Annotated in this window: 107 protein-coding genes and 1 tRNA gene (1 of these 108 running past the window's edge); 61 read left to right on the plus strand and 47 right to left on the minus strand. The window is 49.5% G+C overall.

The window, feature by feature from the left end:
* The first annotated feature begins 447 nt into the window (after window positions 1-447).
* The 3 genes from DQW12_RS10755 (at window position 448) to DQW12_RS10765 (ending at window position 2,056) form a co-directional block, all read left to right on the plus strand.
* Window positions 448-723, plus strand: a complete 276-nt coding sequence (locus DQW12_RS10755; RefSeq protein ID WP_113907878.1) for a hypothetical protein — start codon at window positions 448-450, stop codon at window positions 721-723.
* Window positions 724-766: 43 nt separating this feature from the next.
* On the plus strand, window positions 767-1,195 hold the full coding sequence (locus tag DQW12_RS10760) for a copper chaperone PCu(A)C (RefSeq protein WP_113907879.1): 429 nt from the start codon (window positions 767-769) through the stop codon (window positions 1,193-1,195).
* A 96-nt stretch (window positions 1,196-1,291) separates the two neighbouring features.
* A complete protein-coding gene (locus DQW12_RS10765) occupies window positions 1,292-2,056 on the plus strand; it encodes a TIGR04219 family outer membrane beta-barrel protein (RefSeq protein ID WP_157957909.1) in 765 nt (254 codons plus the stop codon).
* A gap of 7 nt (window positions 2,057-2,063) precedes the next feature.
* On the opposite strand, the gene DQW12_RS10770 is transcribed toward DQW12_RS10765, so the two are convergent.
* Window positions 2,064-2,891: a TIGR03899 family protein gene (locus DQW12_RS10770; RefSeq protein ID WP_113907881.1), complete on the minus strand. Its 828-nt coding sequence runs from the start codon at window positions 2,889-2,891 to the stop codon at window positions 2,064-2,066.
* 143 nt (window positions 2,892-3,034) lie between these two features.
* Between DQW12_RS10770 and DQW12_RS10775 the strand changes: the two genes are divergently transcribed.
* Entirely contained in the window at window positions 3,035-5,272 is a 2,238-nt protein-coding gene (locus DQW12_RS10775; RefSeq protein ID WP_113907882.1) for a GGDEF/EAL domain-containing response regulator, read from the plus strand.
* Between the two features lie 3 nt (window positions 5,273-5,275).
* On the opposite strand, the gene DQW12_RS10780 is transcribed toward DQW12_RS10775, so the two are convergent.
* The 3 genes from DQW12_RS10780 to DQW12_RS10790 all read right to left on the minus strand — a co-directional run bounded on the left by DQW12_RS10780 (window position 5,276) and on the right by DQW12_RS10790 (window position 7,413).
* Window positions 5,276-5,767, minus strand: coding sequence for a DUF3299 domain-containing protein (locus tag DQW12_RS10780; RefSeq protein WP_113907883.1), 492 nt, complete (start codon window positions 5,765-5,767; stop codon window positions 5,276-5,278).
* Window positions 5,768-5,830: 63 nt separating this feature from the next.
* Entirely contained in the window at window positions 5,831-6,364 is a 534-nt protein-coding gene (gene ppa, locus DQW12_RS10785) for an inorganic diphosphatase (protein ID WP_113907884.1), read from the minus strand.
* 53 nt (window positions 6,365-6,417) lie between these two features.
* Window positions 6,418-7,413: a class 1 fructose-bisphosphatase gene (locus DQW12_RS10790; RefSeq protein ID WP_113907885.1), complete on the minus strand. Its 996-nt coding sequence runs from the start codon at window positions 7,411-7,413 to the stop codon at window positions 6,418-6,420.
* A 133-nt stretch (window positions 7,414-7,546) separates the two neighbouring features.
* Between DQW12_RS10790 and mpl the strand changes: the two genes are divergently transcribed.
* From mpl to trmB, 5 genes are read left to right on the plus strand one after another with little or no spacing between them, the layout of a single operon-like run.
* Entirely contained in the window at window positions 7,547-8,917 is a 1,371-nt protein-coding gene (gene mpl / locus DQW12_RS10795) for a UDP-N-acetylmuramate:L-alanyl-gamma-D-glutamyl-meso-diaminopimelate ligase (protein WP_198683954.1), read from the plus strand.
* A gap of 26 nt (window positions 8,918-8,943) precedes the next feature.
* The gene (locus DQW12_RS10800; RefSeq protein ID WP_113907887.1) at window positions 8,944-9,603 is read left to right on the plus strand and encodes a flavin prenyltransferase UbiX; all 660 of its coding nucleotides are present in this window, start codon (window positions 8,944-8,946) and stop codon (window positions 9,601-9,603) included.
* A gap of 4 nt (window positions 9,604-9,607) precedes the next feature.
* The gene (locus DQW12_RS10805; protein ID WP_113907888.1) at window positions 9,608-10,540 is read left to right on the plus strand and encodes an ABC transporter ATP-binding protein; all 933 of its coding nucleotides are present in this window, start codon (window positions 9,608-9,610) and stop codon (window positions 10,538-10,540) included.
* Complete coding sequence (locus DQW12_RS10810) at window positions 10,540-11,313, plus strand: ABC transporter permease (protein ID WP_113907889.1); 774 nt, start codon at window positions 10,540-10,542, stop codon at window positions 11,311-11,313. The genes DQW12_RS10805 and DQW12_RS10810 overlap by 1 nt, the downstream gene beginning before the upstream one ends.
* Window positions 11,313-11,996: a tRNA (guanine(46)-N(7))-methyltransferase TrmB gene (gene trmB / locus DQW12_RS10815; RefSeq protein ID WP_113907890.1), complete on the plus strand. Its 684-nt coding sequence runs from the start codon at window positions 11,313-11,315 to the stop codon at window positions 11,994-11,996. Before DQW12_RS10810 ends, trmB begins: the two co-directional genes overlap by 1 nt.
* On the opposite strand, the gene panP is transcribed toward trmB, so the two are convergent.
* From panP to sfsA, 8 genes are all read right to left on the minus strand, one after another.
* Entirely contained in the window at window positions 11,976-13,631 is a 1,656-nt protein-coding gene (gene panP, locus DQW12_RS10820; protein WP_113907891.1) for a pyridoxal-dependent aspartate 1-decarboxylase PanP, read from the minus strand. The two genes, trmB and panP, sit on opposite strands and share 21 nt — an antisense overlap.
* A gap of 115 nt (window positions 13,632-13,746) precedes the next feature.
* The gene (gene panC, locus DQW12_RS10825; protein ID WP_113907892.1) at window positions 13,747-14,595 is read right to left on the minus strand and encodes a pantoate--beta-alanine ligase; all 849 of its coding nucleotides are present in this window, start codon (window positions 14,593-14,595) and stop codon (window positions 13,747-13,749) included.
* A 2-nt stretch (window positions 14,596-14,597) separates the two neighbouring features.
* Window positions 14,598-15,392: a 3-methyl-2-oxobutanoate hydroxymethyltransferase gene (gene panB / locus DQW12_RS10830; protein ID WP_113908010.1), complete on the minus strand. Its 795-nt coding sequence runs from the start codon at window positions 15,390-15,392 to the stop codon at window positions 14,598-14,600.
* A gap of 76 nt (window positions 15,393-15,468) precedes the next feature.
* On the minus strand, window positions 15,469-15,957 hold the full coding sequence (folK, locus tag DQW12_RS10835) for a 2-amino-4-hydroxy-6-hydroxymethyldihydropteridine diphosphokinase (protein WP_113908011.1): 489 nt from the start codon (window positions 15,955-15,957) through the stop codon (window positions 15,469-15,471).
* Window positions 15,958-15,965: 8 nt separating this feature from the next.
* Window positions 15,966-17,315, minus strand: a complete 1,350-nt coding sequence (gene pcnB, locus DQW12_RS10840; RefSeq protein WP_113907893.1) for a polynucleotide adenylyltransferase PcnB — start codon at window positions 17,313-17,315, stop codon at window positions 15,966-15,968.
* A gap of 107 nt (window positions 17,316-17,422) precedes the next feature.
* On the minus strand, window positions 17,423-18,301 hold the full coding sequence (gluQRS, locus tag DQW12_RS10845) for a tRNA glutamyl-Q(34) synthetase GluQRS (protein ID WP_113907894.1): 879 nt from the start codon (window positions 18,299-18,301) through the stop codon (window positions 17,423-17,425).
* 9 nt (window positions 18,302-18,310) lie between these two features.
* Window positions 18,311-18,763 (minus strand): RNA polymerase-binding protein DksA, encoded by a 453-nt coding sequence (gene dksA / locus DQW12_RS10850; RefSeq protein ID WP_113907895.1) that lies wholly within the window; start codon window positions 18,761-18,763, stop codon window positions 18,311-18,313.
* Between the two features lie 120 nt (window positions 18,764-18,883).
* Window positions 18,884-19,585: a DNA/RNA nuclease SfsA gene (gene sfsA, locus DQW12_RS10855; protein ID WP_113907896.1), complete on the minus strand. Its 702-nt coding sequence runs from the start codon at window positions 19,583-19,585 to the stop codon at window positions 18,884-18,886.
* Window positions 19,586-19,693: 108 nt separating this feature from the next.
* Between sfsA and pepB the strand changes: the two genes are divergently transcribed.
* The 3 genes from pepB (at window position 19,694) to mrcB (ending at window position 25,954) form a co-directional block, all read left to right on the plus strand.
* Window positions 19,694-20,989 (plus strand): aminopeptidase PepB, encoded by a 1,296-nt coding sequence (gene pepB / locus DQW12_RS10860; RefSeq protein WP_113907897.1) that lies wholly within the window; start codon window positions 19,694-19,696, stop codon window positions 20,987-20,989.
* A gap of 76 nt (window positions 20,990-21,065) precedes the next feature.
* Window positions 21,066-23,654 (plus strand): ATP-dependent helicase HrpB, encoded by a 2,589-nt coding sequence (hrpB, locus tag DQW12_RS10865; protein ID WP_113907898.1) that lies wholly within the window; start codon window positions 21,066-21,068, stop codon window positions 23,652-23,654.
* The gene (mrcB, locus tag DQW12_RS10870) at window positions 23,651-25,954 is read left to right on the plus strand and encodes a penicillin-binding protein 1B (protein ID WP_113907899.1); all 2,304 of its coding nucleotides are present in this window, start codon (window positions 23,651-23,653) and stop codon (window positions 25,952-25,954) included. The genes hrpB and mrcB overlap by 4 nt, the downstream gene beginning before the upstream one ends.
* On the opposite strand, the gene DQW12_RS10875 is transcribed toward mrcB, so the two are convergent.
* The 4 genes from DQW12_RS10875 to DQW12_RS10890 all read right to left on the minus strand — a co-directional run bounded on the left by DQW12_RS10875 (window position 25,951) and on the right by DQW12_RS10890 (window position 30,479).
* Window positions 25,951-27,645 (minus strand): NAD-dependent malic enzyme, encoded by a 1,695-nt coding sequence (locus DQW12_RS10875; RefSeq protein WP_113907900.1) that lies wholly within the window; start codon window positions 27,643-27,645, stop codon window positions 25,951-25,953. The two genes, mrcB and DQW12_RS10875, sit on opposite strands and share 4 nt — an antisense overlap.
* A gap of 15 nt (window positions 27,646-27,660) precedes the next feature.
* Complete coding sequence (hemL, locus tag DQW12_RS10880; RefSeq protein ID WP_113907901.1) at window positions 27,661-28,947, minus strand: glutamate-1-semialdehyde 2,1-aminomutase; 1,287 nt, start codon at window positions 28,945-28,947, stop codon at window positions 27,661-27,663.
* Window positions 28,948-28,958: 11 nt separating this feature from the next.
* Window positions 28,959-29,972 (minus strand): aspartate carbamoyltransferase, encoded by a 1,014-nt coding sequence (locus tag DQW12_RS10885; protein WP_113907902.1) that lies wholly within the window; start codon window positions 29,970-29,972, stop codon window positions 28,959-28,961.
* Between the two features lie 75 nt (window positions 29,973-30,047).
* Entirely contained in the window at window positions 30,048-30,479 is a 432-nt protein-coding gene (locus tag DQW12_RS10890; protein WP_113908012.1) for a CopD family protein, read from the minus strand.
* A 120-nt stretch (window positions 30,480-30,599) separates the two neighbouring features.
* Between DQW12_RS10890 and DQW12_RS10895 the strand changes: the two genes are divergently transcribed.
* The 4 genes from DQW12_RS10895 to pepQ all read left to right on the plus strand — a co-directional run bounded on the left by DQW12_RS10895 (window position 30,600) and on the right by pepQ (window position 33,753).
* On the plus strand, window positions 30,600-31,319 hold the full coding sequence (locus tag DQW12_RS10895; protein ID WP_157957910.1) for a DUF6776 family protein: 720 nt from the start codon (window positions 30,600-30,602) through the stop codon (window positions 31,317-31,319).
* 54 nt (window positions 31,320-31,373) lie between these two features.
* A complete protein-coding gene (erpA, locus tag DQW12_RS10900) occupies window positions 31,374-31,721 on the plus strand; it encodes an iron-sulfur cluster insertion protein ErpA (RefSeq protein ID WP_113907904.1) in 348 nt (115 codons plus the stop codon).
* Window positions 31,722-31,964: 243 nt separating this feature from the next.
* The gene (locus tag DQW12_RS10905) at window positions 31,965-32,348 is read left to right on the plus strand and encodes a DUF3718 domain-containing protein (protein ID WP_113907905.1); all 384 of its coding nucleotides are present in this window, start codon (window positions 31,965-31,967) and stop codon (window positions 32,346-32,348) included.
* 97 nt (window positions 32,349-32,445) lie between these two features.
* A complete protein-coding gene (gene pepQ / locus DQW12_RS10910; RefSeq protein ID WP_113907906.1) occupies window positions 32,446-33,753 on the plus strand; it encodes a Xaa-Pro dipeptidase in 1,308 nt (435 codons plus the stop codon).
* A 6-nt stretch (window positions 33,754-33,759) separates the two neighbouring features.
* Here pepQ and DQW12_RS10915 read toward each other — a convergent pair whose 3' ends face one another.
* Both DQW12_RS10915 and DQW12_RS10920 read right to left on the minus strand, forming a co-directional pair.
* Window positions 33,760-34,899: an anhydro-N-acetylmuramic acid kinase gene (locus DQW12_RS10915; RefSeq protein ID WP_113907907.1), complete on the minus strand. Its 1,140-nt coding sequence runs from the start codon at window positions 34,897-34,899 to the stop codon at window positions 33,760-33,762.
* Window positions 34,886-36,202 carry a peptidoglycan DD-metalloendopeptidase family protein gene (locus DQW12_RS10920; protein WP_113908013.1) on the minus strand — a complete coding sequence of 439 codons (1,317 nt, stop codon included), beginning with the start codon at window positions 36,200-36,202 and terminating at the stop codon, window positions 34,886-34,888. The genes DQW12_RS10915 and DQW12_RS10920 overlap by 14 nt, the downstream gene beginning before the upstream one ends.
* Before the next feature lie 152 nt (window positions 36,203-36,354).
* Here DQW12_RS10920 and tyrS point away from each other — a divergent pair, with 152 nt between their 5' ends.
* A complete protein-coding gene (gene tyrS / locus DQW12_RS10925) occupies window positions 36,355-37,557 on the plus strand; it encodes a tyrosine--tRNA ligase (protein ID WP_113907908.1) in 1,203 nt (400 codons plus the stop codon).
* Between the two features lie 81 nt (window positions 37,558-37,638).
* Here tyrS and DQW12_RS10930 read toward each other — a convergent pair whose 3' ends face one another.
* The 7 genes from DQW12_RS10930 to DQW12_RS10960 are packed head-to-tail and all read right to left on the minus strand — an operon-like array spanning window position 37,639 to window position 46,267.
* Window positions 37,639-39,639, minus strand: coding sequence for a methyl-accepting chemotaxis protein (locus tag DQW12_RS10930; RefSeq protein WP_113907909.1), 2,001 nt, complete (start codon window positions 39,637-39,639; stop codon window positions 37,639-37,641).
* 33 nt (window positions 39,640-39,672) lie between these two features.
* The gene (locus DQW12_RS10935; RefSeq protein ID WP_113907910.1) at window positions 39,673-40,482 is read right to left on the minus strand and encodes a symmetrical bis(5'-nucleosyl)-tetraphosphatase; all 810 of its coding nucleotides are present in this window, start codon (window positions 40,480-40,482) and stop codon (window positions 39,673-39,675) included.
* A 13-nt stretch (window positions 40,483-40,495) separates the two neighbouring features.
* Window positions 40,496-40,873, minus strand: a complete 378-nt coding sequence (gene apaG / locus DQW12_RS10940; protein ID WP_113907911.1) for a Co2+/Mg2+ efflux facilitator ApaG/CorD — start codon at window positions 40,871-40,873, stop codon at window positions 40,496-40,498.
* Entirely contained in the window at window positions 40,857-41,681 is an 825-nt protein-coding gene (gene rsmA, locus DQW12_RS10945; protein ID WP_113907912.1) for a 16S rRNA (adenine(1518)-N(6)/adenine(1519)-N(6))-dimethyltransferase RsmA, read from the minus strand. Before rsmA ends, apaG begins: the two co-directional genes overlap by 17 nt.
* A complete protein-coding gene (gene pdxA, locus DQW12_RS10950) occupies window positions 41,678-42,667 on the minus strand; it encodes a 4-hydroxythreonine-4-phosphate dehydrogenase PdxA (RefSeq protein WP_113907913.1) in 990 nt (329 codons plus the stop codon). The genes rsmA and pdxA overlap by 4 nt, the downstream gene beginning before the upstream one ends.
* The gene (gene surA, locus DQW12_RS10955) at window positions 42,664-43,950 is read right to left on the minus strand and encodes a peptidylprolyl isomerase SurA (RefSeq protein WP_113907914.1); all 1,287 of its coding nucleotides are present in this window, start codon (window positions 43,948-43,950) and stop codon (window positions 42,664-42,666) included. Before surA ends, pdxA begins: the two co-directional genes overlap by 4 nt.
* A gap of 10 nt (window positions 43,951-43,960) precedes the next feature.
* Window positions 43,961-46,267: an LPS-assembly protein LptD gene (locus DQW12_RS10960; RefSeq protein WP_113907915.1), complete on the minus strand. Its 2,307-nt coding sequence runs from the start codon at window positions 46,265-46,267 to the stop codon at window positions 43,961-43,963.
* A gap of 114 nt (window positions 46,268-46,381) precedes the next feature.
* Between DQW12_RS10960 and DQW12_RS10965 the strand changes: the two genes are divergently transcribed.
* From DQW12_RS10965 to djlA, 3 genes are read left to right on the plus strand one after another with little or no spacing between them, the layout of a single operon-like run.
* Window positions 46,382-47,407: an aminoglycoside phosphotransferase family protein gene (locus tag DQW12_RS10965; RefSeq protein WP_113907916.1), complete on the plus strand. Its 1,026-nt coding sequence runs from the start codon at window positions 46,382-46,384 to the stop codon at window positions 47,405-47,407.
* Window positions 47,404-48,084 (plus strand): N-acetylmuramate alpha-1-phosphate uridylyltransferase MurU, encoded by a 681-nt coding sequence (murU, locus tag DQW12_RS10970; protein ID WP_113907917.1) that lies wholly within the window; start codon window positions 47,404-47,406, stop codon window positions 48,082-48,084. Before DQW12_RS10965 ends, murU begins: the two co-directional genes overlap by 4 nt.
* Window positions 48,081-48,902 carry a co-chaperone DjlA gene (djlA, locus tag DQW12_RS10975; RefSeq protein WP_113907918.1) on the plus strand — a complete coding sequence of 274 codons (822 nt, stop codon included), beginning with the start codon at window positions 48,081-48,083 and terminating at the stop codon, window positions 48,900-48,902. Before murU ends, djlA begins: the two co-directional genes overlap by 4 nt.
* Here the strand turns inward: djlA and DQW12_RS10980 are convergent.
* Together DQW12_RS10980 and rluA are read right to left on the minus strand one after the other, a co-directional pair.
* Window positions 48,899-49,732 carry a DUF3530 family protein gene (locus DQW12_RS10980; protein ID WP_157957911.1) on the minus strand — a complete coding sequence of 278 codons (834 nt, stop codon included), beginning with the start codon at window positions 49,730-49,732 and terminating at the stop codon, window positions 48,899-48,901. The genes djlA and DQW12_RS10980 overlap by 4 nt on opposite strands.
* A 25-nt stretch (window positions 49,733-49,757) precedes the next feature.
* Window positions 49,758-50,423, minus strand: a complete 666-nt coding sequence (gene rluA / locus DQW12_RS10985) for a bifunctional tRNA pseudouridine(32) synthase/23S rRNA pseudouridine(746) synthase RluA (protein ID WP_113907920.1) — start codon at window positions 50,421-50,423, stop codon at window positions 49,758-49,760.
* Between the two features lie 145 nt (window positions 50,424-50,568).
* Here rluA and DQW12_RS10990 point away from each other — a divergent pair, with 145 nt between their 5' ends.
* On the plus strand, window positions 50,569-51,954 hold the full coding sequence (locus DQW12_RS10990) for a PhoH family protein (protein ID WP_113907921.1): 1,386 nt from the start codon (window positions 50,569-50,571) through the stop codon (window positions 51,952-51,954).
* 3 nt (window positions 51,955-51,957) lie between these two features.
* On the opposite strand, the gene DQW12_RS10995 is transcribed toward DQW12_RS10990, so the two are convergent.
* The 7 genes from DQW12_RS10995 to metK form a co-directional block, all read right to left on the minus strand.
* Complete coding sequence (locus tag DQW12_RS10995; RefSeq protein ID WP_113907922.1) at window positions 51,958-52,917, minus strand: hypothetical protein; 960 nt, start codon at window positions 52,915-52,917, stop codon at window positions 51,958-51,960.
* An 8-nt stretch (window positions 52,918-52,925) separates the two neighbouring features.
* On the minus strand, window positions 52,926-53,216 hold the full coding sequence (locus DQW12_RS11000; protein WP_113907923.1) for a hypothetical protein: 291 nt from the start codon (window positions 53,214-53,216) through the stop codon (window positions 52,926-52,928).
* A gap of 62 nt (window positions 53,217-53,278) precedes the next feature.
* On the minus strand, window positions 53,279-53,695 hold the full coding sequence (gene ruvX, locus DQW12_RS11005) for a Holliday junction resolvase RuvX (protein ID WP_113907924.1): 417 nt from the start codon (window positions 53,693-53,695) through the stop codon (window positions 53,279-53,281).
* A 13-nt stretch (window positions 53,696-53,708) separates the two neighbouring features.
* Entirely contained in the window at window positions 53,709-54,266 is a 558-nt protein-coding gene (locus tag DQW12_RS11010; protein ID WP_113907925.1) for a YqgE/AlgH family protein, read from the minus strand.
* Window positions 54,263-55,213 carry a glutathione synthase gene (gene gshB / locus DQW12_RS11015; RefSeq protein WP_113907926.1) on the minus strand — a complete coding sequence of 317 codons (951 nt, stop codon included), beginning with the start codon at window positions 55,211-55,213 and terminating at the stop codon, window positions 54,263-54,265. The genes DQW12_RS11010 and gshB overlap by 4 nt, the downstream gene beginning before the upstream one ends.
* A gap of 56 nt (window positions 55,214-55,269) precedes the next feature.
* Window positions 55,270-55,998, minus strand: coding sequence for a 16S rRNA (uracil(1498)-N(3))-methyltransferase (locus DQW12_RS11020; protein WP_113907927.1), 729 nt, complete (start codon window positions 55,996-55,998; stop codon window positions 55,270-55,272).
* A gap of 3 nt (window positions 55,999-56,001) precedes the next feature.
* On the minus strand, window positions 56,002-57,144 hold the full coding sequence (gene metK / locus DQW12_RS11025; protein WP_113907928.1) for a methionine adenosyltransferase: 1,143 nt from the start codon (window positions 57,142-57,144) through the stop codon (window positions 56,002-56,004).
* A gap of 225 nt (window positions 57,145-57,369) precedes the next feature.
* Here metK and tkt point away from each other — a divergent pair, with 225 nt between their 5' ends.
* The 13 genes from tkt (at window position 57,370) to DQW12_RS11090 (ending at window position 71,464) form a co-directional block, all read left to right on the plus strand.
* Window positions 57,370-59,361 (plus strand): transketolase, encoded by a 1,992-nt coding sequence (gene tkt / locus DQW12_RS11030; protein WP_113907929.1) that lies wholly within the window; start codon window positions 57,370-57,372, stop codon window positions 59,359-59,361.
* Between the two features lie 5 nt (window positions 59,362-59,366).
* Entirely contained in the window at window positions 59,367-60,473 is a 1,107-nt protein-coding gene (gene epd, locus DQW12_RS11035; RefSeq protein ID WP_232819957.1) for an erythrose-4-phosphate dehydrogenase, read from the plus strand.
* Window positions 60,473-61,654, plus strand: a complete 1,182-nt coding sequence (locus tag DQW12_RS11040; RefSeq protein WP_113907930.1) for a phosphoglycerate kinase — start codon at window positions 60,473-60,475, stop codon at window positions 61,652-61,654. The genes epd and DQW12_RS11040 overlap by 1 nt, the downstream gene beginning before the upstream one ends.
* 37 nt (window positions 61,655-61,691) lie before the next feature.
* Window positions 61,692-62,756 (plus strand): class II fructose-bisphosphate aldolase, encoded by a 1,065-nt coding sequence (gene fba, locus DQW12_RS11045; protein ID WP_113907931.1) that lies wholly within the window; start codon window positions 61,692-61,694, stop codon window positions 62,754-62,756.
* A 127-nt stretch (window positions 62,757-62,883) separates the two neighbouring features.
* Window positions 62,884-63,681 (plus strand): DUF481 domain-containing protein, encoded by a 798-nt coding sequence (locus DQW12_RS11050; RefSeq protein ID WP_232819959.1) that lies wholly within the window; start codon window positions 62,884-62,886, stop codon window positions 63,679-63,681.
* A 21-nt stretch (window positions 63,682-63,702) separates the two neighbouring features.
* Window positions 63,703-64,161 carry a Crp/Fnr family transcriptional regulator gene (locus DQW12_RS11055; RefSeq protein WP_113907932.1) on the plus strand — a complete coding sequence of 153 codons (459 nt, stop codon included), beginning with the start codon at window positions 63,703-63,705 and terminating at the stop codon, window positions 64,159-64,161.
* Between the two features lie 26 nt (window positions 64,162-64,187).
* Window positions 64,188-65,225: a tRNA preQ1(34) S-adenosylmethionine ribosyltransferase-isomerase QueA gene (gene queA, locus DQW12_RS11060; protein WP_113907933.1), complete on the plus strand. Its 1,038-nt coding sequence runs from the start codon at window positions 64,188-64,190 to the stop codon at window positions 65,223-65,225.
* A 23-nt stretch (window positions 65,226-65,248) separates the two neighbouring features.
* Window positions 65,249-66,385, plus strand: a complete 1,137-nt coding sequence (gene tgt / locus DQW12_RS11065) for a tRNA guanosine(34) transglycosylase Tgt (protein ID WP_113907934.1) — start codon at window positions 65,249-65,251, stop codon at window positions 66,383-66,385.
* 1 nt (window position 66,386) lies between these two features.
* Window positions 66,387-67,085: a PilZ domain-containing protein gene (locus DQW12_RS11070; RefSeq protein ID WP_157957912.1), complete on the plus strand. Its 699-nt coding sequence runs from the start codon at window positions 66,387-66,389 to the stop codon at window positions 67,083-67,085.
* Between the two features lie 141 nt (window positions 67,086-67,226).
* Window positions 67,227-67,442: a 30S ribosomal protein S21 gene (gene rpsU, locus DQW12_RS11075; RefSeq protein WP_072154847.1), complete on the plus strand. Its 216-nt coding sequence runs from the start codon at window positions 67,227-67,229 to the stop codon at window positions 67,440-67,442.
* A 142-nt stretch (window positions 67,443-67,584) separates the two neighbouring features.
* Window positions 67,585-69,339: a DNA primase gene (dnaG, locus tag DQW12_RS11080; protein ID WP_113907936.1), complete on the plus strand. Its 1,755-nt coding sequence runs from the start codon at window positions 67,585-67,587 to the stop codon at window positions 69,337-69,339.
* 106 nt (window positions 69,340-69,445) lie between these two features.
* Window positions 69,446-71,287: an RNA polymerase sigma factor RpoD gene (gene rpoD / locus DQW12_RS11085; protein WP_113907937.1), complete on the plus strand. Its 1,842-nt coding sequence runs from the start codon at window positions 69,446-69,448 to the stop codon at window positions 71,285-71,287.
* 100 nt (window positions 71,288-71,387) lie between these two features.
* Window positions 71,388-71,464, plus strand: a tRNA-Ile gene (locus DQW12_RS11090).
* 288 nt (window positions 71,465-71,752) lie between these two features.
* Here the strand turns inward: DQW12_RS11090 and DQW12_RS11100 are convergent.
* Window positions 71,753-72,751: a sensor domain-containing diguanylate cyclase gene (locus DQW12_RS11100; protein WP_113907939.1), complete on the minus strand. Its 999-nt coding sequence runs from the start codon at window positions 72,749-72,751 to the stop codon at window positions 71,753-71,755.
* Window positions 72,752-72,979: 228 nt separating this feature from the next.
* Between DQW12_RS11100 and DQW12_RS11105 the strand changes: the two genes are divergently transcribed.
* The gene (locus tag DQW12_RS11105) at window positions 72,980-74,662 is read left to right on the plus strand and encodes a DUF8614 domain-containing protein (RefSeq protein ID WP_113907940.1); all 1,683 of its coding nucleotides are present in this window, start codon (window positions 72,980-72,982) and stop codon (window positions 74,660-74,662) included.
* Window positions 74,663-74,870: 208 nt separating this feature from the next.
* The gene (locus DQW12_RS11110) at window positions 74,871-75,671 is read left to right on the plus strand and encodes a DUF2884 family protein (protein ID WP_157957913.1); all 801 of its coding nucleotides are present in this window, start codon (window positions 74,871-74,873) and stop codon (window positions 75,669-75,671) included.
* 48 nt (window positions 75,672-75,719) lie between these two features.
* Here the strand turns inward: DQW12_RS11110 and DQW12_RS11115 are convergent, their stop codons facing one another.
* Window positions 75,720-77,798, minus strand: a complete 2,079-nt coding sequence (locus DQW12_RS11115; protein WP_113907942.1) for a BCCT family transporter — start codon at window positions 77,796-77,798, stop codon at window positions 75,720-75,722.
* A gap of 187 nt (window positions 77,799-77,985) precedes the next feature.
* On the opposite strand from DQW12_RS11115, the gene DQW12_RS11120 reads away from it, so the two are divergent.
* Window positions 77,986-79,926, plus strand: a complete 1,941-nt coding sequence (locus tag DQW12_RS11120; protein WP_113907943.1) for an alpha/beta hydrolase family protein — start codon at window positions 77,986-77,988, stop codon at window positions 79,924-79,926.
* 119 nt (window positions 79,927-80,045) lie between these two features.
* On the opposite strand, the gene DQW12_RS11125 is transcribed toward DQW12_RS11120, so the two are convergent.
* Window positions 80,046-80,258 (minus strand): cold-shock protein, encoded by a 213-nt coding sequence (locus DQW12_RS11125; RefSeq protein WP_113907944.1) that lies wholly within the window; start codon window positions 80,256-80,258, stop codon window positions 80,046-80,048.
* A gap of 283 nt (window positions 80,259-80,541) precedes the next feature.
* On the opposite strand from DQW12_RS11125, the gene DQW12_RS11130 reads away from it, so the two are divergent.
* On the plus strand, window positions 80,542-81,588 hold the full coding sequence (locus DQW12_RS11130; RefSeq protein WP_113907945.1) for a cysteine synthase A: 1,047 nt from the start codon (window positions 80,542-80,544) through the stop codon (window positions 81,586-81,588).
* Window positions 81,589-81,643: 55 nt separating this feature from the next.
* On the opposite strand, the gene DQW12_RS11135 is transcribed toward DQW12_RS11130, so the two are convergent.
* From DQW12_RS11135 to DQW12_RS11145, 3 genes are all read right to left on the minus strand, one after another.
* The gene (locus DQW12_RS11135) at window positions 81,644-82,801 is read right to left on the minus strand and encodes an iron-containing alcohol dehydrogenase (protein WP_113907946.1); all 1,158 of its coding nucleotides are present in this window, start codon (window positions 82,799-82,801) and stop codon (window positions 81,644-81,646) included.
* A 94-nt stretch (window positions 82,802-82,895) separates the two neighbouring features.
* On the minus strand, window positions 82,896-83,342 hold the full coding sequence (locus tag DQW12_RS11140) for a GNAT family N-acetyltransferase (protein ID WP_113907947.1): 447 nt from the start codon (window positions 83,340-83,342) through the stop codon (window positions 82,896-82,898).
* Window positions 83,342-84,805, minus strand: a complete 1,464-nt coding sequence (locus DQW12_RS11145) for a RimK family ATP-grasp domain-containing protein (RefSeq protein WP_113907948.1) — start codon at window positions 84,803-84,805, stop codon at window positions 83,342-83,344. The genes DQW12_RS11140 and DQW12_RS11145 overlap by 1 nt, the downstream gene beginning before the upstream one ends.
* 121 nt (window positions 84,806-84,926) lie before the next feature.
* On the opposite strand from DQW12_RS11145, the gene hemH reads away from it, so the two are divergent.
* The 3 genes from hemH to DQW12_RS11160 are packed head-to-tail and all read left to right on the plus strand — an operon-like array spanning window position 84,927 to window position 88,320.
* Entirely contained in the window at window positions 84,927-86,009 is a 1,083-nt protein-coding gene (gene hemH / locus DQW12_RS11150) for a ferrochelatase (RefSeq protein WP_113907949.1), read from the plus strand.
* A gap of 8 nt (window positions 86,010-86,017) precedes the next feature.
* Complete coding sequence (locus tag DQW12_RS11155; RefSeq protein ID WP_113907950.1) at window positions 86,018-86,545, plus strand: TIGR03546 family protein; 528 nt, start codon at window positions 86,018-86,020, stop codon at window positions 86,543-86,545.
* On the plus strand, window positions 86,542-88,320 hold the full coding sequence (locus DQW12_RS11160) for a TIGR03545 family protein (RefSeq protein WP_113907951.1): 1,779 nt from the start codon (window positions 86,542-86,544) through the stop codon (window positions 88,318-88,320). Before DQW12_RS11155 ends, DQW12_RS11160 begins: the two co-directional genes overlap by 4 nt.
* A gap of 18 nt (window positions 88,321-88,338) precedes the next feature.
* Here DQW12_RS11160 and DQW12_RS11165 read toward each other — a convergent pair whose 3' ends face one another.
* Complete coding sequence (locus DQW12_RS11165) at window positions 88,339-88,947, minus strand: trimeric intracellular cation channel family protein (RefSeq protein ID WP_113907952.1); 609 nt, start codon at window positions 88,945-88,947, stop codon at window positions 88,339-88,341.
* Between the two features lie 250 nt (window positions 88,948-89,197).
* On the opposite strand from DQW12_RS11165, the gene yajC reads away from it, so the two are divergent.
* The 11 genes from yajC to DQW12_RS11230 all read left to right on the plus strand — a co-directional run bounded on the left by yajC (window position 89,198) and on the right by DQW12_RS11230 (window position 97,862).
* Complete coding sequence (gene yajC / locus DQW12_RS11175; protein ID WP_113907954.1) at window positions 89,198-89,530, plus strand: preprotein translocase subunit YajC; 333 nt, start codon at window positions 89,198-89,200, stop codon at window positions 89,528-89,530.
* 26 nt (window positions 89,531-89,556) lie between these two features.
* Window positions 89,557-91,407, plus strand: coding sequence for a protein translocase subunit SecD (secD, locus tag DQW12_RS11180; protein ID WP_113907955.1), 1,851 nt, complete (start codon window positions 89,557-89,559; stop codon window positions 91,405-91,407).
* An 11-nt stretch (window positions 91,408-91,418) separates the two neighbouring features.
* Window positions 91,419-92,375: a protein translocase subunit SecF gene (secF, locus tag DQW12_RS11185; protein WP_113907956.1), complete on the plus strand. Its 957-nt coding sequence runs from the start codon at window positions 91,419-91,421 to the stop codon at window positions 92,373-92,375.
* 128 nt (window positions 92,376-92,503) lie between these two features.
* On the plus strand, window positions 92,504-93,277 hold the full coding sequence (gene yaaA, locus DQW12_RS11190) for a peroxide stress protein YaaA (protein WP_113907957.1): 774 nt from the start codon (window positions 92,504-92,506) through the stop codon (window positions 93,275-93,277).
* Window positions 93,278-93,321: 44 nt separating this feature from the next.
* Entirely contained in the window at window positions 93,322-94,182 is an 861-nt protein-coding gene (locus DQW12_RS13485; protein ID WP_157957914.1) for a DUF3014 domain-containing protein, read from the plus strand.
* Window position 94,183: 1 nt separating this feature from the next.
* Entirely contained in the window at window positions 94,184-94,777 is a 594-nt protein-coding gene (locus DQW12_RS11205) for a lysophospholipid acyltransferase family protein (protein WP_113907959.1), read from the plus strand.
* The gene (locus DQW12_RS11210; RefSeq protein ID WP_113907960.1) at window positions 94,768-95,415 is read left to right on the plus strand and encodes a hypothetical protein; all 648 of its coding nucleotides are present in this window, start codon (window positions 94,768-94,770) and stop codon (window positions 95,413-95,415) included. The genes DQW12_RS11205 and DQW12_RS11210 overlap by 10 nt, the downstream gene beginning before the upstream one ends.
* A gap of 69 nt (window positions 95,416-95,484) precedes the next feature.
* Window positions 95,485-95,949, plus strand: a complete 465-nt coding sequence (ribH, locus tag DQW12_RS11215) for a 6,7-dimethyl-8-ribityllumazine synthase (protein WP_113907961.1) — start codon at window positions 95,485-95,487, stop codon at window positions 95,947-95,949.
* Between the two features lie 9 nt (window positions 95,950-95,958).
* Window positions 95,959-96,378, plus strand: a complete 420-nt coding sequence (gene nusB / locus DQW12_RS11220) for a transcription antitermination factor NusB (protein WP_113907962.1) — start codon at window positions 95,959-95,961, stop codon at window positions 96,376-96,378.
* Between the two features lies 1 nt (window position 96,379).
* The gene (gene thiL, locus DQW12_RS11225) at window positions 96,380-97,360 is read left to right on the plus strand and encodes a thiamine-phosphate kinase (protein ID WP_113907963.1); all 981 of its coding nucleotides are present in this window, start codon (window positions 96,380-96,382) and stop codon (window positions 97,358-97,360) included.
* Between the two features lie 10 nt (window positions 97,361-97,370).
* Entirely contained in the window at window positions 97,371-97,862 is a 492-nt protein-coding gene (locus DQW12_RS11230) for a phosphatidylglycerophosphatase A family protein (protein WP_113907964.1), read from the plus strand.
* 82 nt (window positions 97,863-97,944) lie between these two features.
* Here DQW12_RS11230 and dxs read toward each other — a convergent pair whose 3' ends face one another.
* The 3 genes from dxs to DQW12_RS11245 are packed head-to-tail and all read right to left on the minus strand — an operon-like array spanning window position 97,945 to window position 100,965.
* The gene (dxs, locus tag DQW12_RS11235; protein ID WP_113907965.1) at window positions 97,945-99,822 is read right to left on the minus strand and encodes a 1-deoxy-D-xylulose-5-phosphate synthase; all 1,878 of its coding nucleotides are present in this window, start codon (window positions 99,820-99,822) and stop codon (window positions 97,945-97,947) included.
* 4 nt (window positions 99,823-99,826) lie between these two features.
* Window positions 99,827-100,711 carry a (2E,6E)-farnesyl diphosphate synthase gene (gene ispA, locus DQW12_RS11240; protein WP_113907966.1) on the minus strand — a complete coding sequence of 295 codons (885 nt, stop codon included), beginning with the start codon at window positions 100,709-100,711 and terminating at the stop codon, window positions 99,827-99,829.
* Window positions 100,711-100,965 carry an exodeoxyribonuclease VII small subunit gene (locus tag DQW12_RS11245; RefSeq protein ID WP_113907967.1) on the minus strand — a complete coding sequence of 85 codons (255 nt, stop codon included), beginning with the start codon at window positions 100,963-100,965 and terminating at the stop codon, window positions 100,711-100,713. The genes ispA and DQW12_RS11245 overlap by 1 nt, the downstream gene beginning before the upstream one ends.
* A gap of 159 nt (window positions 100,966-101,124) precedes the next feature.
* On the opposite strand from DQW12_RS11245, the gene pomA reads away from it, so the two are divergent.
* Genes pomA through DQW12_RS11265 form a run of 4 tightly spaced genes read left to right on the plus strand, consistent with a single transcriptional unit; the run spans window position 101,125 to window position 104,754 of the window.
* Window positions 101,125-101,886 carry a flagellar motor protein PomA gene (gene pomA / locus DQW12_RS11250; protein ID WP_113907968.1) on the plus strand — a complete coding sequence of 254 codons (762 nt, stop codon included), beginning with the start codon at window positions 101,125-101,127 and terminating at the stop codon, window positions 101,884-101,886.
* Window positions 101,887-101,898: 12 nt separating this feature from the next.
* Window positions 101,899-102,831, plus strand: coding sequence for a flagellar motor protein MotB (locus tag DQW12_RS11255; RefSeq protein WP_113907969.1), 933 nt, complete (start codon window positions 101,899-101,901; stop codon window positions 102,829-102,831).
* A gap of 57 nt (window positions 102,832-102,888) precedes the next feature.
* Complete coding sequence (thiI, locus tag DQW12_RS11260) at window positions 102,889-104,370, plus strand: tRNA uracil 4-sulfurtransferase ThiI (RefSeq protein WP_232819960.1); 1,482 nt, start codon at window positions 102,889-102,891, stop codon at window positions 104,368-104,370.
* A complete protein-coding gene (locus DQW12_RS11265; RefSeq protein ID WP_113907970.1) occupies window positions 104,371-104,754 on the plus strand; it encodes a VanZ family protein in 384 nt (127 codons plus the stop codon). It begins immediately after the preceding gene.
* Here DQW12_RS11265 and srmB read toward each other — a convergent pair.
* Window positions 104,704-105,954: an ATP-dependent RNA helicase SrmB gene (gene srmB, locus DQW12_RS11270; RefSeq protein WP_113907971.1), complete on the minus strand. Its 1,251-nt coding sequence runs from the start codon at window positions 105,952-105,954 to the stop codon at window positions 104,704-104,706. The genes DQW12_RS11265 and srmB overlap by 51 nt on opposite strands.
* Window positions 105,955-106,060: 106 nt before the next feature.
* Here srmB and DQW12_RS11275 point away from each other — a divergent pair, with 106 nt between their 5' ends.
* Window positions 106,061-106,888 (plus strand): HDOD domain-containing protein, encoded by an 828-nt coding sequence (locus DQW12_RS11275; RefSeq protein ID WP_157957915.1) that lies wholly within the window; start codon window positions 106,061-106,063, stop codon window positions 106,886-106,888.
* On the opposite strand, the gene rdgC is transcribed toward DQW12_RS11275, so the two are convergent.
* The gene (gene rdgC, locus DQW12_RS11280; protein ID WP_113907973.1) at window positions 106,885-107,787 is read right to left on the minus strand and encodes a recombination-associated protein RdgC; all 903 of its coding nucleotides are present in this window, start codon (window positions 107,785-107,787) and stop codon (window positions 106,885-106,887) included. The two genes, DQW12_RS11275 and rdgC, sit on opposite strands and share 4 nt — an antisense overlap.
* A gap of 54 nt (window positions 107,788-107,841) precedes the next feature.
* The gene (locus tag DQW12_RS11285) at window positions 107,842-109,605 is read right to left on the minus strand and encodes a sensor histidine kinase (protein ID WP_113907974.1); all 1,764 of its coding nucleotides are present in this window, start codon (window positions 109,603-109,605) and stop codon (window positions 107,842-107,844) included.
* 209 nt (window positions 109,606-109,814) lie between these two features.
* On the opposite strand from DQW12_RS11285, the gene DQW12_RS11290 reads away from it, so the two are divergent.
* The 4 genes from DQW12_RS11290 to DQW12_RS11305 all read left to right on the plus strand — a co-directional run.
* Window positions 109,815-110,840, plus strand: a complete 1,026-nt coding sequence (locus DQW12_RS11290; RefSeq protein WP_113907975.1) for a porin — start codon at window positions 109,815-109,817, stop codon at window positions 110,838-110,840.
* 106 nt (window positions 110,841-110,946) lie between these two features.
* A complete protein-coding gene (gene phoB, locus DQW12_RS11295) occupies window positions 110,947-111,633 on the plus strand; it encodes a phosphate regulon transcriptional regulator PhoB (protein ID WP_113908017.1) in 687 nt (228 codons plus the stop codon).
* A 45-nt stretch (window positions 111,634-111,678) separates the two neighbouring features.
* Window positions 111,679-112,983, plus strand: coding sequence for a phosphate regulon sensor histidine kinase PhoR (gene phoR, locus DQW12_RS11300; protein ID WP_113907976.1), 1,305 nt, complete (start codon window positions 111,679-111,681; stop codon window positions 112,981-112,983).
* A 115-nt stretch (window positions 112,984-113,098) separates the two neighbouring features.
* Window positions 113,099-115,343: the 5' portion of a beta-helix domain-containing protein gene (locus tag DQW12_RS11305; RefSeq protein ID WP_113907977.1), read on the plus strand. The gene runs 464 nt beyond the window's last position; only the first 2,245 of its 2,709 coding nucleotides appear in the window; its start codon is at window positions 113,099-113,101; its stop codon lies beyond the right edge, outside the window.

The following is a 115,343-nucleotide window of genomic DNA, read 5'->3' on the forward strand; positions in this document are numbered from 1 at the left end:
TCGTATTACGAAGCGCTAAGATACCATTCAGTTTGAATGAGGATATGAAGTAAGGGGTTCTTTCTACGTCACAGTCTCGATGACTAAGGCGCGGCACTACCTCACTTACTTTATTGGTGAAATGCTAGCTAAACATTTCACCGTGAGAGATACAAGGCGCGGCACCGCCGCGCGTCAGGCACCGCCGCGCGAAAAAATTGTTGGCGTGCCCCTTGGGAGCGTTTGCATTAGAACCGGGGGCTTGTGTTGAATAGAAGTAGGGAAATTCCTTAATCTTTAGTGTTATTAACCACTTCGGGATTGGTTCGAACACCAGTTAACACGCCAAAATATTGATCTTTAACTGGAATTTTCTTTGGCACGATAGTTGTATCCTAATGATATTGCCAGCCTAGGTAGAAGTGGTTAACTCGGTATTGGTGCTGACTATTTTAAAGAGGAATTACAATGAAGCTATTAGGTATTATTCTACTTGTGGTCTTAGGACTCTATTTCGCGCCCGCCATTTTAGCTGCGGCGTTTGGAATTATAGTGTCGTTTGGTGCGCTGCTTGTTGTGGGCGGGCTCGCCGCATTCATTACCTTCGTTGTTGCGGGCAGTTTGTTTGCTGCTATCGTCGCCGGAGGCCTTGCTATACTTGTTCTCACTGTTGGTAGTTGGTTGCCAATCCTGTTGTTGGTTTTGTTTGCAGTGTGGTTGTTAAAGCGTACCCAAACGGCCTAAATTGCGGTAGAGTTGTTCCAGTATTTTACCGACGAGGTTTTTTATGGGAAAGCTCCTTACAGTAGTGTTTATTGTTCTACTCGCCGTATCAAATCCAGTTTCTGCAGAGATAGAGGTGGAAGATCTGTGGTTGAGGGAATCAATTCCCGGCCAGCCTAATGGCGCTGGCTTTGGTGTACTAAGAAACAGCAGCGATGTTGACATTTTTCTGGTTGGCGCCAGTATCGACATTGCTCATGACGTAGAAATCCACCAACATGTCATGGAATCTGGGCAAATGCGCATGGAGCAGATTGAAGCTCTCATGGTTCCGGCAAATGAAAGTGTTCGTATGCAGCCGGGCGGTTATCACCTTATGTTAATGAACCTAAAGTCGCCGTTGATAAAAGACGAGTGGCACGACGTTACGCTGATATTTAATGATGGCACTACTCTTGAGGTGAGCGTACCAGTAAGACCGCTAGTGCGTTAAGTTGTAGAAAATACACAGTGTTACATCCTTCCAGCAATGCAATTTAGCGAAGTTGTTGTACACTTAGAACACGGTTCAAGTTTAAGGAAGGATATTATGAAAGCGAAACATATTTTAACAACCGCAGCATTGGCGGCTATGCTCGTTGTTCCAGTTTCTGGGCACGCAGACCTGTTATTTGGTGTTCATGGAGAAGTTCAGTACTGGCAAGCCGAGAATAGCGGTTCATTCAGTCAGAATCCAAATCCCTTCAGTTGGGGCTGGGACGACGAAGGGGCAACTCGTGTTAGTTTGAGCCTTAATCACTTTGTTCCTTTTGTTCCAAACGTGATGATTCAAAAGCAGTGGCTAGAGTCGTCGGGTAGTACGCCACATGATTTTGATTTAGGGATAGGTAATACTGTATTTCAAGCAAATGCAAACGGATCGCTGCAGTATAACTGGGATTTAGCGCACGACACTTACACGCTTTATTACCGGTTTTTTGACAACAGTCTCGTGGGTTTTCATTTTGGAGTTGCCGCAAAGCGGTTTACCGGAGAGATGGAAGTAACCGATGGTAACACTGCGTTTCGTAGCCCAATTGATGAAACCGTACCTATGGCCTATCTCCGATTAAACGCCGGCTTGCCCTTCACTGGCTTATCGGTAAGAGCACAAGGATATCCCGTGTCTGTTGGTGATCATGAGGTGTATGACGTTGAAGCGTCGTTACGTTATGAATTTCTAGACAGCCTCGTATTAGATGGCGCAATTCAAATAGGCTATCGGGTTTTCAATGTTGCGTTTGAAGACGCCTCAGGGTTGTATACAGACTTCGAAATGAAAGGGCCATTCGCCAGCATTTCCCTTCATTTCTAGCTTTTCATCACTCATATTGGAGCAGGTATTTTGCTGAGAAAGCCTGCTCCAATTCCGCTAAATATTCTTGGTTTGGCTGCGTAATAATAAGCCGGCAGAGTTCTTCTCCAATTCCAGTGTATTTGAAATAGGTAACGATAAGCTCGTTCGCTAAAGGAATTAAGTGCGCTTTTGTGCCCGACCAAGAAAGCTGTAACGCTTGGTTTCGCTCCAGTAAGCCAGTCTCTATCAAATCTTGATGAATAATGCCGAGCTCCATGAGCGCTAAAAGGTCCGGGTAACTCAAACCACATCGACCGAGATTAATTTGGACTTGGCTTGGCTTGAGTAAGCGCAATAAGCCCGGACGCTGTTGATATCCGACCAATATTTTGTGTCGTCCAGATTTGCGGTCGAGCGCCGTGAAGCTCTTGGCCCGTTTCAAAATACTCGTTTCGTAGGCAGACAGTTCAGCCAATACGCGTAACGTTCGAATGGAAAACGAACTCGGTTGGCGGGTCTCAATCAGCAACACCCGCGCCCATAATTCCTGCATGCGAGGATTTGAGGTTTTCTCTGCGAGGGTTAGAAACAGCTCCAACCAATCAGGGTCGGGTTCGCTTATAGAGGTAACTCGTTCACTGCGGTCGAGCGCGAGGCTTACGATCGACTCGATATTTCTTTGATGCCGCGCCGCGATGCTGTCCGACCGATATTTTGCCCGCAGTTCAACGTGATCAAATCCCGTGGAGCCCGAACGTATATAACTGACACCTAGCTCTTCTAGGCTTTGTTGCAGTCGGCTTCGCGTTCTACATGGTGTAATAATAACTTTTTCTTGTGGTGCTGTTTTCATATTTGCCTACCTTTAATACCCCTTAACTATTTCATCGGCATCGAGCGAGATATATTGAGGTAATTGCGTGTAAAGAAAAAAGTTATACGAATTAATTCGGGTTGAAGTATGATGTAAAAACGTACAAAAGGTGAGGGTCTATTATGGCAACGCTTGATCCGCAAGATAGCTTAGTGTTTTCCGATGAGTCGGAAACCGCAAAGAGGCGTTTGAGTCGATCACCTTGGCGTGTTCTCATTGCGGATGATGATCCCGAAATACATGCTGTTACAAAATTAGCGCTGTCAGACTTCGTGTTGGAAAATCGGGAGATTGAGTTTTTATCGGCGTATAGCGGCGCCGAAACGATAAGGATTCTTCGTGATGAACCCAACGTTGCCATGGTGTTGCTCGACGTTGTTATGGAACAAGACGATTCAGGTTTACGTGCCGTTCAACAAATTCGCCAAGAGCTTGGTAACGAAGAAATCCGAATTATCTTACGAACAGGGCAACCCGGTTACGCTCCAGAAGAAGACGTAATAACCACCTACGATATTAACGATTACAAAACCAAAACCGAGCTTACCCGTAATAAATTGCTCACCACGGTGGTGTCGGCTTTACGCTCTTACCGGCAAATACGTACCATTAATCAGAGCCGCAAGGGCTTAGAGAAAATCATACGCGCCGCAGCGAACCTGATGGAACGACATTCGATTATTAACTTTTCTGAGGGAGTAGTTACGCAGCTCGCGTCTTTGCTGGGTATGAACCCTGAAGGTTTGTTATGCGTTCGGTCAGAGAGTGAAGAGCTCGAAGAGCGTATAATTGTACTTGGCGCTGCAGGGCATTATGCAGGTGCAATTCAGCAACCGTTAGAAGCAATTAACAATGATGCAGTACTGAGCGCGGTAATGGAGTGTTTGCAAGCACGTGAACACGTGTATTTACCCCAAGCAACAGTTTTCTATATTCAAAGTAAAGGGTTACATGCGGCTGCCTACCTAGAAAACCAAAGAAAGTTAGAGCTAATTGATCATCAGTTGCTCGAAATTTTCCTTGCCAATATAACCATTGGTTTTGAGAACGTAAATTTGTTTGAAGAGCTCAAGGCAGCCGCTTATCGGGACCCTCTCACAGGGCTTCCTAATCGAGCGGAATTTTCCCGTTTACTGCAAGAAAGCTTAACAAGGGAAACGGAAAACGTTTTTGCAATATGCGATGTGCGCCATTTCTCGGACGTGAATGAAACCTTAGGGCAAGACGTCGGCAACAAGCTTTTACATGCCATCGGCGAGCGCTTCTCAGCAGCTTTTAAAGACGACGTGGTAGTGGCGCGTATCGGTGCTGATGTTTTTGGGCTGATTGGTTCGCGCCAGAATATTACGCCGGAGCGTATCCGACAGATATACAGTGAGCCCTATAGCGCTGGTGAGGATCGTATACCGGTAACAATGACAGTGGGCTTGACGCAACTACACGACGCACAATCTGGGCTTGATATTCTGAAGCAGTGCTATATCGCTCTGAAAAATGCCAAGCTTCACAAGTTGAACGGTTATGCCTATTTTCACCCACAAATGGAGGAAGATACCTCTCGGCGGCTCGACCTTGTTCGACGCCTACGATCGGACTTCCTCGCGAATAAACTCGAGGTTTGGTTTCAACCACAGGTGAGTGTCAATGAATTAAAGGTTACCGGTTTTGAAGCTTTATTGCGCTGGCCGCAAGCGGATGGAAGCTATATCCCACCCGCAGAATTTATACCACTGGCTGAATATTCGGGACTTATCGTCGATATTGGTGCGTGGGTTCTGGAAGAATCCTGTCGAGCTCTTCGTGAGTTAAGCACATTATGCGGCCGTACACTGAGGATGGCGGTGAATGTATCTATTCCTCAGTTTAGGAATTTAGAGTTTCCCAACCAAGTCGAGCGCGTGCTACAGCAGTATAATATTGCCGAGGGGCGGCTTGAGTTAGAAATTACTGAGTCGATTGTAATGGACGATCCAACCATGGTCATTGAAATCTTGAAACGGCTTAGAAGCAGAGGTGTGGGCATTGCTATTGATGATTTTGGCGTTGGTTTTTCGTCGCTAAACTATATTCAGCAACTCCCCGTGAGTAAGCTTAAGATCGATCGTACCTTCGTACAACAGGCCGATACAAGTAGTGGTGCTGTTCTCGTTGAAACCATTTCTCGCATGGGACAACAGTTAGGCTTAGAAACCATTGTAGAAGGTATTGAAACTGTTGAGCAGCTCAATTATTTTCGGCAGCTAAAAATTGCGGAGGCACAGGGATATATTTTTGCAAAACCCATGCCTTTAGCCGCATTGAAGGAGATGTTGGAACTTGGTCAATGTAGCCTTAGCTTGTTGAGTACAACGCCTAAATAACGTTTAGAAGTACGACTCAACGGAATCGGCAGTAAGCTGATAGCCCACTAAGGCAAGGTCAGAGTCTCGGTGCTCAACTTTAATTGTTCCCGTGATCCACACGGCGTCGTAGGTTACCGCGTACGGAACCCCTTCAGGAAACTCTACATGAATAATTTGGTTGGGTGGTGGCGGTGGAACATGAATGCAGGCGCCAAAGTAAGGCACAAGTAAGAACTCAGTAACTCGTCTGTCGTCGCCCTCAAGAGGTACAATATAACCTGGAATTTTTATCGATTGCCCGTCGAGTGCTTCCACCACTGGCGCGTCTAAATGGGGTTGAATTTGCGCCTCTGGATTCATTTCATAAAATGACGGATCTTGCACAGCCGGCACTTCATAGTCTTCCGGTTTTAACTCAGACCAGCGTATTTCGCGGGGCTCTGCAGCAATGACATTATTGAGCGCAAAAAGCGACACCAACAGAACACTAACGCTTTGAATAAATGTGCGCATGGTACCCTCGCTGATTAGAACAAAAGAAGGCAGGAGCGATGAACACTCCTGCGTTTATGGGCCTTATGATTTTTCTTGCGCGCGAGCGAAAGAAGTCTCAATTTCGGCTTTAGCAGCAGCAGCATCGCCCCAGCCTTTCACTTCGACCCATTTGCCTTTCTCAAGTTCTTTGTAGCGCTCAAAGAAATGCTTAATTTGTGCTTTGAGAAGTTCAGGAAGGTCGTTCACGTCTTGAATATGGTCATATTCTTTCGTGAGCTTGCTTACCGGCACAGCAACCACTTTTGCGTCTTCACCTGACTCGTCGGCCATATTCAATACGCCGACAGGGCGGCAACGAATTACCGAGCCTGGCATGAGTGGGTAAGGAGTAGGCACAAGTACGTCTACTGGGTCACCGTCGAGCGATAAGGTTTGATTTACAAAGCCATAATTGCACGGGTAGAACATCGGAGTAGACATAAAGCGATCAACCCACACTGTTGCAGTGTCTTTGTCGACTTCATATTTTATTGGATCTGCGTTAGCTGGAATTTCAATAATTACGTTAATCTCTTCAGGCAGGTTTTTACCCGCCGGTACGTCATTCAAGCTCATTGTGGTTTCCTTTTGAACATTAAAACAAAAAATAAAAAGCTAAAATCTTGATTTTAAGGCGAGTCGAACCGTGTGCAAGGAATTTTCTTGTAGTATCCCAAGCATTCATCAACTTCCTCTTTCGACCCCATAATCACCGAAACGCGTTGGTGAATGTCGGTCGGCTGCAGTGACATAATTCGTTCGTAGCCAGTGCTCGAGCGCCCGCCTGCCTGCTCTACCAAGAAGCTCATAGGGTTAGCTTCATAAAGTAAACGGAGCTTACAGGGCTTGTCGCTGTTTTTGCAGTCGGCCGGATACATAAATATGCCACTGCGAGTTAACACGCGGTGAACGTCCGACACCATTGCTGCATTCCAGCGCATGTTAAAATTCTTTGCCCGAGGCCCTTCACTGCCAGAAAGTAAGTCAGCGATGTAGTGCTTCATGGGTTCTGCCCAAAACCGCTGATTCGACATATTAATCGCGAATTCTTGGGTGGTTTTGGGTATTTCTAGTTTTTCGACTGTAAGCAGAAATTCGCCAACAGTGTGGTCAAGGGTGTAAGCGCGTACGCCTTTGCCCGTAGTCATAACCAACATAGTTGACGGGCCATAAAGAATATATCCCGCTGCAATTTGCTCATCGCCGGTTTGTAAAAACAGCTCTTTGCCTTCAGCGGCATGATCTGGTTTTTCTAAAATGGTGAAAATAGTACCAACTGAGCCATTAATGTCGATATTTGAACTGCCGTCGAGTGGGTCAAAAGCAACTAAATACTTGGCATCTGGGTTACCCATTACAACGTCGTCTTCTTCTTCTGAGGCAACCGCATGAACCAGGTTGGTCTCTAAGAGCATATTCTTAATCAATTGATTAGAAACAATGTCGAGCTTTTTTTGTGTTTCGCCCTGAATGTTTTCATCGAGTGTTGAGCCTAGTGTGCCGGCTAGGCTGCCCTGATGAAGACGATGCGAAATTTCTTTTGCGGCGGTAAGAAGGGTATTAATTACGGAAATTAGATGAAGCGGCACATGGTCGCTGTTCAGTACCGGAATTAAACGTTGCATGCAGGGCCTCGCGATTGCTAGCAAATGAGCATTAATTGGGTTCGAAAAACGCGACATAGTGTAACGGAATTGCACGAGAAATGCCCGAAATTATGCTTTACAATGGACGCTGAATATTAGCGGGAGCAGAAGTTTGGCAAAACATATCCATATATTAGGCATTTGCGGCACCTTTATGGTCGGAGTGGCAGCTTTAGCGCGCGAACTGGGTTACCGAGTTACGGGCTGGGATCAAAACGTTTATCCACCCATGAGCACCCAACTAGAGCGGTTAGGTATTGAGTTAACGTCGAGCTTGAGCCCAGAGCAGTTTAGCCCACAACCTGACGTAATTTTGGTTGGCAATGCCATGAGCCGAGGCCATCCACTGGTCGAACATATGCTCGAGCAGGGTATGTTTTTTCAATCCGGGCCTCAGTGGTTAGGTGAAACCTTGCTGCGTAACCGTCATGTATTTGCGGTAGCGGGAACGCACGGTAAAACTACCACCGCGAGTATGTTAACTGCCATTTTGGAACACGCAGGGTTAGCACCTAGTTTTCTAGTGGGCGGAGTGGTTAAGCCCTTTGAACAAACTGCGCGACTGACCAACAGCCGGTACTTTGTGATTGAAGCTGACGAATACGACACGGCGTTTTTCGATAAACGTTCCAAGTTCCTTCACTACTTCCCGAATACCTTTCTTATTAATAACCTTGAATTTGATCATGCCGATATTTTTGCCGACATAACGGCAATTCAGCGTCAATTTGCGCATGGCTTACGGTTAGTACCTGCTTCTGGTCAAGTGGTTACGCCGGCCGGTGTTGCTGCTATCGACGAAGTTTTAACCCAAGGCTGTTGGAGCGAACGTATTACGGCCGGTGTGCCGGAACACTGGTTCGTTTCTGATGTTGCGAACGACGGTTCGTCGTTTAACCTTCATTATCAGCAGCAGTTCGTGGGTAAGGTGAACTGGAACTTACTTGGCCAGCATAATGTGAACAACGCTTTAATGGCGGCAGCGGCAGCGGCGCAAGCGGGCGTTTCCGGAGCTACTATTGTCGCTGCGCTCGAAAACTTTAGCGCACCGGCGCGGCGCATGGAAATAAAAGCAGAGCTTGCGGGCATTACCCTTTACGACGATTTTGCGCATCACCCTACGGCAATAGAAACAACCCTTGCGGGCTTACGTGCCAAGGTGGGAGCGCAACGGGTGGTTGCCATTTTTGAAGCACGCTCAAACACAATGAAAGCAGGGGTGCATCGCGGTAAGTTGGCACCCGCATTTGCGCAAGCAAACTGCGTTTATGCACTGCAATCGCCAGCTACACAGTTCTCGCTCGTTGAAGAAGGAAAGGACGCCGCTACGCCTTGGGTGGTAGAATCGTCGGTTGAAGCGCTCTTAGCTCAACTATTGACGAATGAGCAAGGCCCCGCGCACTGGGTCATTATGAGTAATGGTGGGTTCGACGGAATTCATGCCAAATTAATTGCTGCTCTAAGCGAACGCGAGGCAAAGTAGCTTGAAATTATACGAGGATATGTCGAATGGTTGATTCGTTCAAAAGAGCGCCGCAACAAGTTACGCTCGCAATTACCGGCGCTTCTGGCGCACCTTACGCATTGCGACTGCTCGAAACCATGCTGGCCCAAGATGTTGACGTTTTCCTGATGATGTCGAGTGCTGCGCGCGTTGTGTTTGCCGCAGAAGAGAACATGAAGCTACCTTCGGCACCCGAAGCACTGCAACAAAAGCTTGGCGAATACTTCTCGGCGCGTGGCATAAGTCTTAGAGCGCAACAACTTCGTGTGTTTGGTAAAGAAGAGTGGTTTTCTCCGGTAGCGTCAGGTTCGGCAGCGCCCAAGAACATGGTGGTTTGCCCATGCTCTACCGGTACCCTTAGCGCTATAGCCACTGGGGCGAGCAATACCCTAATTGAACGAGCGGCAGACGTGGTATTGAAAGAAAGAGGACAACTTATTCTTGTACCGCGTGAAATGCCCTTGAATGCTATCCACCTCGAACATATGTTAAAGCTATCGCAATTGGGCGTCACAATAATGCCCGCATCGCCGGGTTTTTATCATCAACCACAAAGCATTCACGACCTCGTTGATTTTGTGGTGGCTCGCATTCTCGATCATCTGAATTTAGCCCAAGACTTTGTGCCTCGTTGGGGCTACACCAAGCACTCGAATAAGGAGTAGTAACGTGACTTATGCGCTTGAAATTAGCGGTTTAAAGAAAACCTACAAAGGTGGGTTTGAAGCGCTTAAAGGGTTAAACCTTACTGTAAATGCAGGCGACTTTTATGCCTTGCTCGGGCCAAACGGTGCTGGTAAATCAACCACGATTGGCATTATATCTTCGCTCGTTAATAAGTCGGCCGGCAGCGTAAAGGTGTTTGGTTATGACTTGGACTCACAAAAAACACAAGTAAAGCAGCAAATTGGTTTAGTGCCGCAAGAATTCAACTTTAACCAGTTTGAAACCGTGCTGCAGATTGTTGTGAATCAGGCTGGGTATTATGGTGTGCCGCGTGAACTTGCTAAACAGCGGGCGGAAAAATACCTGAGCCAGCTAGGGCTTTGGGAAAAGCGTAATTCACCCGCGCGAAGTTTGTCGGGCGGCATGAAGCGCCGGCTAATGATCGCACGCGCTTTGTTGCATGAACCGAAACTATTAATTCTCGACGAGCCCACCGCGGGGGTGGACATTGAATTACGCCGCAGCATGTGGGAGTTTCTCAAACGCATTAATAGCGAAGGTGTGAGTATTATTCTTACCACGCACTATTTAGAAGAAGCGGAAATGCTCTGTCGCAACATCGGTATTATCGACAAAGGCGAGATTATTGAGAATACATCGATGAAGTCGTTACTTGGGAAGCTCAATATGGAAACCTTTATTCTTGATTTAGCGCCGGTTGAAAACACGGTTACTTTAAGCACTGTGAATATGCGCCAACTTGACGACCACACCATTGAAGTGGACGTGCCGAAAGCCGAAGGCTTGAATAATGTGTTTTCCGAATTAAGCCAGCAGGGGGTGAAAGTGTTGTCGATGCGCAATAAGGCGAATCGCTTGGAGGAGTTATTTGTTCATCTTGTAGAGCAAGGCCGCCAAGATAAGGAGGCGGTGTAATGCAGCATTTAATTCATTTCAATGCGTTAAAAACGATTTGGATAAAAGAATGTACTCGATTCCTACGTATTTGGGTGCAAACGCTGGTGCCGCCTGCTATTACCATGACCCTTTATTTTATTATTTTTGGTAGCTTAATTGGTCAGCGCATAGGAGAAATGGGTGGCGTTTCCTACATGGAGTTTATTGTTCCTGGGCTGATTATGATGTCGGTAATTACCAGTGCCTATTCCAATGTAGCTTCTTCGTTCTTTAGTGCCAAGTTTCAGCGCAATATTGAAGAAATGTTGGTAGCGCCAGTTTCCAACCTCACCATTATTTTGGGTTATGTTGGCGGCGGTGTTGCACGAGCGCTGCTGGTTGCGCTCATTGTCACTGTGGTGTCGAGTTTCTTTGTGCCACTCAATATTCAGAGTTTTGGCATGATTATCGCTACTGTGCTGCTCACTGCTACTCTATTTGCTCTCGGTGGGTTGCTGAACGCTTTGTTCGCAAAAACCTTCGACGATATCTCTATTATTCCAACCTTTGTGCTCACCCCTTTAACCTACTTAGGTGGGGTGTTTTATTCAATTACCTTGCTGCCTGACTGGGCGCAGGTTGTGTCGCAAGCGAACCCTATTATCTATATGGTCAATGGCTTCCGTGCCGGCTTTATTGGTGTGTCTGACATTCAACCGGCAATTGCTATTGGCGTTCTTGTGGCGTTTAATGCGGTATTTCTAACGGTAGCGTGGAGCTTGTTGAAGCGTGGCGCGGGCATTCGTAGCTAATGGTGCAAAAGTTAGCTCGCTCGATCACCACGAATCAGCACGGCGTGCACGAAGACACAGCGTTTTATGTGCGGAGGTATCAGCACACTGACTTTAAAAAGCCCGTGGCGGATCATAGCCGAGAAGCCTTTGACAGCGTAGCGGAGCTGGTGAGTGCGTGGCGTGGTGAGGTTATTCTCGACTCCTGCTGTGGCGTGGGTGAGAGTACCGCGGTTATTGCAGGGCGCAATCCTAACGCACTTGTGATTGGCGTAGACAAATCTGCTCACCGCCTGCAGCGCAATTTGCAGCACAAAACAAAGGCTGAAGGGCAAACGTATTATTTGTTGCGGGCCGACTTGAACGACTTCTGGCGGCTCGCTGCAGAGGCAAACTGGGTGCTTGCGAAACACTTTTTGCTTTACCCAAACCCCTACCCTAAACAGAAGCATTTACAGCGGCGTTGGCATGCGAGCCCTGTTTTCCCGAGTGTGGTAGCGCTCGGTGGTCACCTCACCATGCGTAGTAATTGGTTTATTTATTTACAAGAAATGGCGGTGGCACTGCGTTGCTATCAAAGAGCCGCTAGCGTTGCTGAACTTGCGGAAAATGAAATGCCAATTACGCCCTTTGAACGCAAGTATAAAGAGGCCGGGCAGGCTCTATTTGAATTGCAGGCAGACTTAACTGTTGAGGCTAATTAACCCGGCTTCCAATGCCGCTTTGCGAAGCTCACCGCGCAACCGTGGAGCTTGGGCTGCAATGTCGCGTTGCTCGCGTAAAATTTCTTGCAGCATGGTTTCGGTAGTCAGCGGGTTTGCCAACACGGTGCGGAACACCACAGTCGGTTCGTGATGGTATTGTGCCGGCGTAAGCTTGGTTCGAGAGACAAACGACTTGCCCGACTCGCGCTGACTCTTTTGAATAAAGCGTGTTAAGGCATTTAAGGCAGGCGTAACGGCGGCCACTTGTTCAGCTGAGGCCTTTGTTAACGCGGCCTTTATGTCTGCCGGAATATAACGATAGGTGAGCAAACAAAGTTCGGGGTGAGTAATAACCTCAAAATCTTTTTGCTGTTCTATGAGGCTGGCAAAATATTGCGCCTTTTCCAAACTGGTGTCGATTAACAGTTCAAAGCCTTTGCGCCCCATCACATGCAGTGCTGAATACACGAGCATCGCCATGCCGGGTCGTGACCCTTCTAAAGTTCTGCTGCCGAGGTCTTTTGAACCACGGCGAATAATATATTCCGCATGGTGTTCTATGGCATTGGCTAAGTGGGCTTGTTTGAACAGCACCATTCCGGCGCCCATAGGCACGTACATTTGTTTGTGGGCGTCGATAGTGACGCTGTCGGCTCGCTCAACACCTTTCATGAGTGAGCGGTGTGTTGACGATAACAAGGTTGCGCCGCCCCAAGCTGCGTCGATATGAAAGTGAGCCTGATATTGCTCTGCTACATCGGCCATGGCGTCGAGCGGGTCAATGTGGCCGGTCTCGGTGGTACCTGCAATGCCCACAATCGCCATTACTTTACTGCCTTCGCGGGTAAGTTTGGCGCACGTTTTTTGCAATTCGCGTACCTGAATACGGTTGTTCTCGTCGGTAGCAATAGGAATGAGGTTCTTGCGACCAATGCCGAGCACGTCTGCGGCTTTCGACAATGAATAGTGGCCGCGTTCAGACACCAGCACAACCAAGCGCTTGTAGCCATAGTGCATAAGTCCAGCCGCGAGCCCTTCAGCACTAATACCGGTGAAGTCGCTATCTGCGGCAAGCACCCGATTGCGTGCAACCCATAGCGCCGTTATGTTAGCGACCGTACCGCCGGAACAAAATGCACCAAGTGAATGCTCAGCACTATGCATCCACTGCTGGTAAAACCGTTCAGTTTCGCCGTACACCAAGTGGTGCATCATGCCTAAAACCTGACGCTCAAGCGGGGTAAACGCCTTAGAGGTTTCAATTTTGACCAAGTTCTGGTTGAGGCCCACCATCAGTTTGGCGAGCGGCAGAAGGAAATAAGGCAATGCAGAGGTCATGTGGCCGATAAAACGCGGCGACGCGGTATGCACAGAATGCGCTACTAACTTGTTCAGCAGGGATTCTGTGTGATCGGAAACAAATTCGGGCTGCTCAGGGATTGTGCTGTCGGCAAAGTCGCGCTCAATTTCGTGCAACGGCTTTTCTTTTGCCACAATATGGTTCGTCAGAAAACCGTCGAGGTTTTCCGATAAATGCTGTTCGATACGCCCTAGTGTCGAGTCTGGTGCTTCGGGAATAGTAAAGATCCGATGCAGAGCGTCCAAGCTCACTTCAGCTGAATGTTTAGGTGCCAAACGTACTCGTCCCCGTATTTTTGCAAGCGGCAGACTTTAGCATAAAAAGCCGCCAATTCGCCAGTGCCGCTCGTTTGTTGCGCCTCAGGTTCGTTATGAGGGTGTCTTTTCTGCGTTAAGTACGTGTAACTTCAAGGTTATCGATCAGTCGGGTTGAGCCCGAATGGACTGCCGCGAGAATTACTAATTGCTTATCGTCACTGTTAGGAGCCGATAAGTCGTACTGGTTTTTGACTTCCAAGTAATCCAGTGCGAGCCCTAAATCTTGCCACTGCGCAATGACTGCAGCGCGAGCCTGCTCGATGTCTTGGTGCTCAGTAATTGCTTTGGCAAGGGTTTGTAAACCACTAAAGATATGGCTTGCATGTTCTTGTTGCGCTGTGGACAAATAGCCATTGCGAGAGCTCATGGCTAAACCAGAAGGCTCGCGTACCGTATCTACGCCAATAATATCAACAGGAATGCACAGGTCTTTAGCCATCAACCGAATCACTTTAAGCTGTTGGTAGTCCTTCTTTCCAAATACGGCAATGTCGGGCTGCACCATATTGAATAACTTACAAACTATAGTAGCAACGCCTTGAAAATGCCCCGGCCTGCTGGCGCCACACAGAATAGAGGAAATATCGGGGACATTCACCACGGTTTGCAGTTTAAGCCCGCGCGGATAAACCTCATCGACGGAAGGCACAAATAGGGCGTCGGCTCCGACTTTCACCAAAGCAGCTTTGTCGGCCTCAAGTGTTCTTGGATACCGGTCGAGGTCTTCGTGCGCACCAAATTGCAAGGGGTTCACAAAGATTGACACAATAACCTTGTCGGCGCGTGTTCTCGCCTGCTCCACTAGGCGTAAATGGCCGTTATGCAGGTTTCCCATAGTGGGTACCAGCGCCACAATTTGCTTTTGGCTGCGCCAATGGCTGAGGAGTGCGCGTAATTCGGCTACTGTATTGAGTTGCTGCATGGTTAATCGAAGCTCTGCTCTGGGCCTGGGAAGGTTCCCGATTTTACCGCGTTAACGTATGCTTGCACAGCTCCCGCTAAACTATTGGTTTCGGCTAGAAAATTACGGGTAAACTTGGGTAAATAATCGGCATTCATGCCCAACATGTCGTGCATAACCAATATTTGTCCGTCAGTTCCAGGGCCAGCTCCAATACCGATTACAGGAATGTCTAAAGCTTCGCTAAAGCGTTGCCCTAAAGCACTTGGTATACATTCAACAACCAGAAGTTGCGCACCTGCGGCTTGTAACTGCAAACCTTCTTGAATAAGTTGGTCGGCTTGTTCTGGATCGCGCCCTTGAATACGGTAGCCGCCGATAATATGAACTTGTTGCGGCAGCAGACCTAAATGGGCACAAACAGGAATGCCTTGTTGGGTGAGATGGGCGACTGTTTCGGTTAACCAGGCTCCGCCCTCTAATTTCACCATGTTTGCGCCAGCGCGCATTAACTCAGCGGCATTATAGGCTGCATCTATGGGTGTGGAGTAACTCATAAAGGGCATGTCGGCAATAACAAATGCATTGCCGGCACCGTTACGCACCGCCCGTGTATGATAGGCAATGTCCTCTACGGTAACACCCAAAGTTGTATCGTCGCCATGCAAAACCATCCCCAGAGAGTCGCCGATCAGCATTACATCAACGCCTTGGTCGGCGAAAAGTTTGCTGAAGCTAGCGTCGTATGCGGTAATGGCAGTGATTTTTTCACCCGCTTGCTTCTTTTTTACAAGATGCGCAATTCGAACTTTACTCATGGACATAAACCCACTTTCTTAACAGAATGATGAGGCATTGTAACCCTTGCACAACAGAGTGAAAAGCCAGTTAAAGTTAGCCGTTGGCTAACGGTCGTAGCCCTTTTAAATCAATTTCTTGCGCAAATTGTGCCGCAGTGATTTGATTGGGCAGTATGAAGTCGGGAGCAATTTCGGCAAGAGGAACAATCACAAACTCGCGTTCTAGCACGCCTGGGTGCGGAATTGTGAGGCGATCCGAGTTTATATTCAGTTGTTGCCCATAAAACAGAATGTCTAAGTCTAGCGTGCGTGGCCCCCATCGCAAGGTTCGCTCTCGGCCTTGGCTTGCTTCAATATGTTGCAGCGCGTCGAGCAATTCTAGAGGTGCCAAAACAGTACCAATAATAGCCACAGCATTGACATAATCGGGCTGGGCGTGAGGGCCCATTGGGGTGCTGGTGTAAAATCGAGAGCACACCCGAAGTTCAATATCGGCGTGCGCTGTTAATTGTGCCAGCGCCTGCGTTAATTGCTGCGCCGGCTCATTTAGGTTTGCGCCTAAGCCAATAATGCACTCAGTCATCAGCGCGTTCATTGGCTCGGCTTGCGACGTCGGGTACGACGGCGGGGGGCTCCTGTCCGTCGTTTCGCTTGCGTAGGCGCTACCGCCGTTGCGTCTGGGTGATCCGCTTGTAGCTGGGTCCAGAACTCGCCGAGCTCGCGCAATTGCGGGTCATTCTCAACACGACCGCGCAGTAGCAGGAAGTCATAACCGGCTCTAAATTTGGGGTGACTGAGCAGGCGTATTGATTTTCGTGGGCTGGTTTGTTGAAGCCGCAACTGCAACAGCCAAATGTCGCGCATAGGTAAACTGAAGCGCTTGGGTAGCGCAATGCTTCGCGCTTGCAAACCGACAATATCAGCCGAGGCAATTTGGTATGCGTCAAACTCACTCAAACTGGCTTCTTGCATAATCTCGTCGGCACGGGCCACCATGGGGTACCACAGGAGGGCTGCAAATAAATAGCCGGGATTCACCGACTTATTCTGTGCAAGCCGTAAGTCGGTGTCGATAAATGCTTGCAAGACCATGCGGTACTCAATGCTTTGCGGATCTTTTAACGGTGTTTTTAATACCGGGAACAGCGGTGCCATGAGCCCGAGTTCGTTCATAACCTCAAAGTTTGCTTGTGCTTTTTGGTTTAAGAACATCTTCAAAAACTCTTCAAACAAGCGTGCAGCGGGTATGTCGTCAAGCAAGTGTGCGAGTTTAGGGATCGGTTTGCGGCAGCTTTCTTCAATCCGCAAGCCAAGCTTCGTTGCAAAACGTACGGCACGGATCATCCGCACTGGGTCTTCGCGGTAACGGGCTTCGGGCTCACCAATAAGTTTTAGATTTCCTGCTTCTAAATCGGCCATACCGCCAACAAAGTCGTAAATAGCAAAGTCAGCAATGTTGTAATACAGGGCATTCAGAGTGAAGTCGCGGCGTTGTGCGTCTTCTTCAATGCTGCCGTAAACATTGTCGCGTAGCAGCATGCCCTCGTCGTTCTTTCGCGATAATTTGTTGTCGTCTTCGTGCTCGTCGCTGTGGTGGCCGCGGAAAGTCGCCACTTCTATAACATCGCGGCCATAAACGATGTGTGCTAAACGAAAGCGACGACCAATTAAGCGGCAGTTGCGAAAGAGTTGCTTAATTTGTTCTGGTGTAGCGTTCGTCACTACGTCGAAGTCTTTTGGTTGTACGCCAAGCAACAAGTCACGTACGCAGCCGCCCACAAGGTAAGCGTCAAAGCCAGCCTTGTGTAAACGATAAAGTACTTTCAGCGCATGTTCGGAAATATCGTTCCGTGAAATAGGGTGTTGGTCTCTTGGTATACAAACCACTTTTGCTGGCGCCGCTTGTTTTTTACTGGAGCTTGCTATGGCTTCTTTTGCCATAGTCACAAATCGCTTGATAATAGTGATCTTCCTTTGCAATGAAATTACCGAACTCAAGGCGGTGATTCTAGCCTAACCGAGAGCGGTTGAAAATGCAGCGATAGATATTATCTGTATTTCGTTGGCCATTGTTGAATGCCAAAATTCAATAACTCAGCTGGTTTTGCGCCGTTGAGTTCCTGTGGCGGCGACAAACCGAGTTTGGTGAGTGCAGAAAATAAATTCGCCGACGCATGCTTGGCTTCTATCGCAGGCGCATGATTTTGCTTGCTGAGCTTTTGCCCGCGGGCGTCGAGTTGCAAGGGTAAGTGGAGGTAGTGTGGCGCTTGCTGAAGCGGAAAGGACAGCTTTGAACGCTTTGATAACTGTTGCAGGCTTTGCCACAAACTCAATTGCCAAACCGTAGGGAAAAGTAAATCTGCACCGCGCACGACATGGGAAATCTTTTGTTGGTAATCGTCTACCACAACAGCCAGTTGATAAGCCCACAGCTTGTCTCTGCGTTTGAGTACGAAGTCTTCTTGGGCAAATTCGGGAGGGACTTGAATAGTTCCGGCGGCACGGTCGCTAAATTGGCTCACGTGCGCATTATTTGTGAAGCGCACACTCGCCTGTGCTGGCTGTCGATTTCGCTTCCGACAATACCCGTCGTAATGCCCGCCCCGCGCTTTAATTTCCGCGCGAGTGCAGGTGCAGTAATACGCATCTTGCTGCGCTATTAGCGCATTCAAAACGGCGTCAAAATGAGGCTCGGATTCATGCTGCCAGTGAATGGCACCGTCCCAAAACAGTTCGTGCGCCTCTAATTGCCGGCAAATAGTTGCGGCAGCACCTGCAACTTCCCGCGGTGGATCAATATTTTCAATCCGAAGTCGCCACTCGCCGCCATTCGCTCGCGCGTCGAGAAAACTACCCAGCGCAGCAACTAAAGAGCCCGCATGAAGCGGGCCCGATGGACTTGGCGCGAAACGCCCGCGATAGTGCATAAAACCGAGCTATGAACCTTTCATTTGTTTTTCACGAATTTCGGCTAGGCTTTTGCAGTCAATGCACAAGTCGGCCGTGGGGCGCGCTTCTAAGCGGCGAATACCAATTTCGACTCCGCACGATTCGCAAAAGCCAAAGTCGTCATGCTCAATGAGTTCGAGGGTTTTCTCAATTTTTTTAATTAACTTGCGCTCGCGATCGCGAGTACGCAATTCAATGGCGAACTCTTCTTCTTGCGCTGCGCGGTCAACTGGGTCTGCGTAGTTCTCTGCGTCTTCTTTTAAGTGGCCCACGGTGCGGTCAACTTCTTCACGCAACTGCGATCGCCATGCTTCAAGAATACGTTTAAAGTGGCCGCGTTGGGCCTCGTTCATGTATTCTTCACCGTCTTTTTCTACGTAAGGCTCAAGCCCTGCTAGCGCTAAAATACCGTGCGCCTTTCTTTCCTTAGCTTCCGCCATAATCACACTCCTCCGGGAGAATTCGCTCGTCCCAAAATAAAAGTTGGGTATGTATACCAGAATAAAAATAACCGTGCAATTTTACTGAGAAGCCACTTTATGGGGGCTACTTTTCCATATTCAAGTGCACCAATGGCTAAAAGTAATTTTTTCCTGCTCAATTTTAAAATGAGCTTCTATAACCATAAGTCCGTGTGCTTTGGCTTGGGCCAAGGCGTGGGCGTAGTCTGGATCGATATGTTTGGCTACCGCGACCCGCTGAATGCCGGTATGCAGCACGGCATAACATACGCATACGCGCTGACCCGCTTTCAATAATTCGGTCATCTCCTTTAACTGGCGGGTGCCACGTACAGACACCGCGTCGGGAAAGTAACCGATGCCGTTTTCGCCCAACAAGGTTACCGATTTCACTTCGATATAAAGCATGGGAACATTGCTATGTTCACTGACCAAACGCAAGTCTATACGGCTTTTCTGGCCAAAACGGATCTCTCGTTCAACGCGCTGGTAGTTTTGAAAAAGCGGCAAGGGTGCAGTGTCAATTGCGTCGGCGACCAACGCATTGGCGCGGTGTGTGTTAACGCAGATCCACTGCTGCTGATGATTTTCGGCGAGCTCCCATGTGTGTGGGTACTTTCGCTTTGGATTGTTGCTCGTGCTATACCAGACCCTGTAGCCCGGCTCTGCACAGCCGCTCATGGCACCCGTATTGGCGCAGTGCAGCGTCAGTGTGCTGCCGTCTGGGCGTTCGACATCTGCGAGAAATCGTTTATAGCGACGAATTAAAATTGCTGGTAAAAGTTTGGGTTCAAATTGCATAAGTAGTCTATTTCTCGGTACAGTATGCGCTTTCTAAAGCGTTGTGTTGCATCTGACAAGCACAGTTGAAACATTCGAAAGCGAATAAACTACGTGGTGAGGTTGAGTATGTCTAGTCCTGTACAAGTGAAGTTAACGCAAGCAGAAGTGCCGGCAAGTGTGCGCAGTAAAAGCGTAGTATTCGCCACGGAAAATGGGTTTAGTATAGCGGTAGGTAATCAGCCAGCAGACGCGTTGCGTATTATTCAGCAGGCTGGCCGAAAGCTCGAACAGTTGGGCGTGTCGGAAGTTACTTTTGCCGGTGAGGGCTGGGATTTAGAGCGTCAATGGGCATTTGCCCAAGGCTTTACCGACACGCTCAGCACTAATTCCGTGCATTTTTCGGTGGAGCACAAAGAGCAACTCGAAGCACTCACTGCAACCTTGCGCTGGGTGCGTAAGCTGATAAATGCACCGTCATCAGAAGTTTATCCCGAATCATTGGCACAAGCCGTTATTGAAGAGTTAGAGAAGATTGGCGGTAAAGCTGTGTCTGCTCGAACGCTTACCGGCCCTGAGTTGGTAAAGGAAGGGTTCCACGGTATTCATACGGTGGGCCGCGCCAGTCAGCACCCACCTGTATTCCTCGAACTCGATTACAACCCAACCCAAGACGCAAATGCAGACATTGATTACGCGCTCATAGGGAAAGGTATTACCTTCGACACCGGTGGCTACAGCATTAAGTCGAGTGAGGGCATGGTAGCAATGAAGTGCGATATGGGCGGCGCCGCAACAGTTGCAGGCGCATTGGCGCTAGCAATTCGCAATGGCTTGCAAAAACGCGTAAAGCTGCTGCTGTGTTGTGCTGAGAACATGATCGACGGTACCGCCTATAAGAATGGCGATATTATTACTTATAAAGACGGCCAGACCGTCGAAATTGTGAACACCGATGCGGAAGGACGATTGGTGCTCGCCGACGGTTTGATTCGTGCAGGAGAGCTTAAAGCGAAACGTATTATCGACGCGGCTACTCTAACCGGTGCAGCGCAAGTTGCGGTGGGTACTGAATACAATGCGTTGTTTAGTGTCGACCGTGATTTTGCAGCCAAAGCACTGGAAACGGCACAGAGTGTAAATGAAAATTTGTGGCGTTTACCATTAGCGCCGTGGCATCAGTTTCAGTGCCCATCTGCCTTTGCAGATACAGCCAACAGCCGCCCACAAAAAGGTGGCGGTACTGGCGGCGCGAGCAATGCGGCGGGTTTCTTACTGCGCTTTGCGCCTAAGGCAGGTGCAGGCTGGCTGCATTTTGATTTAGCCGCAGCCTATCATGGCCAAGCCAATGCGTTCTGGGCCACCGGTGCTACCGGCGTTGGCGTTCGAACCATTGCAGGGCTTTTATTGAAGGATGAAAGCTGAAGGATGAAAGCTGAAGGATGAAAGCTGAAGGATGAAAGCTGAACAATGAAAGTTAAGCCCTTGAGCGGGTTTGCGTATGGTACATATTAACGCGGAGACCGCGCTCTCCGCTGAATCTTTTCCGGTTGTTGCTATTCTTCCTGAATTGCAATTGGCACTGCGGCATTCACATGCTGTTATTGAGGCTGCGCCCGGAGCTGGTAAATCGACCATTATTCCGCCTTGGCTACTCCAGCAACTCGATGAAACCGGCGGTAAGATTGTTCTTTTACAACCGCGCCGTGTAGCTGCTGTAAGCGTGGCGCGTTATATCGCCGAGCAACTAGGCGAGCCGTTAGGTGGGCGTGTTGGCTTTCATATTCGCCAGCAGCGTGTGGCAAGTGAACAAACCCAACTTTTAGTGGTAACCGAGGGTATATTTACCCGTATGGTCCAGCACGATCCTGAATTGAAAGGCGTTCGGTTTGTCATTTTTGACGAGTTTCATGAGCGTAATCTGCATAGTGATCTTGGCCTTGCGTTGGCACTCGAAGTACTGGAATTGAATACCTCGTTGCGGCTACTGATTATGTCGGCTACCTTGCCCGGCGAGCATATTCAGCGTTGGCTTGAGAGGGAGGGCGTGCCCACACAACTTTTGGTGAGTGAAGGGCGCTCGTTCCCTATTCAGTATCACTATCGACCTCCTTCCCAGCTAAGTGAGTGGTTACTCGCTATCCCCAACATAATTCATGAGGCATTCTCAATTGCTGAGCAAGGCGTTTTAGTGTTTTTGCCTGGCGCTAAAGAAATTCGTTATGTGCAGCAAAACTTAAAACTTTTACCGGATATTCAGTGCTTTGAATTGCATGGCCAATTAAGTGTGAACGAACAGCGGCAGGTATTAATGCCGCTGAGCAAAGGCCGTAAGTTAGTACTTGCTACTAACCTAGCGGAGACCAGCTTAACCATTCCGGATATTGATGTGGTTGTGGACAGTGGTCGTGAACGGCAAGCAAGCTATGATCCAAACTATCAGCTAACGCGGCTAAGTACGCGCATGATTTCCAAAGCATCAGCAGCTCAACGCGCAGGGCGCGCCGGTCGAGTTGGGCCTGGGCATTGTTTTCGGTTATGGCAAGCACAGCACACCGAGCGGCTCGACGCGTTTTCGGCACCAGCGATTGAGCGCGAACGTTTAACGGAATTGTTATTAGAGTTACTGGTGTGGGGTGCGCAGCCTGTGCAGATGAAATGGATTACGCCGCCCTCGGCGCGGTTACTCACGAACGCAGAGCAGCAGCTGTTAGCTTTTAATGCCATTCAAAAAGAGCCCGACGGGAAACCCGTGGTGACCGCCGTGGGCCGCAAGCTTGCAAGCATGGGAACGGAGCTTCAATACGCCGCCATAGTGAATGCTACTCAGGCGTCGCCGCTGCCGGTTAAAATACGAATTGCGTGGGTGTTGGCGATACTTGAAACGCGTGAAGTCAAATTACAAGGCGACGCGTCTGCTGCGCTGCAGCGAAGCTTAGTAACATGGCAACAATTTCCTCGCACGGCAGAGCGGTTTCGCCACTGGCTGCGTGGTTTGGGTGTTGCTAATGAAGTAAGCGATATTGGTGAATCCGAAAGTGAATTCGAAAGCGGCTCGTGGCAGCAGTGTATTAAAATGTTACTGCATGGATTAGGAAGTGAGGTTGTGCAAGTGCAAAGCGGGCGCTTACGAATGGCCAACGGGCTCGCATTACAGTTACCCCACGACGCTGTAAATTTTCGGCAAAATCCGTGCTGGCTACTCGCCTTAGATGTTGCAGTAACCGATGATTTAACAGCTGCGAAACTCTGGAGTTATTTACCCTTGTCGGCGGAAGCCTTACTCCTTATTGAGCACCCGCTGAAGGCGGAACAGGAACGTGCTCAATGGCGCAGTGAAAAAGGAGGCTTAGTGCTACTGCGTGAGCTATGTTGGGGCAAGTTGATTCTGCGCCAAACAGAACAAAACGCGCCCATTACTGCGCCGCTACGTGTGCAGGCATTGTGCGACTGGATTCGAACCCAGGGTATACAGCAGGCCTGTAACTGGAGTGCCCAAACCGAAACCTTACTGGAGCGACTTTATTTGTATAAAGTGTGGCTTCACACGCGACAGCAGGAGCCGCCAACCTTTTTTAGCTCTATTGCAGAATTAGAAGCGAATTTAGAGCCGTGGAGCGGGCTTTACTTGCAAGATATTTTAACCCGTGAGGCTTTGCTAAAATGGAGTCCAAATGAAGCACTGCTGGCGCAACTTGATTATCAGCAGCAACAACAATTAAATACTTTGTTTCCTACGCATTGGTTGGCACCGAGCGGCCGCCGGCACCTTATTCGTTATCTCGCCGGAGAGTCGCCGCGTGTAGCGTTGAAGTTGCAAGAGGTTTTTGGCACGCCTCAGAGTCCACAAATTGCAGGAGGTGAGTGTGTACTTACGTTTGATTTGCTGTCGCCGGCTGGGCGACCTTTGCAACGAACAGCCGATCTAACCTCGTTTTGGCAGAATGCATGGCCAGCGGTAAGAAAAGAAATGCGGGGGCGTTACCCAAAACACCCATGGCCAGAGTCGCCAGAGCATGCAGCAGCAACGCATTTGTCGAAACGACAATTTGAGCGAGAACAACTCAACCGGAATGGAAGTAAAAAATGAGAATGGCGCGACCGCTCAGTATCCTCTTTAAACTCGCCATAGCAATGGGCGTGGTTCTGCTATTTTATATCGTGTATCTCGACAGCAGCGTAACCCAGCGCTTCACCCATGCCCGATATCAAGCGCCGGCGTTGATCTACAGTGAAGGCCTTGCCTTGTCGCCAGAGCAGCCTGTAAGCCTTACGCGCCTACTTGAAGAGCTCCGCGCGCTTGATTACCGAAATAGTCGTTATGCGCGCAGTGTGGGTGAGTATCAGCACCAAGGGCAACAAGTGCTACTGTATCGGCGGTCTTTTGATTTACCGCAGCAAATATTGCCAGCAAAACGCGTTCGGCTACTGTTTAACGACGAGGATGTGCTCGCACGCATCGAAACTTGGCCAGAACAAAATGCGTTAATGGAGCTTCATTTAGAGCCGCAATTTTTGGGCCGTTTTTCCAGCGACAATGCAGAAGACCGCTTGTTAGTAGGCTTAGAACAAGTCCCCACCTTGCTGCAAGAGACCTTGTTGCTCATTGAAGATCAACAGTTCTATCACCACTGGGGATTACGGCCAACGTCGATATTACGTGCCGCACTGACTAATTTACGAGCAGGGCGAACAGTGGAGGGTGGCAGTACCATTACTCAGCAGTTGGTTAAAAATATGTTTTTAACCCATGAGCAAACTTATATTCGCAAGTTTAATGAAGCCCTGATGGCGTTGATTTTAGATTTTCGTTTCAGCAAAGACACCATTCTCGAAACCTATTTTAATGAAGTGTATTTTGGCCAAGACGGTGCGCATGCTATTCATGGTATTGCGCTTGCAAGCCAGTTTTATTTCGGCACGACTATCGACGCGCTGAACGTGGAAGAAATAGCCATGTTGGTGGGTATGATCAAAGGGCCGGGAATTTACGAACCACGCCGCAACCCTGAACGCGCCAAGGCTCGCCGAGATTTAGTACTGCGGCTTATGTTTGAGCGAGAGTTGATTTCCCAAACGCAATATTTGGCGGCACTCGACAGCCCACTCACAACCCGTGCTGGCAGTCGGTTAGCGCGTTTTAATCGTCCTGACTTTATTGATTTAGTGCAACAGGAGCTGCGCTTGCTCCTTCCAGACCGAAGCTGGCAAGAGACCGGGCTACGGGTTTTTACCACCTTTAGCCCTGGGTTGCAGGTCGCCTTAGAAGAAGCTGCTCGGCAAAGCACGCAAGCCGAAGCCTTGGGTGCTCTTGAGCGGGCAATGGTGGTGTCTGACTATCGTACGGGCGCGGTTAAAGCATTGGTGGGAGGGCGCAATCCAGTGTTCGCTGGGTTTAACCGAGCGCTAGCGGCTGCGCGCCCAGTCGGCTCGTTAATTAAGCCTTGGGTTTATGCGGTGGCGCTCGAACAACCAGAACGCTACCAATTAGCCTCGCTACTCGATGATTCTCCACTTCGTTTAACCGATGAAAAAGGAGAAGTTTGGGCTCCTCGCAACTTCGATGGTGAATTTCTTGGCCCCATCACGCTCTATCAAAGCTTGGTCGAGTCGCGCAATATTCCAGTGGTACGAGTGGGATTAGACGTTTCCGCGCAAGCGGTAAGCGAACGCATTCGTCAAGCCGGTGTAGTGCGTAAGGTTAACCCGTGGCCGTCGCTGTTCTTAGGGGCTGTGGAACTTACCCCGCTTGATGTCAATCGTTTGTACTCAGCACTGGCGAACGCTGGACGGGCACAACGGCAACACAGCATTACGGCGATTACTACCCATCGGGGTGAGGTGCTCTACAGAGCCCACGACAGCACAGCAAAGGGCAATAGCGCGCAAGTTTTTACCGAAGAAGCGGCCTATTTAACACGGTTTGCCTTGCAGGGAGCGGTGCGCCAGGGCACGGCACAAGCGTTACAGCGGTTCGCACCCGACTTGGCGGGAAAAACCGGCTCCACAAATGACTTACGCGACAGTTGGTTTGTGTCGTTCGATGGTGCTTATGTGCTTACCACATGGGTAGGTGCCGACGACAACAGCTCTATTGGGCTTACCGGTAGCCGGGCAGCACTGCCGTTAGCCGATGCCTTTTGGAGCCGAGTGGGTGTGCAACCACAAAGTACCGAATTACCGGCAACGCTGGCAATGAAGCATTTTCATTTGGCCACAGGCGGGCGGCTTGGAGAGCATTGTGAAGGAGCGGTAGCGCTTCCTGCTTTTCGCTCAGAGCAGGATAACAACCGTTTAGACTGCCGTGGTGCAGTGGTAAATGACCCGCAAGATACCCGTGAGCAGCCAGAACAAAAGCGGCGCTCGTGGTGGCGCCGCATATTTAACTAAAGGCTCACTCGGCGATATTCTCGATATTCGGGCTGCCAGAATAGGGTATTAATTCGCATTTTTAGTACGGCATCGTCGATTTCCAAGGCGTGGCCTTGTTGCTGAGCCACTTTCCCCACCGCAAAAGCGATTTCCTTCGACAGCTGAGCAATGGCATTGAGCGGCGGTAGTAGGTTGTCGCTTGTGCCGAGCACACGGGGTGACAACGCGGCTAACGTTTCGCTTGCTGCAATCATCATCTCTTCGGTAACGCGTTTCGACTTCACCGCTAACACGCCAAGTCCAATACCCGGAAATATATAACTGTTGTTGCACTGTGCGATCGGATAAACAATACCGTCTACCGTGACCTGATCGAACGGGCTGCCGGTTGCCATAATTGCTTTGCCTTGTGTCCAGCGCAGTACGTCACGCGGGTGCGCTTCCACATGCCGAGACGGATTACTCAGCGGAAAAATAATGGGTGTGTCACAATACTGTTGCATGGCATGAATGACTTGTTCGGTGAACAGTCCCGGTTGGCCAGACACACCAATCAGAACGGTGGGCTGGGCGCAATGCATAATGTCGAGCAGCGATGGATATTCGCCGCTGAAACTCCAACTTTCGATATGAGCCGAACGTTGCGCCAATGCCTGTTGGAAATCGCGCAGTCCGGTCATCTGCTCGGTAAGCAAGCCATAGCGATCCACCATGTAAATTTGCGATTGTGCTTGTTCACGGCTCAAGCCTTCTTTGCACATGTGCGCAATGATCTGTTCCGCAATGCCGCACCCAGCAGAGCCTGAGCCAACGAAAACCACGCGCTGTTCCGAAAGTGTTTGGTCCTTGGCTCGACATGCGGCCAATAAGGTTCCTGCGGTAACTGCAGCAGTTCCCTGAATATCATCGTTAAAGCAGCATGCCTGATCTTGATAACGCTTTAAAATAGGCATCGCATTTTGCTGAGCGAAGTCTTCAAATTGCACTAAAACACCGGGCCAGCGGCGTTGCACTGCCTGCATAAAGGTGTCGATAAAGGCGTCGTATTCTTCACCCGCAATGCGTTTGTGACGCGCCCCCATGTACATCGGGTCGTTCAGTAGCTTTTCGTTATTGGTGCCCACGTCGAGCATAATGGGCAGGGTATAAGCAGGGCTAATGCCCCCGCAAACCGTATAAAGCGCCAATTTCCCAATAGGAATACCCATGCCGCCAATACCTTGGTCGCCCAAGCCCAAAATGCGTTCGCCGTCGGTCACCACAATTACTTTTACATTTCGTTTGGTTGCATTGCGGAGTATATCGTCCATGTTGTTGCGATCGTCGTACGACAAAAACAATCCACGAGAACTGCGGTAAATATCGGAAAATTGCTCACAGGCGTCCCCCACAGTAGGGGTGTAAATTATGGGCATCATTTCGTCGATATGTTCGCGCACTAAGCGGTAATACATAGTTTCGTTCGTGTCTTGAATAGCGCGCAAGAAAATATGCTTATTTAATGCAGTATCAAAGGTTTGATACTGCATATAAGCGCGAGCAACTTGCTCGTCTATCGTTTCGTAGCGAGGTGGCAGTAGCCCGGTAAGGTTAAACTCTTTGCGCTCTTCAGGGCTAAATGCACTACTTTTGTTCAGTAGTGGGGTTTCCAACAGGGTTGGGCCGGAATAGTGCGTATAAAGGGTTTTTCTACTGCTGGTGTCGCTCATTGGAATTCCTATCGGTTATTTGTTGAGTTGTGAGAATGCGTAATCTGCACAATTTAACGTTTCTTCAATATCGCTCGCCGTGTGTGCCATCGACATAAAGCCTGCCTCGTAGGCACTCGGTGCTAAATAAACACCATGGCTTAACATTGCGTGGTAGAAGGTTCTGAAATGCTCCATATTGCACTGTGTGGCTTGTTCGAAGCTGGTGACTTTATCTGCGTCGGTAAAGAAGAAGCCGAACATACCTCCAGCGCGGTTGGTGGTAAAAGGAATTTGGTGTTTGTCTGCCAATTCTTGCATACCATTCATTAAATCTTTTACTCGCTCTTCTAATTGCATATAAAGAGTGCGATCAGTTAACAGATTTAACGTGGCTAAACCTGCAGCCATGGCAACGGGGTTACCCGAGAGGGTTCCTGCCTGATACACAGGCCCAGTCGGCGCAATGTAGTCCATAATTTCATGCTTGCCGCCGAATGCACCCACCGGCATGCCACCCCCAATAATTTTCCCCAAGCAGGTTAAGTCGGGTTTCACATTATAGAACTCTTGCCCTCCGCCGCGAGAAACCCGAAAGCCGGTCATAACTTCATCGAAAATAAGTACAGCGCCATACTGGTCACAGACCGCGCGTAACCCTTCTAAAAATCCGGGTTCGGGTAAGATTAGGTTCATGTTGCCGGCCACGGGCTCAACAATAATGCAGGCAATATCTTCACCCACTTCTTTAAACACTTGCTCAACTTGCCCGAGATTATTGTAAGCCACGGTGAGGGTGTGCTTGGCGACTTCTTCTGGAATGCCTGGAGAGCTGGGAACTCCGAGCGTTAGTGCGCCTGAACCGGCCTTCACGAGCAAGGAGTCCGCATGGCCGTGGTAACAGCCTTCGAATTTGAGTATTTTATTACGCCCTGTGTAGCCTCGCGCTAAGCGAATAGCGCTCATGGTTGCTTCTGTGCCCGAGTTCACCATGCGTACTTTTTCGATAGAAGGCACTAAGCTAATCACTTTCTCCGCCATGGTAATTTCAGCGGCGGTGGGTGTACCAAAGCTTAAGCCGCGTTCTGCGGCTTCAATGGCCGCATCACGCACTTCCGGGTGATTGTGGCCGAGTAACATCGGGCCCCAAGAGCCAATGTAGTCGATATAGCGAGTGCCGTCGGCGTCGAATAAATAGGCTCCGGTTGCACGCTCAATAAAAATAGGAGAGCCACCCACACCTTTAAAGGCACGTACAGGTGAATTTACGCCGCCAGGAATAACGCGTTGGGCTTTTTCGAATAATTCTGAAGAACGAGACATAGTAGTTTCCTTTAATAATTCGCTTTGTCACTAAACCACACCACTTCGGTGTCATATTTGCTCACGAGGTTTTCTACGCCAAGGGTGAGGGCAAAGAGGGCCATGCGAATGAGAACGCCATTGTCGGCTTGCCTAAATATGGCCAAATTGGGGTTGTGGTTCAAATCATTGTCTAATTCATTTGCTTCTTCCCGAGAGTCGCGAGGAAGCGGATGCATGATAACCGTGTTCGGCTTGTAATGACGCGTGTATATGTCGCTATTCAAACGGAACCGGCCTCGGTATTGCGCGGCCTCTTCGAGGCTGGCAAAACGTTCTTGCTGAATACGGGTTTGGTAAACAATATCGGCATCGAGCACGCCCGTAAGTTCGTCTGACACGTTGAACTGATGGCCGGCATTGCTTAACGCATTGAGCACTTCACTTGGCATAGCAAGCTCACGCGGCGAAATGAAGGTAAAGCGTATGTTTTTGTACAAACACAGCAGCTTCGATAATGAATGCACGGTACGCCCGTACTTCAAGTCACCAATCATGCAAATGTGCATGCCGTCTACGGTGCGGCCGTGGTGATGGAGCTCCTTTTGAATGGTGTAGAGGTCGAGCAACGCTTGGGTTGGGTGCTCGTTCGGGCCGTCGCCGCCGTTAATAACCGGTACGCGGCTGCCTTCAGCGAACTCGGCTACAGAGCCCGATTTAGGGTGGCGCATTGCAATAATGTCGCTGTAGCTCGACAACACGCGGGCGGTGTCGTAGAGCGACTCGCCTTTAGCAATGGCTGAACTTTCCATGCCTGTGGTTTCTCGAACTTCACCACCGAGCAGGTTGAACGCGGTACCGAAACTTACCCGGGTTCGGGTTGAGGGTTCAAAAAACAAGTTACCAAGAATAGCGCCGTCGAGCACTTTGGTGCGCTTTTTGCGTTGCGCATAAGGTGCCATTTGGTCGGCAATTTGAAATACTTGCTGCAAAGCGTCGGCGTTAAATTGCCCAACGGAGAGGATATTCGAACCTTTAAAGTGCATGCTGCCCTCGCAACCAACTATGAGCCTGTTGGAGGGGCATGATACCAGAAGCAGGATTCGTTGGTAAAAGAATCCTTACCCAAAGCTTGGTTTTAGTACCGCCAAAATAATGATCGCGAACAATGCCAGAACTGGAACTTCATTAAAAAAACGAAACCAACGGCCCGTGTGCGCCTGTGGGTTTGCTTTGAGCCGAGCCACAAGCTTAAAGCAAAATATGTGATAACCCGCTAGTGCGATAACCAACACTAATTTAATGTGCATCCAACCGGACTGTTTTAACCACTCGAGCCCGTAAAGCCAGAGCATGGCGAAGCCAAACACAAAGGTTAAAACAGCAAAAGGAGTGACAAAGTACAGAAGCCTGCGTTCCATTATCGCCAGTTGTGCGTGTACTTTCGGCTCCACACTTTCAGCGTGGTATACAAAAAGACGTGGCAAATAGAAAATGCCAGCAAACCAAGCCACCATAAAAATCAAATGTAAGGCTTTGAACCACTGCAGCATTAAAAACTCATTCACTGGAATTCCTCGTTGGTTGTGCGTGCCGGCCAATTTATCATGTACAATAGTGCCGAGCTAGCAGCATTGCTCGGTTTGGTTTTGTGTAAGTTTTAGGAGCGTAGTGTGTTCTCTGTTGGAAGCCCCATGTCGGTAAAAACCTGGTTAGTGATTGCACTGCTGTGCTTGGCAGCACTTATGCTTGGTTACTATGGCGGCAATGCTCGAATCGCACACTCGAACGCTCATGCCGAGCGGCTGGCTGAGCAAAACCAGAGCCTGTATCAGCAGCTCGACCAGCTCGAGTACCAACGCAATATTTTGCAGGTAGAACTCGACGTTGAACGCGCTGCAGGCCGGTCAATCCAAGCGGATTTAAGGCATGCACTCGAAGAGAATGCCAATATCACCCGCGAGTTGGCGTTTTATCAGCGCGTTGTATCGCCGGAACGCAGTGCCAACGGCATTGGTATCGACTCCTTCGTTATTGCGCCCACGCCGAATGAAAATCGCTATTATTTTAGATTGATTTTATTGCAACTTGAGAGAGCTCAGCAACGAGTAACCGGCGACTATAAAATTAGTATCCGTGGTCAACAAGGCACGGAAAGCGCTGAGCTCAACGTACTGAAACTTGCAGAAAACCATGAGCAGCTCGGTGCATTCAATATGAGCTACTTTTCGTTGCACGAAGCTACCTTTGAATTGCCTGCAGATTTTCAACCCCAAACTGTAGTGGTTACCGTAGCTGCAGGCCGCGGCGAAAATATCGAACAGAGCTTTGAATGGAGCCTGTTATTGAACAATGCGGTAGACGCAGCAGCCGAGCTAAGTGGCACATATTGAATGCTTAGGCTTAATCGGCGAAAATGAACACAAAGTAGTACAGAGGAATAGTAAATGAGTAGTGTAGAACAAGCGATGCCAATTGAGTTTTCACAAGCGGCAGCCGTGCGGGTTCATCAGTTGGTGTCGGAAGAAGAAAATCCAAACTTAAAGCTGCGGGTGTTTGTTACCGGCGGTGGGTGCTCCGGTTTTCAATATGGCTTTAGTTTCGACGAAAGTGTGAATCCAGACGACATGAAAATTGAACGTGAGGGCGTCACCTTGGTGGTCGATCCGATGAGCTTGCAATATCTGGTTGGCGGTGTTGTGGATTATGAAGAAGGCTTGCAAGGCGCTCGTTTTTTCGTTAACAACCCGAATGCGTCTACCACGTGTGGGTGTGGAGCGTCGTTTTCGGTCTAACGGTTGCTTGATAAGTTCCGCTGAGTGTGTAAAGGCAATGCAATAAACTAACATTTGTGTGCAGCGCAATATAAGGAGCCCAGCGTTGAACTGGGCTTTTTTGTACAAAAATAAAACAAAGCTGCTTAAGCTTATGGTGAAAATTCAACAAATTGAGTACACGAAAGTCATTGAACTGCAACAGTTTATAAGGAAAATACGCGCCAAGTATTAGTATCCCGAAAGGGTTAAGGAGTAGTTCCAATGCGCGTTTTAGTATCCACCTTAGCAGCAGCGTTCGTTGCCGTAGCCATGGCTCAACCCGCTCAAGCGAGCAATGAAATTGCAGAAGGCTTGTGTACTGCCATTAGTGCAGACGACCGTCAGCGTTTACGTACAATCTTGAGCAATCACAACGTTCGTATTCGCAATGTGTTCAGCTCGATCCGTTGTAACGGCCAAAGCATGCTGCAATTTGCCATTACTGCAGAAGCCGATGAAGTGGGCGAAATGCTCATTCGCCAGCTCCCTGTGCGCGCAATTGAAGAAGATTTGATCGACGGAAAATCGGTTTTAGAATGGGCCGAGCAGGCGGGCTACGCGTCTTCAGCGGTGGTTGGCGTAGTGCGCGAGCGCTTAGCGGGCTAAACCGAACATATTCAGCAAAACCTAAGCCTAGTCTTCTTTGTGGGGACTAGGCTTTTTTTGTTACACTGGCGCCAATCACATTAACGTTGAGGGCAGTATGAACTTATATTTTGAACACATTTATACGGTGCGCGAACGATTCGACGAGGCGCTGGCAGCGCAGGGGTTCGACAGCGTTTTGATTTTTGCGGGCCAACCCGCTGTGGCATTTCTCGACGATAATGCGTATCCGTTTCGAGTGAATCCCTTTTTTAAATATTGGGTTCCTGTTACCGACAGCCCGAAAAGCTTTATTTTTTATGAACCTGGCAAAGAGCCGCAGTTGTTCCTGTTCCAAGCGCGCGACTTTTGGCACGCCCAGCCTGTGGTGCCGCCTGGGGACTGGCAGGAGCATGTTGAGGTTATTCCCATCGACTCGAAGCACATCGTCGGTGAACGGGTAGCGAAAGAGTTTGGCAAAACCGCTTTTATCGGTGAGTCGTTCGACGCACTTGCAGACTGGCGTATAGCCGCTGTCAATCCGGAAGGTCTTCTGCACCATTTGCATTACCAGCGTGCCAAGAAAACCCCCTATGAAGTAGAGTGTATGCGTAAGGCAAATGTTCTCGCTGCACGCGGCCACTTGGCAGCCGAAGCGGCATTTCGCAATAATCAAAGTGAGCTTGATATTCATCATGCCTACATTCAAGCCATGCGTGTGCGGGAAACACAGCTGCCTTACAACAGTATTGTCGGCTTAAACGAGCACGGCGCTATTTTGCATTATGACCACTATGAAACCGAAGCACCGAGTACTCAGCGGTCGTTCTTGATCGACGCTGGCGCCTATTACAATGGCTATTGTGCAGACATTACCCGAACTTATAGTAAGGAACCGCAGGGTTTCTTTGCCGAGCTGATCGAAGCGATGGATCAAGCTGAGCGTGACATTATTGACGAAATAGAAGTAGGGCGTTCTTATTACGACCTGCATGTAGCCACACACCATAAGATCGCCAAAATACTGCATGAATTTGGGTTCTTCAAAGTCGACGCCAATACCATTTACGAGCGTGGCTACAGTAACGCCTTTTTCCCGCATGGTTTAGGTCACTTCATTGGCTTGCAAGTACACGATGTGGGCGGTTACCTGAAAAACCCGCAAGGCGAAAGTTATGCGCGTGACAGCCGCCACCCCTTCTTGCGCCTACGCCGTGAGATCGAGCCAGGCCATGTGTTTACCATTGAGCCTGGCCTTTATGTTGTGGATCAGTTGCTGGAAGCGTTTGACGGAAATGAAGACTTTAACTGGCAGCGTATTGCAGAGTTGCGCCCTTATGGTGGCATTCGTATTGAAGACAGCGTTCATGTTACCAAAAACGGCGTTGAGAACTTAACGCGGACGGCGTTTGACAGCCTGAAGTAACGGAAACTAAACCGGTGTGTAGCGGCCCAAAATAGCACGTCGTTGCGCACCGGTAACCGCGGTAAGATTACCGGCACTTTTTTGACAGAACTGGAAGGCGAGCCAAGCAAACAATACCCCCTCTACCCAATTTGCGTGCACACCGAGGCAGCTCGTGTTATTCCAGCTTACACTCGGCAAGCGCTTTTTGAGCGCCTTAACAAGCGCTTTATTCTCGGCGCCACCGCCACAAAGATAAACGTCCTCTGCGCTTGTGTATTGTTCTAAAGCACTGCATAAGCTTTCGCACGTTAATGCTAGTAATGTAGCTTGCACGTCCACAGCGTGGATAGGCTCGAGCCTATCGAGATGTTGCTGTAACCATGCCGGCGTAAAATATTCGCGGCCAGTGCTTTTCGGTGGTGGAGCGGAAAAAAACGGGTCTGCTTGTAGTCGCGCGAGGAGTTCGTGGTTTATCTGCCCTTGCTCTGCCCAAGCGCCATTCTCGTCGAAACCCTTAGTATTGCGATGATGTTTCGCAAACCAATAGTCCATAAGGGTATTGGCGGGCCCGCAATCAAAGCCTGTAACGAACGTTGTTGCCTGTGCATTGGTTCTGGGTAGGTAACTAATATTGGCAATACCACCCAAATTTACAATGGCTCGGTTTACGTGTTCACTGGCAAAAAGTGCGTGGTGAAGCGCTGGTGCGAGTGGGGCACCTTGTCCGCCTAGAGCGACATCCTTTTGGCGAAAGTGAGACACGACAGGAATGCCTGTAGTTACAGCTAAGGTTTCCGGGCACCCAAGCTGAAGTGTGAAGGGGGTAGCGTCATTGGGGTGATGCCGCACTGTTTGCCCATGGCTGCCTATGGCACGCACGGCGGAGGCGGCAATACCCGTTTGCGCTAATACCTTTTTAATAACCGAAGCGGCGAATAGCGAAAACTGGCGGTCGGCCACGCCGAACCGATAAAGTTCATTGTTGCCTGGTGTGCAGAGCTCAGCCAGCTCATTAGCGAGACTCGGTGGAAACGGCTCGCTAATGGCGTGAATAAGCTCTATTTGTGGGGCGCAAGGCTGCGCAGTAATGGCCACCAACACGGTATCGAGGGCGTCGATGCTGGTACCAGAGAGAACACCCAGATAATACTCAGTCGTTGCCATAGTTCATGGCGAGGTAAACACGCTGACGGCTTTCTATCATTGCCATTTGTTGTTGCGCGCGTGCCTGAAAGCTTGGTAGCTCGTTAGCAGGCAACGACTCGGCTTGCGGTAATTTTACCGTACGTGGGTTGCGGTGCGCGCCGTCGACTAAAAATTCGTAATGCAGGTGGGCACCGGTAACACGGCCAGTGGCACCAACGCGCCCAATCACTTCGCCCTGACGAACCCGCTCACCTTGACTCACATGGCGACGGCTGAGGTGAAGGTATTTGGTAACATAGCGTTCGCCATGCTGCACAAAAATATAATGCCCGTTGAGGTTGTTGTAGGCACTTGCAATTACGCGGCCGTCGCCTGCAGACATCACTGGGGTGCCAGTTGGCGCCGCATAGTCGATACCATTGTGGGGTGCTACGCGGCCTGTTACTGGGTGCATACGGCGCGGGTTAAAATCTGAGCTTACCCGGGTGAAGTGTACCGGAGAGCGCAAAAAGGTTTTGCGCATGTTTTTGCCTTCCGGCGTGTAGTAATTACCGTTTTCATGCTTTACGGCTTGAAACTTTTCGCGTTGGTTAATAAATTCCGCTGCAATAATGTCGCCGGTGCCGACATATTCACCGTCAATGAACTTCTGCTCGTAAAGTACGCTAAAGGAGTCGCCTTGGCGAATGTCGAGCGCGAAGTCGACGTCCCAGCCAAACAACTCCGCCAAATTCATAATCTGCGCTTGCGTTAAGCCCGCTTGCACACCTGCATTCCAGAAATTACTGGTAATAGTTGCATGAGCAAAAGCTAAGCGCGCCTCAACTTCTTTGGTTTCTCTTTTACTCAAATAGGTATTCGATTCTGCGTCTTTGTAGATTACAAAGGTTTCGATCTCGTTCAGGGCATAGCGTAGTTCAATAATGTCGTTATTTTCTTCTTTTGCCACATAAAGTGTATCGCCAGGGTGAATGCGGCGTAAAATGTTCGCATCTGGAGCTTGGGTAACGCGGTAAAGTTGCTGCGCACTGAGGCCTAGTTGTTGAAAAATCACCGCAAGGTTGTCGCCAGAACGAACAGTGTGTTGCACCCACTCAGGTTCTGCTTCGGTAACTTCAGGAAGGCTGTCGTTTTGCAATGCTAAAGGCAAAGGATAACGTTTACCGAGTTCGAATTGCTCCGCGGCTTCTGTGTTTCTGGAGGCACTCGCCTGCTCTGAGGGCCAAATTAATAGCACCAGTAAAAAAGCAGAAATCCCCGAAATTGTTATTTTATGCTTGCGCGGCAGTTTACCTACCGCTGTTGTTATTGGTTTTACCATAAATGACATGGACCTTTTCGTTGCGCAGCCTTAGCATAATACCATTTTTTTTAAATGGCTAGTATCGCTTAGATTCATTAACAATGCGGTTTACAGTAGAATGACAAACCAGAAAAAAGTTCACCTATTATTCAATAAGACTGGAGTAAAGAATGAATAACACAGTCGCCGATGCGATGGCGCTAATTACACGTGGGGTCGACGAGGTTCTTTTACGTGAGGAATTGGAAAAGAAACTCAGCCGTGGCAAACCGTTAACGGTAAAAGCCGGTTTTGATCCAACCGCTCCAGATCTGCATTTAGGCCACACGGTGCTACTGAATAAGCTTAAGGCATTTCAGGAGTTGGGCCATAAAGTTATTTTCTTAATCGGTGACTTTACTGGCATGATTGGCGATCCAACGGGTAAGAACGTAACCCGCAAGCCGCTGTCGCGGGAAGACGTGGTAGCCAATGCTGAAACCTATAAGGAACAGGTGTTTAAAGTGCTTGATCCGGAGCGAACTGAAGTTCGCTTTAACAGTGAATGGATGAATGAGCTTGGTGCTGCCGGTATGATTAAGCTCGCCTCGCGGCAAACCGTAGCCCGCATGCTTGAGCGAGACGATTTTAAAAAGCGCTACAAAGAAGGCCAAGCAATTGCGATTCATGAATTCTTGTATCCACTTGTACAAGGTTGGGATTCGGTAGCGTTGAAAGCAGACGTTGAATTGGGTGGCACCGACCAGCGTTTTAATCTTTTGATGGGCCGAGAACTACAACGGGAAGAGGGGCAGGAGCCACAAACGGTCATTACAGTACCGCTGTTGGAAGGCTTAGACGGCGTGCAAAAAATGTCGAAGTCACTGGGCAACTATGTGGGAATTACGGACGCGCCTAATGATATGTTTGGCAAAATCATGTCGGTGTCCGACGACCTTATGTGGCGCTACTTCGAGCTTTTGAGTTTTCGTTCTAGTAATGAAATTGAAGTATTGAAAGCTAGCGTTGAAGGCGGCGAAAACCCACGTAACGTAAAAGTGTTGCTGGCTAAAGAGTTGATCACGCGGTTTCATGACGAAAATGCAGCAGAGTCGGCTGAGCAAGACTTCATTCAGCGTTTTCAGAAAAATGCCATTCCAGACGACATGCCGGAAGTTGAGTTGAAGTTAGACGAAGCGCAAATGGGGATAGCCAGTGTACTTAAAGAAGCTGGCTTAGTGGCCTCTACTTCTGAAGCCATGCGCATGATCAAGCAAAATGCAGTGAAAATTGACGGCGAACGAGTGAGCGACAACAAAACTACTTGTGCACACGGTACGAGCGTTTATCAGGTAGGTAAGCGTAAGTTTGCGCGAATTACCTTGCTAAAATAACCTTAATGCTAGGTTAAGCGCACATAAAAAAAAGGAGCCGAGGCTCCTTTTTTCTTTCGTAATTTCTTTTGAACGAGCGGTTTACACTCGGAAGCTACGAATTGAGTCTTGCATTTCTGCAGACAGCCGAGCTACTTCGGCGCTTGCTTCATCGGTTTGCATAGCGCCACTTTCAGCACGCTCTGCAATCGCCACAATTTGCTCTAGCTTTTCGCTGATCTCTTGACTCGTTGCGTTTTGCTGCTCTGCCGCAGTGGCAATATGGGTACTGCTGTCAGACGCCTGATGTACCGAGTCGGTAATAGCTTGTAAGGCAACGGCCTGTTCCTCGGTTTGGGTTACGCAGGTTTCCGCTTGCTTGCGGCCACGGTGCATAACTTCAACGGCACGTACCGAGTCGGTCTGCAGGCTCTCAATCATTTTCTGAATTTCTTCAGTCGACTGCTGTGTGCGACTTGCTAAGGTGCGCACTTCATCAGCAACCACTGCGAAGCCTCGGCCTTGTTCACCCGCGCGCGCTGCTTCAATAGCGGCATTGAGCGCCAGTAGATTGGTTTGGTCGGCAATGCTACGAATGACATCGAGAATACCGCCAATGTTCGAACTGTTTTCTGAGAGCTGGTTAATAACCTCGGAGGCGTTTTGGATTTCGCGCGCTAAACTTTCAATGGTGCGACGGTTCTCTTCCGAAATAACTTTAACGCGCGCGGCTTCTTCGTCGGAGTGCTGGATTTCGCGTAATGCGTCGGTTGCAGCACGGGCGACTTCAGACGAAGTGCTGGTCATTTCCTGTGTTGCTGCCGCCACTTGTTCAACTTGTGAACGTTGTTCTTGAATGGCGTCGCGACTCTCTGCCGACACACTCGAAGATTCTTCCGCTGCCGTTGCTAACTGAGTTGCGCGATTGGCAATACCTTCAATGAGCGAGCGCAAGTTACGCGTGAGTTTATTAATGTTCTTCGCTAGCTCACCAAATTCATCTTCGCTCGAAGCGTCGAGTTGTTGTGTGAGGTCGCCCGCCGCCATGGTGTTCAAGTGTTCGTTTACGCGGTTGAGCGGCGCGGTAATGGCGCGCACGGTGATAAAGCTAATGCCCACGGCAAGCGCAATCGAGACTAAGGTAAGCGCAATGTTGAGTATGCTGCTTCGATTCATCGTATTCGTTGCATCTTGCTTGGTGGTGTCTGCTAAGCGCTGCACTTGTTGTTGCAGCTCAACCATATCCTCAAGTATACGGTCCATGCGTGCAGCGTTCTCGGTGATCATCCGTTGGCTGTTCGCACGCAAATTCAACGAGCTGAGTACCGTTTCAACGAGTGCATCGGAAGAGCCGATTAGTGCACTTGTTGCGCTATTTAAGTGCGCTTGTATGTCGCTAATAAGAGGGTGCCCATTGGCTAAGCCTGAAACTGTGTTAAAGCGTTCGGTTACTGTATTTACCGCGACTTCAATTTCACTTTGAATAATTTCGGCGCGGTTAATATCTTCTACGGCAATAAGGTCATAACTCAGAGTGACTAAGCTGTTCAATGAGGTTTCTAATAACCCAGCTTGGTTAAATAGTTCGCGTGAAATACTTTCATCATCGGTAAGGTCAAGTAGCAACATGGCTGCGTCGTCAGACGAAAATTCGACGTCACGGATACGCTCTTCACTTCTAGAGATCAATGATAAATAGCGTTGTTGCGCATCGATAACTTCGCCCGCGTCTGCTGCGAAGCGCTCGGCGCGTTCCCGAACGTCGGCAATATTGGTACGTTGCCCAGCTTGGTTCAGCACTTGAGTAAGGGTGCGTAGGTCGGCCTCTAATGTACTGTTATGGGCTTGATAAAAATTACGATTACGGCTAATCGCCTCTTCATTTTGCTCGTGATAAGTTTCCAGCTGAACGTTGCTGATTTGAAGAAGTTCAGTTTGTATCGAGCCCACACCCAGCAGCGACGGAATAGCGACAGAATTCACTTCTTCGGTTGAGTTACCGATACTGCGCAAGCCAAAATATGAACTTATGCTGATGATAAAGAGCAAGGCAGTGATGATGGCAAAACCACCGATAACGCGCATTGCAACAGTAATTCTCATAATTAGGCTCCACTCACTAACATCGAACGTATTTTAATCACATGCAGGCACACTGACCCGCTCTTTTCTTTTACAGTCGTAAAGGGTGAGGGCATTGCCCCAAACGCACCCTGTATCTAAACCAATAATATCGCTTCGTTCTGTTTTACCAGAAAGCGCCGCCCAATGGCCAAAAAATAATGTGCTTTTCTCTTTTAGCCGAAAAGTATACCACGGTTTTAAGCTATCGAGAGCCTCGCTTTCGGGAGCTTCTTTGTGGTTGAACTCGAGCGCGCCGTCGGCATTGCAATAGCGCATACGCGTTAATGCATTGATTATAAATCGGTATCGGTCAGGTTCCGGTAAACTTGAACACCAATAGACAGGTTCATTACCATACATAGACGCGAGCAGTTGCACATAAGACGCGCTGGAAAGCATCAGCTCTACGCTCTGGGCGTATTCGTGGGCCTGTTGGACAGACCATTGCGGCGGTACGCCCGCATGGGAAACAAAAAGTTGTTCATGGGCGTTGAATAAGGTGAGTGGTTGATTGCGTAGCCAATTGATTAACGTGCGAGAACCTTCATGCTCTATTATCTCGGCCGTTCGGTCTTGTGGTTTTTGCGGGCGAATGCCGTTTGCTACCGCCAGGAAATGCAGATCATGGTTGCCAAGCGTTGCCTGAAACGAGTCGCCGAGGCCATGCAAATAAAGAAGAGTTTTCAGCGACTGCGGGCCACGACCAATTAAGTCGCCAACGGCCCAGAGGTCGTCGGTACCCGGGTTGAACTCAACTTCGGCCAGCAATTTTGTAAGGCTTTTAAAGCAGCCGTGAATGTCACCAACGATATAGCGGCTCACAAGGTCCTCGGCGTTAATGCAGTATATGGGGTAAGGCTAAACGGAAGCGCGGAATGGCGACTTGCAATGCCTGCTCGGTTAGCGTTTTCATGCCGTAATAACCTTCCATGGTGCCAACTGGCGTTTTCAGTACGGCACCACTGGTGTAGCTGAAGCTGGCACCTGCTTCAATGATTGGCTGTTGTCCGACAACGCCGTCGCCACGAACTTCGGATATATCGCCATTGGCATCGGTAATGGTCCATGCCCGATTCAGTAGTTGTACCGCCTCCTCTCCGCGATTGGTGAGGGTAATGGTATAGGCAAACACAAATTGTTCGCGGTCAGGATCAGATTGTGCAGGGAGGTAATTGGTCTGCACATGAACAATGACATCAGTGTGCTTCATCATTACTTGAGTGTTCCGCTAGCCAGTTTGTAATTTTTACAAAGTCTTCAACCGAGCGCACTTCCGGGCGATCCGCAGGGTTAATTCCGAGCTGCTCTAAAGTGTCGGCGCTTATTAATTCTTTCAAGTTGTTGCGTAAGGTTTTTCGGCGCTGATGAAAAGCAGTGTGGCATACATGGTTGAGCAGCGCTCGGTCAGCAACAGGGTAGGGCGGGTGCTCATACGGCTCAAGTCGAACCACGGCCGAATCAACTTTAGGTGCAGGAGTAAAAGAATGCGGTGGAACCTCGAGTACCGGTGTTACCTTGCAGCATTGCTGAACCATAACCGACAGCCGACCAAAGGTTTTGCTGCCGGGACCTGCTGCCATGCGGTCAACAACTTCCTTTTGTAGCATAAAATGCATGTCGTCGATTACGTCGAGCGCACTCAACAGATGAAAGATAAGCGGCGTAGAAATATTATAGGGAAGGTTGCCAAATACCCGTAACTTGCCGTCGAGTTGCCGCGCCAATGCAGTGAAGTCGAATTTGAGCGCATCGTTTCGATGCACGGTGATCTTACCTGCCATGGTCGGGTCGTTTTCTAGCCGGGCGGCAAGATCTCGGTCGAGCTCTACCACATGAAGATGGTCGGCGCGCTCTAAAATTGGGCGAGTAAGTGCAGCAAGGCCGGGGCCAATTTCAATCAAATGCTGCTGTGGTTTTGGAAAAACAGCGGCAACAATGCCACTAATGACCTGCTCGTCGTGTAAAAAGTTTTGCCCAAAGCGCTTGCGCGCGCGGTGGCCGTCCATTGTTCTGTTTGTCATACTATTTTCTTGTTTGCCATAGTGAGTGCTTGTTCAAGTGCCAAGTAAAAACTACCCGGGTCGGCGAGCCCTGTGCCGGCTAAATCTAGTGCCGTGCCGTGGTCGACTGAAGTACGAATAAAGGGCAAGCCAAGGGTAATATTTACCGCTTTGCCAAAGCCTTTGTATTTAAGTACAGGTAATCCTTGGTCGTGATACATTGCCAGTACTACGTCTGCTCGTTCTAAATATTTCGGCTGAAAAATGGTGTCGGCTGGGAGCGGTCCTTCCAATACATAGCCCTTTTCTTCGCGCAACAGCTCTAGAGTAGGCGTTATGGTGTCTATTTCTTCGTAGCCTAAATGGCCACCTTCACCTGCATGCGGGTTGAGCCCACACACCAAGATGTGCGGATGTGCAATGCCGAACTTGATTTGCAAATCGTGATGTACAATGTCAATAACTCGGGTGAGGCGCTCAGCCGTAATAGCCTTAGACACGTAGGCAAGCGGAATATGTGTGGTCACTAACGCTACGTTTAATCCCTCCGTACTCAACATCATGACCACGTCGGAGCAATTGGCTTGCTGTGCAAAAAACTCGGTATGGCCGCTAAAGGCAATACCAGACTGATTAATAATGCCTTTGTGCACAGGCCCCGTTACTATTGCCGCCGTTTGCCCGCTTAAGTTGGCTTGACTGGCCGCAGCAAGAGTGGCAACAACATAGTGACCGTTGTCTTCATTTAAAATGCCGGGCTCTACCGGCACTTGAGTGGGAATGTGCTGAATAGTCAGTGTTCCTGGCGCCTGTGGTTCGGCTGCTTTGCTCGGGTCGAATTCGCGCAAGGCAAGCGGCAGTGCTAAGCGCGCCGCGCGTTGTAATAACAAGTTTTGGTCGGCAAACACCACTAGCTCTGCAGGCGCGCCTTTCTGTGCTAACTGCACAACAAGGTCAGGACCAATACCTGCGGGTTCGCCGGGCGTAATTGCGATCCGTAAGGTCATTGAGTTTTGAACTCTACATACGCTTCGTCACGCACTTCTTGCTGCCAAATGTTCAGCTCTTCTTGGTATTTCCGGCTATAAAGCAGTTGCCGCGCACGATCACGAGTACGCTGTTCGGTAACGTCTTGTACACGGCGCTCTAATACTTCAACGATATGCCAGCCATGCTCAGTACGGAAAGGTTCACTGATACGCCCGACATCTTGTCGAGCAACTCGATCTCGGAATTCCGGAACATACACGTCGGGTACAGCAAAGCCTAAGTCGCCACCATTGCGTGCAGAGCCGGGATCGGCAGAGTGCTCGCCGGCCAGCTCTGCAAAAGTAGCTTCGCCGGTTTCAATGCGCTGTTTAAAGTCGCGTAACATTTGCTGAGCTCTATTGTCCGACAAAATAACGGAGGGTTGCACAAGTATATGGCGTGCCCGTACTTCTTCGATTTCGGCTTGCTCAGCACCGCGAATGTCGTGAATACGCAAAATGTGGTAACCAATACCACTGCGTAACGGCCCGAGTGTTGCGCCTTTGCTGTTGTTTTCTTCCACTGCAGCTGCAAATAAAGTGGGCATACTGTTCGACGTAAGCCAGCCCATGTCACCGCCTTCAAGTGCGTTTGAAGCACTGGAAACCGATACCGCGAGGTCACGGAAACTATCGCCTTGGTTGAGCCGCTCCATGACCTGCTCTGCTTGCTCGAGACTAGCGTTCATGTCGAGGTCGCCATTTTCATTTTGTACCCGTACTAAAATTTGCCCAAGCTCGTATTCCGTTTGCGTGCCGCCTTGCTCTTGAATAATTTGCACCAGCATATCTATTTCTTGTGGGCTCATATAAATACGCCGTTGAATCGACATGCGTTGCACTTCGCTCACAACAATTTGGCGACGAATGTTTTCACGGTAGTCCGCCCAAGACTGGCCTCTTAACTCAATTTGGTTGCGAAAAGCATCTATTGGCAAGTTGTTGTCTGCAGCAATAGAAGAAATAGCTTGGTCGAGTTGCGAGTCACTAATAGCAAAGCCCATGCGGCGCGCCATTTGTAGCTGCAATGACTCATTAATTAAGCGTTCAGAAGCTTGCACTCGCAGCGCTTCGTCGCTGGGTATACTGCGCCCGTCACTTTCCAGATTCATTTTTACTTGGCGAATCAAGTCTTCAATTTCACTTTCCAGAACAATGTCTTCATCGACAACTATGGCAATGCGATCGAGGGGCTCGGCGTTCACTGAGAACGCAAGCACCGCAACACATAAACTGGTAATACAGAGGTTCAAAAGCTTCATATAAATTCCGTTAATTACTTAAATAAAAAGGTCGTCGATAACCAAAAATACCTTGTTGCAAGATATCCGTTAGTTTTGCTGCGGCGCCGCCTAAACCAGTCAGCATAAATTGTACACTTACGCCGTTATCAAATTCGGCTTCCGCTAAGGCTCCGTTTGGCACGGTAAGTTCAAAATTACGATTAATTCGACGATAGGCGCTTAGCCGAATAGACCAACAGCAGCTTTCGTATTGCAACCCTAAGAGCGCGTCCATCGTGCTTCCACGGCGGATATCTTGGTAAAGGTGAGAGGCTAAAGCCCAGTCCGCTGACAAGCGCCATGTTGCGAGCACACCCGCCTGCTCTACTTGTTGGTCCGTGCCGGTTAAGCCCCGCACTCTCCGATAGTTGAACTGTACCAAGTTATCGGCGTCTTTTCGATACTCAACTGCCACCCGCGCTTTCCGAGCCAGCTGCAAAGTGGTGTCGTACTGCACTGCGCTACTGACAAACCATTGTTCCGATACACGTAAATCAAGCTCTGCCGACAACTCGGAGTTACTTGCGGTAATTCGGCTTGATTCGTCGAAGAGCTGGGTTTGGCTCTCGTCGAGATAAAAAATTTGACCCAAACTAAAGCGCAGAAGTTCCTCTGCACCTTGATCAAACAGGCTGGTTGAAGCGCCGAGCGTAATTTGATGCGCATCGGCGATACGGTCTAAGCCGGTAAAACGGCGAGGTCGGAAAAGCCCATAGTAGTCGTCTTGAATTAAAATTGTGTCATAAATACCAATATTACTTTGATTCCGATAAGGCACGTAAAGATATTGAATTTGTGGTGTTAAGGTTTGCAGTCGGCCGGCCCCTTCTATACTGCGTTCTAGGTGTAATCGCGCGTTGGTGCGAACTTGGGGTAATATCCGGGAAACGCTGCCTTGCTGCTGTTCGTAATGCGTCACGAGCATACCGAGCTCTGTTTGCCAGTCCCAACCGGGGCGCTGCAGTTGTAAGCTCATAGTGGGCTCAAAATGAATACGAGTGGTGTAATCGCTGCTGTCATCGGCATTTCTAAAATGGGTAAATTCGCTAAATACCGAGTAGTCTAACAAACGATTTATCGGCCCATCTTGCCACAAACTCACGCGCGGTAGCGTTTGATAGGGGCGGGTGTAGGGCCCCAACATTTGAAAGTCTTCCATTTGGATCTGCACATGCCGATTTTCATGGCGATAGTCGACTTGCCCACGACGATATAAATGTGGGTCTGCTCGATTGGCAAAGGCGCTGGTAAAGTCGTTAATGTAACTATTGTCACTTACCTGCATAAATTCCACGTAACCAGACCAGCGCTCATTAAATTGCGTTGCGTTTTCAACCCGGAAAAAATGTCGGTTGGGTCGATCTGCAATTTCGCGATCACGCGATAAATATTCACCTTGAATTTCAAATTCATGTTCGGGGGTAAGCTGTCGGTACTCACCCATCAACATCAGACCACGGCGGGTCATAAATCGAGGCGTTAGCGTTGCGTCTCGGTCGGGCGCAATGTTGAAGTACCAAGGGGCTTCAAGCTCAATACCGTTGCGCGCGGAGCTGCGAATTGTTGGGTATAGCAATCCCGATTTGCGCTCTTCAGTGAGCGGAAACGTAAAACGAGGAATATACAACACCGGTACGTCGAAAATGCGAAATTGAGCGTGTTTGGCGGTGCCCCAACTTTCTTGCTCGTTCATGCTAATTGACGCGGCGCGAATTTCCCATGCGGGGCGTTCGCCTGGGCATGTAGTGAAGGTACTTGCGCCAAGGTTTACGCCTTGCTGCCCTTCTAACGCACTAATCTGAATAGAGCCTGCAGAGCCATAAGCCGAGCTGTTTAACAACACATATTCCGATTCACCGACCCGCAAACTGGCATTGGTGGTGTTCGCTTCAATTTCCTCGGCACGAAAAGCAATAAAACCGTCACTGTAGCGAATGCCATTGTAGGCTCTAAGGGTGCCAGTCCACTGATCTACATCGGCATTCTCGGTGAGGAGCCATTGGTTGCTCTGGCGTAACTCTACGTTGCCTGCGAAGCGTGCAAAACGGTCTCCGGTAAGCTCTGCGAAGTCAGCGCTTACTTCCATCCATTCGGTATCTTCTACGTCAGTAGTAGTATCGGTGGATGGGACCCAATTGGGTTGCACACGACATTGCTGAGCCAATACAAAAGCACTCGGGTTTGCTTGGGCGTGAACGGGTGTGGCCGCTGCGAACAGGCAGATAGCCAAACAGGCGCAGCTGAGAAAGCTACGTTTTTTGCCGAAAAGCTGTTGTGTTGCGAGCCGATGAAGCACGGGCCACCTTACATTACGTATTATAATTAAGCGCTTTGAATAGGGGCGCTATAATAAAGCAATTTTCTTCTCACGGCTATTTGATAAGATGAGAGCCCCGTAAAGGAGAAAACCGTGACCAATCAGCCCCGATTAACCACTTTAAAACATTTTATCAGCACTGAGGCGAAGTTGCCCGCGTGTGAGCTTTCCTTGTTAGCAGGCGACGCCAGTTTTCGAAAATACTACAGGCTTGTAAACTCTGAACAAGCGTTGCACAAAGCGATGGTGTTGGTCGATGCGCCGCCGCCAGAGTCAATCGAACCGTTCTGGTCTGTGGCGTTGGCGTATCAAGAGCAGGACGTGCCGGTTCCTGAAATATTTGCAGCCGATGAAAGCATAGGCGCGATGGTGTTGGAAGACTTAGGTGACCAGTTGTTGCTGCAAACACCGCAAAGTGCTTACGACCGCTATATTCAAGCCATAGAATTATTGCCTGGAGTAATGCGCACCACGCATACGCGGAAAGGGAAATTACCACCTTATGATCAAGCGTTGTTGCAGCGGGAAAATGCACTCTTTACCGACTGGCTTTTGGCCCAGCACTTAGAACTGGAATTAAGCGCCGCCGAACAGCAGCTCTGCGCCGATTTCAATCAAGCCTTGATCAATAACGCTCTGCAGCAACCCCAAGTGGGTGTGCATCGGGACTATCATTCACGAAATATTATGGTGCGCGCCGACAACAGCTTAGTGTTGATCGATTTTCAAGATGCGGTGGTGGGGCCTGTTACCTATGATCTCGTGTCACTTCTACGCGATTGCTATGTGCGCTGGCCAGAGGATTTTGTCGACGGCTTACTCGCTTATAGTTACGAACTGTTTAAAGACGAAGGGCTCATAAGCTCAGCAACGAACCTTACTGTATTTACCCAATGGTTCGATTTAATGGGACTGCAACGGCATACCAAGGCGGCTGGCATTTTTGCGCGGTTACATTATCGTGACGGAAAGAGCGCATACCTCAACGACATTCCGTTAACGCTGCAATACATAATTGATGTGAGTGCGCGCTATGAACCATTGCGTGCGTACAGTCGCTGGCTCGAGGAACGGGTGCAACCTGCGCTTACACGTAAAGGTGAGCTCGGTTCGTTATGAAAGCAATGATTTTAGCTGCCGGGCGTGGTGAGCGTTTGCGCCCCTACACCGATACGGTGCCGAAGCCGCTGCTTACCGTTGCCGATAAACCGCTTATTTTTTGGCACCTAGAGAAGCTTGCCAAAGTAGGCATTCAACAGGTGGTGATTAACACCGCTTGGTTGGGTGAGCAATTGGTCGCGCAGGTGGGGGATGGCAGTCGTTTTGGTATGGAGGTGTTGTGGTCTCATGAACCCGCAGGTGGGCTTGAAACCGCTGGTGGCATTGTAAATGCTTTGCCTTTGCTCGGTTCGGAACCTTTCCTCGTTGTGAATGGCGATGTGTTCACGCACTACTCTTTTGCCCAAATAGCAGCGCTAGAGCCTAATGTATTGGGGCATTTGGTATTAGTCGACAATCCTGCTCACCATCCGCAAGGCGACTTTACGCTTACAGAGAGTGGTCGTGTGGCGGCAAAGCAACAACAGGAAAGCGGGCTAACCTTTTCTGGTATTAGTTTATTGAGCCCCGCGCTTTTCTCTCATTTAGCGCCGGGCAAGCGACCGCTTCGAGAGATATTTGTAAGTGCAATAGAAAAAGAGCAACTTACGGGGGAATACTATGCTGGCTACTGGAACGACGTAGGAACGCCCGAACGTTTAGCTCAAGTGAACCGAGATTGGGTGTGCGAAAAATGATTATCGGTCGCGTAACTGGGCTGGTGTTAGGGGTTGTGGTGGGTCGGCTGCCCGGCGCTTTGGTGGGGTTCGGTATTGGCTATTGGTTCGACTGGCAATACGGTGAGCAACTTAAGGGGTCCGGCGGCTTTGGCCGGTTTTTTTCCGAGCAGGAACCGAATCCACAACAGGCAACCTTCTTTTATGTGTTGTTCTCTGTACTTGGGCATATAGCAAAAGCGAAAGGGCGGGTTACGCCAGCGGACATTGCCGAGGCTCAGCGCCTAATGAATACTCTGGGTCTGCAAAAAGAACAACTACAAGAGGCACAAAATGCCTTTCGACAAGGGAAAGATAGGGACTTTCCGCTCACCGAGGTGGTGCGCCAATTTCGTCGTGATCACCACAACCGGCAAGATTTAATGCGTGCTTTTTTGGAACAAATTATAGAGTCGGCGGTTGCCAGTAAAAGTATTGAGCAAGAGAGTTATAAGGTGCTTAGCCAAGTAGCGAAGGCGCTGGGTTTTACGCGTTACGAACTCGACAAATTACTCTTGATGCATGCGGCTAACCAACGCTTTGAGTCGTTTCGACAGCAGCGCGCTGGGGCGCGCGAGCCAACGCATAAGCAGCAGGAGCAAGTGCAGGCCGCGTATGATGTGTTGGGCGTTAAGCCGCCGATCAATGCAGATGAGCTTAAGCAGGTGTACCGTAAGCTTATGCGTGAGCATCATCCTGACAAACTTGCCGCGCAAGGTTTACCGGAAGAAATGCGGGCGCTTGCAACCCGCAGAGCACAAGATATTCAGGCAGCCTACGAGCTTTTAAAACGAAACTAGAATCCCTCTTGATTAAGCCAACCGCGTAATAAATTCACCGCTATTTCGTGTTCTGCGCCGTAGTATGTTGCCGATAGTAAGCGCTGCCGATAACCAAGGTGCTGGTGCTTGCGTGCTTCTTTTTGCCGTAGTTCTGCTGTTGCCGAAACCCAACTGTTACTGTTTTGCGCCACAAGGTCGAGAATAGGAAATGAAAAGCGCGCGAGTGTGGTGGCGAGGTTTTCGTTCAGTTGCCATTGCGGAAAATAAATACCAACCACAATGAGCGCGTCGGGCGCGGGCAATTTTTGCTCGTTTAAAAGCTCCACCACAAAACCTGCTGAAATTCCTTCGACCACCCATATGTTGGCGCCGCCGTATTGCGCGCTGTGCTGCTGCGCCTGTTCTATACGGTGTAGCAGATCGGTTTTAAACGGCTCTCGAAGCTCGGCCGCAGCTGGTGATGGGTAGCGAGAATCTGCACTTTCATTCCAAGAAATAGTCTCGCTAGAATTAAGCGGTGGCTGTAACGCGTGTGTATTCCAGCCAAAAGCAGGCATATTCTTATAGAGCAATGACAAAAAATGGCTCTGTAACGGGTGTGTATTCCACTCCGGAATAAACAAGAGATTGCCGCGTAGATAAGGCGTTTCGTACTCGCGTTCGAGCAATAAATATTGGTTGTCGTTGTGGTTTAGCCACACCACTTCGCCGGGCGGTAGATAAAATTCTAAATCGCGCTCAGTGGCGAGCGCCGGCAAGCTAAAAGCTCCGAGCAAAAGTACCCCTAAACGAACGAGGCGACCAAAGGCGAGTGGGTTTCTTGGTGTCATGTCTTTGTATCGGTTCAAGTAGCGGCTTCTTGAGCGATAGGCTTTAAAATGGAGTAGGGGCGTGAAATTCTATGCGTTCACCCGTACTGGGGTGGAAAACCGCTAGCATTTTTGCGTGCAGCTGCAGGCGCGGCGCAAGCGGGGTCGCATGAGGTTCGCCATAAAGCCGATCGCCGAGAATAGGGTGTCCGAGCGCCAGCATGTGCACCCGAAGCTGATGGGAACGACCAGTCATTGGCGTAAGTTCAACTCTCGTGGTGGGCGTTTGGTCTGCTAGAAACTCATGTGCAAGCACTTTATATTCGGTAAGAGATGCTTTGCCGCGTTGGTGGTCCACCATTTGCTTTGGGCGATTAGGCCAGTCGCAGATTAGCGGTAAATCTACTTGTCCAGTGGGCGGGTTAACATGGCCGAGAACACGGGCTTCATAATGCTTTTGCGTTTTCCGATGTTCGAACTGCTTGCCGAGCTCGCCTTGTGCTTTTTTATGTAAGGCAAGAATAAGCAGGCCCGACGTTGCCATGTCGAGTCGGTGTACAATGCGCGCAGTAGGCAGGCTGCGCTGAATGCGCACAATCAGGCTGTCGTTATGCTCTTCTGCTTTACCCGGAACCGTCAGTAGGCCACCGGGTTTGTTGACCACCACAATATCATTATCGCGATAGACAATCTCGAGCCAAGGATGATGCGGTGGTTGGTAAACGAACATGGCGGGGCACAACTTCGGGCTGAGTAAATGACAGGCGAATTGTAACTTTTTTTGTGTAAATGGTTAATCATTGTCACCCATTTTTCATAAGGCTGAACTATTCTAAACACAGAACAACAAAAAATAACCGACATTGAGGTGCTCTATGACTGAAACTGGGGTGAAGTTCTACGTACTCGACACCAACATTCTGCTACACGAACCTCTCGCTTTTCTTAATTTTCAAGAACACAACGTTGTAATACCCATGGTGGTGCTCGAAGAGCTTGACCGCATTAAAGATCGCCAAAAAGACGTAAGCCGCGACGCGCGAGTGGCGATTCGCGCGCTTGAAGACGCCTTACACGACGCCTCGCCCGAGGCAATTACCGAAGGTGTTCCGTTAACACGAATGATAGGCGAACATAAAGCACAAGGTACCTTGTCTATTTTTCCAGACTTTCAGCTACGCCAGAATGAGGCGGAGTTGTCGTTAAACGAAAACGATCATCGCATTATTCAAGCCGCACTGGAGTTGCAAAAGCAGCACAATGCAACACGCGTGGTATTGGTAACCAAAGACATTAATATGCGGTTGAAGGCCAAGGGGGCGGGGGTAAAATATGTGGAAGATTACCGCACCGACCAATTAATCGACGATATAGCGTTACTGAGTAAAGGCTTTTTTCATTTTGAGGGCGACTTCTGGGCTTCCGTAGGAGAGGTCACCAGTGAGCAAGACGGCCGCGACACTTATCACTTTTTATCACGAGAATACATTCCCACGGTTTACCCGAACCAATACCTAATTGACGACACGCCTCATTTTTCAGCGCGCGTAGTGAGCTACACCGACACCCATGTGAAAATTCTTGATTTAGGCCGTGAGCGATTAATGAGCCAGCGTGCGTGGGGTATTTCACCGAAGAATATATACCAAGCCATGGGCATGCAGGCATTGCTGGATCCAACGCTCGATTTAGTGATATTAACCGGCCCCGCAGGTTGCGGAAAAACGCTTCTGGCACTTGCAACGTCGTTAGAGCAAGTGATTGAAAAAGGCCTTTACGAAAAAATAATAGTAACCCGTAACACTCCAGAAATTGCAGAGTCGATTGGCTATTTACCCGGTACGGAAGAAGAGAAGATGGCACCTTGGTTGGCGGCCATAACCGACAGCTTAGAAGTGCTTCATAAGCAAGATGAAAACATGGAAGTGAGCTTGAATTACATTATGCAAAAAGCAAACATTCAGTTTAAGTCGTTGAACTTTATGCGCGGGCGTAGCATTCAGAACGCTATTGTAATTCTCGACGAGGCGCAAAACCTTACGGCCTCCCAACTCAAAACTATTGTGACCCGCTGTGGCGCGGGCACCAAAATTATTTGTTCAGGTAATTTGGCCCAAATAGACTCTTATTACTTAACCGCAGTAACTTCTGGGCTTACTTATATTGTGGAACGTTTTAAAGGTTACCATGGTAGCGCAACGATGAATTTGAACGGAGTGGTACGAAGTTCATTAGCGCAATATGCGGAGGAAAATCTGTAGCTTTTAAAATTGAACAGGAATTATGGTAACGGCGCGGTTCTCTAAGTACATTCTGCTCGATTGCGCCGGCACTCCCACGGGCAGCAGCGCCGGGCCCGTGGGCTCAAAAACAACAAGCTCAGTGCCACTGTAGGGCAACGTAAAGTCACTTTCGCGTGGCGGCAATACAAAGCCCAACAAAGCATGTTGCTCAATATAAATAAGTGCGACTTGAAGGTTGGGTAAAAGCGCTTTTAGGATCGCAATCATCAAGGTAGATTTGCTGTCGCAATCGCCTTGGTTGAATTGAATCACCTCGTGCGGCCAAGCAAAACCGCTGCCGTCGCTACTCATTCGGTCGTTCAGCTCTTGATATGGAATCGTTTGAACAAAGCCGCCCACACGTTCGATGAAATCCCGCACCGACGTTTGCGGATGTTGTTCGGCAAAGGCTTCGGCCACAATACTACCCAACGCTAAGCTGGCTTGTGCAATACGCGCGTGGTCGGGCGCCAGCCCCTGATGATTCGGCGGAATCGACAATTGCCGCAAATAATACTCGGCAATTTTATCGGCTCGTAATTGCTGATACTGCGCCCGTAACAATGCAAGGTCTGTATTGGCGTTGGTAATAAACTCGATCGCATGGTTTTGGGGGTTGAAGCGAACCTCAATATTAGCGTCTAGTTCTGTTCGAGCGAAGGTTTGCAACGGCCGCACAAGCTCGCGGTTTAAGCGCGCCCCAGTGAGGGTACGTACGGGTTTTTCGGAGTGCGAAAATAGCGTTTTCGGCACCACAAATGACAGCGAGTGAGTGGTACCCTTTTGGTCTTGCCATTCATATTGAAATGCGCGCTCGTTCTGCGACAAGTCGGTGCGACTTACCTTGATTTGCTGGGCATGCGCACTGGCAGTGGTAAACGCCAGTGCGCTAGTAAGGAGCAGGGGTGCTAGCGCGTAAAGGTAATTCTTCACAGCTAGCATTTGGAATCCTAGAATTTCACTTCAGAAATAGGGTTGTCTTCGAACTTTAGGTCGACGAGGTATTCAACGCCGCCGGCATTTACAAAAAAATACAGCTTCTCGCGTTTGAAAATTTCATTTAAGAATACATTTTTCACGCCGGGGCGGCGGTCCGGGCGCCACTCGCTAAGTTCGACACCATATCGACTCACAAGAATATTTTTGAAGCGGTCAGGAGTAACCAATAACAGCTGCTTGTTCTCATCGATAAGGGTAATGGTGTTGCCGGTAATTCGAAACGGCTCTTCTTGTCTGTACAAAACATGATCTCCCGAAAGCTATTCGCGTTAACTATAACGAAAGTTTAATAGCGCGCCAAGCCTTATCCTATACATTGATTGAGGTAGTCTTCTGCAATTAAGCAAGCAGAAGCACTATCGATTTTCTCTTTTCCTAGGCCACCATAGCCATGCGCTGCAAAAAGTTCTTGCTTGGCGCTCGCGGTGGTTAATCGCTCGTCTTGCAAGGCAACCTCTACCCCAAAGCGTCCATGTAATCGATTGGCGAATTTGCGTGCCAGTTGGGTCAACTCCTGTTCCGACCCGTCCATGTTCAAGGGTAACCCCACCACACATAAATGGGGTTGCCACTCCTTCAGTAATAGCTCTACTTTGCCCCAGTCGGGTTGGCCATGAGTCGCCTTTAACGCTGCCAAGGGCGAAGCGGTTTGCGTGAGCGACTGACCTATAGCCACCCCTATGCTACGGGTGCCGAAGTCGAAGGCTAAAATGGTAATCATGGGGCAGGCTGGCTCAGGCATGGCCAGCGTCACTACTGAGTTGCCAAACGTCAATGCCGAGCTTTGCGGTGGCTCTTTGCCAACGTTCCTGCGCCGGCGTAGAAAATACAATGTCGGCGTCGGCAGGAATAGTCAGCCAACTATTTTCGGCTAACTCTTCTTCTAACTGGCCAGCTTCCCAACCGGCATAACCGAGTGCTAACAAAAACTTTTCTGGTGCTCGTTCCGAGCCGAACGACTCGAGAATGTCTTTGGACGTGGTAACCATAATTTCGTCGCCCAACAACAAGCTGCTGCGCCAACCTTTTTGTGGCGAATGCAAAACAAAGCCGCGATCAGTTGCAACAGGACCTCCGGAGAAAACCGGCGTTCTTGCTAGCTTACTGTTGGGCGTGGGTTGCACGTTAATTTGCTGCAGTAAATCGGCCATGGAGAGTTCAATTGGCTGATTAATCACAAGCCCCATGGCACCGTCTTCATTATGCTCACACACGTAGGTGACGGAACGATGGAAAAAAGGGTCGTTCAGACCGGGCATGGCAACAAGGAAATGATGTTGAAGACTGTTCATTTCCGCTCCAGCTCAGCCTCAAGCGCCTCGAAAAACTTAGCTGCAATATTAATAGAATAAGCAGCTTCAATTTCGCGCATGCAAGTAGGGCTGGTTACATTAATTTCGGTAATGCGATCACCAATTACATCTAAACCAACGAGGAACAGTCCTTTTTCTTTCAGCTCAGGGCCGATTGCACGGGCAAGCGCCCAGTCGCTGTCGCTCAAGGGTTGTGGGCGGCCACTGCCGCCTGCGGCTAAGTTACCCCGGGTTTCACCTGCGGATGGTACACGCGCAAGGGAATAGGGCATAGGTTCGCCGTTAATAATCAAAATGCGTTTGTCGCCGTCGGTAATGGCAGGCAAATATTCCTGCGCCATGGCGTACCGGGTACCCATTGCAGTCAGGGTTTCAATAATCACCCCTAGGTTGCCACCGTCTTCACTCACTTTAAAAATAGAGGCGCCGCCCATACCGTCGAGTGGCTTTAAAATAATGTTCTTATGTTCGGCGTGGAATGCGCGTATTTGCTCGGCACTTCGGGTAACCAGTGTCGCTGGAATGAGTTCTGGGAACCAAGCGGTGTAGAGTTTTTCACTGCAATCGCGAAGGCTTTGCGGGCGGTTAGCCACGAGCGCACCGTCGCGTTGGGCCAAATCGAGAATGTGAGTGGCGTAAACAAATTCAATATCGAAGGGCGGATCTTTTCGCATAATCAGCATGTCGATGTCGCCAAGCTTCACAGTTTCGCGCTCGCCTAGGGTATAAAAATCTGTATTTCGGTCCGTTACGGCAAGGCTGCGCACAGAGCCATAAGCCACGCCCGCATTCACAAATAAGTCTTTGAGTTCCATATAAAGTAGGTCGTGACCGCGTGCTTGTGCTTCTAAAGCGAGGCGGAAACTTGTGTCTTTATAGGGTTTGATGTCGGCGATAGGGTCCATAATGATACCAACGCGTGCCATAACAACTCCTTGCTGATTGAACGAATACCAAAGGCGACTTGTGTGCTTAAACGAGGTTAAGCCAGATCACCAAAGTGACATTGTAGCGCGGTTAGGGCCGACAAAGCAGCAGTTTCGGTGCGTAAAACTCGCGGACCAAGGCGTACCGTGTGGCAACCTTGTTGCACACAATTTTCAACTTCTGCTGCACTAAAGCCACCTTCGGGGCCAATAAGGAGTTCAAAGCAAGCCGCTGTAGGGAGTTCGCGAATGGCATGTTGAGCGGTAGGCTCGAGCATAACGCGTATTCCTTCTGCGGGTTGCGATAACCACTCGGTTAATGCAATAGGCTCGTGTACAACAGGAACCACGTTGCGACCACTTTGTTCACATGCGCTAATCACCATACGCTGCCACTGCTCACGCTTTTTAGCAAGGCGCTCGCCTTGTAGTTTTACGCTACAACGTTCGGTAAAGAGAGGGGTAATGGAATGCACGCCCAGTTCAACAGACTTCTGCAAAACAAAATCCATTCGCTCGCCGCGAGAAATGCCTTGAGCTAAATGCAGCTCAAGCGGCGATTCGCGGTTTTGCTGTTGTTGTTCACCTAGTTTTACGGTTACGTTTTTTTTGCTGGCGGCAACTATGACTGCTGGGTAAACGCAATTGTCGCCACAAAATAGCTGTAAAGATGCACCTTCACGAAGCCTTAAAACACGGCCTACATGATTCGCAGCATCTTCACTGAGAGCCACTTCTGTATTCGACTGAAGTGGCTCTGGGTGGTAAATACGGGGCTCGCGCACAATTTACACCGAACTACGCAAAGCTTCGGCTTTGTCGGTTTGTTCCCATGGGAATTCATTTCGGCCAAAATGCCCGTATGCCGCTGTTGCTTGATAAATCGGGCGCTCTAAGTCGAGCATTTGAATAAGCCCGTAAGGGCGCAAGTCAAAATGCTCGCGTACTAAGCGGATTAGCGTTTCTTCCGAATGTACGCTGGTGCCGAAAGTGTCGATACTAATAGAGGTAGGTTCAGCAACGCCAATGGCATAAGACACTTGCAGTTCGCACCGCTTGGCAAGCCCAGCCGCAACGAGGTTTTTCGCCACATAACGTGCCGCGTACGCAGCGCTACGGTCTACTTTTGACGGATCTTTGCCCGAAAAAGCACCGCCGCCGTGGCGTGCCATACCGCCGTAGGTATCGACAATAATTTTGCGCCCGGTTAAACCGCAGTCACCCATTGGGCCGCCGATCACGAAACGGCCGGTTGGGTTAATGTGAAACTTTGTGTCTTTGTGTAGCCACTCGCTAGGTAAAACCGGCTTGATAATGGTTTCCATAACCGCTTCACGTAAATCTGCAAGGCCGATGTCTTCGTGATGCTGAGTGGAGAGCACAACTGCGTCTATCGCCACGGGAACACCGTTTTCGTACACGAAAGTAAGTTGGCTTTTTGCGTCTGGGCGCAACCAGCTAAGTTGGTTACGACGCACTTCCGCTTGGCGCTCAACTAACTTGTGAGCATACATGATGGGCGCGGGCATAAGCGCTTCGGTTTCGTCGCTGGCATAACCAAACATTAAACCTTGGTCGCCGGCACCTTGCTCAGCAGGGTCGCCGCGATCAACCCCTTGGTTGATGTCGGGCGACTGCTTGCCAATAGCGTTGAGCACCGCGCAGCTGTCGGCGTCGAATCCCATTTCTGAACTGGTGTAACCAATGCGACGAACTGTATTTCGGGTCAGCTCTTCAATATCGACCCATGCAGAGGTATTAATTTCACCCCCAACTAGCACCATTCCGGTTTTTACAAGGGTTTCGCAGGCCACTCGAGCGCGTGGATCTTGCTCTAAAATAGCGTCGAGAACTGCGTCAGAAATTTGGTCAGCAATTTTATCGGGGTGGCCTTCAGAGACCGACTCGGAAGTAAATACATGGCGTGTCATAGGAATCCGCTTTTATCTAGTGAACCGTTAGAGTTCGGGTACGTAGTTAATTGCCAATAAGACTACTCGAAAAAAGAAAAAAAATCCACATTTAGACGTCTATCTGTCTAAATGAATAAAGATCGGGTTGTTATTTGCGCCAATGCAACGAATGTAAGACAATATCGCGCGCTCGCCGGATGCGTTCGCATCCGCTCATCTGCTTTCGATAAAGAGGAACTGTGCATGACCGATCGTCGCTACCTAGCTAATGCTATTCGAGCCCTAAGTATGGACGCTGTTCAACAAGCCAAGTCGGGACACCCTGGCGCACCCATGGGAATGGCTGATATTGCCGAAGTGCTATGGCGCGACTACCTGGTGCATAATCCACGCAATCCCGATTGGGCTAACCGCGACCGCTTTGTGTTGTCTAACGGCCACGGGTCCATGCTCATTTATTCACTGCTACACTTGTCGGGTTACGACTTACCTATTGAAGAGCTCAAAGCCTTCCGCCAGCTCCACTCAAAAACTCCGGGGCATCCTGAATTTGGTTATACACCGGGCGTTGAAACCACCACAGGGCCGTTAGGCCAAGGTATTTCGAATGCAGTGGGTATGGCACTTGCCGAGAAAGTGTTGGCGGCACAGTTTAATCGTGACGAGCACGCTATTGTTGATCACTATACTTACACGTTTTTAGGTGACGGCTGTTTAATGGAGGGCATTTCCCACGAAGTCTGCTCGCTCGCCGGCACCTTAGGTTTAGGCAAGTTGATTGCCTTTTGGGACGACAACGGCATTTCTATTGACGGTGAAGTGGAAGGTTGGTTTACCGACAATACCCCGCAGCGCTTTGAAAGTTACGGCTGGCAGGTTATTGCAAATGTAGATGGCCACGATAGGGACGCGGTTGCCAAGGCCATTGAAGCGGCACGTGCCGAGCCGAACAAGCCCACACTTATTTGCTGTAAAACCGTTATTGGGTTTGGTGCGCCGAACAAGCAAGGGAGCGAAAGCTGCCATGGTGCGCCACTCGGTGATGACGAAATAGCCGCCGCTCGGGAAAACCTAAACTGGCCGCATGCGCCGTTCGACATACCTGCAGAGGTTATGGCGGCGTGGTCGGCTGTCGCTAAAGGTGCTGAACAAGAACAAGCGTGGAACGAAAAAATGCGCGCTTATGCAGCGGCATATCCAGAGCTTGCTGCAGAGTTCAAGCGCCGCATGGCGGGTGAGCTGCCGCAAAACTGGCATGCTGACATACAACAATGGTTGGCGAACTTACAAGCAAACCCTGAAAAAATTGCAACGCGAAAGGCGTCGCAAAATGCATTGAACGCGATTGGCCCTATGCTACCCGAATTGCTCGGTGGTTCGGCCGACCTCGCGGGTTCAAACCTGACCATTTGGAAAGACTCTAAGCCGCTTACCGCAACTGACGCAAGCGGTAATTATGTGTACTACGGGGTACGCGAATTTGGTATGTCGGCCATTATGAATGGCGTGATGCTGCATGGTGGTTTCCGCCCATACGGCGCAACCTTCCTGATGTTTATGGAATATGCGCGCAACGCCGTGCGCATGTCGGCGCTGATGAAACAGCCGGTTATTTATGTGTATACCCATGACTCTATTGGCTTAGGTGAAGACGGCCCAACCCACCAACCGGTGGAGCAAATGGCGAGCCTACGGCAAACACCGAACCTGCAGAGCTGGCGCCCATGTGACCAAGTTGAGTCTGCAGTAGCGTGGATAGCGGCGGTTGAGCGCCAAGACGGCCCGTCGGCATTGGTGTTCACTCGCCAAGGCTTACCGCAAATGGACCGTAGTGCAGAGCAGTTAGCGAATATTCGGAAAGGCGGTTATGTGCTCCGCGATTGCTCTGGCACGCCGAGCCTTATTTTGATTGCGACAGGCTCTGAAGTGGAGTTAGCGATGAATGCAGTGCCGGTACTTGAAGCGAAAGGCGAGCAAGTTCGCGTAGTTTCAATGCCGTCTACCTGTGTATTTGAGCAGCAAAGCGCCGATTATCGAGAGTCGGTGCTGCCTAACGCTGTGCGTCGCCGCATTGCTGTTGAAGCGGGCATAGCCGACTACTGGAATAAATATGTAGGGCTCGATGGTCGGGTGTTGGGAATGACTACTTTTGGTGAGTCCGCGCCTGCAGACGACCTGTTTGCGCACTTCGGCTTTACCGTAGAGCGCATTGTAGAACTCGCAGCTGAGGTGTAATACGCGTGACACCTATTCGTGTTGCTATTAATGGCTTTGGTCGCATTGGTCGCAGTGTCTTGCGGGCATTGTTTGAGTCTGAGCGCGACGGCCTTATAGAGATTGTCGCCGTAAATGAGCTGGCGCCTGCCGAGTCGATGCTACACCTGTTGCAGTACGACTCTACCCATGGGCGCTTTGCGTTTCCGGCTACCTTACTTAAAGACACAGAGCTTAACGACGTAGCACTTAACGACACAGAGCACAGTGAGCAATCAACGAACTATGTGTTAGCAGTGGGTAAGCAACGTATTCGAGTGCTGCACGAAAGTAATATTGCGGCGTTGCCTTGGCAAGCCTTACAAGTAGACGTGGTGTTGGAATGCACTGGTGTTTACAACAGCCGAGACGACGCCAAAGCGCATATTCAGGCAGGTGCTAAGCGTGTGTTATTCTCACACCCAGCTTCGCCAGACGTCGATTTCACGCTTATTCAAGGGGTAAATCATGCGCAGCTTACCGCGGCGCATGAGATTGTGTCGAACGGCTCGTGCACCACGAACTGTATTGTGCCGGTGATTCAAGCGTTGGATTTAGCATTTGGGGTGGAAAGCGGCACCATAACAACGATTCACTCGGTAATGAACGATCAACAGGTAATCGACAGTTATCACGACAATTTGCGTTTATCACGCGCCTCGTCGCAGTCGATCATTCCGGTGGATACACGGTTAGCGCGAGGCATAGAGCGTATTTTACCGAAGTTTGCTGGGCGTTTTGAAGCCATAGCGGTGCGGGTGCCTACCACCAACGTAACGGCTATGGACTTGAGTGTTACGCTGGCCTCTGAGGTGTCGATAGCACAGGTGAACCAAGCATTAGCGAAAGCAGCAGCGGGCTCACTGCGGGGTGTGTTGGGCTACACTGAAGCGCCATTAGTTTCAGCCGATTTTAATCATGATGCCCGCTCTTGCATTGTTGACGGTACGCAAACCCGAGTAAGCCACAAGCGCTTGGTAAAGGTGTTAACGTGGTGCGATAACGAGTGGGGATTTGCCAACCGAATGCTGGATACAGCAATCGACATGGGCGAACGGCTGCAGCAAGATTTGACTACATTGAGGAATGAATAATGACGATAAAATTAATGGATGATTTGGAGCTTCGTGGCAAACGAGTGCTAATTCGTGAAGACCTGAATGTTCCAGTAAAAGACGGCAAAGTGACCTCCGACGCTCGCCTGCGAGCGGCGTTACCTACACTGGTGAAGGCGCTCGAGCAAGGTGCAAAAGTAATGGTGATGTCGCACCTAGGGCGCCCCGAAGAAGGCCAGTACGACCCAGAATACTCCATGGCGCCGGTGGTGAAGTACCTCGCTGAGCATTTACAATTTCCAGTGCGCTTAGAAAGCGACTATTTAAATGGCGTTGAGCTTGCCGGTGGCGAACTGGTCGTGTTTGAAAATGTACGTTTTAATGTGGGTGAGAAAAAGAATGATCCGGAGCTGGCCAAGAAAATGGCGAAGCTTTGCGATATTTTTGTAATGGACGCTTTTGGCACCGCGCACCGCGCCCAAGCCTCGACCTACGGTGTTGCACAATACGCACCAATTGCCTGCGCTGGCCCGCTACTGGCGGCAGAACTCGATGCCTTAGGCAAGGCACTTGAAAACCCGAAAAGGCCCTTAGTTGCCATTGTTGGGGGCTCCAAAGTGTCTACCAAACTTATGGTTTTAAATTCCTTGGTGCGTAAAGTCGACCAACTCATTGTTGGTGGCGGTATTGCCAATACCTTTATTGCGGCGGCTGGCCACGGTGTTGGCAAGTCACTTTATGAGCAAGACCTAGTGGCGGAAGCGCAGCGACTCGCAGAGTCGGCGAAAACGCGTGGCGCACAAATTCCGGTACCGAGTGATGTAGTGGTGGGTGATCGCTTCGCTGAAGACGCTGCGGCAACTACCAAAGCGGTGAGCGATGTGGCGGATGCAGATATGATTTTCGATATTGGTCCGAACACTTCGGCACACTTAGCGGAAATTTTAAAAACCGCGGGTACTATTGTGTGGAATGGGCCAGTAGGGGTTTTTGAATTTGAGCAGTTTGGCGCAGGCACTAAAACCTTAGCGCATGCTATTGCAGAAAGTAATGCATTTAGTATTGCTGGCGGCGGTGATACATTGGCAGCAATAGACACCTATGGTATTGCAGATCAAATTTCCTATATTTCAACGGGCGGCGGTGCTTTCCTTGAGTTTTTAGAAGGAAAAACGCTGCCGGCGGTTGCAATCTTACAAGCCCGTGGGCAAGATTCTTAAGTTTATAAAATTAGAAAAAGAGTAAAGGAGTTTACGAATGGCACTTATTTCAATGCGGCAAATGCTCGACCACGCAGCTGAGCACGGTTATGGCGTACCGGCATTTAACGTGAATAACCTCGAGCAAATGCGGGCAATTATGGAAGCCGCACACGAAACCGACAGCCCCGTGATTGTGCAGGCTTCGGCAGGTGCGCGCAAATACGCGGGCGCTCCATTTCTTCGCCATCTCATTCAAGCGGCGATTGAAGAATTTCCGCATATTCCAGTGGTAATGCACCAAGACCATGGAACGTCACCGGCAGTTTGCCAACGCTCTATTCAATTAGGTTTTAGTTCAGTAATGATGGACGGCTCGTTGCGCGAAGACGGGAAAACTCCTGCGGATTATGACTACAACGTTGACGTAACGCGTCGCGTTGTTGAAATGGCGCATGCGTGTGGTGTGTCTGTGGAAGGTGAACTGGGTTGCTTGGGTTCGCTTGAAACCGGCCAAGCAGGTGAAGAAGACGGCGTTGGCGCGGAAGGTACTTTGAGCCATGATCAATTGCTTACGGATCCGGAAGAAGCTGCAGAATTCGTGAAAGCGACACAAGTAGATGCGTTAGCCATCGCCTGTGGAACCTCACACGGTGCCTATAAGTTTACGCGCCCACCTACCGGCGATATTTTGTCAATTGACCGCATTAAAGATATTCATGCACGCATTCCGAACACGCACCTTGTAATGCACGGCTCTTCGTCAGTGCCACAAGAATGGCTGGCCATTATTAATGAGTTTGGTGGTGAAATTCCGGAAACTTATGGTGTTCCTGTCGAGCAAATTCAAGAAGGCATTCGCCATGGTGTTCGTAAAGTGAATATCGACACCGATTTGCGTTTAGCCTCTACTGGTGCGATTCGCCGTTTCCTTGCACAAAATAAATCTGAGTTTGACCCACGCAAATACTTTGCTGTGGCCACGCAAGCCATGAAGGAAATTTGTATCGCACGTTACGAAGCATTCGGTACTGCGGGCAACGCAAGTAAAATAAAAGCCGACTCGCTTGAACTGATGTTCCAACGTTACGAGCGCGGTGAACTGAAAGCGGTTATAAAATAAGTTCCGTAGTGGAGAGAAAGCGCGGCATGGCCGTCGTGCTTTCTTTGCTAAAAGAGGTACGCAGTGCCGCGTAACTTTTGTTACACTATGAAAAATAGCATAGTTCGAGAATAAATCTGGGGGATTCGTGCGGTTAGCTCTTGTTGCTTTAGCTTTGGTGGGTGCGTCGGTGAGTACATTCGCGGTTGCGGCACCAGCACCATTCATGTTCGATGATATTCAAGATGTCGATCCAGCCATAGAAGAAGAAAAGTGGGGCGCGAGTGCCGAGTTTGGCTATTTGATGCGCTCAGGTAATACCGATTCCACCTCGTACAAAGTAAAACTCGATTTGTCGCGAGATTCACAAAAGTGGCGCCATCGTTCTACCATTGACTACTACCGTGCGGAGCGTGATCTTGAAGGTGGTGGAACCGCGGTAGATGCCGATCGATTCTTCGCTTCGTTACAGTCAAACCGACGTATTGGTGAGACTAAGAATTCATCGTTCTTTCTTTATGGCTCTTACGAAGACGACCGCCTAAATAGCTACGACTACCAAGCAACGTTAGCAGCCGGTTACGGTGCGCGTTATCGACATAATGATGATATTTATGCCGACTTTGAAATTGGTCCGGGTATGTCATATCGGGTACTCTCAGCTACCGGGGAAAGTGACAGTGACGCGATTTTGCGTTTAGCCACCAATATTGACTGGACCATTTCAGAAACGTCCAAATTCACGCAGTTGATTTCGACTGAAATAAGTGAAGACAATACCCGTTCTCGAGCCGTTTCTGCGTTAACTGCGAACCTCAATTCGCGCTTAGCTATGCGCTTGAGTTTAACGCTCACACACAATAGCACGGTAACTCCGCAGGCTTCGGGTCGGCTGCCAGAGAAGCTGGACACCGAAACGGCGGTAACTTTGGTGTACACGTTTTAAGTAACAGGAGCATTCGCCTTAATGAAGCAGGTTAATAAACTGTCGAGGCTGAAGTTGCTCGAAATCATAAATCGACTCGACTTCTTCAGGCAATTTTCGCTTGAAGAACGTCGTTTGTTGCTCGACGATCGGCTTGAAGTTTATTTTTGTAAACAGAACTTTCGTGTGTTTCGCGAAGGCGAAGTTGACGCTACCTTTTATTTAGTATTAAACGGGCGCATTCGCATTGTGCAGCAGGGCCGAAACCGAATTCTCGGTGTTGTGGGGGCCGGCGATTTCCTTGGTGAGGGCGCGTTTATTACCCAAGCGCCCCGTAGCGCTTCGGCTGTTGCCGAAGAAGACTCTTTACTGCTTCGGCTCGACATAAATGCACTTCGCTCCCTCTCTTCAGCTACCCGTGAAAAAGTAAAAGATGCTATTATAGCCGGCATGGCAAAACGTATTGTTCAATTGAATGAGCGCTTACAATCTTTGGTGTAGGCACTCCTAATTTCCTTGTGGCTGTTATGCAACTTTCTGACTTCTATTTTGAGCTCCCCGACCAGCTCATTGCCCGTTATCCACAAAAAGAGCGCTCAAGTAGCCGTTTGTTGGTGTTAAACGGTGAATCGGGGCAACTTCAGCATAAACAATTCAAAAACTTACTCGATTTTGTAAAGCCCGGCGACCTTATGGTGTTTAACGACACGCGGGTTATTCCAGCGCGTTTGTTGGGGCAGAAGATTTCCGGTGGCAATGTTGAAGTGTTGGTAGAGCGCGTGCTCGACGAGCATCGTGTGTTAGCACATGTGCGCAGTAATCGTTCACCGAAAGCGGGTGCGCAGTTGGTCTTAGAGCAGAGTGTTCAGGTAAGGGTACTCGGCCGCCAAGAGGCGCTGTTCGAGTTAGAGTTTGATCACCAAAAAACGGTGCTCGAATGGCTTGAAGAATATGGCCACATGCCACTTCCGCCTTATATTGATCGACCCGACGAAGCGTCTGATCGTGAACGTTATCAAACGGTTTACAATCAAAAGCCAGGCGCGGTAGCGGCACCCACCGCCGGTCTACACTTTGATCAACCGCTATTGAGCGAATTAACCGCCAAAGGTGTTGAGTTTGCGCACGTGACCCTACATGTGGGAGCGGGTACCTTCCAACCGGTGCGAGTTGACAACGTGCTCGAGCATAAAATGCACAGCGAGTATGCTGAGGTGCCGGATCATGTGGTGGCAGCGGTGGAAGCGACAAAGGAACGTGGTGGCCGTGTTATTGCTGTGGGTACAACCTCGGTGCGTTCGTTGGAGTCGGCGGCGCACTTCTCGCCTACCGGGAGTATTGCTCCGCTGCATGGTGACACGGATATTTTTATTTACCCTGGCTATGAATTTAAAGTGGTCGACGCCATGATTACAAATTTCCACTTGCCGGAGTCTACCCTAATTATGTTGGTTTCTGCGTTCGCGGGTTACGAAGCCATTATGCACGCCTATAGAAGCGCGATTGAGCATGAATATCGCTTTTTCAGCTATGGCGACGCCATGTTCATTACCCGCAAGCCTTAAATAGAGAAGAAATAATGAGTCGAATGAAATTTGAGTTACTCGCGAACGAAGGTAAAGCCCGCCGTGGGCGTTTAACGTTCCCGCGCGGTACCGTTGAAACGCCAGCCTTTATGCCCGTAGGAACCTTAGGAACGGTTAAAGGCATGACGCCGGAAGAGCTCGAAGACACTGGCGCAGAAATTTGCTTGGGCAATACGTTCCACCTCATGCTGCGTCCTGGCACCAGTATTGTGAAAGCGCATGGCGACTTGCACGACTTTATGCACTGGAACAAGCCTATTTTGACTGACTCGGGCGGCTTCCAAGTGTTTAGTTTAGGCGAACTCAGAAAAATCACTGAGGAAGGGGCAACGTTCCGCTCGCCGATTAACGGTGAGAAAATACTACTTACGCCAGAGAAGTCGATGGAAGTGCAGCGTGATCTAGGCTCAGACATCGTAATGATTTTTGACGAGTGTACGCCACACCCTGCCACGCACGAACAGGCGCGGGTGTCGATGGAACTGTCGCTGCGCTGGGCAGAGCGCTCGAAGATTGCTCATGAAGGGAACGACGCCGCATTGTTCGGTATTATTCAGGGCGGCATGTACGAAGAACTACGTAATATTTCGCTACAAGGGCTAGAAGCCATCGGCTTCGACGGCTATGCCATCGGTGGTCTGTCGGTGGGCGAACCGAAAGAAGACATGATGCGCATTCTTGATCACATTACCCCGCAAATGCCGGTTCATAAGCCACGTTATTTAATGGGCGTTGGTAAGCCAGAAGATTTAGTGGAAGCAGTACGCCGTGGCGTAGACATGTTCGACTGTGTGATGCCCACACGGAATGCACGCAACGGACACTTGTTTACTTCGGAAGGAGTGATAAAGATTCGTAACGCTCGGCACCGTACCGACACCAGTGCCTTGGATCCTGAATGTGATTGCTACACCTGTAAGCATTATTCGCGAGCTTATTTACACCATTTAGATCGCTGTAACGAGATTATGGGTGCACGTTTGAACACCATTCATAATTTGCACTACTACCAGCATGTCATGCGCTCGATGCGTAGCGCTATTGAGGCCGGTACGTTCGGCGATTTCGTGGAAAGTTTTTATGCCAAGCGTAATTTGCCGGTGCCGGAATTACCCAACGCAGACACTGGGGCAGAATAGCGTGCATAGTGACGGCTTTTCACCTGCAATTAAACCCGTTGTGGTTGAACTCGAGTTACGCTTTGGCACGCGTACAGAACGCCTACGCGGTGTGTTGGTAGGGCAGCGCCCGCCCGAGTATTTAATTGTGGAAGTGTCGAAGAAACACGACTGGAATAAAGTGAAACCTTGGTTCGACGAGTGTTCTAATGTTGTTGTGCGCGGCGTACTTGAGCAAGGTAAGATCGTCGCTGCGGTAAGTTCTTATCTGAGCAGCGCAGCGCGCCCCCAACGACTGGTATTTCTTACTTACCCGCGGCGTTTTGAAACGCGTGGCTTACGCGAGGCACCGCGGTTAGAAACCGAGCTCGACGCAATTATCCGCCCAAGCGCAAAACACGAATCGGTATTTTCCGGCGCTAATGGCATAGGTGAGCTCCGCGGCACCATTCGCGATATTTCACGCGGCGGCATGGGCTTTAAGGCACCGGCGAATGACCCACTACCTCTCGACAAAATGAACGGCGCGGTAGTGGACGTAGAGATTATCGACAACGGACGGCCTGTTTTTAAAACTCAATGCGAACTGCGCGGGGTTAAAACACAAGGCAATATGCTGAATACCGGTTTAGTGGTGGATAAGAACGATAAACGCTATTTAGCAGCACTTGACGATCTGATCTTGCGATCAAAATTGATCCAACAAGCCTTCGGCCGTTAGAATTTCAATTCTAGGCTTTACAGCTGTTCGTTATTTGTTTAGAATTCAGCACCAATTTTTTCCGAGTTTGGTTATTCTTAACCCGAAACTTTGGCGGGTTAACAACATAACTATTTGATATGATTTTGAGGTGAGGGGCTAATGCCAGCAGTTAAATTGAAAGAAAACGAGCCATTTGACGTAGCACTGCGTCGTTTTAAGCGTTCTTGCGAAAAAGCAGGCGTGTTGTCTGAAGTTCGTAGCCGTGAATTCTACGAAAAGCCAACGTCTGAGCGTAAGCGTAAAAAAGCAGCAGCTGTAAAACGTCATGCCAAGAAGTTGGCTCGTGAGAATGCTCGCCGCACTCGCTTATACTAAGCACCGCTTTATTGCTTAGTAACTTGCTGACAATACACTCGTTATCATTTGCTACCAATAATGAAACAAAAGTGTAAGCAGCAGCCAAAAAACCGTGGTTAACACGGTTTTTTTGTGCCCGTAATCAGAGTACATTAACGCCATGGCCGGACGCATTCCAAAAGACTTTATTCAAGACCTCGTTGCACGTGCAGACATTCAGTCTGTGGTGGAGTCACGCGTGCCCTTGAAAAAAGCAGGGCGGAATTATCAGGCCTGTTGCCCTTTTCATGGCGAAAAAACGCCGTCGTTTACAGTTGCGCCAGACAAGCAGTTTTATCATTGCTTTGGCTGCGGTGCTCACGGTAATGCGATTGATTTTATAATGGAATATGACGGTCTGGAATTTCCGGATGCGGTTGAAGTTCTTGCCCAAGAGCTTGGCTTAACCGTTCCCCGTGAAAAAGGCAGCGGTGGGCCACAGCGCGATCGAGCGGAGATAGAAGACGATTTTGCTGTAATGGAACAGGCCGCGCAGTTTTTTCAACAGCAATTACGCGAGCATGCAAAGTCGGCAAGCGTTATCGCCTATTTAAAACAGCGTGGCATAACCGGTGAAACGGCAAAGCGTTTTGGTATTGGCTACGCGCCGGAGCAATGGGACGCCGTGCTGCGTAAATTCGGCGGCCAGAAAAAGCGCGAAGAGCAATTGCTAGCGCTGAAATTAATTACCGAAAACGATCGTGGCAAACGCTTCGACTTTTTTCGTGATCGGCTAATGTTTCCAATTCGAGATCGCCGCGGCCGCGTTGTTGGTTTCGGTGGCCGCGTGCTCTCTAGCGAGCAAAGTCCAAAATATTTAAATTCACCTGAAACACGCTTATTTCATAAAGGCCGCGAACTTTATGGCTTTTACGAAATGAAGCAACAAGACCGCTCGCCCGACCATGTGATCATTGTGGAGGGGTACATGGATGTGGTTGCCCTTTCGCAATACGGTGTAAATAATGCCGTTGCGGCATTGGGCACGGCAGCAACACCTGAACATTTGCAGTTATTGTTTCGCCAGGCGCCGCGGGTAGTCTGTTGCTTTGACGGCGATAGGGCTGGGCGAGATGCCGCATGGCGCGCGCTAGAAAACGCCTTGCCCTTGCTTAAAGACGGGCAAGATATACAGTTTCTATTTTTACCCGACGGCGAAGACCCCGACACCATTGTGCAAAAGGAAGGTGCTGCAGGATTCCAAGCGCGCGTTGCTCAAGCCGTGGAACTAAAACGCTACTTTTTCGATCACTTGGCGGAGTCCATCGATTTAAGCCAAGACGCCGGAAAAGCGGCGTTGGTAGCGCAAGCCAAGCCGTTAATTGAGAAAATGCAAAGTTTGTTCTTTCGGGAACTGTTACTTGAAGAACTCGCGCGTCGGCTTGGTCGTGATGTGGCCCAGCTCGACCAATGGATTGCGAAACCAGCACCCCGACGCATGCCTGAGCAGTCGACTAAGCAAGTTACGCCAGTGGTTCGTGCGATCGGTTTACTCTTGCAATATCCCGAATTGGGCGCATTAGTGCCGGTGAATCCTATTTTGGAAGAATTGAAAATGGAAGGCGCAAAAATCTTCGTCGCCTTGCACAAGCAAACTCATAGCCGCAAATACACTTCAGCAGCATTGCTCGAGGAGTGGCGCGGAACTCGGCACGAGGAGAGTTTGCGGCGGTTAGCGCAGTGGCAGCACCAAGTTTTAGAGGAAAATAGGGAAGCAGAATTCAAACAAACCTACCGGTTTTTGATCAATAAATATCTGGAACAACGGTACGAATTATTAAAAGCAACCCCGGTGGAAGCACTCACAAAAGACAAGGTGCGTGAGATGGAGCAACTGCTGCGTGCGTTGAAAAGTGAGCAATCTCCCACACATTAAACTAAATTTATTCTAATCTCAGCTGGCTGAATTTCCGTATATTTGTTATACTGTGCGGTCATTCTAACGCATTCTACAAATCAATTTTATTGAGGTGAAGGCCTGTATGCAGACTCGGCAGTCGCAACTGAAACTTCTTATTGCCAAAGGCAAAGAGCAAGGTTACTTAACGTTTTCTGAGGTGAATGATCATCTCCCTCAAGATATCGTTGACTCCGATCAGATCGAAGACATTATTCGAATGATCAACGACATGGGCATAAAGGTGTTTGAAAGCGCACCCGACGCCGATGACCTCATGATGAGCGAAGATACCGCAGACGAAGATGCGGCGGAAGCTGCAGCTGCGGCATTGGCCACGGTAGAAAGCGAAATTGGCCGTACCACCGATCCGGTACGCATGTACATGCGTGAAATGGGTACGGTTGAACTGCTCACCCGCGAAGGCGAAATTAACATCGCCAAGCGTATTGAAGACGGTATTAACCAAGTACAGTGCTCTGTGGCAGAATACCCGGAAGCGATCAACTTTCTCTTAGAACAGTGGGACGCGTTCGAAGCAGAGCAATTGCGTTTAACCGAAATTATTTCCGGCTTTATTGATCCGAACGAAGTTGATGAAGCACCAGTGAGTGCAACCCATGTGGGCTCGGAATTGAGCACAGAACAGCTTGAAGATGCCGACGACGACAGCGACGACGATGACGATGACACGTCCGACGACGACGCCGATACGGGTATTGATCCGGAAGTAGCGCGGGAGAAGTTCTCTGAGTTGCGCAAGCAATACGAAGCAACCCGCGCGGCCATCAAGAAACACGGTCGCGGTCACGACAAAGCGCGTGTTGAAATCGAGCAACTCAGCGAATTGTTCAAGCAATTCCGTTTAGTACCCAAGCAGTTCGACCGTTTAGTGCGCGACATGCGCGAAATGATGGACCGTGTTCGAGTGCAAGAGCGGCTCATTATGAAGCTTTGCTTAGAGCAAGCCAAAGTGCCGAAGCGCGCGTTTGTACAAGCGTTCTCGGGTAACGAAACCAATATGTCGTGGTTCGAAGTGCTGCTCGAAAAAGGCGCAGGTGACGGCGAAGTATTAACCGAGCATCGTGAAGAAGTAGATCGTAGCATTCAGAAATTACGTTCTATTGCGGAAGAAACAGGGCTCTCAATAGCAAACGTAAAAGACATCAACCGCCGTATGTCGATTGGTGAAGCGAAAGCACGCCGCGCCAAGAAAGAAATGGTGGAAGCGAACTTACGTTTGGTTATTTCAATCGCGAAAAAGTACACCAACCGTGGCTTGCAGTTCCTCGACCTTATTCAAGAAGGGAACATTGGCTTGATGAAAGCGGTGGACAAGTTTGAATACCGCCGTGGTTATAAATTTTCTACCTATGCAACATGGTGGATTCGCCAAGCAATTACCCGCTCGATTGCAGACCAAGCGCGCACCATTCGTATTCCGGTGCACATGATTGAGACTATTAATAAACTTAATCGTATTTCGCGCCAAATGCTGCAGGAAATGGGGCGTGAGCCACACCCAGAAGAATTGGCAGAGCGCATGGCGATGCCAGAAGACAAAATTCGCAAGGTGTTGAAAATTGCCAAAGAGCCCATTTCAATGGAAACCCCTATTGGCGACGACGAAGATTCGCATTTAGGCGATTTTATTGAAGACACGACCCTAGATTTGCCGGTTGACGCAGCGACTGCGGAGAGCCTGCAAAACGCGGTACGTGATGTGCTGGGCGGCCTTACCGCACGCGAAGCAAAAGTGCTGCGCATGCGCTTTGGTATCGACATGAACACCGATCATACGCTGGAAGAAGTCGGCAAGCAGTTCGACGTAACCCGTGAGCGGATTCGTCAAATTGAAGCCAAAGCACTTCGTAAGCTGCGCCACCCAAGCCGCAGCGAACAGCTAAAAAGCTTCCTCGACGAATAATTGCACAACTAGTTGAAAAAGCGCCTTCGGGCGCTTTTTTGTTGGCTATGATTTGGGTATACTTGCCGCCGCTTCAACAAAAAGCATTAAACCTACCCAAGGCCCCTTAGCTCAGTTGGTTAGAGCACCCGACTCATAATCGGTAGGTCCCCAGTTCAAGTCTGGGAGGGGCCACCATTTTCAAGTATTACTTCAAAAGCAAAGAAAGAGCACCCAACTCTGCTCTCAGCAACCCGAGCCATATCCCCAGTTCAAGTCTGGGAGGGGCCACCATTTTCAAGCACTGCTGCAAGAACAAAGAAAGAGCAGCCGACTCTGCTCTCAGTAACCCGAGCCATATCCCCAGTTCAAGTCTGGGAGGGGCCACCATTTTTAAACATTCCTGCAAAAGCAAAGAAAGAGCAGCCGACTCTGCTCTCAGCAACCCGGGCCATATCCCCAGTTCAAGTCTGGGAGGGGCCATCATTAATTTTTGAACTGTTTTGCTCGGTACAGAGCTTCTTTTGCACTGCGAATGAGGTCGAAACTGGAATGGGCTTGTTCGGGGTAACTGGCGCAGCCGATAGCGAGGTTAATCTTCACCGGCTCGGGTTTGTTGGTGTGTTGTAAGCTAAAGGTTTCGTTACTAACGTCGTGATTGATCACTTCTGCAAAGGCCTGTGCTTGGCTGGTGTCTATGTCGGGCACTACAAAAAGAAATTTGTCGCCGCCGAATCGAAACAGCAAATCTGAACTGCGTCGGTTGGCGCGGAAAAACTGACCTAGCCAACGCAGTAATTCGTCACCGGCTTGGTGGCCTAATGTCTCATTGAGCGATTTGAAATTCTGGATGTCGAGTATAAGTATGCTCAGTGGGTGCTGAGTTCGTTTTGCACGAGCGAGCTCATGATTCAGAAACTCTTCAACATGCCGTTTATTGAGCAGGCCGGTCAGAGGGTCTCGCATCGAGTCTTCTTGTAATTGACGCTGCAATAGGTCGAGTTCGCGTACCTTACTTTCGAGTTTATGACGACTTGACTCGAGCGACTCTTGAATAGATTTACGCAAGCTGATATTGCGACTAATACCGCCAATGTAGGTTTTTTCGGGGTCGGGCGCGTTAAACCGAAATAAGCTGGTTTCAAAAACGTCGAACGCGAACTCGGTGCCCCCGCTGTCTTCTTCGTAAATTACATGTTTACCGGTATCGAGAACGCCTTGATATGTATTTACTATGCGCTCGGCCGTGTCGTTATTACCTAAGAGCTCGCGAATGGTTTTACCAATAACCTGTTGGCTTGGAAGGCGAAGAAAATTCAGCATAGCTTGGTTACTTGCAACAATTCGAAAGTCGCCATTCGAGGTGGGTTCAGCAATAAAAATATGGTCTCGCAGTTGGTCGAGATAAGCGACAAGCGACGAGGCGCTAACCTGAAACTCGGGTGTAATCATAATGCCTATGTGCTCGGTAACGTTCGCAGGCATTTGCGAACGTTTCTGTAAATCTTTCTGTAAACATTGGTTAAGCGTACTTTAGTAAACGCTTTGAGTCATTCTTTAATACAGGCTCTGTAGCAAACTACACTGCAGATTAGCACTCTAGTATGCGTTCGCTCAACAGGTTCTTGCGTGTTCGCAGCGGCGTAATTTGTGTATGATAACCGCACACCAAATTTGGTCCTTACATAATAATAAATGAGGAGCTCAACACTCATGAAAGGAATTAAATTAGCCCCAATGCTAGCTCTCCCTGCACTGGCGATGGCTTTATTGGCATGTTCGCCGGCGAATAACAACAGCGCGACAACGAACGACACTGTGCAACCGATACAGGCCGTAAGCGGTGCTGAAGCCCGTTTTGATATCTACCAGCCGGTTATTATGGATGTGGACCTTAGCCATCTGAGCGCGCAGCAGCTCCAGTTAGTCGGCACACTGATTGAAGCGTCTGAAATAATGGACGACTTGTTTTGGCAGCAAACTTTTTCTGGCGACAAAACGACATTTTTGGCGCGTATAACTGAGCCTCATGCACGTCGTTTTGCTGAGATTAACTACGGCCCTTGGGATCGGTTGAATAACGAAGCGCCGTTTTTACAAGGCTTTGATGAAAAGCCATTGGGAGCGAATTTTTACCCTGCCGATATGACCCGCGAAGAATTCCAGCAGTTCGACAGTGCCGATAAAACCAGTTTGTATACGTTGTTAAGACGCAATAGTGAAGGCGAACTCTATACCGTTTCGTACAGCGAAGCGTATCAAGCTGAGTTAACACGCGCGGCAAATTTACTGAGGGAAGCGGCGAACCTTACCGAGAGTGAGGCATTTGCCGACTATTTGCGGCTGCGTGCCGACGCGTTTCTAACCGACCAATACCGGGCCTCTGATTATGCTTGGATGGACGTTCGAGATAACTTGATTGACGTGATTATAGGCCCAATTGAAACTTACGAAGATCGATTATTTGGATACAAAGCTGGGTTCGAAAGTTATGTGTTGTTAAAAGACCTGGAGTGGAGCGAACGGCTCGCGGTTTACGCAGAAACCTTGCCGTCGTTACAGCGCGGCTTGCCGGTAGAAGACATTTATAAAGCAGAAGAGCCTGGCTCGGACGCGCAGCTGAATGCCTACGATGTGCTCTATTATGCTGGACATTCGAATGCTGGGAGCAAAACCATTGCGGTAAATTTACCCAACGACGAGGAAGTTCAACTGGCTAAAGGCACCCGTCGTTCACAGCTAAAAAATGCAATGCGGGCCAAGTTTGACGGTATTTTAATTCCCATTGCCGACCAGCTGATTGTGCCGGAACAACGCCAACACATTACCTTTGATGCTTTCTTTGCCAATACAATGTTCCATGAGGTTGCGCATGGATTAGGGATTAAAAACACCATTAATGGTAAAGGTACGGTACGTGAAGCGCTCCTTGAATACGCGTCACCGATAGAAGAGGGCAAGGCGGATATTCTTGGTCTGTACATGGTTACTCAGCTCTTGGAAGAGGGCATTCTCGAAGAGGGTGAGCTTGAAGATTATTACGTAACCTTCCTCGCGGGTATTTTTCGCTCGGTTCGCTTTGGTGCTTCAAGTGCTCATGGTATGGCGAACATGATTCGCTTTAATTATTTTGAACAAGCGGGTGCCTTCGTGCGCAATAGTAACGGCCAGTATGCAGTAGATATGGCCAATATGCGCCAAGCCATGAACGACTTGTCGGGTTTAATCTTGCGCCTACAAGGGGACGGCGATTACCAAGGGGTGGCAACGCTCTTTGCAGAGATGGGGCACGTGAGCGACACCTTAGCGCTTGATCTTGAACGTTTGTCGCAAGCTGAAATTCCAGTAGATGTGCATTTTGAGCAAGGCAAACAGGTGCTGGGTATCAGCAACTAAACTCTCATCTACAACAGGCTATCGGTTGGTGTAATTCGCTAACCGATAGCTTATTTCCCCACTAGAATCCGCACGTTTTTTTGCACTCTCTTTGTAACCGTCTGATTTAAATGTGATTAATGGGATGGCCCGGTTCTTGCTGAGTTCCATTCAACATTCACTCTTTTACCCGTACGTTCGTACTGAACGACGTTACAGAAGGACAACTATGATGATTTCATTGATTGCCGCTGGTGCACTTACACTTAGCTCGATGAATAACGTTGCCGAGCAGAATTGCTCAATGGAACTCAATTACAATATACGCGTAGCCGAGTCGCATGCGGCCCTGTACGACCAAGAGCAGGAAATCTGGCGCGTAGATGCTGATGGCCGGATTTACATTCGGCAAGAGGCGCAGCCATTGTATGTGAACACGCAACCGCTGGCAGCACGTTATCATGAGGGCGTGAGAACGCAAACTTATGCTGTAATTGAGGTTATTAATGAGGCGGTGGAGATAGCTGATTATGCCTTAACCACAGTATTTACCGAAATGTTTGGCGAAAAATCCAAAGCAACCGCGCGGGTTGACGATATTACGCAAGCATTGAAAGAAGAGTTAGCGCAGGTTGGGCATGAACAAGACAATGTTTACCATTTGAACGGCAGCGAACTCGACACCTTTGACGCTCGTTTTTCGGAGCGATTAGAGCAAGAGATGGAGTCAATTATGGCGGACTCCATGGGGAGTGTGTTTATGATGCTCGGGCGTGCAATGTTAAGCGGTAGTGGCTCATTTGAAGAGCGCATGGCCCAATTCGAAACGCGTATGGAAGCTATGGGAACGCAAATTGAGCAGCACGTTGACGAACGCACAGCTCACCTCGATGCGAAAACCGACGCCATGTGTGAACAACTTAATGAACTGGCGGAAATAGAGCGCCAGTTGGCGCAAAGCTACCCCATATTCTCTGAGTATTCGTTATTTGTTCCAGTCACCGAGGGTACAGCGGAGGCGCAACTATAGTTAAAAAAAGAGCACCTTGCGGTGCTCTTTGCTGCTATGGCTTATACATTAACCGCGACTGGGGCTGGGGTTATCCTCAGCCTCAGTTGGGGTATCGGTATGCAGGTCTTCGTCGTGTTCAGCCATGTCCCATGGCAAGCTGCCAGGCGAGGTGTGGCGGAAATGTAGGTAGTTTTCAAACTGGTTCAACACGTCATTAATAATGTCGGCCGCTTCAAAACCATACACATCGTACGACTGTCCACCTTGGCGTAAAAATACCTCTGCACGGAAATATTCCGATTCTTTGGGTTGCCGTGGTGCAAGAGCAAACTCTGGGCGAATATAACCACGAAGGCGAATTTCGTAGTAGAAGTCAATTTCGTCACGGTCAACCGTTAACACCACTCGGGTTGGGTCTTCCTCAATGGCAACCTCGGCGGTCCATTGTTGCGACTCAAGCTCTTTTTTAACCTGTTCTAAGCAGTCTTTACCGGTACCGCGAATAAAGTCAGACACTTTAGTTTGGCTCGGGAAGTCGAGAATACCCTCTAGGCGCTTTTTCCAGTAGTTTGCACCAGCATGCACGCCCCGACGATGCAACTTGGTATGACTTTTCAGGCTGTCGTATTGGTGCCCTTCAATAACCAAGGCGCGCCACATACCCACGGCTGCAATAATCATAATAATGGCAAACGGCAATGCACTTGCGATTGCCGCTGTTTGCAGCGCCGCAAGCCCGCCAGCAAGTAGCAACACGGCGGCAATAACACCCTCAGCACTGGCCCAAAATACACGTTGCCATGCTGGTGTTTCACTCACACCACCAGACGCCAGAGAGTCGATTACCAGTGAACCCGAGTCTGACGAGGTGACAAAGAAGGTCATAATGAGAATTACGGTAACGAAGCTCATAACGCTGCCTAAGAAAGGCATATCAACGAATAAATACTCGTACATTTTGAACAGCGCTATGGCTTGGTCGGCTTGTACGTCGTCAATCAGCATCGACTTCCCTTCATTCATAATAAGATTCAGCGCGGTGTCGCCAAACACAGAAAACCAGAAGAAGGTAAAAATAGTCGGCACAAACATAACGCCAAATACAAACTGGCGAATAGTGCGGCCGCGACTTATTTTTGCAATAAACAGGCCCACGAATGGCGCCCAAGCAATGGTCCAGCCGAAAATAAACAAGGTCCAGTTGCCAATCCAATCGCTGCGGCTATAGGCTTGTAAGTTAAACGTTCGCTCCACAATTGAATTTAGGTAACTACCGGTATTTTGCAGGAAGGTTTCCAAAATATGCACGGTAGGTCCGAAGAAAAAAACCACCGCAAGTAGAAACACTACCAAACTCATATTCAACACCGAGAGGCGCTTAATTCCTTTGTCGAGCCCCGCCACCACAGAGGCTATAGCAAGTAGGGTAATAAAGAAAATAATACCAATTTGGACCAAACTATTAATCGCTATTTCGGGCCAGAGGTAATTCAGACCCGTGTTAATTTGAATCACTGAAAGCCCGAGTGTGGTGGCAATACCAAACATGGTGCCCAAAATTGCGAAGGTGTCGACAGCGTGACCTGCCGGACCATGAATTTTGTCGCCAATAAGCGGGTATAGGGTGGAACGCATGGAGAGCGGCAAACCATGACGGAACGAAAAGTACGCGAGCACCAAACCCACTAGGCCGTAAATTGCCCAAATATGGAAACCCCAGTGGAAATAGCTTATTTGCATGGCTTGTTTGGCCGCGTCAACGGTTTCGGCAGCCCCCATGGGCGGGCTCGAGTAATGCAAAACGGGCTCAGACACGCCGAAAAATAACAGCGCTATACCGTAACCGGCAGAAAACAGCATGGCGAACCAAGTTAAAAAGCTATACTCCGCTTCGCCATGGTCGGGCCCTAGCTTTATGCGACCCCATTTTGACACTGCAACCACCACAATAAAAACTAAAAACATCGCCACAGCGAGCATGTAGAACCAGCCAAAGTCTTTAGTTATTTTTGCCAGCACTGAGGAAAAGAATTCGCCCGCTAGTTCAGGGTTTGCCAATGTGCCGAGAACAAGCAGAGTCATAACACTAACCGCAGGAATAAAAACAGGTAGCAGTAGCGCTGATTTCCAGCGTGAATTTGCCATACACAATTCTCCTTGTGATTTATATTGTTAGTCAGTAGGTTAGCAGCTTAGAGGTGATTTCGCCAAAATTGCCCCGACCTGCACGTATTGCTTTAAATGTAAGCAAACGTGAATTGATACTGACGGGCAACCTTGATATCGGTACACTTAGCACTAATAAAAATCCACTGCATTAAATGGAATCCTTATGTTTAATTTCTATCGCGGCCTATTATTGGCGCTCACTTTACTTGTGCCGGCGCAAGGATTTGCGCAGGCAGTTCCGCTCGAAGACTTATTTAAGCAGTCTGAATTTGGAAATGCCGCTATTTCACCTTCGGGGGATTACCTCGCAGTTACGGTAGCCAACGGCGACCGTCGCAATTTAGCTATTCTCGACATTTCTGATTTAACCTCGCTGAAAATTACTGCCAGTTTCCATATGCGGGGCGGTGAAAGCCCAAGCTCACTGGTGTGGGTAAACAATGAACGCTTGTTGTTCGAGTCGGTGATTCAAGCGGGTGCAGTTGAAGCGCCTATGGCGACAGGGCGGGTGTACGGTATTAATGCAGACGGTACGAACCGTCGGCAGTTATTCGGAGTGCAAGCGGGCAGCTTCGCTGGCCGTTTAATGAATATTGTGAGTTATTTACCAAATGACCCAGAGTGGATTTTGATCGAACAGCGTTCCTTCGACAATGAACGCCCAATAGCGCAGTACATGCATGTGGATGACGGCCGTTTGCGCAGGCGTATAACTTCGCCTCTTGGCCGTGGTGGCTTCCTTGCCGACCAGAACGACCAAGTAAGATTTGCCTATGGCACCGACGATAACATGGTGTATCAGTTTGCTTGGCGTGAAACCGAAGAAAGCGATTGGAAAACCTTTAAGAACACACTTGAAAGCGATATTTTACCGATTAGCTTCAATCCGGCAGGGAATGGAGTTTATTTCAGCTCACGAGAGGTCGGTAAACTTGGTATTTACGAAGTTACTTTGGCTACCGGTGAGATTAAACCGGTACTTCCAAGTGAAAACGTAGAGCTTGATCTCATGTCAACTCTATCGCCATTACAGTGGGACGCTCAGCGTAAGAACTTGCTGGCGGCACGGTTTATGGACGGTAAGCCAGAATGGCGAGCCATAAACGAAGACACTCACGAAATGACGTGGTTACGCCAACTCGAGGCCATGTACGACGGCTTCTATGTGCATATTTTCAACTGGACAGCCGACGGCAAGCGGGCGTTGGTCGGTATTTCGGGTGACGTTTCTGATACAGAGTATTTCCTGCTCGACACTGAAACTCCTGAGTTGCGTTTTATGGTAGCGGCGCGCGGGTGGCTCGACCCGAATCAAATGCGGCCGATGCAGCCAGTTCAATTTGAAGCGCGCGACGGCACCGAATTGCACGGTTACATGACCCTTCCAGCGGGCTTTGACGGTGAAACTGCAATTCCGTTTGTTGTGTTCGTGCATGGTGGGCCTCATGGTCCACGTGACCGCTGGGCGTTCGATCCCTTTGTGCAAACCTTTGCCACCAATGGCTTTGGCGTACTGCAAGTGAACTTCCGCGGCTCGGGTGGTTATGGGCAAGCGTTTGAAGAAGCGGGCCACCGCGAATGGTACGGCAAAATGCAAGACGATGTGACTGACGCTACCTTGTGGGCGATGGAGCAGGGTTTTGCGGCGAAGGACCGCACTTGTATTGCTGGCGCAAGCTACGGTGGCTATGCAACCCTAGCGGGTATTACCAAAGAGCCTGACCTGTATGCATGTGCCTGGGGTTTTGTAGGGGTGTACGACTTACCACTGATGAAAAAAGAGGGTAACGTGCCAAGCTTTGAAGCGGGGCGGCGCTACTTAGACCGTGTGCTGGGCACAGACGAAGAAGAGCTGATTGCACGTTCGCCTGCGCGCCAAGTTGAGCGTATTAAAACGCCACTCTTTATTGTGCATGGCGCGGAAGACTTACAAGCTCACTTTGGCCAGTTCCACTTCTTGCGGGAACAACTGGACAAACATGAAATTCCGTACGAGTGGATGTTTGTTGAAGGGGAAGGCCACGGTTTCTACAAAACCGAGAACAATGTGGCGATGATGGAACGCGTGCTCGAGTTTATGAAAAAGCACACCGCTAAGCAGTAATGCTTAGCGGCCTTCGGGCCGGGAAACCTGCCCGTGTGGTATCTGCACATTTAAAGAAGACAAAAAAATGACCAGCCGCGGCTGGTCATTTTCATAATCTGGTCACCCAGTTCGAACTATTAATCTAAAGCAGATACGTTTTCTGCTTGAGGACCTTTTTGGCCTTGAGTAATAGTGAACTGTACTTTCTGACCTTCAGTCAGAGTGCGGAAGCCGTCACCGGTAATTGCGCTAAAGTGAACGAAAACATCAGGACCACCTGCGCGCTCCAGAAAACCGAAGCCTTTAGATTCATTGAACCATTTTACGGTGCCAGTTACGATATCAGACATATTCTTTCCTAACTTACTTTATAAAGTGAAAATTGCTAGCTGAGCTAACAGATCTTGTGCATTGAAGCAGCGAGTATTTATAGAAGACGAGCAATTTCCGGAGGAACGTATTCGTGCAGATAAATCCGTGCTGTATATTCAAGCGTTTTCAGTATACATCTGTCGTTCGTTTGTCGCCAATAATTTCAGCGATTATTTTTTCAGCGTTCATTTTTCGACGATAACCCTAAGTGTATAGAAAGGTGTGGTTTTAAATGGTTTTAAGGACTCAAGGAGTACAGTAATGAGAACGGCAAAGCATTTAGCAGAACAGATTGGCAATACGGATCTCCTAAAAATACGGTCACTTTCCGCGCTCTGTGGTTCTGACATTTTTGTTAAATGTGAGTATCAGAACCCTGGCGGTTCAATTAAAGATCGAGCGGCTTTGCAGCTCGTTCAAGACGCGATAGAAAAGGGCGAATTGAAGCCCGGCATGACAATTGTGGAGGGAACGGCAGGAAATACAGGTATTGGTTTGGCTATTGTGGCTAAATCTTTAGGCTTCGACTTATTGGTGGTAATGCCGAATGACCAAACGCCGGAAAAAACGCGCATGATCGAACTGCATGGTGCCCAACTAAAAGCCGTTCCAGCGGTGCCTTTTAAAGACCCGAACCACTTTTACCATACCGCAAGAAGAATTGCCGAGGAAAACGAAGGGTATTGGTGGGCAAATCAGTTTGAAAATACCAGCAACATGCGCGCGCATTACCTGCATACCGGACCAGAAATTTGGCAGCAAACCAAGGGTAAAGTGGATATTCTAGTGTCGGTGTCGGGCACCGGCGGCACTATTGGTGGAAACTCAACTTATTTGAAGGAACAAAATCCGGATGTAGAAGTGTGGTTAGCTGATCCTGATGGTTCGGGTTCCTATGAATTCTTGCGTACTGGCGAGTACAAGGCGTCGGGCGGCTCTATGACCGAAGGCATCGGTATTATGCGTTTAGTGGAGAATTTCCGCCAAGCCAAAATTGACTATGCCTTAAACTTACCCGACCAAGACTTAATCGCAATTTCGCGCTATGTGCGTGATCAAGACGGTATTGTGCTCGGCAGTAGTTCAGCATTAAACGTAGCTGAGGCTTTTTTTGCAGCGTTACATCGCCCACAAGGCAAGACCATAGTGACGTTCGCGTGCGACTTAGGCGAGCGGTCTGTGTCGAAGCTTTATAACAATGATTATTTAGAGCAGCGAGGCTTAAATGTTGTTCCCGAGGCTATTGAAGCATTGCAACAACGTTATGTTGCTAGCGGGGAGCGTATTCTTAAGGTGACGGCGCGCTGAGGGTAAGAACAACGCAGCACCTCATGTTAGAGGTGCTGCGTGTTGTTTTGGGCGCTTACAAAGCGGCCCGCAAAATGGCTGTGCTTACTTCTGGCGTTACGTCTCGTTTTTCACCTAGTTTTACCATTTGATGACTTTCGAGTTGCTTAATAATGGTACCAATAACTTCGTCACCAAGTTGATAGTCGCGCAAACGGGTTGGTGCTCCCACCTTCTGGAAAAACTGTTCGGTGGCTACAATGCCTTGTTCAATGCGCTCGTCTTCAGTGCCGGTGGTAATGCCCCACACGCGCTCGGCGTATTGCAATAATTTTTCACGTTTGTCGGCTTTGCGAATGCGTAAATTTGCGGGCAATACAACCGCTAGGGTTTGCGCGTGATCAAGGCCATACAGGGCTGTGAGTTCGTGTCCGATCATATGCGTTGACCAGTCTTGTGGCACACCGCAGCCAATAAGCCCATTCAGTGCCATGGTGGCGCACCACATAAGGTTGGCTCGGTATTCGTAGTTGTCGCGGAATTCGAGCGCTTTGGGGCCCGTTGCAATGAGTGAACTGAGCACAGCTTCCGCCATACGATCTTGCAAGTCGGCACCCACTGGGTAGGTAAGGTACTGCTCGACAACGTGCACGAAGGGATCGACCACACCATTAATAATTTGCCGCGTGGGCAAGGTGTAAGTGGTAGTAGGGTCGAGCACTGAAAACTGCGGGTAACACAATGGGCTACCAAAGGGTAATTTCGCTTTAATTTCTGAGCGGTTTACCACCGAGCCACTATTCATTTCAGAGCCGGTTGCTGGCAATGTGAGCACCGAACCAAAGGGCAAGGCTTGCTCAATATTACGGCCACCTTTGAGCATGATTTCCCACGGGTCACCTTCGAAGCAGGCTGCAGCCGCAATGAACTTAGTGCCGTCGATAACCGAACCTCCGCCGGCAGCGAGTAAATAGGTTACGTTATGTTCACGGGCTTTGTCGGCCGCGCGACACAGCGTAGTGAACTCTGGGTTTGCTTCTACACCCGCGAATTCGGTAACAATACGGTCGCCTAAAGCCGTTTGTATTTGTCCGTATACGCCGTTGCCTTTTATGCTGCCGCCGCCATAAATCAGCATTACGCGGGCGTCGGCGGGGATCACGTTTGCGATTTCGGCAATTTGCCCTTCACCGAAAAGAATTTGAGTCGGATTTTTAAAGCTGAAGTTCTTCATGCCAAACTGCTCCTTATGGCGTTTAAAGAAAGAATCGAGTTAAAAAAGTATAGTTCAGAGTACGGGGCGGCGCGGCTAAAGATCAGGATATTCGTTAAAACGAATATTGCATGCGGTAGCCGTCGCTGCCGTCTTGATAATAGTTCGGAAGTATATCAACCACTTCAAATTGGTAGCGTCGGTAAAGCTCAATTGCAGAGTGATTGCTTACTTTAACCTCGAGCCTTATGCCTTGCGCTTTTGCCAATTTTGCTTCGGAAAGAATACGGTCCATCAAAAGGTGCGACAGGCCTTTACCGCGTTGCTCCGGCGCAATGGCAACTGAATAGATGCGCCACCAGCCACTATTTCTTCGCGTAAGTACCAGTGTATAGCCAGCGAGCGCGTCGCCATTCTTTACTAACCACACTCTAGCCGACGGGCTTTTTAGCAAATGCCGAAAAGAGCGAAGTCCGAGTTGATCTCCGTCGAAGCAGCGATGCTCAAGCGCAAATAGCGCTTGGGCATCATGAGGCGTTGCCAAACTCACGTTAAAGTTCACTATTCGTCGAGCCTACGTTCAAAGTCGCTCATAATAATGCGGTACAGTTCGTCACCGAGGTAAAGGTCTTCTACGCCTGAGTCTATCGACGGATTATCATTAATTTCAATAATGACAGGGCCCCGAGCTGTTTCTTTTATATCGACACCATACAAACCGTCGCCAATTAGGCGGGTGGCTTGCAAAGCAACTTTTACGACTTCTCTGGGGACCTGGTGAACGCCCATGCACTCAAAAGAGCCGCTTTTATTGCGACCGCCTTCTGCATGGTTATAAATTTGCCAATGGTTACGCGCCATAAAATATTTGCAGGCATAAATAGCACGGTTATTCAGTACCCCTATGCGCCAGTCAAAGTCGGTAGGCAGCCACTCTTGCACGAGCAAAATGGTGGATGTTTTGAACAGCTCGGCTGCAACAGCTCGAAATTCTTCTTCATTGCGTGCCTTTTCCACGCCAATGGAGAACGAGCCGTCTGGAATTTTCAGCACCAAGGGATACCCAAAGCGCTCGCCAATCTCTGTAAAATTAGGCGAGTTAGCGCTCACTAATAGTTCTGAGCGCGGTTGCGGAACCTTGTTCTTTACCAGTAGCTCGTTCAGAAATACTTTGTTGGCGCAGCGCAAAATGGCGTCTGGGTGATCAATAACCACCATGCCGTTAGCTTCGGCTTTTTTCGCGAAATGATAGGTATGATGGTTAATACGCGTTGTTTCACGAATAAACAGTGCGTCGAATTCGAGCAAGCGGCCAAAGTCTTCTTGGGTAATTAATTCTGCCTCGATGTCGCATTCTTTTGCGGCACGAATAAATTTCTGTAAGGCCTTTTTGTCGCTGGTTGGAATAGACTCCTCGGGATCATGAAGAATAGCGAGATCATAGCGGTACTCTTTGCGCGAGCGCGATTTCCGCCAAACCTTCTTGCTAAAGCCTTCGAGAGCGTTACCAAAGAGGTTTTGCTCGGTGTCGTTGAGATCCGAAAGTGGTCGATTGCGTAATGCACTAATAAACCAGCGGCCTTCATGCTTAAATTCAACTTCAAGAATTGGGCACGGGTAGGTTTCAAAAATTTGGCGCGCGAGTTGTTCGAGCTCCTTTTCTTGGCAGCGACCAAAGCAAATTAGCAAATTTACTTGTGTTGCGGGCGTGCCGGCTTGTGTTGCAACAAACTTATTGAGCTGCTTGGTTAAGTCTTTAAGATACAACTGGTACTGCGACAAGTTGGCTAAATCGTTTATGGCGGAAATAGGTGGAAGTGAGCGTTGTCCGCGTGCTTCCGCGAGTAAGCTCACATAATAGCCACTGGAGAGGTAACTTAGGTCGTCGCACAGATTAATAATAGGGCCGCGGTGTTTGCTGCCACCTTCTGATATATAATCGGTAGCGCTAACAATCGCTTGGCTTGGGTGGTACGGTTGCCAGTCGGCAAGGTTATCAAGGATAACTAAAGGTGCATTTTGCATGGATTCTCTCTACTGTTTTCGGTGTGAAAACAAGGGCACTTGAACTGCGCACAAGGTACTTAAAAGTAGCTAAATATCAAGCTGTTTTCATCAATCTTTATGGAATAAGGGTAGCTTAAAAATGAAGTATTTGGGCAGAACAAATTTCCAACACGGCGAGCGTGGCAAAATAGGCGTTCTTTTGCTGAATTTAGGCACCCCTGACGCACCAACAACGCCCGCTTTGCGCCGTTATTTAGGGCAGTTTTTAGCCGACCCGCGGGTGGTTGAGGTTCCTCGGCTTTTGTGGCGTGTAATTTTGCATGGCGTTATCTTGCGCATTCGCCCCGCGCGCTCCGCAAAAGCTTATGCCAGCGTGTGGACCAACGACGGTTCACCGTTACTCACTCACACCAAAGCCCAAACCGCTGGGGTGCGCGCAACGCTAGAAGCAAAGTGGGGCGCCGACGTTGAAGTAGATTTCGCCATGCGTTACGGCAACCCTTCGGTGAGTAGCGCCATTGAGCGCTTGCTCGAAAAAGGCGTGCGTAAGCTGTTGGTGTTTCCCTTGTATCCGCAATATTCAGGTTCCACAACTGCCTCTACATTCGACGCAGTGGCCGAGGATTTCAGGTCGCGCCGCTGGCTTCCCGACTTGCGCTTTATTAGTCACTATCACGACCACCAGGGTTATATTAAAGCGGTAGCAAATAGTATTCGTGCCCATCAAGCTGAACATGGAATACCCGACAAATTGGTTTTTTCGTACCACGGCGTGCCCAAGCGTTATTTACTCAGAGGCGACCCTTACCACTGTGAGTGTTACAAAACGACGCGTTTGGTAGCCGAGGAATTAGGTTTAAGCAAAGAACAGTACATGACAACGTTCCAGTCACGGTTTGGGCGCGAAGAATGGTTAACGCCATACACAGATGAAACTTTAAAGGCGTTGCCTGGCCAAGGCGTAAAGTCGTTGCAGGTGGTTTGCCCCGGTTTTTCGTCAGATTGTTTGGAAACCATAGAAGAAATAGACGAAGAGAACCGCGAATATTTTATGGAAGCTGGCGGGGAACAGTTCAGCTATATTGAATGTCTGAATGCGAGTGAGCCGCACATTGAGGTGCTTACCGAGATTATTGAAGAAAACTTACAAGGCTGGCCTGCGGATACGGCTGAAGCTGCAGCAAAAAGCGCCGACGAAGCGAGAAAACAAACCGAAAAATAGGATTTAATATGCTTGGAATGCTAGCAAAGTTACTGAAAGCACTGAATTCGGAAACCAGCCCTTGGAGTTTAGCCTGGGGCATTGCGTTGGGTATGATGCTCGGCTTTACCCCGCTGTTGAGCCTGCACAATATTGTCCTTGTGCTGATCGCCTTTACCTTTCGCGTTAATTTGAGCTTTTTCTTTTTGAGCTTTGCGGTGTGTTCGGGGCTCGCCTATGCGCTTGATCCTCTTTTTGATTTTGTTGGTGAGTGGTTGCTTACTGCTTCCTCGTTGCAAGGGTTGTGGTTTGCACTTTATGAACTGCCGCTAGCGCGGCTAGCGCAATTTAACCACACCATTACCTTAGGCAGTGTTGCGGTGTCGTTGCTATTCATAGTGCCGGTACTTTTTATTGCCCGCTTTGTGATTGTGAACTACCGCAGCAGAATTCAAAAACGTATTGAAAAACTGCCGTTGGTGCAGCTTATTAAGGGCACTAAGTTTTGGGCAACGTATCAGAAAGTGTCGGGCTTACGCGGAGGATTCAGTTCATGAAACAGATGATTCGTTGGCCGGGGTTGCTCGCATTTGTGGTCGTTTTTGGTGGTATTGCGCTTTTACTGAGTATTTTTTTAGAACCACTGGCAAAAACAGCACTGCAAAGTACCTTAACGCGGCTAAATGGTGCCGAAGTCAACATCGCTGAGGTTGAAATTCAACGCGCGCCTTTTGCCGTAACGGTTAAAGGTTTAGAAATGACTGATCCGCAAACACCGGAGTTGAATCGTTTGCAGGTAACTACTTTGCGGGCAGAGGTCGCTTTTTTAGAGCTGTTGATTGGTCGTGTTCATATTCAAGACTTAACAGCGGCCGGTGTTCGTTTTGCCCAGCCTCGTGCTTCTGCTGGTGCTGTGCGAACGCGTGAGCCCGCGCAAGACCAGCAAAACTGGCGGGAACGGTTGGAGTCGTTTGATATTGAGCTGCCTTCAACAGAGTCGGTGCTGGCCGGGGCGAACATACAAACACCAGCACTCATTGAGCAGGTCGAAACACAGTTTAAGGAGCGTGAAGCGCAATTTAACACGGCGCGTGAGCAGTTACCTTCAACAGAAAAAGTAGAAGAGTATCAACAGCGCATTGAAACCATACTCGACAGCAAGCCGAGTAATGCGCGGGAATTGCTCGCGGCGCGCGAGGCACTAAAAGAAATAAAAGATGAAATTGAAGCTGACCGCGAGCGGGTTCGCGAATTTCTCGCCGTTGCGCGAGGCACGCTAGAGGCGACACAACAAGACGTACGGGCGATACGTCAGGCGTCTGAACAAGACTTAGCGCGAGCGCAAGAACTGCTGCGTTTCGACCCGCAAGCGCTTACTGAGCTCTCGGGTATTTTGTTCGGTCAAAAAGTAGAACAATGGGCGCAATATGGTTTAGTTGCCTTCGATTTTATTGCGCCAATGCTCAATCGAGCGCAGCAAGAGCAGCAGTCACCAAGCCGCTGGGAAGGGCGTTACATCGAGTTCGACGGTGCAACACAACCTACGTTTTGGCTTAAAAATGCGGCATTCGATGTGATTCTTGAACCACAAAATGCTACGCCTGTGAGCATCGCTGCCAGCTTGAAAGACCTAACTTGGCAACATGATCGGATTGGTCGCGCCACAACCTTTGCGGTAAATAATGATAGTGCGCCTTGGTGGCAGGAACTTGCTCTGAGCGGCGACTTTTATGTTAATGCTGGGGGTGATATTCGCGGCGCTCAACGTTGGCAGCTAGCGGGTGCAGCCTTAAACAATTTGCAGTTGATTGAGCAAACCGAATTTGCGGCTCAGCTCACTGAAGCGCTGTTAAACAGCCAAGGCGAAATAGCGCTGAACGCGGGAGTGTTAAGTGGTGGCGGTGCGCTCGACTTTAGCTCGGTCGACTTTGGCACGGGCGGCGAGTCGTCTTGGGCCCGATATTTCGAGCAGGCGCTTGATTCAGTGCAGGCATTTGACATTCAGTTGGGCATTAGCGGTGAAATGGCAAGTCCGCAGTTTCAAATCGGGTCGAATTTAGACAATCAACTGGCAAGTTCGTTACAAAACATGGCACAGCAAGAAGCAAGTGATCGTTTGGCCGAGGTGCGAGCCTCGTTGAATGCGCGTACGGAAGGCGTGCTAAGCGAGCTTCGGCCTTGGCTTGAACGTGCTGAAGCATTACAAGCACAGGGCGTTGCTACGGAAGATATTTTTGCCGAGCTTTTACGCAGCGAAGTCGGCGACGTGGTAGACGCTGAGCGCGAACGCTTGCTACGTCGCCTTGGCGAGCGGTTAGGCGGTGGTGGCTAGCGCACTTGCTAAACGAAACTAGTGCGAATGCTCGCGAAACACCGGCAGTGACCAATGATAGCGAATAGCGCCTAAACGTAATCCGAGGGTGGTGAGCATGGCTGCAACTAACGCCACCCTAGGCTCCCAGCCGTGCAACAGCACAAAAACAATGCCGCCAACAATACAGGTGGTGGCATAGAGCTCACTTTTTAGCACCATGGGAATGTCGCGTGCCAGTACGTCGCGCAACATACCACCAAAGACAGCTGTCATGGTTCCCATGATCACCGCTATCATTGGGCTAACGCCTGCATTAAGCGCTTTTTCGGCACCGAGCACAGTGAAAAAAGCAATACCGACGGCGTCGGCAACCAACAGCCAATTGAGCGGAATAAACGCCCGAAAGCGTAGCCATACAATGGTGGCCAATGCACTTGCAAAGATCACAAAAAAGTAGGTGGTGTCATACAGCCAGAATACCGGCTGGTCGAGAATAAGGTCGCGCGTGGTGCCGCCGCCAATAGCCGTAACCGAGGCAAGCACCACTACCCCAAAACCGTCCATTTGTTTGCGAAAGGCTAAGAGAGTGCCGGCAATCGCAAAAACTGCTACACCTGCCATATCGGCCAAATAAAACCAACTCATACTATTGAACTCCGTGTCTTGCGCACACATGTATAGCGAACGTAAGTGTAAGTTTGTCAGCTAAACGTAAAAAATAGAAGCGCTCGAGTAAACGCGGAAAGAATGCGGTGGCTGTCGTTTCGCTCGCGCGAGGCTTCAGGTACAATACGGCGTTAAATTTTTGAATTCGTTGTTCGATAATTTCGTTCAGCCCCAAAACGCATACAATGTTTTGTAAACATTGATAAAAACAAAGAGTAGAGGAAGTGTAATGGACTTTTTTATTGCCAATGCTTATGCACAAGATGCAGCACAACAAGGTAGCACCGCGTCATTAATTTTAATGTTGGTGGTCTTTGGTCTTATTTTCTATTTCATGATTTTCCGCCCGCAGTCAAAGCGCATGAAAGAGCATAAAAGCCTTATTGAGTCACTTGCAAAGGGCGACGAAGTGTTATTGCAAGGCGGCTTAATCGGTAAAATTGAGAAAGTAGACGCCGACAGCGACATGATGGTGATTGCACTCACTGACTCAGTATCAGTAACGGTGCAAAAGGGTGCGGTAGCAACTGTACTCCCGAAAGGGTCGATGAAAACCCTGTAACTAGAAGTACGAGAAAGGACAGGACTGTGTTAAACAGATACCCCTTGTGGAAAAACCTTATGGTTTTAATCGTAGTGTTGGTTGGAGCGCTGTATGCGCTCCCCAATATTTACGGAGAAGACCACGCAGTACAAATTTCGGCGACGCGAGGCGGTGAAGTTAACACCCAAACCTTGCAGCAAGTCGAGTCGGCGTTACGCCAAGCAGATATCACTCCGCGTGGTATCAGCATGGAAAACGATCAGATTCTGGTACGCCTGAATTCAGACGAAGAGCAACTGGCAGTGCGTGAAATGCTGGTGTCGGAGCTTGGCATTCAATATGTTGTGGCTTTGAACTTAGCACCCGCAACGCCTAGCTGGCTGGAAAGCATCGGCGGTGCACCGCTCAAACTCGGTCTCGATTTGCGCGGTGGTGTGCACTTCTTGATGGAAGTGGACATGGACGAAGCGCTGGGCAAAATGCGAGAGCAAATGGTAACTTCGGTGCGCGATCGCTTACTCGAAGAGCGCATTCGCTATCGTGGTGTGCGGGAAGACGGCAACGACGTGGTGATTGAGCTACGCACAGCGGAAGATTTTCAAAGTGCCGTAACGTCACTTCGTAACCAATACCAAGGTTATGAAACCCGAACCTCTGCAGCAGATAACAGCATTCGCTTGGTAATGACGGAATTACAGCTGCAGGAAATTCGTGCCAACGCAATCGACCAAAATATTACCATTCTACGCAATCGTGTGAACGAACTCGGTGTTGCTGAGCCGTTAATTCAACGCCAAGGCCAAGACCGAATTGTGGTGGAGTTGCCGGGTATTCAAGACACCGCCCGCGCAAAAGAGATTTTGGGTGCCACTGCAACGCTGGAATTCCGTTTTGTCGACATGGAAAACTCCTTAAGCGATGCATTGCAAGGGCGTGTGCCCTTTGGCAGCCGCTTGTATCCCATGCGTGATGGCGGCCAGATTTTGGTAGAAAACCGCATTATTCTGACCGGCGACCATATTGTGAATGCAGCGACTGGATTCGACGAAAATGGTCGTCCACAAGTTGATATTACGCTCGACTCCGTGGGCGGGCGGCTAATGTCGCAAGCCACGCGGGACCGTATTGGCGATCAAATGGCAACGGTATTTATTGAGTTCGTTGCTACCGGTGAAACCACGGAAGAAGGTCGCATTGAATTTGAGCGTATCGAAGAAGTGGTCAGTGCGCCAACGGTGCAAGCTCGCCTTGGCAGTAGCTTCCGCATTACCGGTGTCGGCGGCGTGCAAGAAGCACAGAGCCTGGCCTTGTTGCTTCGTGCGGGTGCGTTGATTGCGCCAATTCAAATTGTGGAAGAGCGTACTGTAGGTCCTAGCCTTGGCGCTGAGAACGTGAAAGCAGGCCTTACCGCAATTGTGGCAGGTTTCGTACTCGTGCTTATTTTTATGACCATTTATTACCGCAAGTTTGGCCTCGTGGCGAACATGGCGCTGCTTACCAATTTGGTGATGATTGTTGGTGTGATGTCCATGATTCCGGGCGCAACGCTAACCATGCCGGGCATGGCGGGTATTCTGCTTACCGTGGGTATGGCGGTTGACGCCAACGTTATTATTTTCGAGCGTATTCGCGAAGAGCTAAAAGAAGGTCGAAGCCCGCAACAAGCTATTGCACGGGGTTACGATAATGCATTCTCGACCATTGCCGATGCCAATATAACAACCCTTATCACTGCATTGATTTTGTTTGCCGTGGGTACGGGTTCGATTAAAGGCTTCGCGGTTACCTTAGCCATAGGTATTGTCACCTCAATGTTCACGGCCATTGTGGGTACGCGAGCGGTCATTAACCTCACTTGGGGTCGCAAGAAGCGCCTTACCGAGCTGTCGATCTAGGAGAGGAAAGAATGTTTAGAGAAATTACAAAGGTCGATGAAAACAATCCGATACGTTTTATGAACTATCGGAAACACACATCTATTTTCAGTATCGTGCTGTTGCTCATTGCGCTGGGTTCACTTGCGGTCAATAAGCTTAACTGGGGGCTCGACTTTACTGGCGGTACCTTGGTAGAAGTTGGGTTTAGCCAACCCGCCGATTTAGAGCTCCTCCGCGACGTTCTAGAAACGAACGAGTTTGGCGACGCTGTGGTGCAAAACTATGGCACCCAACGCGATGTGTTGGTGCGGGTTCCGCCGCGTGAGAACGTGGGCGCTGATTCTATTGGCGACCAGCTATTGCGCTTACTGCAATCCGAAGTGGATCAAGACATACAGATTCGCCGGGTGGAATTTGTGGGGCCGCAAGTTGGGGAAGAACTAACCGAAGCCGGCGGATTAGCGCTGATTGTGGCAATGATCTGTATTCTGGTTTATGTGTCATTCCGATTTGACTGGCGTTTAGCCTTGTCGGCGGTGATTGGTTTGTTCCAAGACGTGATCATGATTTTGGGGGTATTTTCGGTATTGCAAATATCGATAGACCTGACCATCTTAGCTGCGCTCCTAGCGGTTATCGGTTACTCACTAAACGACAGTATTGTTGTGGCCGACCGTATTCGGGAAAACTTCCGAATTCTGCGAAAAGAAGACTCAGTGTCGGTGATCGATATTTCCCTAAGCCAAACCATGAGCCGTACATTGGTTACGTCATTAACCACTTTATTGGTATTGGTTACCTTGTTCCTGTTTGGTGGGCAAATGATTGAAGGCTTTGCCATTGCTATGATTATTGGTGTAGTAGTGGGTACTTACTCATCGGTGTTCACGCGCAGTACCATTGTATTGGCACTGGGTATTTCTCGCGAAAACCTGATGCCACCAGAAGTGGAAAAAGAAGGCGAAGACCTCGAACAAATGCCATAGATTGTTTTGCGCGTTGTTCATGAGCGTGAATAGAGCCCCGAGTGCATTGCCTCGGGGCTTTTTACTGCCTAGCCCCCTGTTGTGGGCTGTGCTAATCTAACTCTCGAATAAGAAGAGGGTTATGGATTATGTTGTTTGTAGTATCTCCAGCAAAAAACTTAGATTACGAAACACCAGCGCCTACCGCTGAGTACACTCAGCCGCAACTGCTAAGCCAAGCCGAGGCGCTGGTTAAGCACTGTAAAACCTTAACACCGCAAGACTTGTCGTCGCTCATGCATATTAGCGACAAGTTAGCTGGCTTAAACGCCGCGCGGTTTGAGGAATGGCATTTACCATTTACGTTGAACAACGCAAAACAGGCCGTGTTCGCATTTAATGGCGACGTGTATACGGGGCTTGATGCAAACAATCTACCCACCGAAATATGGCAATACGGGCAACAGTGTATGCGCATTTTGTCGGGGCTTTATGGTGTATTGAAGCCGCTTGATTTAATGCAGCCGTACCGTTTAGAAATGGGCACTAAGCTCGAAACTTCGGCAGGAAAAGACTTGTATCAGTTCTGGGGAAACACCATTACCGAGCAATTGAATGATGCCCTCCAGGCTGCCAATAGCAACGTGTTGGTGAATTTAGCGTCGAATGAGTATTTTAAATCAGTAAACAAGAAAGCCTTAAACGCCGACATTATTACACCAGTATTTAAAGACACGAAGAATGGCCAGCTTAAAGTGATTAGTTTTTACGCGAAAAAAGCACGAGGCTTAATGGCGCGGTATATACTAGAACAGAAACCCACGTCGGTAGACGATTTAAAACAGTTTTCTGCAGCCGGATATCAATTTAATGAGAAACTTTCTTCGGAAAAAGAGCTCATATTCACACGAGCCGAGCAGTAGTCACTCGAACAGTGCTTTTGTTTTACCAGTAGAGGAAAAATAACATGCAAGATCAACAACCGAACGATTCAAGTTTTGCAAATGAAGGACAGAACAATAAAACAACTATCGTAATTGGCGCCGTTGTTGTTTTTGTTCTTGTTATTATTGGTTGGTTTGTTTTCAGAGACAGCAGCCCAGAACAGGAAGAGGTTTTTGAGCCGATACCACAAGAAGTTCGTGCGGAAGTGGAGCCAGAGCCGGAACCCATGCCTGAGCCGGAACCGGAACCCGAGCCGGAGCCGGTGGTAGAGCCGCGTACTGAGCGCGTACAAACCGAGCCAGAGCCTGAACCATTGCCTAACCTACGTGCAAGCACGCCGGTGGTTATGACTATGCTGAACGACAAGCGAGTGAATACCAGCCCAGTGCGCAGCGACAATCTCATTCGCGATTTAGTGGTGTTTATCGACAATATTGCTGCTGGAACTGTGTCACGAGACAGTGCAGTGATTGGCGCGCCAGACGCACGTTTTCAGATTCAAGAAATTGACGACCAGATTTTCATGGATCCACGCAGCTACGAACGTTACAACGACATTGTGGAATGGTTTGTAGGGCTGGACAATCGGGCTATGGTTGATACCTTTAAGCATTTTGAGCCCCTCTTTAACGAGGCTTACGCGGAGATTTCTCGCCCCGGCGCGTCGTTCCGTGAGCGCGTACAGCGTGCTGTGAATGTGTTGAATGCTGCGCCTGCGCAATCTGGCTTGATCGAGCTCAATGCCGACAAGATTATGTATACCTATGCCGATGAACGCCTCGAGTCGCTGCCTGCAGCGCAAAAGCAAATGCTACGGTTAGGGCCAGACAACATGGCCAAAGTGAAGCGCAAGCTGAACGCCTTGGTTGCAGCTCTGAACTAGTATGAGTACGCAGGTTAATGAGTCGCTGCGGCAGCTGCCGCAGCGTGGCAACTCCTTCAGCCGGTGGTTTGGGCGGTTGGGTTTGCGTGTGCTGGGCGGGTGGAAAGTAGTAGGTGAAATGCCAAACCTGCCAAAAGCGATCGTACCGGTTGCGCCGCATACGTCGAACTGGGATTTTTTTGTGGGTTTGTTCGCCATGTTTGCGCTCGGGCTTAAGCTATCTTTCCTTGGCAAACACACTATTTTTGTATTTCCGGTTAAACGTTTATTGCTGTGGCTCGGCGGTATACCTTTGAATAGAGCGAGCCCGCAAGGTGTTGTAGAGCAAATGGTAGTAACCTTTAACGAACGTGAACAGCTATTGCTCGCCTTGTCCCCAGAAGGCACCCGCAAACACGTGCCAGAATGGAAAAAAGGTTTTTTGTATATGGCACAGGCTGCACAAGTACCGGTTATCCCAGTTGCTTTTTGTTTTGCAACAAAGGAAATTCGAATTGGCGAACCTATTGTTGTTGGCGAAAGTATTAGCGAAGGGTTAGCGGCGGTAAAAGCTTTTACTGGTCAAGCGAGGGGAAAGCGTCCGGAATGCGAATAAAAGCGGCTTTTCTCTGGCTAAGCGTGGTTGTGAGCGTAGTTGTGCTCGGTGTGAGTATACCAAACGCTTGGGCGGTGTTTGTTGACACTGAAAAAGTGTCTTCGAGCTGGGATGGCGAACACTGGCTGATCATGCCACTGCGAATAGAAGATCACCGCCAATATTTACAAGCTCATCAGAGCTCTGCGTCGTATTTGTATCGGGTGCTGGGCTGGGGCTGGCCCACCTTAAAAATTTCCCCCGAGGTGAATGCCGAAATGGTGCGTTTTCACGCCCAACAGCATGACGCGCGAGAGAGTTTTACTTATGTAGTGAGAGCTCGTGGCTCGCGGGAAATTGCCGGTGCTATTTATGTGAACCCGGTTAATCAGGAACGACGGCATGTACCGGATTTCGAAGCGAACGACTACCAAGCAGAAGTGTCGATGTGGTTTCGCCAAGCCGATGAAAAACACGAGTTCGTTGAATTTTTGCTACCGGAAATTCTCTTGTGGCTGGAGCAAGAATGGAACTTTCGCCGGGTTTTAATTCCGGTGCATGAGGAGTATTCCTTCTTAACAACTCAGTTTGCTGAGCTCGACTATAACGCTTTTACGTTTGACGGCGATACCCATGAGCACCTTTACCGATATCCGTAAAAATATGGTATTCTCCGCGCCACAGAATGCACTGCACCAAAAGCAATGCGCGTATTGTAAGGAAAGATTATGAAAGTTATAGAAGCAGGTGTTGCTGCTCCCGGTAAAAAAGTAGCAATTGCGGTATCTCGTTTTAACAGCTTTGTGGTTGAGCGGTTGCTTGAAGGCGCGGTTGACACCTTAGAGCGCATTGGTCAGATAAACCCGAACGACATCACTGTAGTGCGTGTACCGGGCGCTTATGAGCTGCCGTTAACAGTACAAAAATTGGCAGAGTCGAAGCAGTACTCAGCTGTTATTGCGATAGGGGCAGTTATTCGTGGTGGTACACCCCATTTTGACTTTGTTGCGGGGCAAGCGAACTCGGGTTTAGCGCAAGTGGCGTTGAATACCGGCGTGCCCGTGGCTTTTGGTGTAATTACTACCGACACTGACGAGCAGGCGATTGATCGTGCGGGTGTAAAACACGGCAATAAAGGTTCTGAAGCGGCCCTTAGTGCGTTAGAAATGATCAATGTATTGGACCAAATTTAAGGAGCGCTCGTGAAACCAGCTGCACGCCGTAAGGCCCGCCGACTCGCAATTCAAGCCGTTTATTCTTGGCAATTGTCGAACAACTCCATTACCGATATTGAAGCGGAGTTTTTAACAGAAAACGACGTATCGAAAGTTGATGTGGAGTATTTTCAAGATCTACTGCGCGGCGTGGCTGGCAATGTGTCATCGCTTGACGCGGCATTGTCACCTTTTACCGATCGACCGTTTGCCGACCTCGACCAAATCGAACGGGCCATTTTGCGTGTGTCTGCTTATGAACTTAAGGTTCGCCTCGACGTGCCGTACAAAGTGGTTATGAACGAAGCCATTGAACTGGCCAAAGCCTTCGGTGCCGACGATAGCCATAGGTTTGTGAACGGCGTGCTCGACAAAGCAATAGACAGCTTACGCGCTGCCCGCCAGTAATATGCATACGGATACAGCCGAGTTTTCGTTAATTGCGCAATACTTTCAACGAAATACTGAAAAACGGCGTGACGTAGTGTGCGGCATTGGCGACGATGCCGCCGTTTTAACTCCCAGTGCCGACGCAACGCTTGCGGTCACCACCGACACCATGGTCGAGGGTGTGCATTTTGATCAGCGTGTGCCGGCTCGTGCTCTTGGCCACAAGCTGGTAGCGGTGAACCTGAGCGATTTGGCAGCAATGGGCGCCGAGCCTGCTTGGATTTCACTTGCTTTAACGCTTCCCACTGTTGATCACGAATGGCTTGCTGAGTTTAGCAAAGGCTTGTTCGAACTTGCCGATTATTACCATGTAAGCCTGGTTGGCGGTGACGTAACTCGCGGCCCGCTCACGCTTTCCGTAACTGCTCATGGTTTTATTCCCCATGGAAAGGCACTTTACCGTGACGGAGCAAAGCCCGGCGACCGTGTTTATGTGAGCGGTACACTCGGCGACGCAGCGGCGGCGCTTGCACTTGAGCGCGCGGAGCAGGGCACTGGTGTCGACTATGAGTGTTTACGCAAGCGCCTTCACTTTCCCACGCCACAAGTGGCATTGGGGCAAGCCTTGCGTGCAATCGCCTCTAGTGCGATAGACTTGTCTGATGGGTTAGGCAGCGATTTGCAGCATTTGCTAACTGCTTCGCATGTTGGCGCGTCGATCGAGCTCGGTAAGTTACCGTGCTCAAAAGAGTTAGCGCGGGCAGTACCCGATGCTCAACAGCGAGCCCAACTGCAAGTCACCGGCGGCGAAGATTACGAGCTTTGTTTCACGGTACCTGAAAGCCGCCGCGGCAGTTTAGAAACAGTAATACGACAGCTCGGCGTGCCGATTACTTGTATTGGCATAATAGAACCTGAATTAGGGCTACGAACCACCTTGAGCGGTGAATCGCTAAGCTTCGCAAAACAAGGTTTTAGCCATTTTAGTGTTGCCCCTTAGGAGCAAGGTTATGAAACGCAGTGAATTATTGAAAAACCCTATTCATTTATTGTCGTTAGGTTTTGGCACAGGCTTGGCGCCCAAAGCCCCCGGAACGTTTGGCACACTGGTGGGTATTCCAGCTGTACTGTTATTTGCCCCGCTGGGTGTGAATGCTTATGTAGGTGTTGTAGTGGCGTTCGCGTTGCTGGGTATTTTCTTGTGCGGCGAGACAGGGAAGGTATTAAAACAACACGACGACCCCGCTATTGTATGGGACGAAGTTGTCGGTTACATGGTGGCATTCATAGCCATACCGATAAACTGGCAAACGCTGCTGCTAGGTTTTATTCTATTCCGCTTTTTTGATATTCGTAAGCCATGGCCGATTCGCGCTGCCGACAAGCATGTTAAAGGCGGTTTAGGGGTAATGGTTGACGATTTACTGGCTGGCCTTTGCGTGCTGATCATAATGCACGCGCTGCTGTTGGCAGGCTATTTGCCGGGCGTAGCCTCGCTCTAGGCCACTCTTTCTAACCATTCTTCTTTAAACATGAAGTCTGCGCGGCGCGCAGACTTCATGGTCACTTGTCAGTGCAAGCTGTTTAGCGTTGAGGGGCTTGTGAAAATGCTCTGACCGATGCTTCCAGACCAGCGGCAGTTAGCCCAAGCTCTTCGCGAATTTGCTCTTGGCTGCCGTGCTTTATAAAGGTGTCGGGTAGGCCCAAATTCAGTACTTTTACTGCAAGATGCGCTTGGCAAACATATTCGTTTACAGCGCTGCCTGCACCGCCTGCAACAGCATTTTCTTCAATAGTAACCAGCAGCTTATGGTCATTGGCAAGCTGTTTAATCACTTCGGTGTCGAGCGGTTTTACAAAGCGCATATCCACTAACGTTGCATTCAGTGCTTCGGCGGCAGCTTGTGCTTCTGGAAGCAAGGTACCGAAATTCAATAGCGCAATGCTTTCACCGCTTCGCAAAGTGCGGCTTTTGCCAATCGGCAGTGACTCTAGCGTGGTAAACTCAACACCCACACCATTACCACGCGGATACCGCACGGCTGCGGGCTGTTTCAACTCAAAGCCGGTATGTAACATAAGCCGACACTCATTTTCGTCGGCGGGTGTCATCACCACGAGGTTGGGAATACAACGTAAATAGCTCAAGTCGAACGCGCCCTGATGCGTAGGCCCGTCGGCGCCTACAATGCCTGCGCGGTCGATAGCGAACAGCACCGGTAAGTTTTGCAGGGCAACGTCGTGAATAAGTTGATCGTAGGCGCGTTGCAAAAAGGTGGAGTAGATCGCCACAACCGGGCGTTGCCCGGCGATAGCGAGCCCAGCAGCAAAAGTAACTGCGTGCTGTTCGGCAATGGCTACGTCAAAATACTGTTCTGGATAGTTCTGCGCAAACTCAACCATGCCAGACCCTTCGCGCATGGCAGGCGTAATGGCGGCGAGTTTGGGCTCGCGTGCCGCTACTTCGCAAAGCCAGTCGCCAAATACCTTTGAGTAGCTAGGTGTTTTTGAGGGCTTACTCGGTAACGTTGTTTTTGCTGGGTCAAATTTAGGCACACCGTGATACCCAATAGGGTCTTTCTCAGCAGGTCCGTACCCTTTACCTTTTTTGGTCATTATGTGTAAAAACTGCGGACCGCTGAGGTTTCGCATGTTGGCGAGGGTTTCAACTAGTGCTTGAACGTCGTGGCCGTCGATTGGGCCAATATAGTTAAAACCGAGTTCTTCAAAAATAGTACCGGGGGTTACCATACCTTTTACGTGCTCTTCGGCACGGCTTACCAGCTCACGCATGCCGGGTAGGTCTTTTAAGAGTTGCTTACCGCCTTCACGCAGGGTGGTATACGGCTTGCTCGACAACATACGGGCGAAATGGTTGTTTAATGCGCCAACGTTTTCTGAAATCGACATTTCGTTGTCGTTGAGAATAACCAGCATGTCGGAACGCACATCACCGGCGTGATTTAGCGCTTCGAATGCCATACCCGCGGTCATTGCGCCGTCACCAATTACTGCCACAATTTTACGGTTCTGCGCTTCGCGTTGTGCGGCCACCGCCATACCCAGCGCGGCACTAATAGAGGTGCTTGAATGACCAACACTTAAGGTGTCGAATTCACTTTCTTCTCGCCACGGGAACGGGTGCAGGCCGTCTTTTTGCCGTATGGTGTGAAGCTGGTCTCGGCGGCCGGTCAAAATTTTATGCGGATAAGCCTGGTGGCCTACGTCCCAAACCAATTGGTCGAACGGAGTTTGGTAAACATAGTGCAGGGCAACCGTTAACTCTACAGCGCCAAGGCCGCTGGCGAGGTGGCCACTACTTTGGCTGACCGAACTCAATAAGAACTGACGCAGTTCTGCACTGATTTGCACAAGCTGGCTTTTTGATAAGCGGCGCAGATCAGACGGGCTGTCGATCTTGCTTAACAATGGGTAATGTTCGGCTGAAGCAGTTGTGGGCATGATACTAACGATCCCGTGTAACAATATAGTGGGTAAATTCTACGAATATGTCGGTATTGTACGGTAATTGAGAAAGCGCGTGTAGCGCTTTTTCGTGTAAAGCGTCGCGCTTCGCAATAGCTTGCTCAAGGCCCAAAAGTGCTGGATAGGTGGCTTTTGCAAGGGCTGCGTCGGAGCCTTGTTGTTTACCTAAGGTTTGCGTGTCACCGGTTTCGTCCAGAATGTCGTCTTGCACTTGAAAGGCCAAGCCAATGGCATGGCTCCAGTCGCGCAAAACTCGTAAGTCGTCGGCTGTGCTTTGGGGGGCAGCAAGAACCCCGAGTTCAACCGCGGCGGTGATTAAAGCACCGGTTTTGTGATGGTGAATTTGTTCGAGTTCCGTAATGCTAATCGCTCGGTTGGTGGCTTCAATGTCCAGCGCTTGTCCGCCGCACATGCCCGCCAGCCCCGACGCCGTGGCTAGCGACCGAATCATTGCCAGTTGGCGCTCAACTGGTACTTGTGCGAAAGTATGTTGCGACAATAACTCAAAGGCCATGGTTTGCAGCGCATCGCCGGCAAGTATTGCTGTGGCCTCGTCGAATGCAATATGGCAAGTGGGTTTGCCCCGGCGCAATGCGTCATTGTCCATCGCAGGTAAATCGTCGTGAATGAGCGAGTAAGCGTGTACACACTCCACGGCCACCGCACAGGGATCGAGGTCGCTTAATTGTGCTCCAAGTAGTTCACCGCTGGCATAGACTAAAAACGGGCGAATACGCTTACCGCCATTCAGTGCACTGTATTGCATGGCTTGAGCGAGCCGTTGAGAGGTTGAAACTGGCTGGAATTGTTGGCCAAAAAACTGGTCGTGGCGCTGGCTATAGGCCTGCAATGCTTGCGTGAGCATTAGTCATCGGTTCCATTTTGTGTTGCAAAGGGCTCTAGCGTTTCGCCGTTTCGTTGCTGTAACAGCATTTCTACCTTTTGTTCGGCGGCTTGCAGTTTTTGCTGGCTAAGTCGCGACAGAGATACCGCGCGCTCGAATTGCTTTAACGAGTCTTCGAGCGGTAATTCGCCTTGCTCAAGCGCATTAATAATTTGCTCGAGTTCGGCAACGGCTTGTTCAAAGCTCAGCGAACTTTGCTCGGTTTGGTCACTCATGGCTTGTCCTTTATAATGTTTCTCATTGATCTGCCTTAAAGAAACAGCGGTTCAGGTCGATACGTTAACTACAAAAACCGAATTAGCTGTTGTGTCAGTGGCTCCGATGATGAAAAATACCATAATATTGCGCAACTCGTCAGAGGTGAGGAGAAAATAGTGGATATCGCAACAATTATAGGCATTCTTGGCGCTATCGCTTTTATTGCCTTGGCGATGGTGCTGAATGGCGATTTGGGTCTCTATATTAACGGACCTTCGATTTTGATTGTGTTCGGTGGAACCATCTTTGTTGCCCTCGCCAATTTTACCCTCGCCCAGTTTTTGGCGTCGGGTAAGGTGGTTGTAAAAGCCTTTATGTTTAAACTCGAGTCGCCGCTTGAACTGATCGACAAAGCCGTTGAAATGGCCGATTCCGCTCGCAAAGGTGGGTTTCTTGCGCTTGAAGAAGCGGAAGTGCCGAACCCGTTTTTCCGCAAGGGCATTGACATGTTGGTAGACGGCCACGACGCGGAAGTTGTCAGTCAGACCTTACAAAAAGACATTGATTTAACTTATAAACGGCATGAGCAAGGCACGGGGATCTTTCAGGCCATGGCGGACACTGCGCCGGCAATGGGTATGATTGGTACCCTCATTGGTTTGGTGGCCATGCTCGCGAATATGGACGACCCAAAAGCGATCGGCCCCGCGATGGCCGTGGCCTTGTTAACCACCCTCTATGGTGCTTTCTTCGCTAACGTAATTTGTTTACCGCTTGTGGCGAAGCTGAAATTACGCATGGAAGAAGAAAAGCTTAACCAAGAACTTATGCTCGACGCCGTACTCGGTATTCAAGACGGCCAAAACCCACGTATTATCGAAGCGCTCTTGAAAAATTATCTCGCAGAGTCGAAACGCGCCGACGAAGACGCTGAGTAATAGAGGTTCATTATGGCATTGCCAGCACAAGCAAAGAAATGCCCCAAATGCCCACCCAAAGGGCTTGCCCCTTGGATGGCAACCTTTGCTGATCTGATGGCGTTGTTAATGTGCTTTTTTGTGTTGTTATTGGCGTTTTCCGAAATGGATGTGCTGCGCTTCAAGCAAATTGCGGGGTCAATGAAATTTGCCTTTGGTGTGCAAAATAAAATTGAGGTGACCGATATCCCGCGCGGCACCAGCGTAATTGCGCAGGAGTTTCGCCCAGGCCGGCCCGACCCTACGCCTATTGAAACCATTCAACAGCAAACCCTCGACATGACCCAGCAGTCGCTTGAGTTCCAAGACGGTAACGACGATTATCTTGGCGGTGAGCAAGAGCAGCAGGGCGGTGAAACAACCTTTGAAGACAGCGAAAGCGCTATGGAACAGCGCGAGAACATGGTGCAAGAAAACCAGCAGTTAGCCGAGTTAATGATGCGCTTGCAGGAGCAATTGCGCGAACAGGTCGACGACGGCGCGATTGAGCTCGAGCAGCTTGGCCAACAAATTCTGATTCGTGTAAATGAGCAAGGCACATTCCCACAAGGCTCTGCGTTTTTGCAACCGCAATTTCGCCCGGTTATTCGCCAAATTGCCGACGTTATAAGTGATATTCCCGGCGAGGTGACCATTAGCGGGCATACCGACAATCAAGTGATTCGTTCCGAGATGCATAGTTCAAATTGGGATTTGTCGAGCCGCAGAGCGGTATCGGTTGCAGAAGAAATGGTACGCGCGTCAACCTTTGACACCAGTCGGTTAACGGTTATGGGTTACGCTGATACACGGCCCTTGGTGCCGAACAACAGCGCCGACAACCGCCGTAAGAATAGACGGGTAGAAATTGCGATTCTGCAAGGTAAAGCGCTAGAGAGCCCACCGATTAACACCTTACCGGAGTAGTTCCCACCGGCCTAATTCGCTATACTATGGCGCTTTAATTTTCGCGGGGTAGTGGGTTTGGCTAACAGCATAAAGTTTATTGTTCGGTTACAGGCCGAAATTACCGTTAAAAGTCGGTCGTTACGGCAACGCCACGGCACTCTTCTTACTCGCAATGTGCGCCACTTAATGAAAGACATTTCAGAGCTCACCAAAGTACGTTGGCTCTGGGACAAAGTTGAAGTGGACGCCCCTGCCGATCCCGCTATTGCCGCTGCAGTAAGGCGCCAACTTGGAAATATTCCCGGCATTGCACATATTGAAGAGGTGTTGCAAATCCCTTGGAATAATTTCGAAGCAACACTCGAATTCGTTTTGCAACACACTGCAGAGCGTTTAAGAAACGCTAGCTTCGCGGTGCGGGTAAAGCGCAAGGGCAAACATGAGTTTTCTTCTCAAGACTTAGCTGCATATATTGGCGGCGGTATTCTTGCTCGTGTTGAAGGTACGCAAGTACAACTCAAAGCACCGCAACAACAGGTTCAACTTTGGCTTGAAGATGAAACCGTAAGTTTGTTAGTGGAGCGCCACCCCGGTTTAGGGGGGTACCCATTGCCGGCGCAAGAAACCGTATTATCATTAATTTCTGGCGGCTTCGACTCGGCAGTTGCTAGTTATCAGATGATCCGCCGTGGGGCGCGCACTCATTTTTGTTTTTTTAATCTGGGTGGCGCCGAGGCCCACGAAGCGGCTGTTCGAGAAATTGCTTATTTTATTTGGCAGAAGTATTCGGCAACGCACCCCGTTAAGTTTATTAGTTTAGACTTCAGCGAAGTGGTGGAGCGCATTTTAGCGCAAGACGAACCCGGTGTGATGGGCGTTGTATTAAAACGTGCAATGCTTCGTGCCGGAGCTTTAGTTGCAGAGCGCCTGAATGCGCAGGCGTTGGTAACAGGCGAAGCAATGGGGCAGGTGTCGAGCCAAACCTTGTCGAACCTAAAAATTATCGACGAAGTAACGCCGACGCTGGTATTGCGCCCACTGATTAGTATGGACAAGCAACAAATTGTAGATATTGCGCGTAGTATGGGTGTTGAAGCAATGTCGGCAGCAGTACCCGAATATTGTGGGGTGATCTCTCAAAAGCCGACGGTGAAAGCGAAGCGGCCTGTGGTTTACAAAGCTGAAACTGGAATTACCGACGCACTCATTGAGGCCGTTGTGGTTGCAGCTCCTGTGCGGGATATTCGTGAGGTGCACGCCACAACCTTTGCGAATAGCGGGCCACAGATAGTACAAGATATTACCCAGCTACCCGCCAGTGCCAAGGTAATCGACATTCGAACCCTCGACGAGCAAGAGGAGAGTCCGTTGGTACTTGAAACCCTTGGGGTTATGCCAGTACCGTTCTTTAAGTTGGCAAGTTTTATGGCGAAACAAGATCCTGCCGAGCACTATGTGTTGTATTGCCAACAAGGTGTAATGAGCAGGTTGCAAGCAATTCGTTTGCAAGAGCAAGGTTTTGCTCATGTTTATGTTTTCGAACCAAGGACGAAATAAATGCTAGTAACGCTCTATCGTTGCCTAAAGAAATGGTCATTACCCTTGTTCGTGCTGGTGTTTCTTGTTGTGTCTATTGGGTTTCTCATTCAGAGCCCGCCGAGTGTTTCCGCTGCGCGCTTTGAGCATGCCGACAAAATTGCTCACTTTGTGCTTTTTTTTATTTTGGCGGCAACGATGCATTTGGCTTTTGCACCGCGAGTGTGGCTCGGGTTGATGCTGTTATTTGGGTATGGGTTGGTTATTGAATGGATTCAGTATCATATACCGGGGCGGGGCGCCGAGCTGATGGACCTTATTGCAGACATGCTCGGCGCGGTTAGTTTTTACCTGTTACTGTTTTTTCTTCGCTACTTTTTTCGCCTTCGCCTTCGCCGCCTTTAACTTTGCTTTGGTTTTGGGCTTTTTCTTGCGCTTGATTTTGTCAGGTTCAGGGAACTTAAATTTCGGTCGTAAGCCTTCGATAAAGCGGCGTTCGAGGCGTGCGCCTAAGTAACGCTCAATCCGGCCTAAACACTCGGAGTCATGGGCCTCTACTAGCGAAATTGCGGTGCCTTTTTTGCCCGCTCTGCCCGTTCGGCCAATACGGTGCACGTAACTGTCACCCTTGCGTGGCATATCGAAGTTAATCACCAGTTCTACGTCGGGAATGTCGATACCGCGCGCCGCTACATCGGTAGCCACTAACACACGGGCTTTGAGTTCGCGAAACCACTGCAATCGCTCTTGCCGCTCCGAATGTGGGAGCTGGCCTTCAAGGCTTACCGTAGGAATACCTTTACTACGCAAAATAGGCTCGAGCTCATGTACTTTGTCGCGTTTGCGAACAAATACCAACACCCGACCGGTTACGCTACGAATTAAATGATCTAAAACGGCCAATTTATGAGGCATGTCGTCGATCACATGAATCCATTGGTTAATCTTGGCACGCTCGCGTTTAGGTGGCTCTACTTCAATCACAACAGGCTCGGTTAATGCGCTTTTAGAAAACGCCCGTAGCGACAGATGATCGTTAGTCGCGGAAAACAGCATGCGCTGTTTGAGCGCTGGCGCTTCACTTTGTATTTGCTCTACTGCCGAGCGGAAACCCATGTCGAGCAATCGGTCGCCTTCGTCGAGAATGAGTATTTCAAGGAGCGCGGCACTTACTTGTTCAGCGGCAAGGTAGTCGATCAGCCGCCCTGGGGTGGCAATAAGAATATCGAGGTTTTTTTCGAATGCACCTAAATGGCTACCGTAGTTGACACCGCCGGTTACCGTGAGACACTTGAGGCCGGTAACAGCGCAAAACTGCTCGGTAATTTTGCCAATTTGTTCAGCCAGCTCGCGGGTGGGCGCCAAAATTAAAACGCGGGCAGAGCCTGGGTCCCGACGCGGAAAGTCGAGTAAGTGCTGTAAAACGGGCAATAAATAAGCAAGTGTTTTCCCCGTACCCGTTGGCGAGGTGGCGAGAATGTCTGCTCCGTCCATAGCAATTGGAATTACGTCTTGTTGAATGCGCGTGGGTTTATTTAAACCTTGGTCGAGCAGCACATTAATAAGTTCGTCGGAGAGTTCGAGTTCTTGCCAGTCTGGGGTCATGTTTAAACGTGCTCAGTTGTATAGTTCGAAATATCGGTTAATAATACCTGAATTCAGCCACTCAGCATACGAGAACTGGCATGATAAAACCATTGAAGGAACATTAATGGCCACACAGCAAGCATTTCTCAGTATTTTAGAAGACGAGATTAGTCGCGACCAATTACGCTTACCCACCTTGCCCGACATAGCTATGGAAGTGGAGCGCGTGGCGGGGAACCCAGACAGCTCTTTAAACGACTTGAATCGTATTATTGCCCGCGACACAGGGTTAAGCGCCCGCATGATCCGGCTTGCAAATAGTGCTTGGCTAGGTAGAGCCGTGAAAGTTGAAAACTTACCACAAGCGCTCACGCGTATCGGCTTGTGGCAAGTTCGCAATATTGTGGTTGGGCTAGCTATGGAGCAGCTGTTTGAAGCGCGAAACGATATTGTAAGGCGAAGAATGCGCCAATGTTGGCGTGAAAGCACCGTATTAACAGCCGCGGTTATTACGCTGTTAAAGGCGTATAACGGCAAATTGAGGCTGCACGAGCACACGGCGGCGTTAATGTGTATGACCAGCCAAATTGGTGCCTTACCGGTACTCACTATGGCCGAAAAGCACGCCGATACTTTCGCCAACCCACGATTTTTAAACGAAAGCATTAAGAACTTAGGGCCAAGCTTGAGTGGCATGGTTATGCGCGCTTGGCGCTTTACCGACGAACAGGTACACCTTGGGGAGCATTGGCAAGGCCCGATTGTAAGTTTTCAACCGGGCTATTTAAGTTTAATACAACTCGGAGCGGTGCTCAGTGGCTTGCATACTACGCCAGCTTCCGACGAGCTGCTTGCTTGTTTTGCACAAACCGGGCTGTTGCCAACCGTAGATTGGTGGCAACAAAGTCATGTGCAAGAACAATATCAGAACATACTTGAAGCGCTGAGTTAATTGCGCTCAGGAAGTGTTACTGCTGCCATTAACGCTTCAAGCAAGGCCTCAAACTCAGCGTGCATGAGCGCGAAATCAGCGTCTAATTGGGCGGCTTGCGAGTCGGTATGCTGGTCGTCACGCTGGTCGAGAACCAGTTCGCTAAACTTCAATCGTTTTATACCGTAGTCGTCGGATAACACGAATTGCACGCGCTGATCCCAATTTAAACCGAGTTCAACCACATGCTTACCCTGCTCTAAATGTTGGGTAACCTCGGGTACCGCTAATTCATGGCGCTTAAACCGAACCACCATGCCTTCTTCTTTTGAGCTACGCAGCTCTGCTTCTTCACCGAGTTCAAATGGAGTTGGCGTTTCGCCTGTTTTTACCCATTGGGTGAGTGTGTGGGAGGCTGGATATTCGGGACCCCAAGGCTTAACCGGCAGCGAACCTAAGCAGTTGCGCAATTGTGCGTTGAACTCTTCGGCCCGTGTTGCCGACGAGGTGTCAACAATAACGCGTTGATTTTTAACATCGATAATTCCCCAAGTTACACTGAATCGACTTAACGCACGCGGTAACAGATTGTGCACAATGTCTTCTTTAATAGCAGTTTGCTCTTTGCGTGGCATGGGGCGGGCGTGTTCTTGCTCATAGCTTTCTTTACGCGCTTCAAGTTCCGATTTTACCGCACTCGCCGGCATTACCTTTTCTTCTTTGCGCAAACACAATAGAACGCCATCGGCGTGCTCTAGGGCGAATATTTCACTGTCACGAACGGGCGTGATCCAGCCAATACTTGCAGGTTCGGTGCGGCTGCAGGCTTTGAAGCTCTGGGCTTCTAATTGCTCATTGAAATTCTCAGGGAGTGAAAAAGGTTGGGTGAACGCGTAAACACGCAGGTTCTTAAACCACATAAGGCAAAAACTCCGATTTAAAGAGGGCTGGAAAGAACGGGCATTCTAACCTGTTCAGTAGCCGCTGTCAGTGGTTTCTGCGGTTGCTTCGAGAACCACAACGGGGAAAGAGAATGTGTATGTTAAGCCATTGCCTTCTTTACTCGCAGCGCTAATTTTTCCTTTCAAGGTGTCGTGAACGAGCGTGTAAATAATGTGAGTGCCGAGGCCGCTCCCGCCGCGATCCGCCTTGGTGGTAAAGAAGGGGTCGAACAAGTGCTCGAGTTGTTCGGCCGACATGCCTAAGCCGTCGTCTTGGTAAATAAAATGGAGCTCGTTTTGTTCGAGTTGCGCTTGAATCAAAATACGGCCTTGCTCACGGTCTTCAAGCCCGTGAATAACGGTGTTCATGATCATATTGGTAATAATTTGTGCGAGCGCGCCGGCATGCAGCCTTACTTTTATGGTTTTGGCGCATTGAATATCAAGGGTAATATTTTTACCTTTAAGGTTTGGCTGCAGTGCCTTTACTACATTCTCAATGTAGGCACCGAGTAAAACGTCGCGCATTGCATTTGAACTTTGATCAACCGCCAGCTCTTTGAACCCCGCCATGATTTCACGCGCGCGATGCAAGTTATTGTCGAGTAGCTGCACACTCTCCCGAGCGTCTTCAATAAAGCGTTTCATTTGCGACTGGGTAAGGCTTTTGTCTTCTAAAGAAATGGCGAGGGCTTCAACCCGATCGGCCAAAAATGAGGTGGCCGTTACACCAATACCGATGGGTGTGTTTACGTCGTGCGCAATGCCTGCCACTAAACCGCCGAGAGAGGCGAGCTTTTCGGTTTGAACCAACTGTGTTTGCGCTTTTTTTATGGTGTCGAGTGAGTCTTGCAAGCGTTCGTTAGTGCGCTTTAACGTGGCCTCGGTAAGCTTGCGTTGCTGTATCTCTCGTTCCAATTCAAATTGGCGCTTTTCGAGCTCCATTCGACGCTCTTCAATGTCGAGCATTAACTTGCTCATACCCGAGGTTTTGCGTGCTACTTCTTGCTCGAGCAGGTCGTTTTGCTCGTCGAGCCGTCGATTTGCTAGTACCAGTTTTTCTTGAGTGCTCGATAACTCATACTGATGCATTTCAATGCGCTCGAGCAAGTCATTATAGGCGCGCTCTAAAAGTTTAAATTCGCTACCCGACGCTGCATTTAAATTCAACTTGGACGCAGCAGGTGCGTCGGGCTGAAAGTCGCGAAGCTGTGCGGTGAGTTCTTGCAGCGGCCGAGACAGCATGCGGTGAAAGGCGAGGGTGAATAATAACAATAAGAAAGTAGTTTTAATAATGGCGTTGCCCATCAAGAAAAGAAGGCTCACTTTGAGCCGTGATATTGTAACGTCGCGGTTGGAGAATAAAGTTACGTCGCCCACCACGGTATTTTGGCCCGCGAATTCGAATGCTAGTGGGCTATAATAACCAAACACGCCGCTTTGTTCAGTCAACGACAGTGGCATGTCGGGTGTGGCGGGAAGCGCCGAGGCAGGTAAGGTTATGCCAAGCTCGGTAATAACGCGGCCGCGGTCGTCGCGAATAATAAGACCACTAACGCTGGGCATGCTCACTAAGCCCTCAGCTAAGGCATTAATTTGCTGTGAGTTAAATTCCCACAACGAGCGCGTTAGACTGGCGGAGAAGGTATTGTGCTGATTCTGTAGCTCAGTAGCGAGCGCGCGCTTGGTGTTATTGTATTCCCCGAGTACATGGGCGCACGTTACTACAAAGGTAATAACAAAATAGACCGACAACACACGGCGTAATAATGTTTGCGAAATACTTTTCTGCTGCACGAGCGAGGCCTTTGTTGTCTCTTTAGCTTAACAATCCGTGAATATAGTTGCGCTCGGGTAGACTTATGTCAATGTCTACTCAAATGGAATTAAGCTCAAAGTACCTAAGCTTGAGCAGAAGCGCAAGAATTTAGCACTGATGGTTTTCTCAACAAATAAATCTGTGTCATAATTTGTTCACTGAAATGACATATTGCTAGGAACAGTTCATGAACCGTACTTTACCGCGTTTTCTCGTACTCAGTTCTTTGGGCGTATTTGCCACCAGCGTAAGTGCAAATACCGTATTTGACACCATAGACTTAGACTTTAGTGGCCAACTTCGAGTGTCCACGGATTACTTATACGACGGCAACGACGGTGGTTTGAACGCGTCGAGTAATGCGAGCCGGTTAGGGCTCAACGTTTCTCATGCCATCAATGAAAACTTAACGGTAATTGGCAAGGTAGAGAAGCAAATTGACTTGTCTGAGGGCAGTGGCTCATTTGGCTCGCGTGACACGTTTTTAGGCTTGCGTGGTAACTTCGGTACCCTCCGGGTCGGTTATATGACGTCACCGACCATGGCCATGTTGTCGGCGGTGGAAGAGTTTCGCGACCGAGTGGGCGATGGCCGTAATATGTTACGCCGAGGTGCGATGAACCTCGATCGCCGTTACCGCAACGCAGTGCATTATCAAACACCAAATTTGAACGGTTTGGTGTGGGCTGTGCATTATGGCACCAACGAAGCCGGCGGCGCTACGGTTGATAACGAGCAAGATATGCTAGGTACGTCGTTAACCTATAAAACCGGAGAATGGACATTCGCAGCGGGCTATCAACAGGATAACCGCAACCTTGGTGAAACTATTAAAGGAACGCGTTTTAGTGCCATTCGACAAGGCGACGGTTGGCGTGTTGCCGGCATAGTGCAGAGAGTCGATGGGTTAGCCGAAGGGGACATGAATGGCTGGTTACTTACTGGGCGCTATCAATACTCTGAAAAGGTGTGGTTACGTGCACAAGTGGGGGCGCGTAGTTATGATCAGCAAGATAACGAGTCTCAGCTTATTACCGTAGGCTTTGACCGCAACTTTACCTCGCAATTTACTTGGTACGGCATGTTCACTATGACACAAAACGACGACGCAGCTGTGGCGTCAGTTACTGAGGGTGGTTACGGTAAAAACCTTGTGGTTGTGCCAGGTGAAGACCCATTTGCGGTTTCAAGTGGTTTTATCTTTAAGTTTTAAGCCAAAGCAATTGCTTAAAATGTGACACTTTTTTGCATAAAGTCATAAAAGTGTCACACAATGTTCCCATACTGTCATCATGTTAAACAGCAATGGGAAAACTCACATGCCAAGCCGCATACTCATCATTGAAGATGAAGCCCCGATTCGTGAAATGCTTGCTTTCGTAATGGAGCAGCACGGCTATCAACCTGTTGAGGCCAGTGACTTTAACCAAGGTCTTGAGAAACTGGTTGAGCCCTATCCTGACATGATTCTACTCGACTGGATGTTGCCCGGTGGCAGCGGTGTGCAGTTAGCCCGCAAAGTAAAAACAACCGATCACCTTAAACATATTCCCATTATTATGTTAACCGCTCGCGGTGAAGAGGAAGACAAAATCAAAGGCTTAGAAGTGGGTGCCGACGATTACATGACTAAACCTTTTTCGCCTAAAGAACTGATTGCGCGCATGCGTGCTGTGTTTCGTCGCGTGTCGCCTACGGCGCTCGACGAGCCGTTGGTGGTGGAAGGCTTACGCCTTGATCCGGTGTCGCACCGGGTATCGGCAAACGAAGAGCCTCTCGACATGGGGCCTACTGAGTTTCGTTTACTGCATTTCTTTATGACGCATCCAGAACGGGTTTATAGCCGCGAGCAGCTGCTCGATCATGTTTGGGGCACCAATGTTTACGTTGAAGATCGAACTGTAGACGTGCATATTCGTCGTTTACGCAAAGCTCTTGAACGGTATAATCATGATCGCTTTGTACAAACGGTTCGAGGTGTGGGTTATCGGTTCTCTGCCCGTTAACTCGCTCGCTTTAACAACCGCTGATTAGAAGGAAACGCAATCCGTATGGAGCGTCACTTCACATTCTTTAAAGTGTTACAGCGCCTTTTTCTGGCGCTTTTACCCGTAGCATTTGTGGGCTGGCTGCTTGGCGTACCCTTTCAAGCGGTATCTGCTTTTCTCCTTGTTTATGCACTATGGAATGCTTTTTACCAGCAGCGATTAAACCGTTGGCTTTGGTTAAGCCGCACCATGCACCCACCGAAAGCCCCCGGCGCGTGGTCTGATATTTATGACGGTATCTACCGAACCTTGCGTCGCTCTCAGTTTCGTCGGCGTAACCTTGCCATGATTCTGCACCGCTTTCGTGAGGCAGCGGAAGCCATACCCGACGCCGGCATGGTGTTGGAGGCGAACGGCAACTTGGTTTGGAGCAACAAGCTAGCGCAGCATTATTTCGGGTTAAAGTGGCCGACCGACAAGGGCATTCGCATTACCAGCTTTATTCGCCATCCGCGCTTTGTTAAATATTTCCGAAAAGGTGATTTTAAAGACCCGATTACACTCTCGTCGCCGGTGGGCGATGGTCGTGAAATTGAAATTCGCATTATGCCGTATGCGCGCGAGCAGTGGTTGGTCATGGCTCGCGACGTAACGCGCTTGAATCAACTTGAGCGCGTTCGCAAAGATTTTGTTGCTAATGTGTCGCACGAGTTAAAAACGCCATTAACAGTAATGCAAGGCTACCTAGAGTTAATGGAAGAGCCCACCGATTTACCCCCAAAGCAACTCAGAAAAGCGGTGCACGACATTTCGGTTCAAACCCGCCGTATGCAGCTTATGGTCGAGCAGTTGCTGGCACTTTCGCGAATGGAAGCAAAAGGCATTGAAAGCTCAGAGCTTGTTGATGTTGGCCGCCTTATTCATCGTTATGTAGCGGAGTTGCGCCACCGTGCGGAAAGCAAACAGCAATCACTCACGGTGAATGTAGTGGCCAATAGCAGTGTTCTTGGCAATGAAGAAAAGCTGGCTGCTGCTATTCAAAACTTAATTACCAATGCCATGAAATATACCCAAGTGGGTGGCCACATTGAGGTGAGTTGGCAACCGGTTACCGGCGGGATCGAGTTTGCTGTACAAGACAACGGCCCAGGAATTGCGGCCGAGCATCTTCCACGGTTAACAGAACGTTTTTACCGCGTGACCGGCGATCGCAATAGTGCAACCGGCGGCACAGGGCTGGGATTGTCTATTGTAAAACATGCTTTGGAGCAGCACCGAGCGCAGCTGCTAATTAGCAGCACGCTAGGCAAAGGCAGCCGCTTTTCGTTTGTTATTCCTCATACGCTCATTCCGAATACTCCTTCTTAACTGTTACGGCAACAGCTGTCACAAAACCTTAACCAGCGCGCCACGTTAGTGTCATGCAACTACGGATAATAGGGGCGGTTACTTAATCTTCTTCCGATATTGGAGAACAACCCCTATGTTTGCTCGTACCTTTTTCAAACTAAGTGCTGTAAGCCTAGCCTTAATGCTGTCGGCCTGCGGTGGCGATATTGTAATTAATACTGGTAGTACCCAAGATCAGAATCCACCTACTGGCGGTAATAACGGCGGCAATAACGGTGGTAATAATGGTGGCGATAACGGTGGCGACACTAGCTCATGCCCGAGCTGGGCAGCTGAAGGCGCTGCCATTAGCGGTTACAGCATGCCGGTTTGTGAAATAACAGGAACCTTTACGGCAGACCGCACCTTAACCAATGATGTGCTCTGGGCGCTCGACGGTCGCGTTGCTGTAGGTAACGACAAAGCAGACAACGCGGTATTGACCATTGAGCCGGGTACCACCTTGTTTGGTAAAAGCGGCGCCGACTTCTTAGTGGTTCGCCGTGGTTCACAATTAATTGCCGACGGAGAAGTAGATGCTCCTATTGTAATGACCTCGCTGCAGAACTTATTGGGCACGGCTACTGCAACAGACTCAGGTCAATGGGGTGGACTGGTTTTACTCGGTCAAGCACCGAGCAACCGCTGTGCTGACTTAGAATATTGTGCAGTAGAAGCCGAAGGCGACGCCGGACCGTACGGCGGAAACATTGAAGACGACAACAGTGGTGTGTTGCGCTACCTCCAGGTGCGTTATGCGGGCTACGAAGTACTACCTGACAACGAGCTAAACGGTATTACTTTTGGTGGTGTGGGCTCTGGCACTACGGTTGAATACATTCAAGTGCACAACAACCTCGACGACGGTATTGAGTTCTTCGGCGGTACGGTAGATGCCAAATATGTAGTGCTTACGGGCAACCAAGACGATTCGCTGGATTGGGACGCTGGCTGGAACGGCCGCTTGCAGCACGTTTTAGTGAAGCACAATCCATTTAACGCCAAAGCGAACCGCGGTATTGAAGCCGACAACAGTTCAGCCGACTTTAACGCCACGCCGCGCAGCCGCCCAATTATTGCCAATATGACGATTGTGGGTAACGAATGGGACGGTGACGACGATGCTGAAGGTATTTTGTTGCGTCGCGGTACCAGCGCCGAGCTGTATAACTTTATTATTACCGGCGAGCCGGGTATGGGTGAGTGCTTTGAGCTTAACGACGATGCAACGGTAGCGAATGCACAGTCGGGCGATCTAGTATTCTCTCACTCAATTATTCATTGTTCTGAACCTTTTAAAGACAGTGTTGATGGCAGTGGCAACGTGACGCTCGACGCCGAAGCGTGGTTTATGGCGCAAGACGGAAACAGCCTTGTAGACCCGCTTCTGGGTGACTACTTCCCGTCTGCGGTGTCGCCTGCTTTAGGTGCCGGCTTGAATGTAGCCAATGACGTTGACGGCTGGTTCGACGAAGTGAACTACATCGGTGCATTCGACGGTGTGACCGACTGGACTTTAGGCTGGACTTACGGTTTGCACAACGACGTAGACGCCATGTCCTGCCCCGCCGGCACTACGCAAATTCAGAGCATATCAGACCGCCTGAACTGTGAATTACAAGGCACTTACACCGAAGACTTGCACTTACCGGTTGGCGCAGACTATGTGCTCGACGGTTTGGTTCGTATTGGCAACGATAACGCCGATTCATCAACGCTCTATATTCAACCTGGCGTGCGTATTTTCGGACAGGGTGGCGCAGACTTCTTAGTGATTGCTCGAGGTTCAAAAATTATTGCCGAAGGTCGCCCAAATGCGCCTATCGTAATGACCTCCCTGCAAGACATTATTGGCGCGAACACGAGTTCAGGCCAATGGGGTGGATTGGTGTTGTTGGGCAATGGCATTAGCAACAAATGTAACCAAGCCGCACCAGAAACCTGTGCAATTGAAGCAGAAGGCGACGCGGGTCCATACGGCGGCGGCATTGCCGATGACGACTCCGGCAAGCTGAAGTTTTTCCGTGTGCAACATGCGGGATACGAAGTATTGCCAGACAACGAATTGAACGGCATTACGTTTGCCGGAATTGGTTCAAAAACACGTTTGTCGTTCATTCAAGTGCACCAGAATCTAGACGACGGCATTGAGTTCTTCGGTGGCTCAGCCAGCGTGAAATATGTGGTAACAACGGCGATTGGCGACGACTCACTCGACTGGGCTGACGGTTGGAACGGTAACGTGCAGTTTATGTTGGTGAAACAAGACGGCGAAGCGAACCGTGGTATTGAAGCTGATAACCAGTCTGGCAACTTCACTGCAACGCCAATTTCTAACC

Source organism: Aliidiomarina celeris (genome assembly GCF_003316875.1).
GTDB lineage: Bacteria > Pseudomonadota > Gammaproteobacteria > Enterobacterales > Alteromonadaceae > Aliidiomarina > Aliidiomarina celeris.

Excerpts from the sequence above, each read along its gene's own strand:
- DQW12_RS10755 (WP_113907878.1), top strand. The coding sequence starts at position 448 with ATGAAGCTATTAGGTATTATTCTACTTGTGGTCTTAGGACTCTATTTC.
- DQW12_RS10760 (WP_113907879.1), top strand. The coding sequence starts at position 767 with ATGGGAAAGCTCCTTACAGTAGTGTTTATTGTTCTACTCGCCGTATCA.
- DQW12_RS10765 (WP_157957909.1), top strand. The coding sequence starts at position 1,292 with ATGAAAGCGAAACATATTTTAACAACCGCAGCATTGGCGGCTATGCTC.
- DQW12_RS10770 (WP_113907881.1), bottom strand. The coding sequence starts at position 2,891 with ATGAAAACAGCACCACAAGAAAAAGTTATTATTACACCATGTAGAACG.
- DQW12_RS10775 (WP_113907882.1), top strand. The coding sequence starts at position 3,035 with ATGGCAACGCTTGATCCGCAAGATAGCTTAGTGTTTTCCGATGAGTCG.
- DQW12_RS10780 (WP_113907883.1), bottom strand. The coding sequence starts at position 5,767 with ATGCGCACATTTATTCAAAGCGTTAGTGTTCTGTTGGTGTCGCTTTTT.
- ppa (WP_113907884.1), bottom strand. The coding sequence starts at position 6,364 with ATGAGCTTGAATGACGTACCGGCGGGTAAAAACCTGCCTGAAGAGATT.
- DQW12_RS10790 (WP_113907885.1), bottom strand. The coding sequence starts at position 7,413 with ATGCAACGTTTAATTCCGGTACTGAACAGCGACCATGTGCCGCTTCAT.
- DQW12_RS10800 (WP_113907887.1), top strand. The coding sequence starts at position 8,944 with ATGGTTGATTCGTTCAAAAGAGCGCCGCAACAAGTTACGCTCGCAATT.
- DQW12_RS10810 (WP_113907889.1), top strand. The coding sequence starts at position 10,540 with ATGCAGCATTTAATTCATTTCAATGCGTTAAAAACGATTTGGATAAAA.
- trmB (WP_113907890.1), top strand. The coding sequence starts at position 11,313 with ATGGTGCAAAAGTTAGCTCGCTCGATCACCACGAATCAGCACGGCGTG.
- panC (WP_113907892.1), bottom strand. The coding sequence starts at position 14,595 with ATGCAGCAACTCAATACAGTAGCCGAATTACGCGCACTCCTCAGCCAT.
- panB (WP_113908010.1), bottom strand. The coding sequence starts at position 15,392 with ATGAGTAAAGTTCGAATTGCGCATCTTGTAAAAAAGAAGCAAGCGGGT.
- folK (WP_113908011.1), bottom strand. The coding sequence starts at position 15,957 with ATGACTGAGTGCATTATTGGCTTAGGCGCAAACCTAAATGAGCCGGCG.
- pcnB (WP_113907893.1), bottom strand. The coding sequence starts at position 17,315 with ATGGCAAAAGAAGCCATAGCAAGCTCCAGTAAAAAACAAGCGGCGCCA.
- gluQRS (WP_113907894.1), bottom strand. The coding sequence starts at position 18,301 with ATGCACTATCGCGGGCGTTTCGCGCCAAGTCCATCGGGCCCGCTTCAT.
- dksA (WP_113907895.1), bottom strand. The coding sequence starts at position 18,763 with ATGGCGGAAGCTAAGGAAAGAAAGGCGCACGGTATTTTAGCGCTAGCA.
- sfsA (WP_113907896.1), bottom strand. The coding sequence starts at position 19,585 with ATGCAATTTGAACCCAAACTTTTACCAGCAATTTTAATTCGTCGCTAT.
- pepB (WP_113907897.1), top strand. The coding sequence starts at position 19,694 with ATGTCTAGTCCTGTACAAGTGAAGTTAACGCAAGCAGAAGTGCCGGCA.
- hrpB (WP_113907898.1), top strand. The coding sequence starts at position 21,066 with ATGGTACATATTAACGCGGAGACCGCGCTCTCCGCTGAATCTTTTCCG.
- mrcB (WP_113907899.1), top strand. The coding sequence starts at position 23,651 with ATGAGAATGGCGCGACCGCTCAGTATCCTCTTTAAACTCGCCATAGCA.
- DQW12_RS10875 (WP_113907900.1), bottom strand. The coding sequence starts at position 27,645 with ATGAGCGACACCAGCAGTAGAAAAACCCTTTATACGCACTATTCCGGC.
- hemL (WP_113907901.1), bottom strand. The coding sequence starts at position 28,947 with ATGTCTCGTTCTTCAGAATTATTCGAAAAAGCCCAACGCGTTATTCCT.
- DQW12_RS10885 (WP_113907902.1), bottom strand. The coding sequence starts at position 29,972 with ATGCACTTTAAAGGTTCGAATATCCTCTCCGTTGGGCAATTTAACGCC.
- DQW12_RS10890 (WP_113908012.1), bottom strand. The coding sequence starts at position 30,479 with ATGCTGCAGTGGTTCAAAGCCTTACATTTGATTTTTATGGTGGCTTGG.
- erpA (WP_113907904.1), top strand. The coding sequence starts at position 31,374 with ATGAGTAGTGTAGAACAAGCGATGCCAATTGAGTTTTCACAAGCGGCA.
- DQW12_RS10905 (WP_113907905.1), top strand. The coding sequence starts at position 31,965 with ATGCGCGTTTTAGTATCCACCTTAGCAGCAGCGTTCGTTGCCGTAGCC.
- pepQ (WP_113907906.1), top strand. The coding sequence starts at position 32,446 with ATGAACTTATATTTTGAACACATTTATACGGTGCGCGAACGATTCGAC.
- DQW12_RS10915 (WP_113907907.1), bottom strand. The coding sequence starts at position 34,899 with ATGGCAACGACTGAGTATTATCTGGGTGTTCTCTCTGGTACCAGCATC.
- DQW12_RS10920 (WP_113908013.1), bottom strand. The coding sequence starts at position 36,202 with ATGGTAAAACCAATAACAACAGCGGTAGGTAAACTGCCGCGCAAGCAT.
- tyrS (WP_113907908.1), top strand. The coding sequence starts at position 36,355 with ATGAATAACACAGTCGCCGATGCGATGGCGCTAATTACACGTGGGGTC.
- DQW12_RS10930 (WP_113907909.1), bottom strand. The coding sequence starts at position 39,639 with ATGAGAATTACTGTTGCAATGCGCGTTATCGGTGGTTTTGCCATCATC.
- apaG (WP_113907911.1), bottom strand. The coding sequence starts at position 40,873 with ATGATGAAGCACACTGATGTCATTGTTCATGTGCAGACCAATTACCTC.
- rsmA (WP_113907912.1), bottom strand. The coding sequence starts at position 41,681 with ATGACAAACAGAACAATGGACGGCCACCGCGCGCGCAAGCGCTTTGGG.
- pdxA (WP_113907913.1), bottom strand. The coding sequence starts at position 42,667 with ATGACCTTACGGATCGCAATTACGCCCGGCGAACCCGCAGGTATTGGT.
- surA (WP_113907914.1), bottom strand. The coding sequence starts at position 43,950 with ATGAAGCTTTTGAACCTCTGTATTACCAGTTTATGTGTTGCGGTGCTT.
- murU (WP_113907917.1), top strand. The coding sequence starts at position 47,404 with ATGAAAGCAATGATTTTAGCTGCCGGGCGTGGTGAGCGTTTGCGCCCC.
- djlA (WP_113907918.1), top strand. The coding sequence starts at position 48,081 with ATGATTATCGGTCGCGTAACTGGGCTGGTGTTAGGGGTTGTGGTGGGT.
- rluA (WP_113907920.1), bottom strand. The coding sequence starts at position 50,423 with ATGTTCGTTTACCAACCACCGCATCATCCTTGGCTCGAGATTGTCTAT.
- DQW12_RS10990 (WP_113907921.1), top strand. The coding sequence starts at position 50,569 with ATGACTGAAACTGGGGTGAAGTTCTACGTACTCGACACCAACATTCTG.
- DQW12_RS10995 (WP_113907922.1), bottom strand. The coding sequence starts at position 52,917 with ATGCTAGCTGTGAAGAATTACCTTTACGCGCTAGCACCCCTGCTCCTT.
- ruvX (WP_113907924.1), bottom strand. The coding sequence starts at position 53,695 with ATGATTACCATTTTAGCCTTCGACTTCGGCACCCGTAGCATAGGGGTG.
- DQW12_RS11010 (WP_113907925.1), bottom strand. The coding sequence starts at position 54,266 with ATGAACAGTCTTCAACATCATTTCCTTGTTGCCATGCCCGGTCTGAAC.
- gshB (WP_113907926.1), bottom strand. The coding sequence starts at position 55,213 with ATGGCACGCGTTGGTATCATTATGGACCCTATCGCCGACATCAAACCC.
- metK (WP_113907928.1), bottom strand. The coding sequence starts at position 57,144 with ATGACACGCCATGTATTTACTTCCGAGTCGGTCTCTGAAGGCCACCCC.
- tkt (WP_113907929.1), top strand. The coding sequence starts at position 57,370 with ATGACCGATCGTCGCTACCTAGCTAATGCTATTCGAGCCCTAAGTATG.
- DQW12_RS11040 (WP_113907930.1), top strand. The coding sequence starts at position 60,473 with ATGACGATAAAATTAATGGATGATTTGGAGCTTCGTGGCAAACGAGTG.
- fba (WP_113907931.1), top strand. The coding sequence starts at position 61,692 with ATGGCACTTATTTCAATGCGGCAAATGCTCGACCACGCAGCTGAGCAC.
- DQW12_RS11055 (WP_113907932.1), top strand. The coding sequence starts at position 63,703 with ATGAAGCAGGTTAATAAACTGTCGAGGCTGAAGTTGCTCGAAATCATA.
- queA (WP_113907933.1), top strand. The coding sequence starts at position 64,188 with ATGCAACTTTCTGACTTCTATTTTGAGCTCCCCGACCAGCTCATTGCC.
- tgt (WP_113907934.1), top strand. The coding sequence starts at position 65,249 with ATGAAATTTGAGTTACTCGCGAACGAAGGTAAAGCCCGCCGTGGGCGT.
- rpsU (WP_072154847.1), top strand. The coding sequence starts at position 67,227 with ATGCCAGCAGTTAAATTGAAAGAAAACGAGCCATTTGACGTAGCACTG.
- dnaG (WP_113907936.1), top strand. The coding sequence starts at position 67,585 with ATGGCCGGACGCATTCCAAAAGACTTTATTCAAGACCTCGTTGCACGT.
- rpoD (WP_113907937.1), top strand. The coding sequence starts at position 69,446 with ATGCAGACTCGGCAGTCGCAACTGAAACTTCTTATTGCCAAAGGCAAA.
- DQW12_RS11100 (WP_113907939.1), bottom strand. The coding sequence starts at position 72,751 with ATGCCTGCGAACGTTACCGAGCACATAGGCATTATGATTACACCCGAG.
- DQW12_RS11105 (WP_113907940.1), top strand. The coding sequence starts at position 72,980 with ATGAAAGGAATTAAATTAGCCCCAATGCTAGCTCTCCCTGCACTGGCG.
- DQW12_RS11110 (WP_157957913.1), top strand. The coding sequence starts at position 74,871 with ATGATGATTTCATTGATTGCCGCTGGTGCACTTACACTTAGCTCGATG.
- DQW12_RS11115 (WP_113907942.1), bottom strand. The coding sequence starts at position 77,798 with ATGGCAAATTCACGCTGGAAATCAGCGCTACTGCTACCTGTTTTTATT.
- DQW12_RS11120 (WP_113907943.1), top strand. The coding sequence starts at position 77,986 with ATGTTTAATTTCTATCGCGGCCTATTATTGGCGCTCACTTTACTTGTG.
- DQW12_RS11125 (WP_113907944.1), bottom strand. The coding sequence starts at position 80,258 with ATGTCTGATATCGTAACTGGCACCGTAAAATGGTTCAATGAATCTAAA.
- DQW12_RS11130 (WP_113907945.1), top strand. The coding sequence starts at position 80,542 with ATGAGAACGGCAAAGCATTTAGCAGAACAGATTGGCAATACGGATCTC.
- DQW12_RS11135 (WP_113907946.1), bottom strand. The coding sequence starts at position 82,801 with ATGAAGAACTTCAGCTTTAAAAATCCGACTCAAATTCTTTTCGGTGAA.
- DQW12_RS11145 (WP_113907948.1), bottom strand. The coding sequence starts at position 84,805 with ATGCAAAATGCACCTTTAGTTATCCTTGATAACCTTGCCGACTGGCAA.
- hemH (WP_113907949.1), top strand. The coding sequence starts at position 84,927 with ATGAAGTATTTGGGCAGAACAAATTTCCAACACGGCGAGCGTGGCAAA.
- DQW12_RS11155 (WP_113907950.1), top strand. The coding sequence starts at position 86,018 with ATGCTTGGAATGCTAGCAAAGTTACTGAAAGCACTGAATTCGGAAACC.
- DQW12_RS11160 (WP_113907951.1), top strand. The coding sequence starts at position 86,542 with ATGAAACAGATGATTCGTTGGCCGGGGTTGCTCGCATTTGTGGTCGTT.
- DQW12_RS11165 (WP_113907952.1), bottom strand. The coding sequence starts at position 88,947 with ATGAGTTGGTTTTATTTGGCCGATATGGCAGGTGTAGCAGTTTTTGCG.
- yajC (WP_113907954.1), top strand. The coding sequence starts at position 89,198 with ATGGACTTTTTTATTGCCAATGCTTATGCACAAGATGCAGCACAACAA.
- secF (WP_113907956.1), top strand. The coding sequence starts at position 91,419 with ATGTTTAGAGAAATTACAAAGGTCGATGAAAACAATCCGATACGTTTT.
- yaaA (WP_113907957.1), top strand. The coding sequence starts at position 92,504 with ATGTTGTTTGTAGTATCTCCAGCAAAAAACTTAGATTACGAAACACCA.
- DQW12_RS13485 (WP_157957914.1), top strand. The coding sequence starts at position 93,322 with ATGCAAGATCAACAACCGAACGATTCAAGTTTTGCAAATGAAGGACAG.
- DQW12_RS11205 (WP_113907959.1), top strand. The coding sequence starts at position 94,184 with ATGAGTACGCAGGTTAATGAGTCGCTGCGGCAGCTGCCGCAGCGTGGC.
- DQW12_RS11210 (WP_113907960.1), top strand. The coding sequence starts at position 94,768 with ATGCGAATAAAAGCGGCTTTTCTCTGGCTAAGCGTGGTTGTGAGCGTA.
- ribH (WP_113907961.1), top strand. The coding sequence starts at position 95,485 with ATGAAAGTTATAGAAGCAGGTGTTGCTGCTCCCGGTAAAAAAGTAGCA.
- thiL (WP_113907963.1), top strand. The coding sequence starts at position 96,380 with ATGCATACGGATACAGCCGAGTTTTCGTTAATTGCGCAATACTTTCAA.
- DQW12_RS11230 (WP_113907964.1), top strand. The coding sequence starts at position 97,371 with ATGAAACGCAGTGAATTATTGAAAAACCCTATTCATTTATTGTCGTTA.
- dxs (WP_113907965.1), bottom strand. The coding sequence starts at position 99,822 with ATGCCCACAACTGCTTCAGCCGAACATTACCCATTGTTAAGCAAGATC.
- ispA (WP_113907966.1), bottom strand. The coding sequence starts at position 100,711 with ATGCTCACGCAAGCATTGCAGGCCTATAGCCAGCGCCACGACCAGTTT.
- DQW12_RS11245 (WP_113907967.1), bottom strand. The coding sequence starts at position 100,965 with ATGAGTGACCAAACCGAGCAAAGTTCGCTGAGCTTTGAACAAGCCGTT.
- DQW12_RS11255 (WP_113907969.1), top strand. The coding sequence starts at position 101,899 with ATGGCATTGCCAGCACAAGCAAAGAAATGCCCCAAATGCCCACCCAAA.
- DQW12_RS11265 (WP_113907970.1), top strand. The coding sequence starts at position 104,371 with ATGCTAGTAACGCTCTATCGTTGCCTAAAGAAATGGTCATTACCCTTG.
- srmB (WP_113907971.1), bottom strand. The coding sequence starts at position 105,954 with ATGACCCCAGACTGGCAAGAACTCGAACTCTCCGACGAACTTATTAAT.
- DQW12_RS11275 (WP_157957915.1), top strand. The coding sequence starts at position 106,061 with ATGGCCACACAGCAAGCATTTCTCAGTATTTTAGAAGACGAGATTAGT.
- rdgC (WP_113907973.1), bottom strand. The coding sequence starts at position 107,787 with ATGTGGTTTAAGAACCTGCGTGTTTACGCGTTCACCCAACCTTTTTCA.
- DQW12_RS11290 (WP_113907975.1), top strand. The coding sequence starts at position 109,815 with ATGAACCGTACTTTACCGCGTTTTCTCGTACTCAGTTCTTTGGGCGTA.
- phoB (WP_113908017.1), top strand. The coding sequence starts at position 110,947 with ATGCCAAGCCGCATACTCATCATTGAAGATGAAGCCCCGATTCGTGAA.
- phoR (WP_113907976.1), top strand. The coding sequence starts at position 111,679 with ATGGAGCGTCACTTCACATTCTTTAAAGTGTTACAGCGCCTTTTTCTG.